The sequence below is a fragment of the Blastopirellula sediminis genome (assembly GCF_020966755.1).
Taxonomy (GTDB): Bacteria; Planctomycetota; Planctomycetia; order Pirellulales; family Pirellulaceae; genus Blastopirellula; species Blastopirellula sediminis.
The window spans coordinates 749,728-843,604 of the sequence record NZ_JAJKFT010000002.1; the positions used below are offsets into that span (position 1 = coordinate 749,728).

A 93,877-nucleotide genomic window follows, 5' to 3' on the forward strand; every position below is an offset into this window, starting at 1 on the left:
CGAACGGAGCGTTCGCTTCGCTGGCCGAAGGGGAAACCGCTGAGGATAGCTTCACCTACACCGCCGCCGACAGCAGCGGGTTGATGAGCACTTCGACGGTCGTCGTTACCATCGCCGGCGTCAACAACGCTCCGGTCAGCAGCGATGACGCCTACGAAACCGATGAGGATACGGCCTTCAATATCGCCGCCCCGGGCGTTCTGGAAAATGATACCGACGCCGATGGGGACGCCCTGACGGTCGTCGACATCAATGGCGAAGCGGCCAATGTCGGGACGCAGATCACCCTCGATAGCGGCGCCTTGGTCACCTTGAACGCGGACGGCAGTTTTGACTACGACCCGAATGGCGCCTTCGCCAGCCTGGCCGAGGGAGAAACCGCCGAGGATAGCTTCACCTATACCGCCGCCGATGGCATCGGTTTGATGAGCAGCTCCACCGTGGTGATCACCATCGCCGGCATTGATCATTCCCCGGTTTCGGCCGACGACGCTTATGAGACGTCGGAAGATACCGCGCTGAACATCGCCAGTCCGGGCGTTTTAGAAAATGACGTCGACGCGGACGGCGACAGCCTGATGGTCGTCGACATCAACGGCGAGCCGGCCAACGTCGGTACGCAAATCGCGCTTGATTCGGGCGCATTGCTAACGCTGAACGCCGACGGCAGCTTCGACTACGATCCGAACGGCGCGTTCGCTTCGCTGGCCGAAGGGGAAACGGCCGAGGAAAGCTTTACCTATAGCGTTGCTGACGGCAGCGGCTTGATGAGCTCCTCGACGGTCGTCATTACCATCACCGGCGTCAACAACGCCCCAGTTGGAACCGACGACGCCTACCAGGTTGAGGAAGACTCGACCTTGAATATCCCGGCGCCTGGCGTGCTGGAAAATGATACCGACGCCGACGGCGATAGCCTGACGGTGCTCGAAATCAACGGCGAACCGGCCAGCGTCGGGATGCAGATCACGCTCGACTCGGGCGCGCTGCTCACCCTGAACGCCGACGGCAGCTTTGATTACGATCCGAACGGCATGTTCGCGTCCCTCTCTTCCGAGGAAACGGCCTTCGACAGCTTCGCCTACACGGCGACCGACAGCAGCGGATTGACCAGCAGTTCGATGGTTTCAATTACCATCCTGGGGGTCGACCATGCTCCGGTCTCGTCGGACGACGCTTATGAGACGTCGGAAGACACCGCGCTGAACATCGCCATGCCGGGCGTGCTGGAAAACGATACCGACCTTGATACCGATAGCCTGACGGTGCTCGACATCAATGGCGAAGCGGCCAGCGTCGGGACGCAAATCATGCTCGACTCGGGCGCACTGCTGACCCTGAACGCCGACGGCAGCTTTGATTACGATCCGAACGGCATGTTCGCCGATCTGATGGAAGGGGAAACGGCCGAAGAAAGCTTCACCTATACCGCGACCGATAGCAGCGGCCTGACTAGCACTTCGACCGTCGTCATCACCATCACCGGCGTCGATCACGCTCCGGTCAGCAGCGATGACGCTTACGAAACCGACGAGGATACCGCGCTGAACATCGCGGCGCTCGGCGTGCTCGAAAACGACGTCGACGCCGACGGCGACGTGTTGTCGGTGCTGGAGGTGAACGGCCAATCGGCCGCGGTCGGTTCGCAGATCACGCTCGATTCGGGCGTGCTGCTGACGCTGAACGCCGACGGCAGCTTCGACTATGACCCGAACGGAGCGTTCGCTTCGCTGGCCGAAGGGGAAACCGCCGAGGAGAGCTTCACCTATACCGCTGTCGATGGCAGCGGTTTGACGAGCACCTCCACGGTCGTCATCACCATCACCGGCATCGATCATGCTCCGGTTTCAGCCGATGACGCCTTCGAAGTCGCGGAGGATGAAATGCTCAGCATCATCGCCGCCGGCGTGCTCGATAACGACACGGACGCCGATGGCGATTCTCTCAGCGTCGTCGATGTGAATGGCGAAACCGTCTCGGTCGGTTCGCAAATCACGCTCGATTCGGGCGCCTTGCTCACACTGAACGCTGACGGCAGCTTCGACTACGATCCGAACGGCTCGTTCGCTTCGCTGGCCGAAGGAGAAACTGCGGAAGAGAGCTTCACCTATTCCGTCGCCGACGGCAGCGGATTGATGAGCACCTCGACCGTGGTGATCACCATCACCGGCGTCGATCATGCTCCGGTAACGTCGGACGACGCCTATGAGACGGCGGAAGACGCGCCGCTGAGCATTCCCGCCGCCGGCGTTCTCGAAAATGATACTGACGCCGATGGCGATAGCCTGATGGTCGTCGATATCAACGGCGAAGCGGCCAACGTCGGGACGCAGATCACGCTCGACTCGGGCGCCCTGCTCACGCTGAACGCCGACGGCAGCTTCGACTATGACCCGAACGGCGCGTTCGCTTCGCTGGCCGAAGGGGAAACCGCGGAAGAAAGCTTTACGTACACTGCGACCGACAGCAGCGGACTGACCAGCACTTCGACCGTGGCGATCACCATCACCGGCGTGAACCATGCTCCGGAAGCGGTAGAAGACTTCTACGAAACGACGGAAGACGTCGTGCTGAACGTCGAAGCGCCGGGCGTGCTCGGCAATGACCTCGACGCCGATGGCGATAGCCTGACCGTGGTCGAAATGAACGGCCAGGCCGCCAACGTCGGAGTGCCGATCATGATCGAATCAGGCGCGCTGGTCACGTTGAACGCGGACGGCAGCCTGGTCTATGATCCCAACGGCAGGTTTGCGTCGCTCGCCGAAGGAGAAACCGCTCCCGACATGATTACCTATGTTGTCGCCGACAGTTCGGGGCAGACCAGCTTCGGCGTGGTTCGCATCACGATCACCGGCGTCAACAACGCTCCGGTCACCGCCGACGACGGCTATGAAACGGCCGAAGACGTGGTGCTGAACGTGCCAGCGCCCGGCGTTCTGGAAAATGACGTCGACGCCGATCGGGACGCTTTGTCAGTCGTCGAGGTGAACGGCGAAGCGGTTAGCGTCGGCTCGCAGATCACGCTCGACTCGGGCGCCCTGCTTACGCTGAACGCGGACGGCAGCTTCGACTACGATCCGAACGGCGTCTTCAATGACCTGGTCGATGGAGAAACGGTGGAAGACAGCTTCTCGTATACCGCGGCCGACGGCAGCGGACTGACGAGCACTTCGACCGTCGCGATCACCATCCAAGGGGTGACCAATTTGATCGTCGAAGCCGATGAGTACGTCACCGACGAGGATAGCCCGCTGTCGATCTCCGCGCCTGGCGTGCTGGGGAACGATACCGGCGCCGCGTCGATCGTCATGGTCAACGGCGAAGCGGTCAATGTCGGCGCTCAGATCACGTTGGCCTCCGGCGCCTTGCTGACGGTCAATGCCGACGGCAGCTTCGACTACGACCCGAATGGATCGTTTGAAGCGCTCCGCGCCGGCGAGCAGACGCTCGATTCGTTCAGCTACGTCGCCGATGACGGCAGCGGAACGACCGACGTCGGTACGGTTTCGATCGTGGTCAACGGCGTGAACGACGCTCCGATCGCTGCGGACGATGCGTTCTCGACCGATGAGTCGACCGCACTGTCGATCGTTCCGGTTGGGGTGATGTTTAACGACACCGACACCGAAGGAACGCACATGACGATTTCGGCCGTCAATGGCGCTCCCGCCGACGTCGGCGCTCCGATCGTGCTCGCCTCCGGCGCGTTGCTGACGCTGAACGCCGACGGCAGCTTCGACTATGATCCGAACGGCATGTTCGACGACATGTCGAGCGGCGAAACCGCCACCGATAGCTTCACCTACACCATCAGCGATGAAGATGGCGGCGAAGATACGGCGACGGTGACGTTGACGATCAACGGATTGGATACCGACAACGGGACCAATCTGCCCCCTTTGAATCATGTCCCCGGCACGCAGACCATTGCCGCGGGACTCTCCTTGGTCTTTGGTTCAACCAATGGCAACGCCATCTCTGTCAGCGACCCTGACGCGGCTGGCGCGTTCGTCCAAGTGACGATTTCGGTTCAACACGGCACGCTGCAGTTGGCTTCGCTCAACGCCCAGCGAATCATGTTGGTCGGTTCGTTCGAGCAGATCTCGCATCTGATGGACGGCCTGGTCTATACGCCGAACGACGGCTTCACCGGCACCGATACGTTCACGATCAATTCCAATGATCGTGGAGCGACCGGCACCGGCAGCCCGCGTAGCGATATCGACACCTTCGATATCGTCGTCACGCCGTCCGAAGCGGTCGAAGAAGTCTTCGCCGACTCGGAACTGCTCGACGACATGCTCTTCAGCTAACCCTCGGGTTCCAACGGAGAAGCAGAGCAGGGGAGCAAGCCGCAAGGCTTGCTCCTTTTTTATTGTCCCACCTAGCTGGCGTTCCCCTCATTAGTAGCCCGAAGCGCCAGCGAGGGAAATGCGGTTGGCCTACTTCTTAGGCCCGGCGAGCTATCGGAGCACGAATTGGCGAGTGCATTCGCGCTTCGCTATCAATCATTTGCTTGCACGCGCATTTCCCTCGCTGGCGCTTCGGGCTATTATTGCGCCTGCTTCAACCGTACGCGTACCAGCAAATCGTTCAGCGCTCCGTTGGCCGACGCATTCTCTGGCAGCTGGCTATGCTCGCGCGCCTCTTCCAGTTCCCACGTCAACCGCTCGTACTCTTGCTGGTGCAGCGCCAGATCGGCGGCCGACAGGGTTCCCTTTTCCGGGCCTTCCAGTTTTCTGGCGATCAGCTCCGGCAGGTAAGGCAACTTGGCTTCTTCATTCAGATGAAGCAGATTCGCTTCGATCTGGCCGGTTCGCATCAAGTGGATTCCGGTCAGCAGAACGCGATAGACGTACAGCAGCGGCTTGACCCGCGGCGGGTCTTCCTTCTTGAATAACTTCCACTGCGTCGCGGCGAAACCGAGGTAGTGGTGCGCATGATGCCGGGTGATGCAGCCCGGCGCCAGCGCCTTCAACTCTTCATGCTCCGGTGTCGTCTGCACGACCAGCGGCGAAAGCAATTGCTCCAGCACGTAGCCGTTCTTCTTCAGCATCAGCAGGAAGAATTTTTTGACGTCGTGCGTCACCAGGTCGATCTCGAGCCCGTCGTGGATGCCCGACTTTTCGACCGTCTCGTCCGCTTCTCGTAAGCCGACGACGTCGGTGAGCGGCAACAGGTGAATCCCGCGCAGGTCGAAGTCGGAGTCAGGCGACGGAAATCCATACAAATGGGCGCCGCTGATCGTCGTAAACAGCAGAGGGTAAGGATGTTGTTCGACTTGTTTGTAAAGTCGGGGTTCGATGTTCATGGCAACTCTTCCGCGAGCGCCGCCTTGCGCGCTGCGATCAAAAATGCATTCGCTTGTTCATAATCGGGACGCTCCGGCAAACAGGTCGCTTGCAGCGCGGCGTCAAACTCCGCATGCAGCTGACGACGCCAGGCCTCTGTTTCTTCCCACGGCAATTCTCCCCGCTTGATCGCGAGCAACCGCTCGCGGTGCGGACCGACGTCAACCGGCACCGTTTCTTCCTGCAGCACCCGAATTCCGCTGATCAATAGCCGAATCAGGTGCATCACATGCTTCCACTTGACCGTTCCTTGCGAGCGGATATCGCTTTGCATCTTTTTGAACTGCGACATCGCGTAGCCGTTGTACGTCTGGTACACGAGTCGCGACAGGAAAATCGACCGCATGTCGAGCAGTTGCTGTGCGAGCGGCGTCGCCTTCTCGACCAGGGGAGAATAGAGGCACTCCAGCACGTTCGGGTTCGCCTTCAGCGCAAGAACGATGAACTTCTGCAGTTCCCAATACGCCTCTTGCGACTCGTCCAGCTCCAATTGCTCCGGCACGCCGTAGAGCGACCATTGCAACTCGGCCGGCGGGATATAAAAGCCGCGGCGGTCGATGTCCGACGCGTCATCGGCCAAGCCAAACGCCTGCGAGCCGACAATGCAGCGAAACGCGACCCGGTTGAGCAGATCGCCAGGATCGGCGGCGTTACGAGCGCCGATGGCGCCCTCTTTGTGCTTGGCCAACAGCGCCAGCTCGCTCGGCGGCAGCGACTCTTCAAAACCGTCCGGGAAGCGGATCCGATAGCTATGCTGCAAATCGACCGGCGACTTCACCACCACGCCGACCGCGCCGCGCGGATGCAGCGTTCGCCCGTTCGGCCCGACGATATCGCGCAGCGCCACAACTTGCGTCCCCGGCGAGAAGATCAGATTCGGATGATAGTGAACTGGTTGAGCCACGATTGGATCGCTTCCAGGAAAAGAAACATTGGTCTTCGGGAGGAGAATATACCACGCCGTCGACGACAGCTGGGACCTATCGTCAGAACTACCCTATTTAGAACGACTTGGGATGGAGAGGTTCGATTTTTTCGGTTTCTGCCCAGAAATCGGGTAACCTTCCGTCCAATCTTCACCATAGAGTTGTAATGTTTCGCTACTAGAGACGATCTTTTCTGCGCGTCACGGAACGAAGGGTCCCCATGCATCAGCGATTTCTTCTCGGTCTGATTTTTTTGGTCGCGATCGCCGCCAGCTGGCCGGCAGCATCGACATGTCTCGCCGAGACCAAAACGCCTTCGCTGGATCACGTCGACTATCACCTCTTTCTGGTCGCCGGGCAAAGCAACGCGCAAGGTTGGCTCGGCGAAAATCGTGAAGGGCTGAACGAACCGATTCCGGTTCCCGAGCGCGGGACGGTCTTCTATTTCGATCCGGAACAGAAAAAGATTCTGGATGTGGTCGACGCCAAACCGGAAGCCTATGTCGGTAACGCCGCCGGGTTTCACAATCGATTTGCGATCGACTATCACGCCACGACCGGCAAGAAGGTGATCTTCGTTCATGGAGTGCATGGCAACTCCGGCATCGTCCCCGGCGTGCAGTATGGCGGGGGAAATTGGCCGGACGCCTACCGCGCCGCGCTTCGCGACAAATACCAAGCGTTCAAAACGACCGCGGCGGCGTCTAACTTTGCCGGCCAATGGGGACTGGCCGGGTTGATTTGGGGGCAGGGCGAAGCGGAAGAGTTTCTGCTGGCGCAAAACAAAAAGACGTTGCCGCAGTTGGAAAAGGCGCTCAGCGACTTGTTTGACGGCTTTGTGCAGGACTATGGCGACGACTACCCTGGCCAGCCTGGCTCGCTGATCAACGTGGTGTTGGTTTCGATCTTCGCCTATCCGAGCGGTTCGAGCGATCGCTTCTATCCCGACTCGCCCGCCTGGGCGGCGACGCGAGAGATGCAGCGGCATGTCGCCCAACAGCACGCTAGCGCTCGCATGGTTTACTTCCCCATCGAGAAAATCTTCACGCAGCAAGTCTGGCCGAACAACGCCGTCCACTACTACCAAAAGCAATACAACGAAATCGGCCGCGTCATGGCGCAAGAAATCGCCAAGCCCGGCAGCACGATCCAGATGCCGCAGCCTCCCAACAGCGCCGCCGCGAAAGCCGTTGGCGCCTGGCGGGTCGATCTGACGTGGCACGCGCCGGAAGGTGGCATCCCTGGTGAGTTGCCGGTCTATCGCATTTACCGCCGTCAGGCTGGCGAGTCGGCCTGGACCTGGATTTGGCAAACCGCGGAAGCGCCGGCAGACGGCCTGCACGATGAAAACGGCGTGCTTCCGAATACGACCTACGAATACCGCATCGGCGCTCGCAACGAGTTTGGAGAAGTCTTCAGTGACGTCGCCTCGGCGAAAACCGGCCGCTTGAGCGATAACCCGCTCGCCGCCTATCAAGAACTTGCTGAGCCCCAGAACGCCGCGGCGGTTGAAAAACTGTGGGCGGAACTTCGCGCCGGCGGTCATACGAAAGGCTTGCGTTCGCTGCACCTGATGACCAAAGGATCGAACGCCGCATCTGGGAAGATTTTCAACCTGGTTCGCGGGGCGGACGATCAGGGTCGGTTCGATTTCACCGCAAGCAATACGGTCGAGCGGGAAGAAGATGGCTACGTGTTCGCCGCTCCGTCCGGCGCTCAGACGGAGGCGCCGCTGATTCCAACCTACGGCCCGTTTACCTGCATGGCGAACCTCTCGTGGCTCCACTTTCCCGACGTGAACGAATCGTTCGGGCTCATGGCGCAAGGACGAGGCTATCCCGCTCCCCCAGAGAACTCGCGTTCGATCTTCTCGTACGGGCCCGCACCGCAAACCCTCAACTTCTACCACGAAGATCAAGTCGGCATGTTCCAGACCGGCGGCAAACGACCCGCCGTCGGGCAAGCGGAAACCTTCGCCCTCACCTACGACGGTCGGGACATGACCTGGCGACGGAGCGACAGCGAACCGATCGTCCATCCAAACACGATCTACTTCTTCAACATGCAAAACGCCCCCTTCGAGATCTACACCACTCCCAGCTCCTCCACCGAAGCGAACTTCAAAATCGCCTACCTGGCGGTCTGGAACCGAGCGATCGGCCCCGAGGAATTCGCTGCCGTGCAAACGATCTTGGCGAACCGCTTGCGTCTGCCTGCTAACGTCAGGCCTCGGTGACCAGCATTTTTATAGCCGCGGGTCGACAGGTTCGCTCTCCAGCGCCAACACGCCGAAGACGCATTCGTGCACGCGGCGGAGCGGTTCCTTGCGAACGAAGCGATCTAGCGACTCTAGTCCCAGGGCGAACTCACGCAGGGCGAGCGATCGTTTGCGGCCCAGGCTGCGACTGCGGAGACGAGGAAGGTTCTCGTCGCTGTCGTAGTCAGGGCTGTAGATGATCCGCAGGTATTCTCTGCCGCGGCATTTCACCGCCGGTTGAATCAGTCCCCGCTTCCCGCGCACGATCCAGTCGGCTGGTTTGACGACCATTCCTTCGCCTCCGGCGGCGGTCAATCCAGTCCACCAATCGATCCCGGCGGCGATGCTGTCCAGATCGGTCAGATCAACCACTCGGCAATTGGTCGCCTGCAGTACCTCCGCATCATGGCTGCAAATCTTCGCCAGCGTTTCCATGTGCCAGCAATGGCTCCGATCGGTGTGGACTTTCCCTTCGGTCGCCAATAGGTGAAACGGCGCGAGCTTCAAGTCGCGGATTGAAGCGACGTTCCAGCAATAGCGGCGATAGGCGTCGACGAAATGCGTCAGACTTTGCTGGCGATCCTGGAAACGGCCAACAATCGCATTTAGCTGCTGGTCATCTTCGGAAAGCAGGGCGGCCGCTTGCTGGAGCTTTTGAAGCGTCACTGGCAGCGCAGCATTTCCCGCGGCTCCAACTGCCGCATATTGCGAACGAAGAAGCTCCTGCGCTTTCGCCGACCAGGGCATCAGTTCGCAGTCGAGACAGACCCAGTTGGTCTGGTACTCTTCCCAGAATCCAGCGTTAATTAGCGCATCCCGCAGGCGATTGAGAAGTTCTTTTTCCTGTTCGACGTCGTTGAAGAATCTCCGGCCGGTGCGCGTGTAAATGACGCCTGCGTGGCCTTCGGTCACTCCGAAGCGATCGCACGCCGCTTCCTGATCGCGACAAACGACGACGACCGCCCGCGAGCCCATATGCTTTTCCTGACAAACGACCTGCGGAACTCCCTGGTTGCGGAAGTAGATGAACGCCTCAGCGGGGTGCTCGAGCAGTCCCGGTTCGTTCGACGTTTCACAGGGAGACATCGTCGGCGGCAAGTAGATCAGCCACTTCGGATCTGCGGCGAAACGGCTCATTACTTCGAGCGCGGCGACCGCATTTTCTTCCCGAATCGTCACGTTCCCTTGCAGCCGCGTCGAGACGATCCGCTTCCCCAACACGTCCTCTGCGTCGAGCAGATCGTCGTGCAAATGCTGCGCAGATCGTGGCGCCAATTGATCGGCGTCGAGAAAGGGCTTGGCCGACTCGCAATAAGTCCGTCGGGCCGGCTCCGAGATGAACTGCCGCTCGGGATAGCGCAGCGCCGTCAGCTTACCACCGAAGACGCAGCCGGTGTCGACGTTGACCGTGCCGTTGAGCCAATCCGGTTCCGGAACCGGCGTGTGCCCGTACACGACCATCGCCGAACCGCGATACTCGGCCGCCCAGTCATGCCGCACCGGCAGTCCAAACTGATCAGTTTCGCCGGTCGTCTCGCCGTAGAGGGCGAATTCGCGAACTTTGCCGGAGCCGCGTCCCTGATACGCCTCTTTCATCCCAGCATGAGCCACCACCAACTTGCCGTCGTCCAGCACATAGTGACTGACAAGACCATCCAGAAACTCCGCCAACTCTTTGCAGAACGGATCGCGAACGTCGGCCGCGAGCCCGTCAATCTCCGCTAGCGTTTCCGTCAAGCCATGCGTCACCTGGACGTTTTTCCCCCGCAATTTGCGGAGCAACTTCATGTCATGGTTGCCCGGAACGCACAGAGCGTTGCCGCTAGCGACCATACCAGCGACCAGCCGCACAACGTCCAAAACGCGCGGACCGCGATCGACCAGGTCGCCGACGAAAACCGCCTTGCGTCCTTCGGGATGAACGTAAACCGGACCGCTGACGAGAGACGGCCCCACCGGTGCGACCAGACTTGGCTGATAGCCAAGCTGCGCAAGCAGGCCCTCCAGTTCGTCGCAGCAGCCATGAACGTCACCAATAATGTCGAATGGACCATGCTCCTCTCGCTTGTCGTTCCAAAGGGGAACGCGTTCGATGCCGGCCGCGTCGATTTCCGTGACGCTGTTCAGAACGAAAATATGGCGGAAGCCTTCGCGTTTCAGCGACCGTAGCGAGCGGCGCAGCTGCGAACGTTGTTGCCGAATGACGTGCGGCCCGAACTGGCGATCCGCTCGATCGCAATTGCGGTCGTGACAAACGTCCTCGGGAGGATTCAACACGATCGCAACCGGCAAGCAGTGGTACTGCCGCGCCAGTTCGACCAGCGGCTTCCGCGATTCCTGCTGCACGTTGGTCGCGTCGACGACGGTCAATTGCCCTCGCGCAAGCCGTTTGGCGGCGACATAGTGCAGCACGTCGAATGCGTCTCGCGTCGCCGCTTGATCGTTTTCGTCATCGCTGACCAGACCGCGGCAATAGTCGGACGAGAGAACTTCCGTCGGCCGAAAGTGCATCCGCGCGAACGTACTCTTCCCCGATCCGCTTGGACCGATCAACACGACGAGCGATAGTTTTGGAATTTGGATGTTCAACGAGCCAGACCTCCGCTGACAAGACATAGTGTTGATCGCGGCTTTGAATTTCGTAGCGGACATGCTCCGCCTAGTCGCGTTGAAAGAGACTCATCTGCGTCGGCGTTCCGGCCGCAGGATCTTCGGGGCCGATCCCAATGAACCGTACCGCATAGCCATATCGCCGCCCGATTTCTTGGGCCCAGTCCTGGAATTGCTGGCGCGTCCACTCAAACCGGTGGTCGCCATGCCGAAACTGTCCTGCCGGCAAAGTCTCCCACATTACGTTGTATTCCTGATTCGGCGTCGTCAGCACGACGTTCTGCGGCCGCGCGAACTCGAATAGCACCCGCTCGAACGCCGACAACCGGGGAGGATCAAGATGCTCGATCACTTCGACGACCGCGGCTGCATCGAACCCTTCAAATCGCTTGTCACGGTAGATCAACGAGCCGTGAAGCAGCTTCACTCGCTCGGCCTGCCTTTCTGGACGACGATCGAGCTTCAACCGCCGCTCGGCGATCTCGAGCGCGCGGCTCGCAACGTCGACGCCGACGATTCGCTCAAATTGCCGATCTTCCAACAGTTCGCGCAGCAAGCGTCCTTCGCCGCAACCGAGGTCGATCACCGATTTCGCACCGCTGCTGCGTAGGGCGGCCAAGACCGCCCCATGACGCTGCTCGTTCAGGCTCAACGCCTTTTCGAGCGTCTCCTCGCGTCGGTCGCCCGGCGGTTCGTCGTCGAGCGCAGCCTCTCGCTCTTCGTCAACAAGCCGCGCCAGCGCCTGACGGTAGAGACTAGCGCGATGCGACAAATAGCGGCGGGTGATCTGCTCTTTCTCAGGATGCGCGGCCAGCCAGCCCCCACCTTTGAAGAGGAGTTTTTCGAGTTCGTCCTCACCGACGAAGTAATGCTTCTCGTTGTCAAAGACCGGAATGAGGACGTACAAATGGGTCAGCAGTTCCGCCAGAGTTTTCGTCGCGCGGATCGTCACCGAGTAGTAAGAGCTTTCTCCCCATTCCGGAAACTGCTCGTCCAGCGGATGCCGAACCGCTTCGACCTCGTATCCCAGCGGCTCAAATAATCGAGCGAGCAAGCCGGCGTCTCCTCGAACCGGCAGTACGTCGATCCGAGCGGTCAGAGGAATCGGCGTGCTGACCAACTTCGGGCGATCTTTGCATCGCCCGCCAAGCGCCGTTCCGAAGACTTGCGAAATGGCGACGCTCATCAGCGACGACGCGCAGTAAGGACGATCGTTGACGTACTGGCCGATGCCAAAACTTGCGTCGCGTCGTTTGCCGCGGACCATCTCGACCGAATCGACGTCAAGCAACAAACAAGCGGTGCAGGTCTCCGCCGACGCTTCGGGGTAAAAGACGTGCGCCTTCCCAAAGCTGAGATCAAAGCTCTGCAACCGACCGGGGCGTTTGTGCAACAAGTACCCCAGATCGGCCGCCGGCGGATGGGTGGTAGAAATCGACAACAGCATGTTAGTAGTGCGCCTTCCAATTACGCTTTTCCAAACCGCGCACGTCAGCCGTATCCGCCAACGCTTCCAGGTAATTCGCTAGTCTTCGCAACAAGTCGTCTTCCGGTTCTCCCCGAAACTCCGGCACGTAGATCGCGTTCCCATAGCTTCGCTCCACCTTTTGCGGCGTATCGTCAACGATGAGCGTCTTGGCCAAATCGAAACCGTGCCGTCTCACCTTCCTCAAATCTTTCACATAGTACGTTTCGCGCCACTCGGGGTCGTAACAGCGCACACAGCGATCACGGCTCCAGACAAACTCCAAGTGAAGGTCCGCTGGCAGCGCGTACGTTCGCACCACCGCCAGATAGCCAGCATCCGCCGTCGACCACAGGGCGATTCGATAACGACGATAACAGTGCTGCAAAAACTCTTGCAGATAAGGGCGCAAATAGACGTGATAGGGTCCGAATCGAAAATCGGGCGCATGCGCAAGCCGCCTCTCGGTCGCAAACAACAACGTTTCGTCGACGTCAAGAATCAACAGGCTCGACTTCGTCGCCGCGATCTCGTTCACAGACAGCCTAATCGCCCTTTCTTGCGTACTCAAAGGAAAGATATTCCGATTCCGACGAAGACACGCCAACGGGGAAATGGTTCGTCGGACAACGGCATCCCAGGGCTTATTCGCCTGGCGAGAATACTACGAAAACTATTTCCCTAGGGTCATCGTCTGCTTAGTAACGCCAAACCGATAGCAATACCGACCTGCCTGTGTGGCAATTCGCCTTTTGGATGACTCCATGAAGACTTTCCTACTAGTTGTCGTAGCGATCAGTATTACTGTGGCGATCCTGGTAGCGACCCTCCAATCTGGCCGCCCCACGCCAGAAGTTGCCGTACTGAGGGGCATGGCTTGGCGGTCGAATCCACTCGACCACGTCGTCCCCAATAGCTCGGCGCTCTCTCAGGAGGAGCTATCGCGGGAAAAGTTCTCCTGCTTTACGTTTGGGTCTTTCCATCGCCAGTCTGGTACGACTGATCTACGCATTGACGCCGACGGCAAGGGGACCCTCGATCTTTGGCAGGATACCGATCTCGCTCGCGAACGACTTCAGGCGACGTTTACCCTCGAGCCCCAGGAGCTCGACGAACTCTGCCGACAACTTCGCAACGTGAAATTTGCCGAGCTGAATGACGAGTACAACGCCAACGCCGCCAAGTCGATCGTTGACGCTACTTTCATCTCCGACGACGAATCGATCGCCATCTCGGTCGGCTGTGGGGAAGTGACGAAGCAAGTCGTGTGCCTAGGAAACTATCCTCCGGCGATCGTCACGTTGACGAACTACATCGATCAAGAGATTCTGCCTCGGCACAAGAAGGCCATCGACGAGGCGAAGCCTGTTGAGCAGGAGGAAGGATTCTCGTTTCAAGGCAGTACGGTGAAATAGCCGGCCTCTCACGGCAAGATCGCAAACACCCGCGCCGGAAAGCCCGAGCCTTTCAGCGGCTTCGGAAAGGTCACGACCGCCAGCGCTCCTTGCTCCGGCAATTGATCAACGTTGGTCAGCAGCTCGATCTGGTAGTGATTCGTCCCCAGGACATAAGTCTCCAGCGTGTAGTCATCTTTCGCGGTCGAAAGGCCGGGATCGGTGTCGGTCGTCTCGTGGCCGCTCGCGGTGATCTTTCGCGTTTCGTAGAGATAGGTCAGAACCTCCTGGCTCCAGCCGGGATAGTGGGGCGTTCCCGCTGCGTCTTCGTTGCGCATCGCCTTGGCGTCGGGCCACCGTTTTGACCAATCGGTCCGCATCACGCAAAAGGCGCCTTTCGGGACTTCGCCGTATTTCTCTTCCCAGGCCTTCACATCTTCCATGCGAATGACGTAGTCCGGATTCTGTTCGACCGCTGCATGGACGTCGAACACGACCAGCGGCAGGATCATTTCTTCCGGCTTGATCTCGTCGATCGTCCGCAATCCTTCCACGAAATGCGCCGGCGGATCGCAGTGCGTTCCCCATTGCCCGACGATCTGGTACCGCTGGGCGAAGAAACCGGAGCCCATTAATCCCGGGGCAGGCTTGTACGAGTAGATCGTCTCCAGCTCTTCATCCGGAAATCCGGGCCAATGTGGGATGCCAGGCTCAAAGGAATGGGTCAGATCGACGAACTCCTTTTTAGCGAGCAGCTCGTGGATTTCCCACAGGCTCGGCTCCTGCGTTTTGGCCGGGACGCCGATCGCCTTGTGAGAACTGTCGCAGCCGAGGGCGAGTGCAACCACTAGATAGGACGTAACGCCGAGGCCGAGGCGCAGATTCATGACTCGTTTTCCCGCAGGAGGTGCGAAGCGAACTCCGCGATTCTAACCGGTTGCCGGCGGGACGGCGAATTCGCCCATCCAAGACGCTGCATAAACGCGAACGCCGCTGGAAATCGTGATCGCATTACGCGAGAATTCAGCGACATCAACGATTGATAGACCAAGAGGAATTGAACGTGCCGAATGACATTCGTGAGCGACTCATCCAAGCCAAGGCGCAACTTCGCAGCAAACAGAAGCTGGACGCCATGCTCGAAGAAGAGCGGGTACAACTTGGTTCGCTGCAAGAGAGTTGCAGTCGGATGGCGCGGATCCTCGACAAAGAAAAAGCGGACGTCGACAATCTCGAGGGCTTCAGTCTGGTCGGCTTGTTCTATTCGATCCTCGGAACCAAAGAAGAGCGACTGGAAACCGAGCGGCAAGAGTATCTGGCCGCCAAATTGAAGTACGAAGAGAGCGCCGAAGCGGTCGACGAAGCGCAGCGGGAAATCGAGGAACTGGTCGCCCAACTCGCCGTGCTCAAGGATGCCGAGAGCGAATACAACCAACTGCTAAAAGAGAAAGAAAAATTCCTCACTCAGAACGGCGACCCGACTATTGCCGCCATCCTGAAACTGAACGATCAGGTAGTCGACCTGGAAGCGGATCGCAAGGAACTTTACGAAGCGATCCGAGCCGGCACGACCGCCTTACGGTCGCTGGAGTCGGTCCGCAGCGATCTCAATTCCGCCGAGAACTGGGGAACCTGGGATATGCTGGGCGGCGGGGCCGCGTCGACTTGGATCAAACATTCCCGTATCGACTCGGCCCGACGGCAAGCCCAAGTCGCCCAACGACACCTGCGACACTTCCAAAAAGAACTCGCCGACGCCGACGAACGACTCCAGGTTTCGCTCAGCGACTTCGGCAGCTTCCTGACCTTCGCCGACTATTTTTTCGACGGCTTGATCGTCGACTGGGTCGTGCAGTCAAAAATTCAAAACGCTTCGAGCGCCTGCGGAACCGCCATCCGGCAGGTTTCGTCGGCAATCTATAAATGCCGCCATCGGCACGCGGAAACCGAAGCCAAACTCGACCAGCTCGCCGACGAGCGGCGCCGGCTGATCGAAGAGGCGTAGAAGGGGAGGAGCTGCTATTTCCCCACGCAGAACAGAGTTGACGTGCCGCGGATGAGCAGACGACCCGGACCGGGCACCGGCGAGGCGATCACCGATTCGCCCATGTCGTTTTCGTCCAGCAGCTTGAAGCCGTCGCGAATGTCAGCGACCAAGACGACGCCGTCTTCCCGCGGGGCGTAAAGGATGCCGCCGGCGATCAGCGGCGATCCATAGTAGTTGGTCCGATGTTTGGGAAAGGCGCCTTCCCAAATGGTTTTGCCGGTTGCCGGGTCGAAGCACGTGACTTTCCCTTTGTCCCCCACCAGATAGATCTTGTCTTGATAAACGATCGGCGAAGGAACAAACGTGCCGATGTCGTCTCGATCCCACAAACGATTGGTTTCGGTGACGTCTCCCTCTCCTTGCAGACGCACGCCATGCAGCCGAGGAATCCCGCGATCGTTGCGACCATAAGCGATCACCGCGACATCCCCCACCACGACCGGCGTGGCGATCGTCGGCCACAGCTTGTTCCCATCGGGGTTGAAGCCGCCGCAACTCCAGACCAGTTTTCCCGTTTTGGCGTTATGGATCGTGAGGTGTTCGCCGCCCCAGGTAAGCAGCGACTCTTCGCCTTGAAATTCAATCACGACCGGCGTGGAATAGCCGTGATCGCATTCCACTGGGGTTTCGTAGTTGCGGGCAACTTTCCAGGCCAATTCGCCGGTCGCTTTGTCAAACGCCGCCAGCCACGATTCCCCTTGGTGCATCCGGGCCATGACCACAAAATCTTGCGTCAGCACCGGCGACGTCCCGTGATCCCAAAACAGCGTGTCGGGTCCGTAACGTTCGACCAAATTGGTTTCCCAGGCGGTCTTGCCTTGCAAATCGACCGCCGCCAGCGTGCCGCTTTTGAAGTAGACGAAAACATGCTTGCCGTCCGTGGTGGGCGAAGCGTTACAACCCGAGCCGTTGCGATGCTTGCCGGGGTTTTCGCCACCGAACTGAACGTTCCATAACGGCTTGCCGTCGGCGTCCAGAGCGATCAGCGCGTCTTTGCCGTCGATCGGAGCGGTGACGTAAATCGCGTCATGCCAAACGATCGGAGTCGAACATCCTTTCCCGGAGAACTCCGTTTTCCACAGCACCTTCTCAGCGTCCCACTCGGTCGGCAAATCGACCAGCGGCGAACTCCCCGTATCGTTGGGTCCCCGCCATTTCGGCCAATCGGCCAACTTCTCGGCGGAGGCGACGTTTGCGGCAGAGAGCACAACAGCGAGGGCGAGCAGTGCCAACAAGCGAATGAGCGGCATAGGAAGGGTTCCGCGGGAGGGAGGGAGAGAAAGATCGCGATCAACTGCCTGCATTCTGCCGGACGGAGGGCGCCCGGTCAACGATGTGGCGGCCCGAAGATCAGACAGGCCAACCGTGCAATCCGGCCGTCTAGCTGAGAATGTTTGCCAATTTTGACGAAACCCTTGCGGTCGAGAGGAAAATGAGTAAAACCGCTCGCGACGAAATTCGATCCAACGGCGAATGGAACAGGAAAAATGAACTATTACACGATGAACACGGGGCACAAGGAATTCTGCCCGCGAGTTGAGATCGGCGACGAAGCAATCGATGAGCTTTGGAGCTTTATGTCCGACGACGGCTGGCGTCCAATTCCAATCATGCCTGGATATTCTGTGGACGTGAGTCTGCCGAAGTTCGGCCTCTTCGCCACAATCGCCCGTCGTGAGAACAAGAACATATACCCCGTCGCGGCGCTAGGCGTGATCGACAACGAAGAGGACGCCCGTCAGGTCTGGAAACGGCTCGAGAGCGACTATCTGAGACTCGGCGATCGACCGGGCTACCGATCAGCGGATCTCGCTGTTCCCCGCATGCCGAATTCGGTCCCGTGGTGCACCGTCTATCGACTAGAACCGATCGACGTGGGGACGCTCTGGATTACGATCTTCGAACGCGCGTTGGCTTGGACTTGGATTGAATGGAGGAAGCGTCCAGGGCCGTAACCACACGCTTCAGCGACTCGAATAACCAAAATCGTACAGAGGGACGACCATGTTGTACGGTTTCCAGACGAGCCTACCGTCGTCCACATTCGCTAGGAATGGCAGTGATCACAATTGGCGATTACGCGTTTCGGTGCGAATGAAAAACCCCGCCCAACTTGGTGCCGGCGGCGTTTTTGTGCTTTGTTGCGTACGCAGGGGTTCGAGTGCGACTTGCTCCTGGACCACAGGAACAAGTTTATGCGTTCGTAGAATCAATTCCAGTCACGGGACTAGAGAAGTAGCTTACGCACTTTCGACTTGATCTGTTGCATTCGACGAGAGATCGATGCATGGCCTTGCAGACCTAGCTCATTCGCAATTTCCGCTTGAGTTTTCCCTTGCCGGATCGCGACCAACAATGTTCGATCTCGGCGGGGTGGCACTGTTAGCCAATCGCTTTCTTCGGGTGGCGTTGTCGTCTGCGACGGTGTCTTCATTCGGAAAGGGGCGTTTCGCCGATAAACTTCGACGAAGTATTATACGTTCGAAGCGAAGCGAATTGGCAACACCATCGAGATGCGAACCCACTACAATCGTCCGGCATGAAGAGCACTGTCGCAGACGACAGTGGCACCCAAGAGGAGAACGTCCGTCAGTGCCACCCCGCCGGGAAAATCAACAGGCTGCTAGGGGACAAATTCGCCCGTTTTAATCTTGGTAACCTCTTCTAGATGAGCCAGCTTGCCATCAAAAGTAAACTCCCAATCCTCGTCCTCTCCATCTCCGCCAATCTTGTCGTCACGTCCTAGGCTCCAAACGCGCACGACCGATTCTCCATCCGATTGCCAATGTAGCGGCCGCCCCCAGTCATCGATCATTTTGCAATCGCGATTTGGTAACTCCGGCATTTCGCCGGGATCGGTCGGAACTTTGCCGTGCAGGCTCCAGTAATCGCGAATTCGAAGACTCGTGACGCGAAGTGCTCCATAGGTCTGAGATCCGGGCGGCGCTAAATCGACAAATGTCCCCACGATCGTTCGACATCCCACGCAGGCGGAGGTGACGAAAAAGATGGCGATCAGTCCAGCGGATCTATTGCGAATCATCTTTTTTGTTCTCGTGTTTTAGAGGAGGACCGAACCCAAATTTTTTGGCAGCGTCAGCAAATTCATGATTCGTGTAATTTACGCAGTTGAACCAGAAGGCTGAATAGCGATCTTTGTCTAATGCTCGTTCATTTTCCATAAATGTGAACCAAGCAATGTCCTCTTTCGGAGTCGTCCGCAAAGTGGAAACGATATGTTTAGCATTGAGTTCGTAGTTCAGATCCCTCTTAATCTGGCCTTCGGCGGGGTGGCACTGTTTGCCAATCTTATTCTTCGGGTGCCACTGTCGTCTGCGACAGTGTCTTCATTCGGAATGGGGCGTTTGCAAGCCTCCAACATCCCAGAACTCGGACGGAATTCGATTAAGTCTTGGCAAATGCGTTTCGACGACTCCCGATTCATGGAATCGCATGCTTGACCATTTCCAATCGACCGCTCGGCGGCAAAGTCCTCTTCGGACGGGGTTCTCGTGAATGTACTCGATCGCCGCTTCTACGGCCCCCCGGTCGTACAAATTACGATCGTAACCGGAGCCTTCTTGCCAGAAGCGAAAGCAATGTTGGCCTGGTCGGGTCTGGATCGTCAACTCATCCAAGAGTTGCGACCGAGCTTCAACAAGCATCGCCTTTATTTTCGCCGAGGAAGAACGCTTCATTCGTTGCAGCAATCGACTAATGTTCGCATCGTGCGTCGTCGGCAAGACCAAGAGATGAACATGCTCCGGCATGAAGACCATCGCAACCAGTGGACAATGCTCGGTCAGACACGCGTCATCGATCGCACGAGCGAAGATTGTCCGCCACGCGTCGTTGGTCAACAGTGGACGACGACGGTAACAGGAAAACGTCAGTTCATGGAAGTGACCAGGAACATGAAAATGCTTTACCCGTTTACGGTGCGACGCTTCGCCGTTCATGCCTTGCAAGGTATTGCATCGTCTGTCGAAAGTCAATAGAATGGCTTGGCAGTATTCGTCTGGACTCTTAAAGGCGGCGAACCTACGAGCTCATCGGGCCGAAGAGCACTGTCGCAGACGACAGTGGCACCCAAGAGGAGAACGTCCGTCAGTGCCACCCCGCCGAAGAGGTCGCCCAGAAGCACTACATGCAGATTCGCGAGACCGATTTCGCCAACGCGATTCAGCAATCAAGCGCGGCGCAAAAAGCGGCGCAGACATCATTCGACGTAACGAGACAAGGCGAGCCATCCAAGGGACTTGAACTGCGTCCGAAACGCAAAAGTCCCGAGAATGTCTCGCCTTGTCTACCTACGTCGTTCGTTGACTTGACGAATCAAAATCAACTGATGGGCGATATTGGACTCGAACCAACGACCTCCGCCGTGTGAAGACGGCGCTCTAACCAGCTGAGCTAATCGCCCGTGTTTGGGTGGGAGTTTGATCCCAACCTGGCTCGTCGCTAAAAGGGACGAACCTGAGGAGGTCCGGGTTCGCTTGTTCGGCGAAATTGACCTCGTCAGGTTCGTCAGTTTATCGGTTTTCCCCGGCGCCGACTAGCGGATATCTGGGGCGGGGGGGACAAAATCGGTTAGCCGTTTTCCAGCTTCTGCGGTTCGGCCGGCGGGGGCTCGAACTTCGGTGCAGTCGCTTCGGCGTAGTCGTCATAGTCGTCGTAGTTCGAAGAGCTGACCGATTTCGAGGAATAGCCGCGGTCGTTGACCGTGTCCTCGACTTCTTTGGTGGCGCTATGGAACTCCGACTGGATGTCGCTAAGCCCTTTCTTGAAGTCGGCGTAGCTGCGCCCCAGCGAACGGGCGACCGACGGCAGATTCTTGCCGAACAGGAGCACCGCCAGCACGGCGACGATCATCATCTCTTGCATTCCCAAGCCGCCCAGAAATCCGAAGATTACCGGCATGGAAACGACGGGTAGAGTCAACATCAGGACAGTACCTTCGTTCAATACGCGAATGGAGAAAAAGTGACGCGATCGGGCGAGTTACGCCTTTTTCGCTTCCTCTTCGTCCTCATCGTGAACGGGCTTATCCTTCATCCCCGACTTGAATTCGCCCACGCCTTGTCCCAGGCTGCGCATCAATTGGGGAAGTTTGGTAGATCCAAACAACAGAAGAACGATGAACAACACAATCAGAAGTTCTTGCCAGCCTAAACCCATGTTCTTACCTCGTTGTCAAACGAAGACGGAGATAGAACACGCAACCAAGTAGGCGAAAGCGGGTAAGCGCCTCTAGCGGGCCCTACCAGAACCAATACTCGTGCGGTCCTTTGCGCAAACCAAATGCGCGAAGGGTGCGGCGCCTTGCCGCATCCAACGGTCAATTTTACTCGTCCTCCCCTAACTGTAAAGGGAACAATTACTAGCAGAGGAGTGCGGGTATCCTAGCGCGGGGCCAGATTTTCCGGTTTTGACGAGATTCGGACCCCTCCGGCCGGGACCTGCAGCGGCGCCTGGGCGACCGGAGCAGGGCGGTTCTGAAGGTCATAATAGATGGGAAGATAGCGAAAATAGACTTCCAGGGACAACGTCGCCATCGCGGTCGAATAGACTCGCCCCCCGTAGCAGCCCCAGACGGTGTCTGGATCCCAGCTCCCCGCTTCCAGGCCGCCGGCTCGTTGGCTGGTCAGCAGCTGACGCTGCAGCGACGCGCTCCAGGCATGCCACCGTTCTCCCTGCAGCTGGTGCATCCCGATGGTGCCGTAGTACCAGAAGTAAAGGTTCGGCCGGCCGGGGCCTGGCTCAAACCGAGCCAGGTAGTTGGCCGCTTCCTCGACCGTCTCCTTGCTGTTCTCCGCATCCATAAAGACGCGGCAGACGAGGGCCTCGGCGGTCATTACCGGGGTGGTCCGTTCGCCGGGACGATAACTGGCCAAACCGTTGTGGTCGCCGGAGGAGACGCTGCGCAAAAAGCGAGTCATCAATTCGCGGGTTCGCTCGGGAGTTTCAATCCCCGACAGTTGGGCGCTGTGGAGCGCCAAAACCTGCCAACCGAACTGGCTGGTATCTCCGAGGTCGCCCGGCTGATAGCGCCAACCGCCCGAGGTTTGATGCTGCGACTGGAACGAGTAGTTCAGCGCCGCTTCCAGGGCAGGGCGAATCCGATCGTCGCGAGTCATTGCGTACGCTTCGCTCAGGGCGAGCATCGCGATCCCGTGGCAGTACATCTGGGCAAACAGGCGAGCGTCGCCGGCCAGCGATCCGGTATCGTGCTGGTGCGAGATGATGAACTCGAGCCCGTGCTGCACGTTGGTCCGGTGTTTCCCTTCCAGGTGCGTATGACCGCGAGCCATGAAGGCGAGCACCGCCAGGCCGGTCACGCCGGTATCGGCGTCGGCGCCAGCGCCGTAACGATCATGTCCCAGGACTTTCTGTTCGTTGCCGGCCGAGTGACGACTGGCGTCCCAGCGACCGTCATCTTCTTGATTCGCGGCTAGCCAAACCAGCGCGGCGTCAATCGACGCTTCAATCCGCGGGTCGCCACCCTGGGCTTGGATGATGTCTTTTTGGTTGTCGGCGACGCGGGCCTGCATTGCCAACGGAAGGGGCGAAGCGGCCAACGTGCGGCGACTGGTCGCCGGGACCGGAACTCCCAGCTGATCGAGCTGGGCCAGTTTCTTCTGATCGCCCGAAGCGCGAGCCGACGCCAGTTGAGCCGGCGTGCCGTCCGAACCTTCCGGCGACGTGGCGGTCGGTCCGTCAAAACGATTGTCGGCGGCGCGCAGCTGATCGATTTCGCTTTGAATCGCATCGGCCGGCGCCGCGGTGGCGGCCATCTCGGCCAGCTGATGGATCTGATCGTCCATGTGACGATCGTCCTGGCTCGGTTCGATCTGCGGCGGGGTCGCTTCGGGCACGGTCGGTCCGGTCGAATCGCGACGAGCCAAGGTAGGCGCCATCGGCGTGTTGCCCATCGCGTCGATAACCTCAGCAGCCGCTTCGGCAGCGACTGGCGCGGCGGCGACCGCAGCAATTTCGGCGGCGGCAATCATCGAGCCGCGCGGCGCGATCGACGGTTCGACCGGGGCCGTATGGTTTTCGACAAGCTCGGTCGGCTCGGCCATTTCGACCGGCGGCGCGATCGCTTCGCTTAGCGGCGCATCTTCCAGCGGCCAATCTTGCGGCGCGTCGGCGGCGACGGCCGGTTGACTGTCAGGTCGGGCCAACGGCGCCGCTTGCGGCGACGGCAGTTGGGCGACGTTGGTCACATCCCACGGCTTGGCTTGCGCTTGCTCTGGCGACTGGCGGTCGGTTTTTTCTTCAAAAGCGACGTTTGAGAGTTTGAAGCTCAGCGGCGCCGGCGTGCGAGCCGGCCCCGGCGAAAAGAGCTGCGTCATGTGGGCGTAGGCGATCAACAGCAAGTGAGCGAAGATCGACAGAACGACGCACTTCGAGAGCGGTTTGGCCTGGCCCCAGCGGGTCTGCATCAAGACGAGCAGTGAGATCGTCAAAACGGCGAGCCCGACCCACATGACGTTCCAGATCACGTGGGAAGAGAGCCAGGTCGAATTGGCGTCGGCCAGCAAAGCGCCCATGGAACTATCTCGTATTCGTTTCTCGTTGCGCCAAACGAACGGAGATGCCCATCTCGTTGATTCCTGCGCTGCGGCAAGCGTTCAACACCGAGGCGACGTTTTGAAACGGGATTTCGGCGTCGCCGCGAACCAGCACGCCCAGATCCTCATATTCGCCGCGAGCGGCGGAGAGCGCCATTTGCAGCTGTTCGATGTCCAATTCCTGGCGATCGAGCATGATCCGCCCGTCGCGATAAATGTTGACCACCTTCCGCTCAGGCGCGGCGGTCAGCGCGCCGACGTCGTTGACGGCGGGAACTTCGAGCCCGATCTTCCGTTCGAGCTCGGTGAATTTCGTACCGACCATGAAGAAGATGATCAACAAGAAGACGATGTCGATCATCGGCGTCAAGTTGAGCGTCGGCGTCTCGTCGATGTGCGTTTTAAGAGGCACCTTCCTGGCTCCTTTGTGCGAGCGATTCCGTTCGCCCTAGCGGTTACGCGGCTCGACGGGACGACTTCTTGGCGCCGCCGCGACGTTCTTTCCAACCATCCGACGCGATCGCGTTGACCACTTCCTGGCCCAGCGAGTCGATCTCCATCACCAGCCGATCGACTCGGCCGACGAAGAAGAGATACGCAATCAGGGCCGGCAGCGCCACCGTCAAACCGGCGGCCGTGGTCAGCAGCGCCTGGCTAATGCCGGCGGCCAGCAATTCAGGTCGGCCCATCGCATCGGCCGTGGCGATCGCATTGAACGCTTGAATCATGCCGAGCACCGTACCGAGCAACCCCAGCAGCGGGCTAATCGTCGAGATGCCGTTGAACAGACGGAGATAGCGACGCAGTCCGTTGGTGACTCGTTCGCCGCTGTCGATGATCGCTTGTTCGACTTCGACCGACGAGCGTCCCCACTTCTTTACCGCGGCCGAGAAGACCTCGGCGACCGGGCTCCGGTTCTCTTCGCACAGGGCGAGCGCTTCGTCCTGATCGATTTGACCTTCGCGGAGCTGTTCGAGAAACCGCTTCACGAACGGGCGCGGAATGACGCGGCCGGCTCGCAGGCTGATCGCTCGTTCAAAGACGAAGACCAGCAGCAAAAACGAGCAGAGGACGATGGGATACATCAGCAAGCCGCCGTCGCGAATGGCTTGCAGCATATTCTTGGTCGGAATCGGCGACTCGGCCGCTGCGGCCAGCGCGTCAGCGCCTTCTTGCGCGAACGCCGGCGCCGCGAGAATCATGCCCCCAAACGCCGCGATGATCGCCAATTGGCGGAGTCCTCGTCCGGCGGTTCGTAGCTGACTGACATCCATTTCAGTAAACTCCCGATCTTCCTAAGCCGGCGTGGGGCGATGCCGGCGATTATTTAAAGTGGTTGTTGGCGTTTAACGTCGCTCCGTCGTATTGACGTCGGCCGTTTCCCGCCGTTGTTTGACGACATTCAGACGTTGCTGAGCTTCGCCGGCGAAAAACGATTCGGGATAGTTGGCCGCGACTTCGTCGTAATACTTCTGCGCCTTATCCCACTGGCGCGAGATTTCGTAGCACTTCCCGATCTGCAGCAGCGAGCCTGCTTTCCAGCGGGGGAAGTTGTACAGCGCCGCGACCCGCGAATAAGCCTGGATCGCCGCCTGGTAGTTCTTTTGATGGAAGTAGGTCTCGCCGACCATCCACTGCGCCATCGCGGCCGTTTCGGTAGCGCCGCCGAGACGCGAGTCGATCACCAACTGATAGGCGTCGCGAGCTTCCGCGAACCGAGCCTGACGAGCCAGGCAGCGACCGCGGAGATAATCGAGTTCGTAGCGTTGCTCAAAGTCGGGGAAGCTGACGACCGCGAGTTCCGCCAGGCGGAGCGATTCTTCCCAGCTCCCCAGGTGAGCCGCGAGTTGAGCGCGACGCAAAGCGACAGTGCTGCTCCAAGGGAGCTCCCGTCCGCGAGCGAGCGAGTCGACGTCATTGAACAGTTTCGATGCGTCCGAGAACTTCTGCTGATGGAAGAGGGCTTCGGCATGCCAGAAGCTGGCCATCATGCGGAGTTGTTCGTCAGAGCTGGGCGTTTCGAGCTTCGCCATCTGCGCGGCGGCGGTTTCCCAATCGGCGGCGCCGACGGCGATCTGACCGAGCAGATACGTCGCATGCGGCGCAACGTTGGCGTCACCCTTGGCGACAATCTGCTGCAGAACCTTGGTCGCTTCGTCAGCCTGGCCGTCAGTCAGCAAGCTCTCGGCACGACGATACGCGGCGTCGCTCCAAAGTTCGCTCTGCGGATAGTTTTCGCAGATCATCCGCCACTGGTCGGCGGCCGCTTCCGGTTTCCCTTGGTCGACCAGCGCCCAACCGAGACGATAGTGGAGGTCATCCAGCTGCATCTCTTGGCTGGGAGCTTGAATCAACGCGCGGAAGAGTTCCGCGGCGCGACCAAATTCCTTTCGATCGTTCAAGATCTGGGCGGCGGTCAGCATCGCGCCCGGCGCCTGATCTGATTCGGGATAGTCGCGATAAATCTGTTGGTAAATGGCAAGCGCTTCGGCCGCCTGATTGCGATCGAGGAGCACCTTGGCCCGACCCGACAGAACCGACGGGATGAACGTGCTGGTCGGATCCTTTTCGATCAGCTGCTGAATCGCGGCGGTGGAGGTTTCGTTATCGACGGCGTCCAGCTGAACCCAGCTGAGTCCCGCGACGCCCGACTTGATGAACTCTTCCGGGTTACCCTCTTCGGCCAACTTCTCGAACAGCTCGCCGGCCCATTGCTTGTCGCCGGCCTTCATGGCGGTTTCGGCCAGGCGGCGCGTCGTCAGCAGGTAAAGCCGCGGATCGCATTTCGTACGATCGACCAGAGCGTAGGTCGCTTTGGCGTCGTCCAGTTGTCCGATACGAGCCAGGGCGGCGGCAAGCAGCAGACGAGAAGCAGGGGCTTCGTCACCGCTGGGGCAAACTTCCAGGTATTTCGCAAAGTTGCGAGCGGCGTCGGCGTCTTCGCCGCTGCGATCGGCGGCCAGGCCCAAGGCGTAGTAAGCCGAGCCTTGTTGCTGCGGATCGTCGGTCGCTTTGATCGCTGCGGTCAGCAGCTGGGCCGCTTGGCTCGCGTTTCCGGCGCCCAACTGGGCGATCCCGCGCAGGTAGGGCAATTCAAACCGCCACGCGGCGGCCGTCTTTTTCATCTCGGGCGAAACGTCGTCGCTGCCGAGCGAATCGAGCAACTGCAGAGCCGCCGCGTATTGTTCTTTTTCGAGTCGCTTGCCGGCGACCAGGCGAACCGCTTTCGGCGTCGCTTCGCGGTTTGGATATTCGAGGATCAATCGCTCGGCGGCGACCGAAGCCTTATCGACGTCGCCGGTCACGATCGCCGCTTCGGCCAGATAGTAAAGCGATTCGTCGCACCAGGGGGACGCGGGGTAGTCGACCAGCAGCTGTTCGAGCAGCGTCAGACCTTCGCTCGTTCCCCCTTGTTCCAGGCGAATGCGAGCGGTCAGGTAGTCGATCTCGTCGCGATACTGCTTCAGCGATTCGTCTTTGGCCAAATCTTGCAGGCGCTGTTCGGCCTGGGGCCAATCGCGGACTTCGTAGTAGGCCTTGGCGATCCAGAGCTTGGCGACCGCACTGTTGCGCTCGCCGGCGTTCGCTACTTCATTCAGCAGATCAACCGCGACGCGGTGATTGCCCAGTCGATATTCCACGACGCCTAGTTCAAACTTGGCGTCCTGCTTCTCGGTAATCTCTTGTTTCAAGGCGTTGCGATACGCCTGGCGAGCAGCGGTCAGTTGTCCACTTTCTCGCAGCGTGCGAGCCAGACCTAATTCCGCTTCTCCCTGCATCGCCGCGTTGGGAGCGATCGTTTTCGCTTCGCGGAAGAGTTGTTCGGCGTTGTCGTATTTCTCGTTGGCCAGCGCGATCTCGCCTAAGTAGGGAAGGGCGTGGGCATAGAGTCGATCTTCTTTACGCGACGCGACGAAGGTGTCGAAGTCGGCTTTCGCATGTTCCAGATCGCCGGTCAGGTAGTAGCATTCGGCAATGCGGAACTCCGCCTGGGGGCGACTCGCGTGGGTCTGGACGCGCTGGAGAAACTGTTCATACGACTTGCGAGCGGCGTCGAAATCTTCGAGCTGAATCAGCGCTTCGCCGCGATAGAAGTAAATCGGGCCGGCCAGCGAGTGATTGGGGTAGTCGTCGATAAAACGATCGAAAGCGACGATCGCCGCCTCCCAATCTTTGCGAGCATATTGGCTCGCCGCGACGGCGTACAAATCGGCTGGGCCATCGGCGCAAGCTGGCTTCGTCATCACGAACGAAGTCGCAATGAGGACCAGCGCCAGAAGTAACCGTATGTTTCGCATCATTCCGTTGTGCGTACAGGTCTCAATCCTTGAGAACTGCGGCCCGTGTTCCAAGAAGCCGTCAGATCATACTGATCGCAGCAGAGCGTTGACAGGGCGATTTGCTATCAATTTCCAGCCGTCAGATCGACGCCAAGAAAAGGAAAAACCGCTGCGGTCGACTGCGATATCTATGCAATCGACCGAGCGGCTGCTGTGGATTTACCGGAATTGCCGTGCGACACGCAAAATACGCATATCGCCGAAATTAACAGCTTCCCGCTAGCACTTATTTGTCAAGCGACTTGATCCGGATGTTGCGGAATTCGACCTTGGTGCCGTGACCCAGGAAGCCGATGTGACCTTTCTTATTGAGCAGGCCCGGGTGCTTCTGGCCGTCCAGCGTACCGTCCTTCGACGCTTCTTCGATGTTGGCGTCGACAATCGTTTCGCCGTTCAGGATCACTTTGATGTGATAGCCGTCAGCGATCACTTCCTGGGTGTTCCATTCGCCGACCGGCTTCAGGAAACCACGCTTGGCCGGGACGACGCCGTAGACCGAGCCGTGGGCCTGGTACGGTTTGATGCCCTTGTATCGTTCGTCTTCGGTGTCGAGAACTTGCAGTTCGATGCCGTTGTAGGCCGAGTTCCCTTCGACCGGCGAGCGAATCGCCAGACCGTTGTTGGCGCCCGGTTCGAGCTTGAATTCAAACTTCAGATCGAAGTTGTCGAATTCCTTGCCGTAGTACAGGTTGCCGCCCTTCTTGGGATTGCAAACGATCGCGCCATCTTCCACAAAGTAGCCGTTGACCGCGCCGATCCAGCCATCCAGATCTTTGCCGTTGAACAGCGGAGTGAAACCTTCTTCTTCAGCGCGAAGCGTCGACACGTTGGCGACGGCGCCCAGAAGGGTGAGAACGAGCAGCGGCAGGATACGTTTCATTAGGCGGGTCCTTGACGGGAGAGAGACAATTGGAGCGGGAAAGGAGTTGGTGCTTTGCACTCTCTGAAAATAGCCCCACAGCACGCGGCTGACTATACGCAAACCCGAATTTTCGCCCCGCGTGCGAATGAGGAGCAAATTGGCGCGAATAGACGCGCATTATCTGGGGAAATCAGTCCCCGCCGCCGCAGCCTCCTCCACATCCGCCGCCGCAACTACTGCCGCATCCAGAGTCGCTGCTGCAGCCGCTATCGCTACTGCACCCGCTGTCTCCCCAGAAGAACCAACCTCCGCCACAGCCCGATCCGCCGCCGCAACTGCTGCCGCAGCCGCTGTTCCCTTTGCCCCAGCCAAAGAGCTTGACCAGCAGCGAGAAGATCACCAGCAACACCACGATGACCAGGAAGACGCGAATGGCCATCGGCATATCGCCGTCGGCCAACAGTCCCGTGTACATCCCGGCGCCCAGCATCAAAGGCATGGCGCCGCCGACGAGCGTTTGGTAACGGCTCGAAAACTTCGGGATCACCCAGTTCGAGCCGACGTCGACCATCTGCATGCGGACCGACGGGTCGAAACGAATAGCGGACGAGGGCCAGATATCTTCCGGCGGCGCTTCGCCGAACAGTTCGGCGTAGCTTTGTTTCGTCCGCTCGTACCAATCGACAAACTTATCCGCTTCGGCCGAGCCTCCTTTGGTCGGACCATGATGCAGCGGCTTCTCCAAAACCTCGCGACAGAGTCGATCCCAATAGGATCGCGTATAGACCAGGTGCAAGTGCCAGGCCTGATCAACTTGCTCCGACGGCGTCACCGGATGTCCCGCCGCTTTGGCGAGAAACAAAAATCGCTTGTACTCCTCAATGACTCTCTCTGCGAAGGGAAGCTGCCAACCGTTCTCGCGGGCCAAACGCCGCGCGAAGGTCAGTTGCTCGTCCCCTTCGTCGATCGAAAAACTCTCGATCTTCCGCCATAGCTCACGTTGGCTTTCGTTCATATGGCCTCTTTCGTAAGAGTAGCGTCGAGAAAACGTCCCTGGGCAAGGTAGTTGCAAATGTCTTGAGCGACGTCGCGCCGCAAAAGCAACGCCGTGTGCATCGTCGGGTAGATGCGGTAGTCGACGCAACCTTCGAGATGCGCCGAATGTTCAGGGACCAGGTGATCGTACGTCGCGGCGATCGCCGCGAATTCAAAATCGGGAGGCGCCAGCTGGTTCACATAGCTGTCGGGCACGTCCGACATCTGCGCTACCGCGCGGCATTGCACCAGGTTGAGCAGACCTCCCCAAAATCGTCCCGCATACAGACCATGATGCGGGCTCGCGAGAAAGACGACTCGGCCCAAATGGGCCGGGCGATAAAGCTGCAGCGCTCGGCGGGTCACAAGTCCGCCCAGGCTATGCGCGACGATGTGCAAACGTTCGACGTCCGCCTCTTCGTCGATCTTGCGCAACGTCTCCGAAAAACGACGTGCGTACGCTTCGATATCGCCGATCAGGCTGAAATATCCATAGCGCTGCGTTGCGAATCCGGCCGCCCGAATCTGGCGTTCCAGTCGCTTCAATAACAAGCTGGTTGACGCGAATCCGTGGATCAGCGCCACTTTCTCGTTTCGGGTCGGCGTCGCCGAATCAATCATCGCTCCACTTTCCTCCTGACGCGAGAAATCAGGCTTCCCAGATTATGGCCGATTTGCCCGGCTGTTATAATCCGTATTTCCCCACCTAAGGCGGTCGTAGGCTGGTAGCGGTGTTGCGCTGGTGATTCGCCAGCCAAACCGGAATCTTGCCGCCCCCGGGCCGCGAAACTGCAAAATTGACCATGGAACGCCTCGAAATCTCTTGCCCAGACTGCCATTGGCATCGGATCTGCAACCATCTGGAGATGGTCCAGCGGCTGACGACGCTCGGCATGTTTCGTCGCGAAGAGGCTCCGGACCCTAATTTGGTCGTCGAACTCTTCCGCCGCAGTGCAGGAAAAATGTCGTGCGGCGATTGCGAGCGGATCGGCCTGAAGGTCGACATCCCGCGCGAAGACGAGGAAGACTGGGATCAGCGCCGCGTCTGCAAGATGTGTCGTCAACCGATTCCGCTGGAACGACTTGAGGTCTTTCCCGACGCCGACACGTGCGTCCGCTGTCGCGAAAAGCTCGACAGCGCCGATGATCACGCGACGCCCGACTACTGTCCGAAGTGTGGCGAGATCATGTCCCTCTCCACGAGCCGCGGCGGCGGCATGACCCGTTATCGAATGCGGTGCCCACGATGCGGATAGTTTCATTGTCAGTACGTTATGTCTGTCTGCTTGGCGCTCTTCTCTTTGTAGTGGGATGCGCGACTTCGACCACGCCGGAAGAGGAGCCGGCCGAGTTGTCGTTTCGCGAGCAGCTGCTTCAGGTCGTCAGCGGTAAGAGCGACTCAATCGAAGTGACCGAGCGCGTCGTCTCGCCAGCCGAATTAGAATTGCTCTCGCGCGCAACGAAGCTGACCCGGATTCGACTCGATCAGACGCCGGTCGATGACCAGGCCGCAGCGATCTTGGCGGCGCTGCCCGAACTACAATTCGTCAACCTACCGCAAGCGCAAATCAGCGACGTCGGCCTGGCCGAGTTGGCGAAGCTTCCCGACCTGGCGCAACTGCGAATCGGCAGCCCTCAACTAACAGACGCGTGCTTCGCTCCATTTAAGGACAATCAGTCGCTCCGCTTTTTGCACATCCTGCAAACGCCGCTGACCGACAAGTCGCTCGACGACATCGCCGAAATCAATTCGCTTGAGTCTTTTTACGTCGACCAAACGAAGTTCACCGAACCGGGGCTCGCCAAGCTGATCAAACGTCGCCCGCGATTGCACGTTCACTTCGACGAGGCCCATCTGCCGGGCCAGGAACACTAAACCGCCGTTTCTACCGGCTTTACTGGTGCCATGCTCTTGCGGCGTCTTCGCCGGATGAGCATGTCTTCGTCCTTGCAAAACGCATTGAAGACATGCTTACCCGGCGAAGACGCCGTGAAAGCATGGCGCCAACATTTTGAAGGGCATACCCGCGTGAACTATATTTGAGTGCGGTTCGTTTCCTCGTCTGCAGGACCTCCCTCATGCCTTGCTCCCGCCGTTTCGCCGCCGTTTTGATGTTGGCGTTTTCTCTCCTGTCGTCGACGCATACCTTCGGTGACGAGCAGCCAAAAGTGCGTGAGCCCTTCTTTGGCGTTCGCGTCGTCGATCAGACGGGTCGCGGCGTTCCCTTGGTCGAATTGAAAACGACGAACGAGGCGTCGTACTGGACCGACTCCGACGGCTGGGCGGCGATCGCTGAACCTGGCTTGATGGGACAAGAGGCTTACTTCCATGTTGCGAGCCCCGGCTACGAATTTAATGCGGATGGTTTTGGTTTTCGTGGCGTTCGTCTTCGCGTCGAACCTGGCGCTACGGCGACGATCAAGCTTCCCCGCCAGAACATCGCCGAGCGCGTCGTCCGCCTGACCGGCGAAGGGATCTTTCGCGATAGCCAGTTGCTTGGCTTGCCGCTGCCGGAAGGAATGAAGAACCTAAACAGCGGCGTTACCGGGCAAGACTCGGTGCAGGTCGTTCCTTACCAAGGGAAACTTTTCTGGCTGTGGGGAGACACGAACATCGCCAGCTATCCGCTTGGCAATTTCCAAACGACCTGCGCCACGTCGCCGTTGCCGGTCGATGGCAAACCTTCGCCCGATCACGGCATTCAGTTTGAATATTTAAAACAAGAGAATGGGCAAGTGCGTCACATGGCGCCGCTCGACGGCCCCGGCCCGGTCTGGTTGTTCGGTCTGTTCGCGATCACCGATGCCGACGGCACGGAGTCTCTCTATTCGCACTTCACGCGGCATAAGTCGCTTTCGGAAGTGGTCGAACATGGCGTCATGAAGTTCGACGACGAGGCCGGGATCTTCAAGAAGGTCGCCAACTTTGATCTGCAAGAGCAATGGCGCGGCCCGCAAGGAAACGCCTTTGTTGTTGACGATGCCGACGGAGTGAAGCGCGTCTACTTCGCCCATCCGCTTGCTCACACGCGCGTCGCCGCCGATGAGCAGAGCATCCTCGATCCGCACGCCTACGAGTCGCTCGTCTTTGACTCTGGCGAAAAGAACTACGTCTGGAAACGCGACGTGCCGCCGACGAAACAGCGCGATGAACAAAAACTGCTGCGCAGCGGCGCGATCCCTTCCGACGTTGCCCGGTACCAGTTGATCGACGTCGCCAGCGATAAACCCGTCGTGATGCACGGCAGTTCCATTGCGTGGAATGAATACCGGCAGAAGTGGACTATGATCGGCGTGCAAGCCGGCGATCAGGATGCCCCCTCATTCTTGGGCGAAGTCTGGTACGCCGAAGCCGAATCGCCGACCGGTCCCTGGAACAGGGCGATCAAAATCGCCACGCATCCGAAGTACACCTATTACAACCCGCGGCAACATCCGTTCTTTGCGACCGATAACGGGCGAGTGATCTATTTCGAGGGAACGTACACGCATACGTTCTCGGCGACCAAAACGCCGACGCCCCGTTACGACTACAACCAGCTCCTCTATCGGCTCGATCTCTCCGAAGCCAAGTTAAAACCAGCGCAAAAGTAATGTAATTGCCGCAGTAACGCCTGCTGGCGTCGCTTCATCGAAGAGGGAAACGCAACGCTTCCCTTACTCGCACAGGATGAAGTTATGTCGCATTCCCCCTTGCTGCAGCCGTATTCGCTGGGTGATCTCACGCTCAAAAACCGCGTCGTCATGGCGCCCCTGACGCGAGCCAGGGCAGGGGACGATCGGATCCCAACGGCGATGATGGCCGAATATTACGCGCAGCGGGCCTCAAGCGGTTTGATCATCACCGAAGCGACTGTGATCTCGCAGCAGGGAATCGGCTGGCTCAATACGCCGGGGATTTACAACGACGAGCAAACGGCCGGTTGGCGCGAGGTCGTCGACGCCGCGCATAGCGCCGGCGGAAAGATCTTCTTGCAGCTCTGGCACATGGGGCGCTCGTCCCACAGCAGTTTCCATGATGGGGAACTGCCGGTTTCGGCGTCGGCGATCAAGATTTCGACCGACGAAATCCGGACGAATGCGGGGAAGAAGGAGTTCGAAGTTCCGCGTGCGCTCGAGACTGCAGAAGTCGCTGATGTCGTCGCCGACTATCGGGCCGCGGCGGCGCGCGCGAAAGAAGCGGGTTTTGACGGCGTCGAAATTCATGCCGCCAACGGTTATCTGATCGATCAGTTTCTCCAATCGCGTACCAACCAGCGCACCGACCAATATGGCGGCTCGATCGAAAATCGTTATCGCTTCCTCGGCGAAGTGGTCGCCGCGGTGACCGAAATCTGGGATGCGTCGCGCGTCGGCGTCCGACTTTCGCCTAATGGGGTCTACAACGACATGGGCTCGACGGACTTCCGCGAGCAGTTCAGTTACGCGATGCAGCAGCTCTCGCCGCTCGGTTTGGCCTATCTGCATGTGGTCGACGGAATCGCGTTCGGTTTCCACAAATTGGGCGATCCGATGACGCTCGCCGAAATTCGCGAAATCTTCTCTGGTCCGCTGATGGGGAACTCCGGCTACGACCAGGCTTCGGCCGAAGCGGCCGTCGAGCGGGGAGATGCCGACCTGCTGGCTTTTGGCCGAGCGTACATCAGTAATCCTGACTTGGTGGAGCGTTTCGCGCACCAGTGGCCGCTCGCTACGGAGGCCGATCCCAAGATGTGGTATGGGGCCGGTCCCGACGCCCGAGGCTACACCGACTTCCCAACCTTCGCCGAAGCCTCCACGGCCGGTTAAGTTTCGATTTGGAATTCGCAAAAATGCTGTCAGTGATAGCGTCGCGTCAGATTGAACTTACGACGATCTCGCGTGACGCTACCCACTGGCGCGTCTAGTGTTAGGAAAAGGTGAAGAGATTGTGGTTGACGCAAAGTGCTACCACGATATATTGGGCCTCCGGCTGAGAAATTGATGTTGTCCAAGCCCTCGATTTGGCGATATTCAAATTTATCAGCCACAGGATCTTGTGTTCTGGTGGAACCCCTGGCACAATATCCTGTGGGCAAAGATTGCTGCCCTCGCATCCAAAACGCTGGCGTCGCTAGCAATTTGGACCGCAAAACTCCACTCGTGTGGGGGAGAGCGGATTAGGAGTCTGGCAGTCCTCATCTAGAGGACCTACGCGTCAAGGAAGACGGTGCGTTAATACGCGCGCTTCTATTTTGATCGCGGTGCAAGACCCTGTTACCGCCCTCACGGATCGAACCTTAATGTTCGGCCGCGAGTACCCAACCATACGCATTGGAGGCACAACCCATGGAATCTCATTCTCGCGCCCTATCCGGCCGCAAGCCGGTTCAGGAAGAACCCTTCGAAGGAGCAGATGTCATGACGACTGTCACCTCCGCCGTCACCACCACCCTGGAAGTTCGCAAACGCGACGGCCGCATCATTTCATTCGACTCCGGTCGCATTCATTACGCGATCGGCAAGGCCTTCCGCGCCGAGATCGGCTTGCCGGAAGACCAGGAGTTGGAAAACTCGCTCGAATCCCAAGTCAAAAGCATTTCGGAAGCGGTCATCGATCAGATCGAAAGCCGCCCGTTCAGCCGCGACGGGGTCGACGTCGAAACGATCCAGGACGCCGTCGAAATTCAGCTGATGCGGCACGGCCACTTCTCGGTCGCTCGCCGTTACATCCTGTATCGTGAAGAGCATGCCAAGCTGCGTGCCCTCCGCGCCGCCGATAGCGACGGCAATCTGGTCGCTCCGCGGATCCACATCAAGCAGGAAGACAGCACGAAAGAGCCGTTCGACGCGACTCGTCTGCGTCGCCGCATCTACTCGGCCGTTCGCGGCCTGGAGCAGAACTGCTCGGCCGAAGAGCTGGTCGAAGAGACCTATCGCTCGCTCTACGACGGCATCACGCCGCAAGAGATCTACCGGGCGATGATTCTCGCCTCCCGTTCGCGCATCGAACGGGATCCCGACTACGACAAGGTCGCCGCTCGCTTGATGTTGATGGTGATCTACAACGAAGCCTTGGGGCGTCTCCACCCGAAAGAAGACATCGCCGACGTCACGCGTCGCGACTTCTCGAGCTATATCGAAACCGGGATCGCCGCCGAACGTCTCTCGCCGAAACTTCGCGAGTACGACCTGGAGCGGATCTCCGCCGCGCTCCGCCCGGAACGTGACGCCGCCTTCCCGTATCTCGGCCTGCAGACGATTTACGATCGTTACCTGCTGCACATCGAAGGTCGCCGCATCGAAACGCCCCAGTACTTCTGGATGCGTGTTGCGATGGGTCTGGCCTGGAACGAAGAGCAGAAGGAAGAACGCGCGATCGAGTTCTACAACATTCTGTCGACGTTCCGCTTCACCTCGGCCACGCCGACCTTGTTCAACTCGGGCACGCTCCACCCGCAGCTCAGCTCGTGCTACCTGAGCACGGTCGACGACGACCTGGAACATATCTTCAAGGTCGTGTCGGACAACGCGATGCTGTCGAAGTGGGCCGGCGGTCTGGGGAACGACTGGACCAACATTCGCGCCACCAACGCCCACATCAAGGGAACCAACGGTCAAAGCCAAGGCGTGATCCCGTTCCTGAAGGTGGTCAACGACACCGCGATCGCCGTCAACCAGGGCGGTAAGCGGAAGGGCGCCGTTTGCTCGTACCTCGAATCGTGGCACTTGGACGTCGAAGAGTTCCTCGACCTCCGCAAGAACACCGGCGACGATCGCCGTCGTACGCATGACATGCATACGGCCAACTGGATCCCGGACCTGTTCATGAAGCGGGTTCGCGAAGGGGGCGACTGGACGCTGTTCAGCCCGGACGAAACGTCGGACCTGCACGACCTGTGCGGCTCGGCCTTCCAGGCTCGTTACGAAGAGTACGAACGCTTGGCAGACGAAGGCAAAATGCGTCTGTTCCGCCGCGTTCCGGCCAACGAACTGTGGCGTAAGATGCTGACCCGCTTGTTCGAGACCGGACACCCGTGGATCACCTGGAAAGATCCGTCGAACGTCCGCTCGCCGCAGGATCACGTCGGCGTCGTTCACAGCAGCAACCTCTGCACCGAGATTCTGCTCAACACGTCGAAGGACGAAATCGCGGTCTGCAACCTGGGCAGCATCAACATGGTCGCCCACGTCAAGAATGGCGATCTCGATATCGACAAGCTGCGTGAGACGGTCACCACCGCCGCTCGCATGCTCGATAACGTCATCGACATCAACTACTACCCGACTCCGGAAGCGAAGAACTCGAACCAGCGTCATCGCCCGGTCGGCATGGGTCTGATGGGCTTCCAAGACGCACTGTCGGCGATCGGCGTCAGCTACGCCAGCCAGGAAGCGGTCGACTTCGCCGATCGCAGCATGGAAGCGATCTCCTACTTCGCGATCCTCGCTTCGTCGCAATTGGCGGCCGAACGCGGTTCGTACCCGACCTACGAAGGGTCGAAGTGGGATCGCGGCATCCTGCCGATCGACTCGCTCGAACTGCTGGAGCAGGAACGTGGTCTGCCGATCGAAGTCGATCGTAGCTCGACCTTGGATTGGCAAGTCGTTCGCGACTCGATCCGCGAGCACGGCATGCGTAACAGCAACGTCATGGCGATCGCTCCGACCGCGACGATCTCGACCATCGTCGGCGTCTCGCAGTCGATCGAACCGACCTACAAGAACCTGTTCGTGAAGAGCAACCTGTCGGGCGAATTCCCGCAGCTCAACCTTCGCATGGTCCAGGATCTGAAGTCGCATGGCCTGTGGGACAGCGACATGGTCGAAGCGATCAAGTACTACGACGGCGAACTGACCGAAATCGACCGGATTCCGGAAGATCTGAAGCTCCGTTACCTGACCGCCTTCGAGGTCGAACCGAAATGGCTGATCGAGTGTGCGGCTCGTCGCCAGAAGTGGATCGACATGGGTCAGTCGCTCAACTTGTACATGGCTCAACCGAGCGGCCGCAAGCTGCACGACATGTACATGTTGGCCTGGAACGTCGGCCTGAAGACGACTTACTACCTCCGTACGCTCAGTGCGACGCAGGTCGAAAAGTCGACGATCGACGTCAACCGCTTCGGCATCCAGCCCCGCTGGATGAAGAACGCCAGCGCTTCGGCCGAGATCCGCGTCGATCGCGGCGAAGCGGCTCCCAGCGATCCGAACGCGGTTCTCGATCAACTGCCGCCGGAACAGCCGAAGACCTGCAACCTGGACGGCGACTGCGAGTCGTGCCAGTAGTTCAGGCCTTATCTTGATCAATATTTCGCAGCCGGCCGCAAGACGCGCCCGGCTGCAGAATACTAGCCCGAGGCGCAAGCCGAGGGAAAGTGGCCGCAGGCAAAGGATTAATGACTAAGCCCCAGTGTCTAATGAAGTCCGAATAACGAATTCCCAAGCGTTAGACATTAGGGCTTAGTCATTAGTGATTCCCGAACGCTCTCCCTCGGCTCGCGCCTCGGGCTAGTGTGCCGCCAATACTCTTCTGATTCGCAATTAATTCGTACATCAATCCCAAGGGAGACGATCCTAATGTCTATTCCCAGCGTCGATAGCCATCTGGAAACCGGCGACGGCTCACGCGTGAAGGCCAGCGAAAAGCGCTTGGTTAACTGCTCGCAAGTCGACGTTAACCAGTTGATGCCGCTGAAGTACCACTGGGCTTGGGAGCACTACCTCAACGGTTGCGCCAACCACTGGATGCCGACCGAAGTGCCGATGACCAAAGACATCGAAACGTGGCGCAGCGATAAGTTGACCGACGACGAACGCCTGGTCATCATGCGGAACCTCGGCTTCTTCTCGACCGCCGAAAGCCTGGTCGGCAACAACCTGGTTCTGGCGATCTTCAAGCACGTCACCAACGCCGAATGCCGTCAGTACCTGCTGCGTCAAGCGTTTGAAGAAGCGGTTCACACCCACACTTTCCTCTACGTGGTCGAAAGCCTCGGCCTGAACGAAGGGGAAATCTTCAACATGTACCACGAAGTCCCGGCGATCACTCGCAAGGACGAATTCGAGATGAAGCTGACCGCCGAAGTCCTCAGCCCGGACTTCAGCACCGATTCCTTCGAAGGCCTGCAAGCGTTCCTCAAGAACCTGATCGGCTACTACATCATCATGGAAGGGATCTTCTTCTACACCGGCTTCGTGATGGTGCTGTCGTTCCACCGCCGCAACCTGATGACCGGCATCGGCGAACAGTTCCAGTACATCCTCCGCGATGAAACGGTTCACCTGAACTTCGGCATCGACCTGATCAACGGCATCAAGGCCGAAAACCCGGATCTCTGGACTCCGGAGTTCCAGGCCGAGATCATCGACCTGATCAAACAGGCCGTCGAGCTGGAAATCGAATACGCCGGCGATTGCCTGCCGAACGGCATCTTGGGTCTGAACCGCGAACTGTTCCGCGACTACGTCCACTACGTCGCCGACCGCCGCGTCGAACGTATCGGCCTGCCGAAGCAGTTCGACTCGAAGACCAACCCGTTCCCCTGGATGAGCGAAACGATGGACCTGGCGAAGGAAAAGAACTTCTTCGAAACCCGGGTTACCGAATACCAAAGCTCCGGGGCGCTGAACTGGGACTAACGTTCGGTTCAAGTTCGAAAACAAAAAGGCTGGTCAAACCGACCAGCCTTTTTTTATGCCAACACTAGCCCGCAGCGCAAGCAAGGGAATGCGGGCGGCCATCTCCATACGTCCGCTCAGTTCGAATACCGGCTCTTCTCCCCGGTAAACTCCAACGGATCGTCATCCCTGCGGGTCAACCGTTCGATCTTACGTTGAATTTCCGTTTGGCGATCTTCATCGCCAAACCCGTCCAAGACCGTCGCGTACTCTTTCAGGCATTCGAGCCGCAGGGCCGGATCGCTCCGGCTGTTTTGTTCCAACTTGAAAATCAGCAGCGAGTATTCTCGAATCGTTTCATCCCGTTTCTGCAGGCCATGATTTGCTCGGGCGGTCTGTAACAACAATTGGTAAAAGTAGTAGGAGGTTTCACCCGTTTCCGCGGGGGACATCACCCGCCCTTTCATGGCGTACTCAAGCGCCGCTGCATGACGATTTAATTTATTCGACTCGTCGGCCAACAACGTGGCGACGGCAATATAGGTCGTGGTTTTTTGCATTTGATAATTCACCAACGATTTTAACGTTCGCTCACCCGCTACAATCGCCTTCTCGTGGTCGCGTTGCAGGGAGTAGAGCCGCGTCAATGAGAGTTGCGTCTCGCCGTAAATGCGATAGTCGGTGACTTCGGCTGCCTCCAGGCGTTTCGCCGCATCGGCGACGGCGGCGACTCCCTCCTCAATGTTTTCGCCGCTGTAGGAAATGGCGTTGGCCAACGAAATCTGCGTGCGGATCGTACAACACGCCTGAGGACCGTAAAGTTCGCGGCTGATCTCGACGCAGTTGCGACACTCTTTGACGGCGGAGGCGTAGTCCTTCGTTGAAAGCGTCAATTGCGCTTGCCGCGATTTGGCGATCATCGCTTTGAACTGTTCTATTTTCTCCGGCGAAAAGCTGAGCCCCAACTCCACGTCGCGCATGATAAAGTCAATTTCAGCAATGGAAAGGACGTTGCACTCGCCTTCGTGATTCCGCGTTAATTCGCGCATCTCCTTTAGCAGTGCGAGTTGCTTCGGGAAATCTCCCTCCGAACACGGCTCGACCAAAGAATTCAAAATCGCTTGCTGTCGATAAGAAGTGCCGGCATTGGAGCCAAATGGAGATTGCGCAAACGCCGTCCGGCACGCTAACGAACTGACAACCACCGCACAGCAGACGACAAGCGAACTTGCTTTCATCATGAATTCTCTCCAACAAAACGCAGGTTTCCCTTGCCGACGAAGCTCCGCCTGACCTCAATTCGAATACCGGCTCTTCTCCCCGGTAAACTCAACCTCCCCTTTGATCTTCCGCTGAAGGCTTTCGATCTTGCGGTTGGCGATTTCCAAACGTTCCGCATCGCCGGCCTTCTCGAGGATTTTCGCGTACTCTTGGAGAATCTCCAACCGGTTCTCCTTCGTGATTGCGGAATTCTCCTCGGCCTTGTAGACGAGCAGCGCGTAGTCGCGAACCGCCTCCTCCGGCTTCTCCAGCCCGAACTTCGCTTTTCCCGATTCGACCAACAGTTGATAGTAAGTCGCCGCTTCTTTCCCCTTTTCCGCTGGAGACGAGGCGAGTCCCTTGATCGCGTACGTAAGCGCCCCTTCGAATTGCTTCTCGTGATTGAGCGCCTGCGCGACCGCGGCCGTCATTTCAGCGTAGGTGCTGACTTGCCGCAGTTGCCGGTCTTCGATCATGGCGATCGCCAACTTGCCCGTTTCGATCGCTTGTTTGTCGTTCTTCTGGCGAACGTACATGCGAGTGAGAGCGATCTGCACTTCCAAATAGCAGTGATAGTCGGTCTTCCCCAACTCTTTCAGCGTATCGCTTGCCTGACCGGCGAGCTCAATTCCCCGCTCCACATTCTCGCCGCTGCGCCGAATCGCGTTCGCCAGGCTAATGCGACTGATAAGACCCTTGTACGATTTCTCGCCGTACAGCTCTTCGCTAAGCTCCAGCGATCGCTGGTAGTTCTCCGTCGCGGCGGCGAAGTCTCCTACCGTTTCGGCGACGCGGGCCTGGCGAATATGGTCTAACTCCTCTTGCCCTTGCTCCGCCTGTTTTCCGGTGAAGCCGAGCGCCAATTCGACGTCTTGGACGTAGAAGTCGATTTCATCAAGGCCGACGAGCTTTATCTCATGCTCGCGATAGGTGGTCAGATCGCGCATCTCCAGCAGCAGCCGATGCAGCTTCTCAAAATCGCCGAGTTGCTCCGCTTTCTTGATCTCCTCGTTCATTCCCATTTGCTTGCGCAGCAGATCGACGTCGGCGGCTTCCGCATGTTGGCGGCAGCTCAAGGCCAAGAGACCAACTAGACAAGCGCAAAGCAGGAATCGGGTGGCGCGCGTCACGATTTTTCCCTCAGAAAAGATCGGATAGATTGGCAGCGTTCGTCTCGAAGCGGCAGCGCTTCGCAGCGGCACGATAGCTCGTTTTGCCGATCTGGGTCAACCTCAATCAGGGGGGCCTTCGGAGTGGGGAGAGAGTGTGAGTACAAAAAAAGCGGATGCGGGCGGCCACAGCGCAAACGCTTAGTTGGAGTATCGGCTCGCCTCCCTAACTGGCTTACGTTCTTCGTCACTGGAGGGCGCCAGCTTCGCAATCTTTCGCTCGACGATACGAAGACGATCTTGGTCTCCCAGCGATTTCAGAAAGCCCGCGTACTCGGTGAAGAACTCTATTCGTTGAGACCTTAGGCAGTCGCGATCGTCTTCCACCTTGGAAATCAGCAGTTCATAAAACCGGATCGCGTCGTTTGGCGCATTCATCGCTCTTTTTGCATCCGCCGCTTCGATGAAGAGCCGATAGTAGTCGCCTGTTTCTTCCGGCGCAGGCGCCGCGATTCCCTTCATCGCATAGATAAGCGCCAACTCATGTCGCTTGCTCTGATTGGCCGCATGGGCGACCAACCGGGTCGTTTCGAAGAAAATCGGCGCTTCGCCCAGTTGCATTTTCACGACGAGGGCGACGGAACGCTCTCCGGCCTGGATCGCGTTCTCGTACTGCTCGCTTTGGGCATAGAGTCGCGTCAGCTCCACCTGCGTTTCGGAGTAGGTCCGAAATTCGGTCATGCCAGCCTTGGCCATGACGTCGGACGCGTAGCTGACAGCCTTGATTCCTTCTTCCAGGTCGCATCCTTTTCCAAGAATCGCGTGCGCCAAATCAATTCGACTCGTGACTGCTCTGAAGGAACCATCTCCGTAGAGCACCTCGCTCACGGCAATGCAACGACGTAGCAGCGCAATCGCCTGATCGTACTCTCCTTGCTCGGTAAGAGACTGTGCGAGGGCATGCTTCGTTTCCTCTTCAATAGCAAGTTCCTTCCATTTATCGGCGAATTCGACCGCCTTTTGCAAGTCGCGGGCGCAATATTCGATCTCCTCGAGCCCAAAGACCTTCCGTCTGTCAGCAAGATCGCGAGTCGCCACATACATTAATTTCAGACAGTTAAGCTGCCTCGCAAAGTCGTGCGTCTCTTTCGCCTCATTTAGCTTTTCGAAGAGGGGGCCTTGAATGGCCATCAAGAGAAACTCCTCGACCTCCGCTTCACTCACCTCTTCCTGAAGTTGCAGAGGATTGGCGGCGTTTTCGTTGACGCCGTCGATTTCGGCGAACGAATTCTGGCACTGGAACGACGCCACGAGACCAACGATGCATACCCAAACAAGGCGACGCGTTGAATGTCCCAAGAGTTATTCCCCCAGATAAAACTCGACATAGCAGTCAGGATCATTTCAAAGCGGCAGCGCTTCGCAGCGGCACGATAGCTCGTTTTGCCGCCGGGGGTCAATCCCAAACGAGGGGCCCGTCGCAGCGGGGAAGGGGCTCAATCGACATGAAAAAAGCGGATGACGAATTACTTGCGACTCGTCATCCGCTGCTTCGTTTTATCAGCTAGCCAAACGCATTCCCTTGCTTGCGCTGCGGGCTAGTGTTGGGGCTTTTTAGACTTCTGCGATCGTGCCGGTGCTGTCGGAGAAAGTTTCCGTTTCGACTCCCAGTCGCTGCAGCATGGTGACGTAGAGATTCGACAGCGGCTTGTCTTCGTGGCTCGTTTCGACTTGCCACGGTTCGCGACCGCCGGTCCAGGCGCCACCCTGCGGCTTGTTCGGGCCGTAGTTGAGGTATTGGCCATGCTTGAAGCCCATGTTCTTGCCGCCGGACAGCAGCAGCGGATAGTTCCGCGACAAGTGGAAGGCGCTCGAGGCCGAGCCGAACAGGCAGAGCGTGTTGTCGAGCATATTGCCGGCGCCATCCGGTTCCGGCGTCGATTTCAGCTTCTGGATGAAACGGCCATACTCTTCGCTGATAAAAGCGCAGTAGATGCCGAAGTTCTTCCAGCCGTCCGGGTTCTTCGTGTTGTGGGTCAGCTGGTGGGTCAGATTGAAACCGACCGCACGGGCCAGGTAATCGCTGGCGCCAACGCCGTTTTCACGGCCGAGCTGGTAAGTGGCGACGCGCGTCGAGTCGGTCTTGAACGCCAGGTAGATCAGCTCGAACATCGTTTGCAGGTAGTTCCGCGGATCTTCCGGCGTGATGTCGAGCTGCAAATGATCGACGCTCACTTGCGGCAGCGGAATGTTGGCCCAGCGTTTCGCCTTTTCGACTTTCAGCTCGGTCTCGCGGACCGATTGCAGGTACTCGTCGAGCGTCCCCTGATCATGTTCCGACAGCATCGATCGCAGCGACTTGGCGTCAGCCAGCAGGTCGTCGAGCGAGCTTTGCGACAAGGCGAGTCGACGCGCGGCGTCGGCGTCATTCTTGACGAAGAGCATGTCGAAGATCCGCTTCGGCTTGTTCTCGGCCGGAATGGCGCGGCCGCTCCGGTTGAACGACATCGTCTGCGCCCCACGCGGCGTTCCGGTGCCGCCGTCGGTCGACATGACAAGCGACGAAAAGCGGGTTTGCTCGCCGACGTGTTCAGCAAACAGCTGGTCGAGCGAGATTGTGTTTTTGTACTCGCCCGACATCCCGGTGTTGGCGCCGGTCAGAAACTGGTCGGCGTTGGAGTGCCCATGCACGCTGCGTGCGAACGTGTGCGAGAAGCCCGACAGGATTGTCGTTTCGTCGCGCAGCGGTTCGAGCGGCGACAAACATTTGGTCAGCGTAAAGTCTTTGCCGCCCCCATGTGGGAACCAGGCCCAATCCTGGTACGAAGGGTCGTCGGCCAGCGGCATCGGCACGCCGTCGGGCAGATAGAAGGCGGCGAAGCGTTTGCGATCGCTCGGCTGGGCGGCGGCGCCGGCGACGGCCGACGAGAAGGACTCGAGCCACGGCAAAGCGAGTGCGATCCCTGCGCCGCGCAAGAAGCGACGACGGTCGAGCGAGGCGATATTTTGAATCATCACGGTAGTCCTTCTCAGTTCTGTGGATAGAACCGCGTCTTCGATCGGGGGTCGAAAACGCTCGGCCTGTTTTACTTGGCCTGGTTCGATATTCGGGTGAGACGTCGTGTCTCGCTTCGCTGCATGATTGGGGTAGGGGTGGCGAACGTTAGTTCGCTTGGAACAATTCGCTGGAGACGATCGCGGTGATCATCGTGCCGAGCCCGTCGCCGTGCTGGCGAACTTCGGCCGTAATCTGATCAACTTCCGCATGGTCTCCAAAGGTCATCGGTCGTCCGAGGGCGTAGGTGGTCAGCTTGTGGACCATCGCCCGGACGAACTGGTCTTGGCGGTTTTCGAGCAGGAATCGCTTCAGCCCGTCGACTCCTTCCAGCTTCTGCTGGTTGAACAGCAAGCTCGACGCGTCGACCGGTTGCCCTTGGACTTCGGTCCGGAAACCGCCGACCGCGTCAAAGTTTTCAAAGGCGATCCCCCACGGGTCGATCTTCGCATGGCACGAGTTGCACGCGGCCTGGTTGCGATGGTTCTCGATCCGCTGCTTCAGCGTCATCTTGGCGATATTCGGATCGGCCAGGTCGATCACCGGAACCGCAGCCGGCGGCGGCGGGGGAGGATCGTTCAGCAGGCTTTCGAGCATCCAGATGCCGCGCTTCAGCGGGTGCGAGTCTTTGCCGTCGGAGTTCATCGCCAGCAGACCGGCCTGCGTCATCAAACCGCCGCGGCGGCTATCGGCGTCTAGCGAAACCTTGCGGAAGTCATTGCCGGCGATCCCTTTCAGGCCGTAGTGCTTGGCCAGGCGTTCGTTCACCAGCACATAGTCGGCGTGGAGGAAATCGAGGACGCTGTCGTTCTCTTTGAGCACTTCGGTAAAGAAGGCGATCGGCTCTTCCTGCATCGCCGATTTCAACTCGGCGTCAAACTGCGGGTACACTTTTTTGTCGACGCTTAGATGTTCGAGCAGGTCCATGCCGAGCCATTGGTAGACGAACTGCTCGGCAAAGCGGCGAGCCCGCGGATCGCCGAGCATCCGTTCGACCTGCTGGCCCAGCACGTTCGGGTCACGCAGTTCGCCGCGCGACGCCAGTTCGATTAGCTCTTCATCGGGCACGCTGCACCAGAGGAACATCGCCAAACGAGTCGCCAGCTGATAGTCGTCGGTCGACTTCGCCTGATCGGTCTGCACGACGTAGAGAAACTGCGGCGAGGCGAGGACCGTCGAGAGGACTTCGATCATCGCGAATTGAAAATCTTCGCACTGCGGGCGAATCTTGGCGAACAGGTCGAGCTTGCGGTCGACTTCGGCCGGCGTCACCTGACGGCGCCAGGCGCGGGTCATGAACGATTCGAGCACTTCGCGGGCATAGGCCGGCTCGTCGCTCTTTTGATCGCTGTCGACAAAGATGTGGGTCTGCGACTGCGGCGGCCACTGGTGATAGACCGGAGCGGTCACTTCGACATAGTCGACCTGAATGTCTCCCTGCGAGACCGAGCTGTTAACCAGCTTCACGTATTCCGAAGGACTCGGCGTCTGTCCCATCTTCGTTTCGCCGCGAGCCGAGTTGCGGGGATAAACCTCGCTGAGCGGAACTTCAAATTCGTAGAACTCCGGCGCTTCGGGCGAAGCGGTGATCGGCAAATCGCGCTGGCTGATCTTGGTCGATGCGGCCGAGTTGTTGCTCGAATGCCAACCGAACTCCAGGCGGAGACTCGGCGTGTAGGTCGCGTCGGCCGCAGTGCGCGACGCGCGGACGCGAACTCGCAGCAAACCTTCGTCCGGAATCTTGTCCCCCAGCTCGACGATCAACTTCTGGCCGCGGGGGAGGATCGCCACATCTTGCGACACGGCCGGAACCTCCGGCAGCGTATCGGACGACTTCCAGGCGAACTTGGCGCCGTTGTAAGCCCAACCGATCGACTCGGTTTCGCCGGTCTCCAGATTCTTGAAGTGAGCGTTGCCGGGGCGAGCATGGAACTTCGCCGCCAACTTCTTCAGTTCCTCTTCCAACTTCTCTGGATTGTCTTTCTGCTCCTTGCGAAGCTTGTTGAGCTGCTTTTCATGACCGGCCCATTCTTTGACGGCCCGATCGTGGAACGAAATGCCCCAATAGATTGGCGCTGGTTGCTGGGGAGGCCCCATCGCCTTTTGCAAAGCGGCGCGGCTCAGATCGCGGAAGTAACCGAACTGGACCGTCGACATCGCCAACATCTCGGAGCTGTTCTGGAAACCATCCTCCGATACCGGCTCCGGCGGCAAGTCGCCGGCGAAGTCGTACGGCAAGCCCAACAAGTCTTGCAGGGCGTAGTTGAATTCGTAGCGGGTCAAACGGCGGAACGAGGTATGCTCTTCGCGAGCGCGACGCACGGTCGACGCATTCTGAATTTCGCCGGTGAGCCAATCGACCACTTTCGCACGCTCTTCATCCGCCAGTTCGCCAGCATCGGCCGGGGGCATTTCCCCTTTGCTGATTGCGGCGCGGATCTCTACCCACCAGTCGGTATCTTTGCCGCCCAGCAAATCGGGATCGAGCGTATCGATCCGCACGTTTCCTTCCTGCGTGTCTGGTCCGTGGCAATCGATGCACGACTGCGTCAGGATCGGCTGCACGTCGCGACGAAACGTATCGAGCTGGGGCTGAGGAGCTTCGCCGCCGGCAGGACGCGCGTGTTGGTGCTGATAGCTGGAACGCTGCGGGCCGGTCGCTTTGAGTTGTTCGAGCGTCAGGACTTGCGACTTGGCGTCAGCGCCATCTTTGCCGCTCGCGGCGCCAGGCATGCCGCACAACAGCGCAATCAGACCAATCGCCAAAGGCGTGGTTCTCGCTTGAATCATTTCCGCTTCTCTGGTGGGACGCGTGAGGAACTCAGGGGTGTGCAGTGGGATGCATGAGTCTCAGGTGGGCTACTCAAGTATAACAACTCCCCCGCACATCGACTTCTCCAATTCTTCGGCCGAATTGAGATTCTTATTCCCGCCAATCAAGAGATGAGAAGCGGGCGTCATCGAGCGCAGAATTGGCCTCTGCAGTGCGGGTAATCGAAAAAATTCAAAAACAAGATTCGCATTTCGGGGCAAAATGCGCCATGATCAATACGCACCTCCAAACGCGGCCAACCCCCGGCCGTCCCTTCCCAGCCCTCCGCTTGTCAATTGCAAATACTCAGGATTCGCTGAAATGGCTGATCGAGTTGGTAGCGCGGAACCGCAAGAAGCGTCGCCGCATCCTTCCTCTGCAGATGAAACGACCCGCGAGATGGCGGCCGAGTGCGCGCCGCATGGCGCCCCGGCAACCAAGATTCGTTACCAGGTCGTCGGTTGGCTGACGACCGCCGCGGCGCTTGCCTATCTCTGCCGCAATTCGATCGGCATCGCCGAAAGCCAGATTCGCGAAGACCTGGGGCTGACGCTCACGCAGTCGGGACACGTGATGGCGGCCTTCTTTTGGAGCTACGCCTTTCTGCAAGTTCCGACCGGCGCCTTCAGTCACAAGTACGGGACGCGCGTCGCGCTGCCGATCTTTGCGATCGCCTGGTCGATCACAACGCTGGCGACCGGCCTTGCGCCAGGACTGTGGTTGCTGATCGCCGCGCAACTTTTCATGGGAGTCGCGCAGGCCGGGATCTTTCCCGCGTCGACCAATACCATCAACTACTGGATGCCGATGTCGCAGCGATCAATCGGTTGCGGGGTTCTCGCGGCCGGGATGCAAGTTGGCGCCATCGCCGCCAGCATCTTGATGGGCGTGCTGCTCGGCGTGATCGGTTGGCGGTGGAGCTTCGCGTTGATTTCGCCTTTGGGAATTGTGTGGGCGATTGATTTCTACCACCGCTTCCGTAACCGCCCCGAACAAGCGCCGACGGTGAACGCGGCCGAACGAGAACTGATCGTCGCCGATCGTCCTCGCCAACAAATTTTGGCGGCGGCCGCTGATGACGCCGGACCGACCGATTGGTGGGCGGTGCTCACGCATCCTGGTCTTTGGTTGATTCATGGCCAGCAGATTTGTCGCGCCGCCGGCTACATGTTTTTCGCCAGCTGGTTTCCGACCTTCTTGCAAGAGACGCGCGGCGTCTCGATCGCGCAGTCAGGCTACATGCAAAGCGTCGTGCTGCTCGGTGCGCTACTAGGCGGCTTGGCTGGCGGCGTGTTGACCGACTGGATCTGGCGCCGCACCGGCAATCTCTGGCTTAGCCGCAGCGGCGTGGGAGCGGCGGCGCTCGGCGGCTGTGCGATTTTGATTTTGTGCAGTTGGTTCGCTCAAGATGCGACCGTTGCGATCGGACTGCTGACGGTCGGCGTCTTTTTCGCTCAATTGGCCGGCCCGGCGATGTTCGCCGCGGTGATCGACATCAGCGGATCGCGCGTGGCGCAGATTTTGGGAGCGGTCAACATGACCGGCAATCTGGCGGTGGCCGTTTGCCCGATCATGGTCGGCTTTTTGTTCGAACGAACCGCCAACTGGAATCTCGTGCTGATCGTCTTCGCCGTGATCTACCTGTTCGGAGCAATTTGCTGGGCGCTGGTCGATCCGCGGTTTGGAATTTTTAACAAAGGGGAAGAGCAGGAAGAAGCGCCCAACTCGATCCGCGGGGCGCAAGTCGCTACCGCGAAGGAGTAACTCCCTTGCTCGGCGACCGCTATTCGCCAGGGGAGGTAAGCTCCTGTTGCAGTTGCCGCTCCTGAAACTGCTGCAGTTCCCGTAACTCCTGCGGCGGTGAAATCGGCGTCATCGAGACGTCATCCAGAATCGGCCCGCACATCGACTCGGTCAGGCTTTGAAACTTCAGTCGCGAGACGTCGCCGCTCGCTTTGACTTTGTATTTGTAATAGTGCCAGTTCACATGCTCAAAGTCGTCGCCGGCGACGTCAAACTGCAACTCGTCGAGCAATTCGCCGTCGAAGTAGACGCGTAGCTTTTTGATGGTCGGCTGATCAGCCGGTTCTGGATTGCCGGACGCCGCAAAGCGCAGCAGATACCAGGCGCCTTTTTCGGTCCGCACGTCCTGGTAAATCGTCCCGGGTGCGGCATGCGCGCCGCTGAGATCAAGCGACTGCTTTCCTTTGCGGGCTTCCCAATAGTTGCCGACAATGTCGACCGTTCCGCTTTCAATAACCCAGCCGTGCGGCATGGCGCCGTAACTGGAGAAAACCTGATAGGGGCCCGAGATCACCGGCTCTTCAAAACTGCCGCCGATCAATTCACCCGCTGGCGGCTGCGGCGTGTTGGGCATCGGGCCCGACCAGCAGATGAGCGGGTTCTGCTCCAGCGGAACTGCGCTGGAGACGATTTCTTCCGCCAGGGCCGACGTCCCTAGACTTGCGATGATTCCCAAGATCAGTAGCGTCCGAAACATGATCGGCCTCCGCGGCGAAGGAAAGGAACAGTCCTACCACGGTAGACGACGGACCAATGGAAGCCGTTTTCGCGAAATCGAACTTTGCCAAGAATTTGGCGACGGCTGCGGACGTTTACTTCAACGTCAAATCAAAGTTTGCGCTGGTCGATCCCTCTTTCGGCACGTCAAACGACAACTCCGATTGAGCGTTGTAACGAACAGGAATCGTTTCGCGAGCGACGACATCTTGCGTTTCTGGGTCGAGTCGCTTGGTGGTAATCGCGACCAGATGCCGCCCGATCACGGCGCCATCAATGCCGTTGACCGTCTGCAGCTGAAAATGCCCATCCGCATCGGTCTGAGCCAACGAAGGGCGACCTGTATTGAGCGACTCCCCCTGCGGAGCGAACGCGACCGTCGCCCCTTCCAGCGGCCGCCCATTGACCGTCACCGTGCCGGAAACAGGCGCGTAATCAAAACCGCCCGTGTTAGGTTCACAACCGACAACTGCCAACAATCCGGCGATCCAGAGACAACGAAGATAGGTATTCATTGGCGATTTCCTCGCAATATAAGTGATTCCAACTAGCGATCTCGAGGATCCTTACTCGTTAGGAATCACCTGCCCGTCGTCTCGTTGGATCAAGTATTGATAAGCCGAGAGATTGATCGTCTCGGCATAGAACGAAACCGATCCGTCCGCTTTGGCGAAATTGGCTCCCCCGGGATGAAGCGAATAGGCGAGCGCCCAGTTATTGGTGGAGTTGATCCCACTTGTGACGTCGGTCGCACTCCCCGGACCTCGACCGATGCAGGAATAAGGTTGTCCCCCCGAGCCTTCGCCGTTGCGATAACCGACCCAGAGACCGGCATTGTAGCTGATAGAACCGACGGTGGTTCCGCTTCGCTCGCCGAACAGGATGGTGTTCGAGGTTCCGTCGACAACGTCTCGAAACTTGACCGCGCTGTCGCCAGTGAACATCCCTCGATTAGCGGAGGTCCGATAGTAGACGGCGCTCATCGGCTTATTTCCAAACGAGGCGATATAATTCGACGTACCGCTGTTTCCCATCTTGGTGTTGATCGGGCCGATCACGTCGGTGGGACAAACAAAACCATTGATCGGGATCCTCGGAATCAATCCGTTCGGATTTCCTCCCGACGGTGCGCTTACCCACTGCCAGCCAAAGTCGATCTGATCATGAATCGCCGTTTGCTCGATGAAGGGCAAGAGAAATGTCCCCCATCCCCAATAGTTGCCGTTGACGAACTGCGATCCGGTGACCTTCACCCAGCCCGAAGGGAAGCTGCCATGCGTATCGTGATAGTTGTGCGTCGCCAGTGCGAGTTGCTTCAGGTTGTTGGTGCAAGCCATCCGCCGCGCCGCTTCGCGCGCTTGCTGGACGGCGGGCAAGAGAAGTGCAATGAGCACGCCGATAATCGCGATCACCACCAATAGTTCGACTAACGTAAAAGCAGGGCGCGTTCTCACAGGACGTGACATCAGATCGGCTCCAAGCGGCGGAGATAGGAAGGATTTCGAATTGACTGTCGCGAAAAGAAACAGCGACTACGAAGTAATGCTAACGCAAATGGCCAGATTTATCCTCACGACTCTGCACATTAACTCCCCCTCAGTTTGCGCAGGTCGTACCGGCCGAATCAGTGCCGCCGCACCAGCAAAAACGTCCCGCCGATGACCAGGGCCATTCCGCCGATCATCACCGGCGTGATAGTTTCGCCCAGGAACAGGGCGCCCCACAAGACGCCGAAGACCGGCACGATGTAGGTGACGGTCAGCGCCTTGGTCGGCCCGCAATCGGCGAGCAATTGGTAATAGAGGACGAAGCCGATGGCGCTGCACAGGAGCGCCAGCGTGATCGTCGCGGCGATGACCGTCGGCGTGAACAATTCGGGTTTGGGAGGATAGAACGCGAGGCCCGGGATCAACACGGCGCCGCCGATCAACTGCGCGGCGCTGGCGACTCCCATCGGTTTTAGCCGCCCAGTGTGAGTCTTGATGTAGACCCCAGCCGCCGAATAGCAGATCGCCGCCGTCAGACAGGCGCCAATCGAAGCCAACAATGCCCAGGACGTTTCAACCGGTCCCAGCCCGGCGATGACGCCGACCCCGATCAAACCGAGTATCGCTCCCACGATCATCATTGGAGTAGGGCGGTCTTGGAAGATGAAGGCGCTCCAGACGACCCCAAAAATAGGCGTCGTCGCATTGATCACCGCCGAATATCCAGCCGGAATATAGAGAGCCGCGACGCCGAACATGGTGAACGGAATCGCCGCGTTGAGCAGGCCGATCACCGTGTATTGTCGCCAGTTGCGGCGCCACTCGATCTCGAGCCCGCGAGACGTAAACCAGATCGACAGAATGATCCCGGCGATCAGCAATCGGCTCGAAGCGAGCCCGAACGGCCCCAGCGCCGGCGCCATGATTCGCATCAGCAAGAACGACGCGCCCCAGATCGAGGCCAAAATCGTCAGCTTGATGGTGTCGCTTGGTCGCATGAAGGAGGACTAGTTGGTGAGAAATGGAGAGGGATTCGACCTTCGACAGACGCGAATCTCACAAAAAAGTTCGCCTCCGAAATAATCGAGACCACTAACCTAGCAGAAACAGAGAGTTGCGGAAGGAATGCTGGCTCACATATGGCAGGAGATTACCGCAACTGCTCCTAAGACAAAAGGACAGTCAATCTCCGCTTTTTTCCTTAACAAACGTCAACTTATCGGCGTTTTGCCCAGCCATTCCGCCAGACGGCGAGTTTGCCAAAAATCGCTCGCGCCGAGCAGCGAGAAAACCTTTGACGCTGGCCCGATTGGAATCCATAATCTCGGCTACTCAAACCCCCTCGGCTTTCTTACTTGACAAGTCCGACGCACGATTGAGCCTAGCGATTGCCGGGCTCGAAAATGTCTTGTAGCCCTGTTGGAAAGTCGATCGAGATTGCCGCGCCGCCGGCAACCGGAGGAGAAGTGGTCGTCGATTCCTTTCAAGTAATGCGAATCGAAGACCCGAAAGTTTTTTGGAGACGTCTCTAACGAGACAATTAACCATAACCAGGCGACAAGAAGTCAGGCTTCGCCTAACCGTTTTTTCCAAAATGTCCGCGGAAAAAAACGAACGCCTACTCGTCAACGGCAAAAGCTTATCTGACATCACGAGCTTATTAGGAATACGAATACGATGGGACTTTTGGATTCACTTTTTGGAGGGATGGAAAGCTCCTCCAAACTGACGCCGCAGGAAGCGTTCGCCGGCATTTTGATGGGCGCCAGCGGATGCGACGGACATATCGCCGAGGACGAAGTCACCGGCTTGATTACCTGCCTGGTGCGGATGAAGCTCTACCAGCGATACGATGGCCGCCAGTTCGGTAAAACCCTGAACAAACTGCACGGCTTGATGAAGAAGAAGGGGGTCGAAGCGTTGATCGACGCTTGCACCGAAACCCTTCCGCAAGATCTGAAACGAGCGGCTTTCGCCAACGCATGCGACATCGTGCTGGCGGACGGCGTGGTCGAAAACGACGAGAAGATTTTCATGGAACGTTTGCGCGACAAGCTGCAAATTGATCCGAAAGTCGCCAAAACGATCGCCGAAGTGATGGTCATCAAGAACAAGGGCTAACCGGCTCCACTTCAAGACCGCACGTTGGTCGCCAACCCAACCAAACCCTCAGACGATTTGGAATATCTCATGTCACTTTTCGATGATGTATTTGACGACTCCTCCTTCGCTCCTGAACAGTTCGGTCCTCAGGAAGGCTTCGCCGGCACGCTGTTGGCCGCTTCGGCCTGCGACGGTCATATCGCGGACGAAGAAGTCGGGGCGCTCATTACGACGCTGTCGCGGATGAAGATGTATCAGAATGTCCCGCCCCACAAATTCAGCTCGATGATGGATCGCCTGTTGGGCGTCCTGAAACGCGGCGGTCCCGAGAAACTGATCGCCGTCGCCATCCCGGCCGTCCCGCCGGAACTGCGCGAAACGGTCTTCGCCAACGCGTGCGATATCGTCCTGGCCGACGGCGTGGTCGAAGCGGACGAAAAGGCGTTTATCGACGACCTGATGATCAAGCTCGAAATGGATTCGCAGCGAGCCAAGACGATCGTACAAGTGATGGTCTACAAAAATCAGGGCTAACCGTTTTTCCACCTCGCTTTCTCACTGGGAAAGCGACTGGCGGAGATGAAACAGCCCAACCGCATCGTCAACATGGCCGACGACTTCGCTACCGGAGTCGTCGGCTTGTTGTTTCTTGGGAATGGGAAAATTGGTCGGTCGTTTCCATTTCCAGCGAGTCGCGTTGGCCGCGGAAAATGCGCTCGTAGTCCCTGAACAATCGCCTTATTTGTCGCCGTCTTTCTTCATGCGAAACGAGTGCGCCGCATCTCGAAATCGAGCCATCCATTGGTCCGCTTCGTCGCGAGGAACCGTTCCGAAAATTTCGACGTAGCCTTTTGGTTTGAGCTGGAGCGTCAGCCGATATCCGGTCACCTTCCAAGGCGTAAGTCCATCCTCTCGCTCGGCGACAAACTCAAAGCCGTCAAGTCCATCGACCGTCGTAAAGTTCTCCGATCTGATCTTCCCGAGTCTCGTGAAGCCTGTCCCTTCGCTCTTGATCGAAAAGGCTCGCAAGTCTTTGATCGGCTCAGCGTTCGGATAGTAGCTCACACTAAATCGCGCCAGGGGATCTTCGTCCGTTAAATGAGCTCGACTTAAATGCAGCGACCGGTCTCGTGAGGATATCTCCGTTTTTTCCAGTCCAGGCACGCGATCGATTGTATAGGCCAACTCCGCAAGCGACGGATACTTGACCGGAATCAACTCAATGCTCTTCATGCAATCCAAGAGAGAGGATTCGTACTTCGTCATCTCCTTCTTCGGAAAGAGCGCAAAAGTGACGTACGTCTGCTCTTCAGTTCCAAATAGGAGGAAGATCTTCGTGTAGAGCACATCCCCCGACGTTTGTTCCGTATTGATCCGATAACATTCACGCCCCAACAACTCCATCTTTTCCTCGGATCGGACTCGAATCCCGATCTTACCCAAGCTTTTCGCAGATAATTCCTTCTTCACTTTCGCCAGCGGACGTTCAAATCGCATCCCGCCAATCAGCGCATAACCGTCTTCGCTGTCGTAAATAGCTTCGCCATCACGTGGCGTAAACCCAGCAATTCCCGGCAGAGAAATTCCCATATCGGGAAACTCGATTTTGAAATCTTCTTGCTTGACCGACGCCAGTTGCGCCGTCGCTGGCGTCGACCAACCGCTAAACGCAAGCAGCAGTCCCAAGTAGATTCGTAGGCGATCCAGGTTGAGCATAAAAGAACGACTTTCGAAGACTCTTAAACCAACGAAAAGGGAGAGGAGCGATATCAGGATACGATTCTCCCGAGTTGCACTACGCTACCAATCACGAAATCGAAAAGCCACATTTTTTTGACAATTCAGACGGCAATTTTACGAATCGTGCCGCCGTCTGTTTCGTCCTTCGCTTCGCTCCTTATCCGGCTATAATCACAGTCGGTTTCCATTTCTCTCTTATACCAATCTCCCATGTCCACCTCCCGACGTCCTATCGGCATCCCGGTCACCATCGCGGTCATTATGATCGTGCTGCTGGTCGTGTTGATCGTCGGCTGGGTGCTGCTGACCGTCTGGGGCGCCTACAACAACGAAGATTCGGCCACCCTCTACTGGACGATGTTGCCGATCGGCGCCACTTTTCTGTCGACCGTGTTGGGGGGCGTTATTTTTTACCTGGTGCTGTCGATCAAATCGATCAATTTGAACATCCGTCAGGCCAACTTCATCGACAGCGTCACGCACGAACTGAAGAGCCCGATCGCCTCCCTCAAGCTCTACCTGCAAACGCTCAACCGGCTGAAAGTGTCGGAGGCGGAAGCGGCCGAGTTTTACGACACGATGCTCAAAGACGTCGAACGGCTCGACCACTTGATCAATCACCTGCTCGAAGCGGGGCGGCTCGATCGGAGCCGCGATGAGGCCGAAGCGGAGGAGATCCGGCTCGACAAGCTGCTGATCGGTTGCGCCGAGTCGACGCTCCTGTTGTACCGAGCGCCGCGGGAGACGATCCAGTTTCACCTGCAGCCGTGCGTCATGCACAGCTACCAGGGAGATCTCGACATCATCTTCCGCAACCTGATCGATAACGCGATGAAATATTCCGGCAGCGACGCGCTGATCGAGATCTTCTTGCGGCTCGACAGCCAACAGCGCGCGGTCGTCGAAGTCTCCGACAACGGGCCCGGCATCCCCAAGGGAATGCGTCGCAAGATCTTCGGTCGGTTCGTCCGCTTGGGGCTCGAACTGCAACGGGAAAAGCCGGGGACCGGGCTCGGTTTGTACATCGTCCGGACGCTCGTGCGACGGCTCAAAGGATCCGTTAAAGTATTGGACGGACGGCAAGGGCAGGGGACACGCTTTATCGTCACCTTGCCTGGGGCGCGGCCGCTGATCGAGAACCCGCCCAGCGAAGAACAGAACGCGGCATAAGCCAGAGAGGACGTCGTGCCGATGCACGGTGGTAAGTCAAAAGAACAGACGCGAATTCTGGTCGTCGAGGACGAAGCGCACCTCGCGATCGGCATTCGTTATAACTTGGAAGCGGAAGGGTTCGACGTCACCGTCGTCGAGGATGGCCGCAGCGCGCTCGAAGTGGTCGAGAAAAGCCCGCGGCAGATCGACCTGGTGATTCTCGACCTGATGCTCCCCGGCATGAGCGGCTACGCTGTCTGCGAGACGATCCGGGCCAATGGCGAGGATATGCCGATTTTGATCCTCAGCGCTCGGACCCTCTCCGAAGATCGCAAGCGTGGGTTCGACGTCGGCGCCGATCAGTACATGATGAAGCCGTTCGATCTCGACGAGTTCATCAGCCGTGTGAAGAACCTGCTCGCCGCCCGCAATCGCCGCGAACAAAGCCGCAGCCGCGAAGAGCCGGAGGCGATGCGGCAATACGAGTTCAGCAACGTTAAAATCGACTTTGACTCGTTCCAGGTCTCGATCGGCGACAAGACGGTCCGCTTGACGCAGCTCGAAGCGAAGCTCCTCCGCTACTTCTGCCAGAACGAAGGCCGCATCATCCCGCGCAACGAACTGCTGACCGAAGTCTGGGAGATGTCGCCGAACATCATCACCCGGGCGCCCGACCAGTTCATCCTGCGGCTGCGGAAGCTATTCGAACGCGATCCGTCCAACCCGCAGCACTTCATCACGATCCGCGACGCCGGCTATCAGTTTTTGGCGAGCGGAACCCCGGAAGGGGAGCAATCGGCCGAAGCGGAAGAAACGCTGCCGGAAGAACCTTCGACTGACTAGGTGGCAATTCGTCGCCTTACTCATCCAAGGTATAGAGGATATCGATGAATTCCCCAAAACTGCTCGCGACCTGCGAAATCGTACCGGTTTCGTAACTCACGTCGACGACTCGCATCGGACTTGTCATCAAGTCAAGGTAGAGATAGTTCCCCCCGGCATCGGCGGCGATTGGCAACAGCTTACGGTCTTCATCGTCGGTGGGCGCCATCACCGCCGAATCAATACCGCCCGATTCGTATCGCATGAACTCGACGACTTGCCCTTCCCACTGCTGCTTGGCGTCGGCCTGAACAAACTTGAAGCCGAGCTCCAGATCGCTGGGAGCCTCGTAGCTGAGAAACGCAATATAGTCAGCGGGCAACGCCGTCTCACCGCTCTCCAAGGCGACAACCAAACCGGCGTGCCGAGTCCCACGTGAAAAGCCAAGTTCTTCGAGCTTTCGCATACGTCGAATTCCAGCCTCGTCTAGCGAGGCACAAGGAGAGTGCCTGGCGCCATGCTCTTGTCGCGACTTCGCGAAAAGAGCATGGCGCCGGTAAAGCAGATGCATAAAAAAAGAGGGCCAACCAGGGCCCTCTCTTTTTGTGCAGCGATCGCGGCGATTAGTGAATCGCCGAGCCGTCTTTGCTTCGCTTCTTGTAGTCGACCACGTTCCAGGCCAGACCGGTCAGCTTCATCGCGCGGATGATGTTGTAGGTCAGGTCGAATTCCCACCACTTGTGACCATGGTTGGCCATGCGGGGATAGGCGTGGTGATTGTTGTGCCAACCTTCGCCGAAGGCGGTCAGGCCGACCCACCACAGGTTCTTGCTCTGGTCGGTCGTTTCGTAGTTGGTGTAGCCCCAGATGTGCGAGGCCGAGTTCACGAACCAGGTGACGTGCAGCACGAGCACCAAACGAGCGAACATCCCCCACAGCACCCACGAGATCGCGTAGTAGCTGCCGCCGTACATGTAGCCGCCGATCGCCATCGTGGCGCCCAACAGCAAGTGCGACGGGATGAACGCGTAGTTCAGGAAACGCATTCCCCGTTCTTTCAACAAGTCTGGCGCCCAACGTTCGTGGATCGAACGCTGTTCGGCGGCGTTGCGGAACGGGAAGAGCCACAGCATGTGCGACCACAGACCGCCATGGATCGGCGAGTGCGGGTCTTCTTCCTGGTCGCTGTGGGCGTGATGCTTACGGTGCATCGCGACCCAGTCGAGCGCCGAACCTTCCCCCGCCAGACCGCCGATAAAGGCGAGCAGCATTCGAGTCGGGTAGTGAACCTGGAAGCTGGTGTGGGTCAGCAACCGGTGGAAGCCGAGCGTAATGCCGACGCAACCGGTCAGGACGTAAAAGACCATAAAGATCGCGAAGCCGCTCCACGAGAAGTAGAACGGCGCCGCCAAAGCGACCGCGTGAATCCCCGCGATCCAGCCGAAGATGATCCACGCGAACCCAGCCGCGTAACGGTCACGCAGCTTTTCGGCGATCGGCGGTTCGATGCGACGCGGCTTACGCGTCACGGTCTTCTTGGCCGGTTTGGTTTCGGTTACCAGATTGGACTCGTTCCAATCCTCTTGGGAGACGGCGTCATTTTCGAAGTCGTCCCCCGCATCTTTGTTTTCATCGGTGACAATCGACATGGTGGCTCATCAATCCATGGGAGAGGTCGCGTCCGAAAAACGGGAAATCCATCTTTCCGCGATCGGGCGCCTGATTTCATTCGCAGTGATTGTAAAGAGTGTCGAGTGAAAGTGAGTAAACGGAACGTCGGAATTTCGTAATAGTTGTGTAACATTCGCGGTAACGTCCGCTTCCCTCGGCATTTACGCCTCAAATCCGCCCGTTTAACCCCTGCTATCACGCCGCCAGGGGGGCACAAAAAACGCCGCTGCGGGCAGTCGCAGCGGCGTTCCAAATTTCCAGTCGCAAGCTTAGGCTTGACTCGCCCCTACTCGGCCTTCTTTTCGACGGCCGGTTCGGCTGGCTTTTCTTCCTTTTTCTCGGCCGGCTTTTTCGCCTCGGCAGCCTTCTTTTCTTCCTTTTTCGGCTCCGGTTTCGGCTCTTCTTTTTTCACTTCCGGCTTCGCTTCTTCGGTCGGTTTCGGCGCCGCCATTTTCCCTTCCAGCGGCTTCAGTTCCCGCAGCCAGATATTGCGGAAGCGGACCGGGTTGCCGTGGAACTGCAGCTCGATGCGTCCCTTCGGGCCATGCTTCTCCGGCTTCGGCGGGCTATCCCATTTGGTCGCGCCGAGCAACTCGAAGTTGTTCTGCACCAGGATGCCGTTGTGCAGCACCGTCACATGCCCCGGCTTGTCGAACGTCCCATCCTTCTTGAAGGTCGGCGCGTTGAAGATGATGTCGTAGCTTTGCCACTCGCCCGGCTTGCGCGACGCGTTAACCATCGGGGGCGACTGCTTGTAGATCGAAGCGGACTGGCCGTCGAAGTAGGTCGGATTGTCGTACGAATCGAGCACTTGCACTTCGTACTTGCCGAACAAAAAGATGCCGCTGTTGCCGCGACCTTGACCAGAGCCTTTCACCACCTCGGGCGAAGCGAACTCGACATGCAACTGCATGTCGCCGTATTCATCCTTGGTCGAGATCCCACCTTTCGCCACTTCGGCGTAACCATCTTTGATGATCCACTTCTCGCCGCCGTTCCATTTCGACAGGTCGGTCCCGTCAAACAACACGATCGCGTCGGAAGGAGCGTCGCCCGACTTTTCGCCCGGCGTGACCATCGGCGGTTCGGGCCATTCGATTCCGCTTTTCCATTCGCCGGCCGAAGTGAACGAAGCGGTCGACAAAACGAGAGCGCCCAAGGCGGCGCAGAAACTTAGACTCTTCATCAGGGGTTATTCTCCATAGGGCAGGCGCCGCCCGAAATTTCCCAGAATTGGCGGCTACAGGGGCGTGCAGAACCGTTATTCTAGTTCGTAGCCGATCCCAAGTCACGTTGGCGGCCGCTACTTCCGGTCATGACGAACACCTTTTCGGAATTTGACGATGCGACGAATCACTTCTGCGCTGTGGCAACGATTTTTACGCTACTTTTTGGCCGGAATTTTGGCGGTGATGCCGCTCGTGTTGACCGCGATGATCGTGATCTGGCTGGTCGGATTTCTTAACGGATTCGTCGGGCCCGATTCCTTCGTCGGCCTAGGTCTGAAAAAAATGGGCATGAACGGCAACCTGGAAGAAGGTTACCTCGCCTATATCTTCGGCTGGGTCATCGTACTCGCGATCGTCTTCGGCATCGGCGTGTTGGTCGAAATGGGGCTGAAAAACACCATGGCTGCGATGGTCGACTCGGTGATCAGCCGCGTCCCGCTGATTGGCAAGCTTTACAACACCGCTCGGCAATTGGTCGGCATGCTCGACAAAGGAGACAACGAAGAGCTCCGCGGCATGCAGGCGGTCTTCGTCATCTTCGGCAAAGAAAATGGCGCCGGCATCCTCGCCTTGATGCCAACCTCCGATCGCTTCGACATCAACGGCGTCGAACACCACGGCGTCTATCTCCCCACCTCGCCGATCCCCATGACCGGCGGCATCGTCTTCGTCCCCTGCGAAGCGGTCCACCCCGTCGACATGTCCGTCGACGGCTTGATGAGCATCTACCTGTCGATGGGCGTCACGTCGCCGCAGTTCCTGAAGACGACCGGCAAAGGTTTGAAAACGGCAAAAGTGAAAGCCGACGAGCCGACAGCAGAGTAGACCGCGGCCATTGGTAGCCCGAAGCGCGAGCGAGGGAAATGCGGTTGCAAGTTGTGGATCAGGCGTCGACGACGAGCGTTTTACGAAGAATCGGAGTTAGCGCCGCTGGCAATTGGTCCGTGTGATGAGAAATCTCGGCGATGCGGCAGAATATCGCGATCGATTGGCGGCGCCGATCTTTGAGCTGTTTGAGCGGTACGAGGATCACCAAGAGGATTAAGCGGTAGGTCAGGCCTTGGCCTGACTTAGGCCTCTTCTTTGGCAAAAAAATGAAACAACGCCTGGACGCATTACTAGAACGCTTTCGGCGTCTCAGCGACGAGCCGCCAGGGGATCTGACCGACATCCTGGAACTTCAACCAGTTGTTGATGAGCTGCCGCCTCCGTGGATGACGTGGACGTTGATCGGCCTGGTTCGGCATCACCGCCGACAGCAATGGGTCGCCGAGATCATCAAAACGCGTTTGCAGGGGGATCCGAAAAGACTGGCGGCGATGGGCGCATTCGGACATCCCGACGAGATCGCCCGACACGGCTCCGTACCTGGCATGCCCGAATGGGAGTATTACTTTCATGGCAATGGGTGTCGCCTCAGCCACAAAGTGGACGGCATCGAAATTGACGTCGACTTCATGGACAACACCGCCGACTACTTCGACACCTTTTTCTACGAGAATTACCTGAAGTCGCTCCGCCGGCCGGAACCGCCGGAACGGCGGCTGCTCGAACTCCATCCCACCGCCGATACGATTACGCTTACGCTCCAAGAGCTCTTGATCGCGGGCGGATTGACGCCATTACCTGGGCGTGACGCCAATCCCTATCGACTGTCGGACGAAGTCTTGGCGATCGCCAGCGACGTCGACGCCTTTTGCATCGCATGGGAAAATGTCGACCGCCGCGCAGCACTGGCCGGATCGATCGGAGATTGGCCGGCGGCGGAAAAAGAGGTGAGCGAGATCGGGGCGTTGCCCGAGCGGGTCACCCCTTATGCGGCACAATGCCGCGCCGAATGGCGGCGGCGACTTGTCGCTTTTCTCGACCAAGACTTTAAGGGCGCCTACGCACTACAGGCCCTGGCAGATCTGCAGGCGCCCGAACTCGACGCCTATTTAATGACGACGCTATTGGGCCCGCCCGGCGGAAAGATCTCGGCAGCCTTGGAGGTGATCGACGCGTCGGACGATCCGCGCTGGTGCGAGCCGGCGTATCAGCTCTTTACTCGCGTTCATCCGGAAGGCCAAATCCCGGAACCTCGCAACTGGATGAACGCGTTAAAATTCCTCCTCCGGAAGCAATATAGGCTCGATGTCGTAGTTCCGGCGCTCTCTCGAGCCGGCGGAACCGAAATCGCCGAAGCGGTACTTCTGTCGCTCGAAAACGCGCCGGAGCTGACATTGCCGCTGATCCGTAAGACGTTTCAATCCGGCGTACCGGGCTGCCGGACTGAGGTTGCGGCGATCCTCGCGCTGATCAACGCGCCCTGGAGCCGACGCGAATTACTGCGGGCGCTGGACAGTTCGGACGATCAGCACGCGACAGCCGACGCCCGTGCGGCCTTGCTGGAACTTTGCGATCCCGAACTGGAGCAAGCGGTGCTGGCCTGGGAAGAACGGAACCCGCACGAGAACGAGGTCGGTTCCTACATCGAAGTCAACGGCCGCCAACTCGGCCCCTTCTATTCGATGAGCGAATTGTCGCTCAAGCATAAGGCCGCGCACGTGCAATACGAAATGCAACAGCTATTTGATCGCGTGCAACAAGTAAAACAGGTCGTTCCGCCTGAGACGTTGTAGCGAGGCGAATGCCTCACTTCCTCGACATGGCGACATTCCAGCGAACTATCGCGCAGCCGAACTAAATCCGAGGCAAAGGGGCTCTGTGACGCGGCGTTTCTCGTTTGACGCCAGTTCCCCTAGCGGCACAATAAAAGGAACCCCAGCCGAGCTTCTTCGAGAGGAAACCGCCCCATGTGTCGTTGGCTCGCGTATCACGGCCCTTCGCTCCGTTTGAGCGCGCTCTTGACTCGTCCTGATCATTCGCTGATCGATCAGAGTCGGCATGCGCGGCAGAATGTCGAGACGACCAATGGGGACGGCTTTGGCGTCGGTTGGTATGGAGAGGAGCTCGCGCCGGGCCTTTATCGCGAGACCCATCCCGCGTGGAACGACCTCAACTTTCAGCATCTGGCCGACCATATCCATTCGCGGCTGTTTCTCGCCCACGTCCGGGCAGCGACCGGAACGCCGATTCAGCGGACCAACTGCCATCCGTTCGCCTTCGAGAACTGGCTGTTTCAACACAATGGCTCGGTCCCTGAATTTCGCCGCCTGAAACGACGGTTGCTGTTCGATATCGATCCGCGCTTGTTCCCTTTTGTCGAAGGCTCGACCGATTCGGAAACGCTCTTCTATCTCGCGCTGACGTTTGGCCTGCGTGACGATCCGCCGGCCGCGTTGGCGAAGATGATCGCGCATGTCGAGCAGATCAAACAAGCGGCCGAAATCGACCAGCCGTTCAACTTCAGCGCCTGCACGACTGACGGCGAGCGCATTTGGGCGGTCCGCTACGCCAGCGACGGGGAGTCGCGAACTCTCTATCACAGCCGTCACGTCAATGCGCTCCGCTCGATCGACGGAACCTACGCGCCGCTACCGGAAGGAGCGGCGATCGTCCTCTCCGAACCGCTCGACGAAGTGACCGAACACTGGGAAGAAGTGCCGGAGGGATCGCTGCTGACGGTCAACGCCGAGCGGACGACGATCACGCCGTTTGAGCCGGCGTTTTCATAAGGCGATTTGCCACGTCGCGTAGGGCAGGCCGTGCCTGCCGAAAGGATGCGGCCTGGCATCGGCAGTCGCGGGGCAGCACGACACGCCGATGACCAGACGCGCAAATCTACATAACTTGCGGCCGCATTTCCCTCGCTCGCGCTGCAGGCTTCTATCGGTTTACTTCTCTAGCGATTGCAAATAGGCGACCAAGTCGGCCAACTGCTCTGGCGAAATGTTATCGACCACGCCGGCCGGCATGGTCGACAGGTCTTGCTTCTTCATTCCATCGATATCGTCTTCCAGCAGTTCGATGATCTTGCCGTCAGGCTGACGCAGCTTGAGCGTTCCTTCGTCTTCGTTTTCTTCGACGATCATGCCGGTCAGGACCTGGCCGTCAAAGGTGAGCAGGCTCCACGACTCGTACCCTTCGGCGATCTTGGCCGATGGCTTCAAGATCGACTCGATGATCTCCTCTTTCTTCAGACGCTTGGCGATCCCTTCCAGCGGCGGGCCGATTGGTTTGGCGCCGTCGACGCTACGGTGACACGAGACGCAGGTTTGCGACACGAACAGCGCAGCCCCGGCGTTCGCGTCGCCGGAAGCTTCGGCCGCCGTCTGCGCGACTGCGTCGGGATCGAGCGTGCGAATCCAGTTCGAGTCGTCGATCACCAGTTCCTTCTTGCCGCTGCCGATCTCCAGCATGTAGTCGGCGATCAGGGCGAGCTTATCTTGTCCCAAGTGGGCCATCGGCGGCATCTTGTTGAACTGCTTTCGCTTGTAGCCTGGCGCCGTCGCCCAGGCCACAATCTCTTCTGGCTTGTCTTTGTGCAGCTCGTAGATCTCCTTCAGCGTCGGCGCCGCCTTGGCGACGTCGACCTGGTGACACGAGGCGCAGACCATCTTGAAGAGCTGCTCGCCCGACTGCGGGCCGGCCATCCCTTTGGCGAACTCCACGTTGAACATATCAACTTCATGTCGGAACGCCGCAGTTCGCTGGGCGACCGCCACGTTGAACGATTGCAAAGAGTTGTCGCGGTATTGCTGGCGGCCGGCGCCCATCGAAAAGGCGACGAACAGAAACACAAAGTAGATCGGCAGCCAGAGCCGACCGATTCGCTCGTCGCTGGCGTTGATTTCGATCTTCATCAGCACCAGCAGCACGACGCCCAAACAGGCGCCGGTCAATATCGCACTGAGCATGAACGTGCTCAGCCCAACTCGCGGCAGCACCAGCAGCAATGTCGGCCCAATTACAAACTGCGCCATGGTGACGTAGAACGCGATCGAATAGAAGGTGCGGCGAATGCCTGGGGCCGTAAATCCTTCCGGCAGCATGTTGCGAACGCGTTGGCTGTAGGTGAGCCACATGCAGAGGAAGAGCGAGGTCACCGCAATCGACGCGACGACAAAGTGGAGATAGCGGAAGTAGACGTTGCCGTTGCCAATATTGAGCGCCGAGAAGAACCCCTGGACGTCGTACCACTTGTCGGGATAGTTCATCAGATTGACGTTCCCCAAAAAGATGAAGGGGATCGTCAGAAAGAGGAACGTCGACAGCATGCCGACCCAGATGTGCAGCAGCTTCCAGACGCCGCTTTCGCACCGATTCCAGGTGTACTTATGCAAGTAGGTAAGCAAAAAGGCGAGCGTCACCAGCGGCACGATCAAGATCCACGCGTGCCCGGTCAGCGCGTTCGACGAGTAGAACGTCAGCGTGTAAAGCAAGTTGACGATCAAGAGCGGCCCCACGCCGAGCACCACCGCCATGCTTTTGTTGACGGTCACCGTCTCGGCGATCTTTTCGGCCAGGCGATCCCATTTCGACTCACGCTGCAGATAGCCCATCCACTCGAAGAGGGTCGCCAGGATCGTGCCGCCGACCATCAAGTTGACGAACAGGATATGCAACAGAAACAGCGGAATCAGCAGACTGCGCAGCACTTCCGCGTCGACCGGCAACGGCAATGCGATATCGCGGGGAACGACGGTCTCCGCGAACCAGGTCCAGTTTTCCATCGGTTTTCGCCTTGTAGCTATCTCAGAAGAAGTGCGTGACTAATCGAGGTTCCGTTCCGCTTGCTTTTCAATCACCGGCAGTCCGGCCGCAACGCTGCCGCCGTCGAGTCGCTCCGATTGCTCCTCTTCTCTGGCGACGCCGATCGGATGCGGGATACCGGCGACCTGCGCGCCTGCGATCACGGCCGGGTTTTCATGCAGATCTATCAGGTAGGCGACCAGCGTTTCCGATTCCTGCTCGTTGCCAGGGAAGGGGGGCATGTAGGGATGCGATAGATGCATACCGCGAACGAAGCTGTTCATCTGGGCCGGATCCCACTGCTCGCCGTACAGCTTGGTCAACTTGGCGTCGATGCCGTTCATTCCGTTGGTCGTATGACAGCGCGAGCAGGAGATGACGAACAAGTCTTTGCCGGCCGCCAGCTTGTTCTCTTCGGTTACCTTGGTCACCGACGAAAAGCTGGAGTAAGGGAGGATCCCGTGCTGGCGGTAAAACTCGACTTCGTCGACGCGAACGCCGTTCGAATACATGAAGCCGGCGATGACGTACGGCTTGCGGATGAACTCGCGCACCCGTTCAAAGTGCCCCAAGAGCGCGATCCCCAGGAAGAACGGAATCAACAGCGCGGCTCGCGGCACCCAGCGCGGCTTCAGCAGCCCGGTCAGCGCCACGATCCCGATAAAGCTGATCACGCCGACGCTCGCCCAGAGTAGCGCATCCTGCCAGGTAATGAACTTCTGCGTCATCATGCCGAGCGGAATCAGGCCCTTCATCGCGTCCGGCACGACCGACATGTACCACCACGCGGCGAGTCCCCAAAACGGCATCCAAAACAACGTCCAGGCCGACACGAACCGGGTCACTTGCACCCGCAGGTCCTGCTGCGATTTCGGGATCAACCCGATCATGAACCAGGCGAATAGTCCCGCAGTGGCCAGGGCCAACGTCGTGCGGAACGCCAACTGCGGCAGATAGATGGGATTGAGGACTGCCGTCAGCAGGTCGGATCCTTGTTCCCAGCTGCCGACCGACATCATGAAGCCAAGGATCGCCACGATGATCGCCATCGTCGCCCACGACATCAGCGAGAGAGTAACGCCGAGGCCGATATGCCACGACTTGGCCCGTCCTTCATTCCAGCGATCCCAGGTCATGTAGTAGAGGAGGATCAGCATCACCTCGGTGATGAAGACGATCCACTCGGCAAACCAGGCCCAGAAGAAAACCCGGATCAAACTACCAATCGCAAACGGGGCGACGAGCGACGTGGAGAACCAGATTCCGACGCCCGTCAGCGCCCCGAGCGACGTGGTAATGATAAAGACGACGAAGGTAATCCGCTTGGCGAATTGGTCGAGCCGCTCGTCCCCTAGCTTTCGCCCCCGCCATTCGAGCAGCGTGATCAACGGATAAATCCCGACCGCCAAGGGATGATTGATCATGACATGGATGATCGCGATGACGGCGATCAGCATGCGATTTCCCATGCCGTCGAGGTGAAAGATCGGAAAGTCCATGTTGGCTGCCTTCGAGCGTCCGTCAGGTGGGTAAAACGGGCAGGAAATTCGTCGCGGAAATCCGGAAATCTGAAATGTCGCGATCTTCCAGAGTATCGACTGAACCTCTCAATCAGCCAATGCGACAAATTGTCGCACGACATAGCGCAAGAGTTATAAGATCCGCCGTCTCCCCCGATTTAGCCCCTTGTTTTTCGCATCATTCGCTTCTTTTAATTGCGTCCCTGTTATAACATCTCATAACAAGAGGTGGCCGCCTCTCTGCTATGCGACGAAGTCGCTTGCGGCGACATTGCAACCTTTACGAAGCTCTCCCGCCTGTTTTAGGCTGGTCACAGAATGACCAGCGGACGCTCCAGATTGGCGGCGCAATTCCGCGCAAGCTATGGCATACTGAGCGATGTCGTTAGCACCTGGGGCAAGGCGCACACGATTTTCTGCGAGACCGCGCGTGCGAGTTCCGTTTCTCCTGGCACAGGCCAGCCTCACGGCGATCCTGTTGGCGGGGTGCGACATTTCGGATCATGAGGCCGGGCTTGTTCCCGTTGCGGGAACGGTCTTTCTTGCCGGTCAACCGGCGCCGCGCGGCAGCGTCACCTTTCACGAAGATCCGCCGCGGACCGGACAGACGCCAATCGGCATGATCGCCCCCGACGGAACGTATCGCCTGTTTGTGCAAGGGAAGCCAGGCGCCATGCCGGGCTCCTACCGTGTGACGGTCTTCGTCAACGAGGCGTCCCAGAGCGGAGCAGGGCATGCCGGCTTGCCGAAGAGCGTGATCGATCCGAAGTACTCGCGGAAAGAGTCGACGCCGCTAGTGGTCGAAGTCGTGAAAGACGCGCCCGCCGACGCGTACGATTTGAAACTTCCCTGATCACGAGAGCCCTCTTCGCCATGAGCGCCAACTTCACACGTTTCCGAAAATCGCCGCGCGGCTTTACGCTGGTCGAGCTGTTGGTGGTGATTGCAATCATCGGGGTGCTGATCGCGCTGCTGTTGCCGGCGGTGCAGCAAGCCCGCGAAGCGGCGCGGCGGATGTCTTGCTCGAACAAAATGAAGCAGATCGTGCTGGCGTCGCACAACTTTGAAGCGGCGCAAAAGTCGATCGTCTTCAATCGCTACAGCGACCCCGGCTACAGCAACTTCGCCGGCTGGGATGCGTGGGGGGACTACGGCGGCGCGAACTCGAAAGGGTGGAGCTGGCTAACGGCGCTGCTGCCTTACCTTGAGCAATCGGCCATCTACGATCAAGGGCAGATCCCCAATAGCACCTTCGGCGCCAGCGGCGCCGTGCGGCAGTCGGTCGACCTCTTCTTCTGCCCCAGCGATTCGATGCAGCAGAATAGTCCGTATGTCGAGCAGACGCATTACATGGCGGGCCTTGAAGTCGGTCTGACCAATTACAAGGGAGTCCTCGGCTCTAACTTCTGCTGGGGACCGTACGCCAACACCGGCGTCAATGGCAAGTGCGAACCTTGGGCCGATGGTGACGGGCTGATGATCCCGCTCGCCTGGCATGCGAAGAAAAAGCAGAGCAGCATCGTCGACGGCTTAAGCAATACGTTCATGGCCGGCGAACAGATCTGGAGCGAGGAGACCGCCAATTGCGGCGCGACCGGTTATGGCCTCGGCTTCGCCTACGCGCACACGATTGAAGCTTCGGCCAATTGCGCCTTACCACCCAACGCCAAGAAGCCGGACGGAACCGAGTTCGCCAAGACCGACTTTGAAGGGCAAAACGGGTTTCGCAGTCGCCACCCCGGCGGCGTGCAGTTCGGATACGCCGACGGCTCGGTCCACTTCGTTTCGAACAACGTCGAACTGGCGATCTACCGCGCCATGGCGACCATCGCCGGGGAAGAGGTCTTGGCGATTCGCGATTGATTTGCCGGGACGCCGCGGACGACACAATCGCTACGAACGCCTCCCCCGCCGAATCGCCGACGTTCGGCCCCCTCAAAATTGCTTGCTTCGCTCTGTTCGCCAAGCTATTCTCAGCGCACATGCTTTTCGGCGTTTTGAACCGGCGAATCCTTGTCGCTGCGCCGCCAGGCATCCTCTTCTTTCCTGGTACTCCGACGTCATGCAACGTCTTCCTTGCGGTCCTCGACTCCAACCCTCGCTTGAATAGGCGAAAGCACCATGTTCGAGGAACTGTCGCATCTCACTCGACTGGCGATCGGCCTCTTGCTGGCGATCTTTTTGCCGCGATTGATGGAACGGATTCGCTTGCCGGGGGTATTGGGATATATCCTGGCCGGCGTCATTCTGGGACCCTGCGTGACCGGCGTCCTAACGCCTGGCGGACCGGTCCTCGAAGTCTGGGCCGAGCTGGGTAAGCTCCTCTTCATGTTCTTCGTCGGGTTCGAAATCGACATCGACGAATTCAAAAAGGTACGAAACAAAGCGGCCCTCTTCGGCGGGCTGACGTTTCTCTTTCCGTTCGCGGCCGGCTACTTTGTCGGCTACATGCTGGGCTATAGCTGGGTCGCGTCGATGCTGATCGGCTCGATCATCGCGTCCCATACGCTGCTGGCGCACCCAATCCTCGCCAAGCTGGGACTGCTGGAACGAGAATCGGTGCTGATCGCCGTCGGCGGGACGATCTTTACCGACGTCGCATCGATGTTGATCCTGGCGGTCGCCGTTTCCATCTTCCAGTTTGGCTTCAGCTGGCAGTTCTTGCTGACCGAGCTAGTCGAACTGGCGATCTACGTGCCGCTCGTGCTGTTCGGACTGAGCAAGCTCGCCCGCCGGTGGATCGTGCACTATGGCGAAACGCCCGAGGCGCGCGTCTGCATTCTGCTGGTGATGCTCGCCGTCGCCGCCGAGTTGGCGCAATTGATTCAGCTGGAAGGGATCGTCGGCGCATTCCTGGTCGGCTTGGCGATCAAACGAACGTTGCGCGGCAAGTTCGCAGTCGAGCAACTGGAAGTGCTCGCCAAAGCCCTCTTCATTCCAACCTTCTTCCTGACGACCGGCTTCTTGCTCGACTTCCCTCTGCTCGGCAAGACATTGACGACGCAGCCGCAATTGGCGATCGGTCTGCTCGTGTCGCTGGTGCTGGGGAAATGGCTGGGCGCCTTCATGATCGGCAAGATCTGCAACTACTCGAAGCTCGACGTCCGGCTGATTTTCAGCATCACGTTGCCGCAGATGGCGGCGACCTTGGCCAGCGCCGTCGTCGGCTATAGCACGATGAACGCCGAGGGAGAACGCATGTTCGATCTTGAATTCGTCAACGGCGTGTTGGTGCTGGTCGTCGCGACCTGCGTCGCCGGGCCGATTCTGTCGAAACGTTGGGGGAGGATGATCGCCGAGGAGATCAAACAGGAGGAGGCGGCGGAAAAGAAAGCTGAACCGGAACCCGCAGAAGCCCCAGTGCCGCCAGAGTAAACCGCAACTCGAGCCCGCAGCGCCAGCGAGGGAATGCTCCTGGAAAATCTCCGAATAAAGGCTAGACGCCCCCGGCGCTCGCAACTCGTCACGAAGCTCCGATCGCTTGCCGCAAAGATGGTGAAGGTTTGCGACAGATCTTTGATCGAGCGATCTTCGCGCCGTAGACTGTACGAACAGGATGGCGTCGCGATCCGTTGCCGGCCGCTAACGCGACCTCGCGAATCGCAGCCTTCCACTCTTTTCCATTCCGCCGCAGCGTTGGGAATCCTCTCGTGGCCAATCAAGTAAGCAAGCGATTCGTAGCCGGGCTCCTCGCATTCTTCGCCCCCATCGCCGCTCAGGCGGAGACCGCCGACCTGATCTATCACGGCGGCGCGATCATCACGATCGACGACGCGGCGCCAACCGCCGAAGCGGTCGCGGTGAAGGAAGGGAAGATCGTGGCGGTCGGCAAGCTCGACGATGTCTTGAAGACCCAAAGCAAGACGACGAAGCTCATCGATCTCGACGGCCGCACGATGCTGCCGGGCTTCGTCGACGCTCATGGTCACATGATGGGTGGCGGCCTCCAAGCCCTTTCCGCCAATCTGCTGTCGCCCCCGGATGGTGCGGTGAAAGATATCGCGTCGCTCCAGCAGACGATGAAAGACTGGATGGCGGCGAACAAGGAAGCGGTCGACAAGATTGAACTTGCGGTCGGCTTTGGTTACGATAACGCTCAACTGGCCGAAGTGCGGCACCCCACGCGTGAAGACCTCGATGCGATCTCAACCGAAGTTCCGATTGTCTTGATTCATCAATCGGGCCACTTGATCGCGGTCAATTCGCTGGCGCTCGAAATTGGGGGCATTACGGCGGAGACTCCCAATCCCGTCGGCGGCGTCATTCAGCGCGGCGCCGATGGCAAGACTCCGAACGGCGTGCTGGAGGAAACGGCCGCCTTTCCGCTGGCGTTGAAGCTGCTCGGCAGAGCAGGGCCGGAAGGGTCCGCCCAATTCGCGAAGGCGGGCTCTGAGCTTTGGGCTCGCTTCGGCTATACCACCGCGCAAGATGGTCGCACGATGCCCGGAGCGGTGAAGACGTTGCAAACGGTCGCCGACGCCGGCGGGTTCAAGATCGACGTCGTCAGCTATCCCGACGTCCTGGTCGATCGCGAACTGATCCGCCGGGAAGTTAGCCCGACTTATAAGAACCGGTTTCGCATCGCCGGCGCGAAGCTGACGATCGACGGCTCGCCGCAAGGCTTCACCGCGTGGCGCGATCGTCCCTATTACAATCCGGTCGGCAACTATCCGCCGGGCTACTCCGGTTACGCCGCCGCCACGCCCGAGCAAGTTGGCGGTGCGATCGACTGGGCGTTCGCCAACAACATCCAAATCCTGACCCACTCCAACGGCGAGGCAGCCTCCGACGAACTGATCGCCTATATCAAAGCGGCGAAGGCCAAGCATGGCGGCGAAGACCGTCGCCCGGTGCTGATCCATGGCCAGTTCCTGCGGGAAGATCAAGTCGACTCGCTCAAACAGCTCGAAATCATGCCCTCCCTCTTTCCGATGCACACGTTCTACTGGGGAGACTGGCACCGTGATCGAACCGTCGGCCCGCATCTGGCCGACAACATCTCTCCCACCGGCTGGTGCGTCCAGCGAGAGATGAAGTTCAGCTCGCATCATGACGCGCCGGTCGCATTCCCCGATTCAATGCGCGTGCTCGACGCCACCGTCACCCGCCGCTCTCGTTCCGGCGATATCCTCGGCCCGGCGCAGCGGGTCGACGTGCCGACGGCGCTCAAGGCGATGACGATCTGGCCTGCATGGCAGCACTTCGAAGAAGACCGCAAGGGTTCGATCGAAGTTGGCAAACTTGCCGACTTCGTCATCTTGGATCAGAACCCGCTCACGATCGATCCGGAGAACCTCGATCAAATCAAAGTGACCGAAACGATCAAGGAAGGGGAGACGATCTTCCTGCTGGATGAGAAGCAGGCCGCGCAGCGACTGCCGTCAGGCGACAATCTGGCGATCGTCAATTTGCTGACGGCGATGAGCGGAAGCCTTGCCGCCACCGGCGATGGCGAAAACACGGCGCCTTGCTCGACATGCACCTGCGGGACGTTGAGCCAACTGATGGAGATCATGGCGTCGGCGAGTCGCTAAACGCATTCCCTCGCTTGCGCTGCGGGCTAGTGTTTGACTACTCGCGGTGCGTCTTGCGCCACGCTTTCGGCGTTACGCCGCGGATCTTGCGGAAAGCTCGGTAGAAGGTCGAGAGTTCGCCGAAGCCGCACTCAAACGCGATCGACGCGATAGTCCGGTCCGACTCTTCCAGCAGCTGACACGCGTGATCGACCCGCTTCCGCTGCACGTAGTTGAGCCACGTCTGCCCGGTAAGGCGGCGGAAGATGTGCGTGAACCGGCGGCGCGGCATGCCGAGCTCCTTCACCACGTCGTCGATCGTGCTCGCTTCAAAGAAGTAGGAGTCGAGATGCCGCACGTAAGCCGCGACCTCGTCAACGTCCGGCTCCAAGCTCAAATCGCTAACCGGTTGGCTCGAGGGAATCGACTCGGACGTGAGAAGCGAAAGAACCTCGAGCGCATTGGCGACCATCGCCAGCGACGTGGTCGGATCGGCTTGCCATTGCTGGTAAAGCAACCGACGGAGCCGCCGTTCGATCCGCTGCGAAAAGTGAAGCTGACACGCCTGCTTGCCGTGCGGCAGGACCGACGCGACCTGCGGATCGAAGTTAAGGAGCCGCTTCTCGATGCAAAGGATGTAGAGCGACATCGGCGAGCCTGGATCGTCCTCGATCCGGTTCCGCCGCTCGGCCGGGACGACGATGATGTCGCGGGGGCCGACCGAGTAGCTGTCGTTGCCGATGTGGATCTCCCCTCGCCCCGCTAGCACGTACTGCACTTTGATAAAGGGATGCGAGCGCCACTCCATGACGAAGCCGGGAGCATGATGGCTCTCAAGGATCGCGACGCCCCAGCTCGGCAGGTTCTCGGCCAAGGCGGTCTGCGTGCGCACGACCATTCGCCGCCCGGTGATGGGATCGATCTGCGGCGAACTGGAAGGCGGCTGGGTCATAGGAGACTATGGTAATCGCAAACGGGCTTTGGCGCGACGGGCGCATAAAAAAACCGCGCCCTGGCGAGGACGCGGCTTTTTCTATTTTGACATAGCCAGCGGTTGGTCTTAGTGACCCGGCGGGCAGGTCGGACAATCCGGCCCACAGCCTTCGTACGGGTCGCCGACGCGGTGCAGGTGGTTGTGGTCGATGTAGACCACTTCAACCGTTTCCTCATCAACCAGCGTGTGCGGGAAGGGCCAGCCGATACGCTTGACTTCGGTGTAGTTGACCGTGCACTTGTAGTGAGCATGGTGCAACTGAACCGGGCCGACCAGCGGCATCACCCGCGGAGGATCGACGTAGTCAGCGATCTTTTCCTTCTTAATGCGGACGTTGTTGCGGTTCGTCTCGTGCAGGAACGGCATACCGCCTTCAACCGGGCGAGCTCGTTCCAGAGCGCGAATCACTTCGTCGTCGCTCGGCGGGTCCAGGGCGACGTGCGGACCGCCCGGCGGAATCGGCGGCAGAATCGGCACGCGGCCATAACGTTCGTGTTCGAGAAACTCGTCTTCTTTCTGTTCCTGGAAGTAAGGCGAAACCGGGAACGGCATGAAGAACGGGCCCAGATACGGACCTTGGGTCGTACAGCCGACGCTGGTCATCAGCGTGCTAGCCGCGATCGCCAGGCCAAGGGCGGTGCGTAGGCTTAAACGGTACATGGATCAACCTCTCAGTTTTGCCAGGGCGCTTTTTGCGGGCGAAGCCCAATCCATTAGGTCGCCGCACAGAAGCGCGGCATTTGCTGCTAGTGCTATTTATCGTGTGAAGCTGTAACAAACTTGCGGCCTTTTCCGGTCGCAAGGCAATTTCCTGAAATGAGGGCCCAAAAATTGCCCTCTGCGCATAAAAAAACCCCTGAAAGGCAGCAATCTTTCAGGGGTTCGGATCGCCATCCAGCTTTCGCCCTGGCTAAACGGCTACTCGCTTTCGGTGATGGTATCGCTTACGTAATTTGACCATTACCAGCGGCCGTGACGGCGGGCCTTGAAGTCGACCGTCCACCAGCCCTTGTTGAATTCCATGGTGACTTTACGCCAGCCGAGCGGAACTTGCGGGTACGGGTAGAACGGACCGATGTAAGGCCAGGCAGCTGGCGAGTACTGCTTCGGGTATTGGAGAGCAGCGTAGTTCGGGTAAGCCGCGTAAGCCGGCCAAGCGTAGCCCGGCAGCGTCGGGTTGTCGTAACGAACCGGCGAGGCGTAACCAGCGGCGGTCGGGTAGTAGGCCGGCGGCTGCATCGCAACCGGGGGCTGCATGCGGGCCGAGGCGTAGCGGAAGTCTTGCGTTCCGGCCGGAGCGAAAGCGCGCGGCATCTGGCCTTGGGCCATCGCCGGTTCCGGCTGATAGTTCGGCATCTCAGCAGTCGGAATCATCGCTTGTTGCGGAACGGGGCGAAGTCCTTGCGGAGCCAGCGGAGCGGCCGAAGCGGTACGCGGCAGATCGGCGTACATCGGCGACGCTTGCAGTTCACGCGGCGGTTCGGCCGGGGTCGGCACCGATTCGGCGGCCGAAACGAGGACGCCCTGGATCGCCGGGGCTTGCGGCTGATTGACGGTCACGCCGTCGACAACCTGCTCAACGCCCGAGATGCGACGAGCGATGTCGATCGCCAGGTCATGCTGACCCTGATCCGAGACATGCCCTTCCAGCCAGACGACGCCGTTTTCGACGCTCAGACCGATGTTGAAGCCCTTCAGGCTTCCTTCCGCCTTCTTCATGTTCAGTTGTTCGACGATCTGACGCGAGATCTCGGCGTCGTCGGCGTTCAAGACGCTGACCGGGGCGAGCGTAATCGCCGCGAGTAGCGCTAATTTCCAAAACCGTCGCATAATTCCCCCTCCTGAGAATATCCGTAAGCGATCCGAGTGAATGACGTCCGCCTTAGTTCCCGTTGCGGGTCGGAAACGTCAACTTGCAAAAGTCGACTGGCGAAGACGTTTGCTGCTCTCATGCTGCGTCGCTTGCGTTCACTACGCACCGCGGATGCGGCATAACTGTCATTAGTTGTCGGCAATGCGGACGTCCTAATGGCACAATTTTTTCGATTTTGAGGGCACAAAAGCCGTCAAAATCGCTCCCTGCGCAATAAAAGAACCTCGTCAGCGGACGAGGTTCTCTAATCGTTTCATTCCCGCACCGGCCAATTAGTGGGTGTGGTGCTTCGAGCGGCGACGGTGGAAGTCGAGCCACCAGTAACCGTCATCCCATTCCAAGGTGACGTTCTTCCAGCCCAGCGGAATCTGCGGATACGGGTAGTGCGGGCCAATGTACGGATAGACCGATGGAGCGTGCTGCTTCGGGTATTGATCCACGCCGAAGCCCGGGTAACCCGGAGCTCCACCCATGCCCGGATTCGCAAAGCCGGGATTGCCGTAACCACGGACCATGTGACCATGGCCGCCGTAGCCGGGAGGGCAAGTTTCGCAGTTCTGCTGGTAACCGACCTGTTGAATCGGCTGACCCATCGGATAGCCAGCGACAGCCGGCTGCGGCATTGCGGCCGGGCCAGCGGCGATCGGCACCCCAAGCGGCATTTGCTGACTGGGCGCTTGAGCCAATGCGAACATCGGCAGCGCGAGTAATAGGAACGTGCTGGCGCTCCCGATCCACGAAAATCGCATCATCGCCTCCTGGTTGCAGTGCGACATATTCGATGATTTCGCCCCCATTGAATTGCTGCAGGGACGAACAAAAGTGAGTCATTTAGCGAAGCCGACCAGCCCCATCGCGTTTCCGCGACAGCAACACCGACAGACTTCTAGCAATGATTTCGGCAGATCCAGGGGCCGAAAGGTAGAAATTTTTCCGGTTTTGGCAATCATGCCGAAAGTAAGAGACGCTCCGCGCTCAAAACCAGGGGAGATAAAGCGACCGTAGGGTCGGTGGAGCAATCGCGAACAGGCGATTTGACCCATTCAGCGTTATTCGCTTGCGAAACCCACCATTCACTTGCAAGCACATTGTCGACCTGGTGCCATGCTCTTGCCGCGTCTTCGCGGGATGAGCATGTCTTCAATGCACTTCGCCAGACGTAAGGTGGGGTGGAGCGAGCGCACATTGTTGGGTTGCGCTTCGCTGCACCCAACCTACGCGAGAGACCCTCGCTAGCAGCCGAGTCTCTTAAAACGACTGATAGCTAACCCGACTTCCTTGCCCATCAAAGACGCAGCCGACGACCAGCAGCGACAGCACGCTGGCACTGCAAATCCAATAGGGACAGTTGATCGCGATCTGCAACACCGCCAGTCCGCAGACGACCAACATCGAAGCGACAGCTCCGCATCGACAAGCGGTCGCGATCCAGCCGGCGATCCGACGCTTCCGCGCCAGCATCACCCACGCGGCGCTCAACATATAGATGACGGCCAAGAGCCACAAACCTCTGACGTCAACTACGTGAATAAGACCTAGCATCCGTGCCTCGAGATAGCAGAGGAGGGGAAACCGGCAAGACTTCCTTGTCTTGTTGCGAGCGTGAATATTTTTCACCTTTTCTCTCGCTGGCACACTTTTTACTAAAGTCGCCTCCTTTCACGAAGAGCAATTCCCGCATTCCGCCCAGTTTATCGCGAAATCGCGCCCCCCATCCGCTGAGGGTGAGAAGTCGCGAATCCTGGTCACCGGGTGCCATGGCCACGGCCTTGCGTGGCCATGAATGCGGCCCAAAACCACCAACCGGGCGCCACTGCTGGCTTGCCCAGCAGTGCGAAGCGTCGACCCGACGCCCACTACTGGACAAGCCAGCAGTGCCACCCCATTTTCCACCTCCCGTTTGATCACCGTCGCCGTTTCTTCCGCTTCGGCCGCCTCCTTGGTCCGTTCCGGGGCGACTGGACTGGACTCGGCGTCGTTTTTTTCTGTTCCTCCTTACTCAAGGCAAGCAGTTCCGCGGTCGTCAGCGAAAGACAGTCTCCAAACCAAGTCCCGAGTGGACTCAGCGGCCCACTTTCTTCCGCGGGGAGTGGACTGGACTGCGATTTTTTTTCTGGGGGCGACGACTCAGCGGCGTCTTCCGTTTCCTCTGCAGCCGGAGAGTGGACTGGACTGCACGCAATTTTTTCCGCCAGATCGACCAGGCGATAGCGAGGCTCTTTACTCATTCCGCCAGGCGCCAGCACAATTTCGCCGTCGGCGACCATCCGGTCCCAGGTCACGCCGAACTTCCCGCCGCTCATGCCTGACAGCTCGCGGATCTTCAGTTTGGTCGCATTGGCCGGGTCGATCTGCTGCATCACGCACCGGAGCCGCCACCAGAGCCGATCGGCCAGCGTCTGCGCCTCTACCTCGGCCGCCTCCAATTCGATCGACGCGACATCGCGGATCGTCGCTTCCCACTGGCCGGCGGCCGAATCGACTTCCGCGCTTTCATTAATATCTACACCCCACTGGCCGCTTCGCCCGCTGCTCGCGCCGAAGGTGAGCCACAACCGATGCAGCCCGCTCCCTGGCTCAAACGCTTCGCGGCGATTCACCAAAAGCCATTGCCGCGCGATCGCGCCGCACGGCGAGTCGGCCAGGTCGGCCGCATCCATCGCCCGCGGCTTTATTTCCTTGCGGGTGCGGCAACAAACGATCGGCGTAGCGCCGGCCGCCAGACAACAATCGGCGAGTGCCCGCAGCTGCGCCGCTTCCGCGCGGCGCGTCATCGGCGCCAGATCGGCCGCGTCGATCAGCACCACCTCCAGTTGGTTCCGCGCAATCCAATCGCTCAGGCGATGCATATTCACCGCGCCGCTTGGCTCGACCAAATTGAACGCCCAGACAATTTGCTCGAGCGCCGCGAGATCGCCGCGCCGCTCCGCCAGACTCATCACCGCCGCTTGAGCCGCTTCGCCGCCGACAAACCCGACGCGAAACGCTTGCTCCGCAGCAAACTCCCCCAGAAACGCGCCGCCGCTCGCGAGCGCCGCCCCCAGATCAACCGCCAGCGACGTCTTCAAACAACGACTCGGCCCCAAAATCACCGCCGCTTCCCGCTGCCGCAACATCCCCGAGAGCAACCACCCCGGCGAATCCCGCCGCGACAGTAATTCCGCAATAGTCAAACTCTCCAGCGGCTCATCAACCTGCCGACAAGCGACTACTTCGCCCCCGACAGAAATCTTCGGTAGGCTGGGTCGAGACCCAGCAAATTCGACGTCGCCAAGAGGAAGAGCTGGGTCGCGACCCAGCCTACCCGGACTACTCGGAAGCAAATCACTCACCACGATCGACATCGCCATCTCCTCCCTCGGCTCCCGGTGAGCGCAGACAACGAGCGCCACCGCAAACGGCGTTACCAAAAACAGCAGAGCCAAACCGCAGCGCCCGGCCCGATCCCCAGACCCAACGCACCACTGAAAGAAACCGAACGCATCCCGCAAGCGCCGGCAAATGGAGAAAGGCATCGCCGATTCAGGACGAAAAACCCGAATCGGCGAACATGTACAAATTTATACTAAAGATCGAACAGTGCGTCAAACATTTTTGCGAGTGCTGGGTGCCATGGCCACGGCCTTGCGTGGCCATGATTGCGGCCAACAACCAAAACCAGCGCCGCACTACCCAACCAACAACAATCCCCCGACGTCTCTCCCAACGTCAATCTTCCCAAAAACGCTTGCAATCCCCGACTCCAAACCAAATACTCCCTGCATGGCTACTCCGCATCGCAAGACGATTCATCGATTCGACACGCCAGGCGACGTTCACTTTCTGACGTTTTCCTGCTTTCGTCGCTTGCCATTATTGAGTCGAACACGGACACGTCAGTATTGTCTCGACGCGCTAGAAGTAAGCCGAGAAAAGAACGGCTTTGATCTGTGGGCGTTCGTGATCATGCCCGAACATGTTCATTTGATCGTGCTGCCGCACGCTGGCGTAAAAGTCGCCCCGATTCTATCGACGATCAAACAGTCGGTCGCGAAACGAGCGATATTCTGGCTTCAGCAAAACGCTCCGCAGTTTCTGTCGCGAATCGAAGACCTACAGCCCAATGGAAATCGAAGCTATCGTTTCTGGCAGCGAGGCCCGGGGTACGATCGCAATCTTCGCTCCGCACGGGATGTTCACGAAAAGATACGATACATCCATGAAAATCCGGTGCGACGCCATCTTGTCGAACGACCGGAGCAATGGCCCTGGTCGAGTTGCGCCGCATGGGAATCGGGTTCTAATGAGCCGATCCCGCTAGATCGCGCCAACGTACCCGCGCTGACCAACTTGGACGACTCGATCACTTCAGATTACTGGAGATAAACGAAGTTCCACGCACATTCATGGCCACGCAAGGCCGTGGCCATGGCACCCGTGCAAATTCACCGTCGTCCAGTTCATCCAAAGCTGGGTCTCGACCCGGCCTACGATACTAAACCGGAGCCCCACCGTTCTCGGCCATCCAGACTAACCGAGCACGATCTAGCTTGCCCTGATAAGTTAGCGGCCACTCTTCGACGGTCGCGTAGCCTACGGGAATCGCCGCCAGCTCCAACTTATCGGCAAGCCAATGCGACCATTCGACATCGGTGGGCAGCACAGCCCCTGGTCGAAGCATTAGGAATGCAAACGGAACCTGGCCGCACTCGACATCAGGGGCTCCAACGACGACGGCCTGCAGGACCGCAGGGTGCTCGCCGAGGGCCGCCTCGACCATTGGCGGAGCGATCTTTCGACCGCCTCGGTTGATCATGTCTCTTAAGCGGCCTGCAAGCCACAGGAATCCATCAGCGTCCCTGCGGGCAAGGTCGCCTGTGTGGAGCCAACCATTGCGGAGAACCCGAAACGTCTCGGCAGTATCATTCCAATAACCGACCATCACCCCAGGGGTCTCCAGTAGGATCTCGCCCACCTCGTCGGGACCTACCTCATTTCCCATGGGGTCGATCAGTCGCACTTGAATCCCTTCCAATGGTCGGCCGATCGAACCGATGCGCGCAGGGCCGCTCGCTGGGTTCATCGCATAGAACCCAGCCTCCGTCATCCCGCAGATCTCAATGAGGTCACGGCCTGTGGTCAATTGGAACTTTGTTTGAAGGGCCGCCGAGACCGCATCCCCGCCAGAAAGCCAGAGGCGGAGTTTGGAATGGTCGGCCGTGGCTGCGGCAGGGTTGGCGAGGAGTTCTCGAGTGAGCGCGGGGATCGCGACCACAAACGTGGCCCGCGGCTCGGCCTGATAGGTTTCCCAGAACCCCTTCGCTTGGCCTTCGTGCAGCACCACCCGGCCGCCGACTTGAAACGAGGCAAGGACCTGCCCGAACAGCGGCAGCGGACGGCTAAGCTGCTGGACGACCAGCGCCACATCTGACTCGGTGAGTTGGATCTCCTTCGTAAACGAGGCGACACGGAGCGCGAGTCGCTCTTGGGTGTGGACAACTCCCTTCGGTCGACTCGTCGTCCCAGAGCTATATACGATCAGAGCCAGATGGTCCCGCCTTGGATCGGGCGGGTCCGGAGGATCTGAAGGTCCCGCCTCCACGATTTCCCAAGGAAGAATCCGATGCGGCGGGTTGGGATCACCGATCGTAATTGTGACGTCGGGGCGAAGGTCGTCCTGGCCCTCCAAGACCGTTTCGAGCATGGCAGGCGACGCAACGAACCCACGTGCCACGCTGGTCCTCAGTACATAGCGGATGTGGACCGCAGGGGTCCACGGGGCGAGCGGCACCGCAACGAGTGAGGCGCGGAAGCAGCCAAGGAGCAGGGTTAGATGCTCAATGCTGTTACCAAGCACCGTCACCACTCGGTCACTAGGGCCGAGCGATTGGAACCGCAGCCCTGCCGCAACTCGCTCGACGCGGTCATCGAGGTCCGCGTAGGTATAGTCACGGCCTCCAGCGGTCACGGCAATCCGATCCGGGAAGCGTGACGCCGCGTCGCGAAGAACCCGCCATAATGCCATCGTAAGAAACCCGTGTCGAAGAATATGGTCCGAGCGAAATGATACGACAAGACAACGGACCTCCAAACAGCGAACACCCAGTTTAGCGATAGATTTAGCAGACAGTCTTCCTGGTCAAAAACGACCTCACACGTTGGAAATGACGAATTTCGAGCTTTCGGCGCACTTCGGCGCTTCGTCAAACCCCACTTTCGAGAAGAAAAATTCGGCGGGAACTTGTTGAGTTACAGCAATGAAGAACAGCTTTTTTTCTTCTTGCGGTCAGCGAAACCTATTACCCTGCTGAAGTAACGAAAGGGGACGGCGGTCATTTCTGGGAGAGATTCAAAAACGACCCCCGCCCTTCTTGCCCGTCGAGTAGGATGGTTCGAAACCCTGTTCTTTGAAGTCCGCGCGTCAACCTGCTGGGCCTCGCCCCAGCTTACGATACTGCCATGTGTAAAGTCCGTTACAAAATAAAGGGAACGTCTCTCGAATTGACATCGAGTTCCGGCAAGTCCACGACAGTTGGTTTGCAGTGGCCCGTAAAGGAAGTGCTAGTTTTTGGAACAGTGTTCGTTGTTCGTACCGAGCCACAACCTGGAGCGCATGACAACGAGAATGTTCACGGAGTGAGCGAAGATGGCGGAATCGTTTGGACTGTCCCAAAACGGAAATACATCTATGCCGACAGCCCATTCACAGGGATTGTCGAAGAAAAGGGGACTGTAAAGCTGTTGAACTGGGACGGAACAGAGATATCAGTCGATCCTCAGACCGGAACCATCATTCAGGAGTCATACGGCAAGTGACAAGGGGAGCAGTTTCGTAGGCTGGGTCTCGCCCAGCTCCTAGAGCCCCAAAGCGTCAACATGCTGGGTCTCGACCTCAGTTTTACCCACATTTTTTCTCCGCGAGGTCGCAGCCGCGGAGGATTAGCAGTAGTTTTTCGAGGCCGCACCAGAGGGTTTGCCAGCCGGGGCGGCCGTCGCATTTTCGTCCCAGGTGGCCTCCGAGGCCGCCCAGGTGTTTGATGAAGTCGGCCAGCGTCATCGTGGTTGCGTCGAGGCGCGGCGAACGGGGGCTTTTGCCCTGACGCACTTTGGCGATCGTTTCGACCCACTTCTTCGGCGCGACATCCGCAGCGATCGCGTCAGGCTGTTCATCCGCCAAGTTGCGCAGCCGCAACAACTGCACCGCCACGATCGACAGCAGCCCGGTGATCCGTTCCAGACGCTCCGCCTCGCGGTAGTACCGCGCCTCGACCTGACAGCCGGTCTTGAGCGCTTTGTGATACTCTTCGATCGCCCACCGCTGCGCGTAGTAGTCGACGATTTGCTGCGCTTGCTCGACCGTTTCGACCGGCTGTGAAGTGAGCAGCACCCAGCGAACTCGCTCCTTCTCGGTCGGCGGATGGACTTCAAGCAGTTCAACCGCCCACATCGCCAGCGGCTCGCCCGGCGCATGTTCGCGAATCCAAGCGTTCGTCACTTTCGGCTGCGGCAGCGACAACGGCGCGAATCGCAACTCCAACTGCGCCGTGCGGGCCGAACGCTTCGCCGTCGCAGGCACGTCCAGCGTCTGAAGTCCGCGGACCGGTTGCGCGGCGAGATGCTCCTTCAAGGTGATTCGTTCGCCCGTCGGAGAGATTACTTGACGATTCAAGCGACAAGCGCGAATCACCCAACCGCAGCCTTGGCGATAAGCGCGGCAGAAGACTTCGTAGTCGTCGGCGCCGCGATCGCAGACGTGCAGCCACGTTGCGCCGGGCGGCGGCGAGCCGACCTGATCGATCAACCGTCCCCAGACCGCCTGTTCGCGCTGGGGATCACGCCGACGCGCGTTCTTGGCGCCTGGCTTTTTCTTTTTAGGGCGATACAGAAGCTCTTGACCGGCCAGGCCGATCACCTGCTTCGAGTCGGGATCGCGCATCAGCGCCGAGTGAAGAAAGAATCCGCGTCCCGTGTTGCGTCCGACAGGCCCCAAGCCCTTCGCGCGACGCTTGCCGCCGTAGTTGATTTCGGTCGTATCGTTGAGAATCAGCCGCACCGAACCGGCGTCGCCGTTACGCCTGGTGCGTTCGTAATGGGGCGTGGTGATCGCCTGAAAGCTGACGTCGTCGCAGTCCATCAAGCGGTACAGAGCCTTGCAATCGGCCCAGGTTTCGGTCTGCTTGGTAGAACTGCCATCCGGCCACGCAAGCGTCTTCGCGGCGGTGCTGATCAGCCGCTGGGTTCGGCGTTTATCCCCCAGTTCGCACTCCGAAAATTCCATCTTCGCCCACTCCGTTGGAACCAACAACATCGCCATACGCTCCATCGCCGATAAGCGTCACGCCGCCCATCGCGCAGCCAGATTCGACGCCGTCAGCTCCCCATGCCGGAGCCGGAAACGAGAGGGTCCCTCCCTCGCGCGTCGACAAGCTGCCTAGATGCACGCCGAATGCCAATCGCAAAATTGGCGAAAAACAGGGCGAAAACGAAGATCGTGTTGTAAAAACTGCGAGCTAGCGTTGTAGAAATGTGGGTAAACCTAAGGTCTCGACCCAGCCTACAATACTAACGATACTATAAAACTCAATTCATCCCGCCACCAATAGACTCTTCCCCACGGCCCTCCGATGAACAATGAATCCTTTGCCGAATCTTCTCGCCGCCGGTTTCTGCTTGCTGCGTTGGCGGGGACGGGGGCTATTCCTGTTGCAGGCTGGTGTGCGGCGGCGGATGGGGATGATGCGTCGGCGGTGCGGGCGGGCCAGTTTCATGAACCGGCGCGGGATCTTCCCTTGGTTCGTGATGCCGATGTGATCGTCTGCGGAGCCGGTCCGGCCGGCGTGTCGGCGGCGATTGCTGCGGCGCGAGCTGGGGCGCGCGTTCGGCTGTTCGAGAGCAATGGCTGCTTGGGCGGAGTCTGGACGGCGGGACTTTTGACCTGGATCTTCGATTTCAAAGGGGACGGCTTCACCGCCGAACTGACGCGTCAACTGGACGCCCGCGATGCGCGACGGGGCGACAGCACGAATCGTTTCGTCTATGAGCCGGACGAAATGAAGCGGTTGCTGGAGGATCTGTGCGTTGAAGCGGGCGTGCAATTTCGCCTAGACACGCGGCTGGTCGCGGCCTATCGCGAAGGTCGGCAACTGACGACGGTGATTACCGAATCCCGCTCGGGGCGCGAAGCGTGGGAGGCGCCGGTCTTTATTGACGCGACCGGCGATGGCGCGTTGGGGGCGATGGCGGGCTGCACGTGGGAACTCGGGAACATGGAAGACGATCAGGCGCCGCAATGCGAATGCCAACCGCTGACGATGAATGCCCTGGCGGCCGTGAAGGACGTGACGAAGATGAGCGACTTCATCTCGTTCTATCAGGGCGATCTGAACTGGCACGTCGAGGCGACGAAACATTTCAAAGCGGAGATCCAACGGGCCGGGCTCGATCCGTCCTATGGCATGCCGACGATCTTCCACGTTCGCGACAACGTGGTGCTGCTGATGATGAATCACGAATATGGCATTCGCCCCGATGACGCCGATGCGATGACGAGAGCGACGGTGCGAGCACGGAAGGAAATCTTTGACATCGTTCATGCCCTGCGAAAACTTGGCGGCGTCTGGGAAGGGTTGCAGGTCGTCGCCACGGCGGAGCAGATTGGAATTCGCGATGGGAAGCGGATTCGCGGCCGCTACACGGTGACGAAGCAGGACCTGATCGACGGCGCCCGGCACGAAGACGCCGTCGCCCGGGTCACCTTCGGCGTCGACATTCACGCGAAGAATAAAAAAGACAACGACAAGCTGACCATCGAACGCGGGGGCGTGAGCCGAACCATTCCGTACGACATCCCGCTTCGCGCGCTGATCGCGAAAGACGTGGACGGGCTGATGATGGCAGGTCGCTGCATCAGCGGCGATTTTGTCGCCCATGCCAGCTACCGCGTAACCGGCAATGCCGTAGCCACCGGAGAAGCGGCCGGGATCGCCGCCGCACTGGCGGCAACCGGAAAGCGTCAACCGCACGAGGTTTCGTGGGCCGACTGCAAAGCGGTGCTGGAGAAACTGCCGCGCTCGATTTGATGGGTAGCTTCGCCACGAGCGACATCGCTGAGCAGGGCCCACGTTAGGCCGAGGCCTGACCTCTATGAACTTGCCGTTCCTGCGCAAGAAACGCTTGCGTCGCCTGCTGGCAGACGAAAGAATGGCGTAACGCATTTCTCCGCTCGTCTTGGAAATGCGACGCACCCCGCCGGCTTCCTCATCGACGCCAATCCCACCTTCCCACCGAATTGCTCTTAGGACGCTTCCTCATGAGTGACGCCAGCCTTCGCCTTTTCGCCTGCCTGTTCCTCCTAGGCGTGACGCTCTCGTTTCCTTGCGACGCGAGCGCGTCCGAACGTCAAGCGACGCCAACTTCGTCGATCCGCCTGAAGGACGGATTTCAGATCGAACTGCTTCGGTCGGCCCAGCCCGACGAAGGCTCGTGGATCTGCATGACGTTTGACGACAAAGGCCGACTGCTGCTGGCCGACGACCAGGCAGGCGTGTTGCGGATGACGCTGCCTGTGGGCGACAAGAGCCCCACCATTGAAAGACTTGCAGGGACCGAAAACCTGAAGCACTGTCGCGGGCTGTTGTACGCCTACGACTCGCTGTTCGCGTGCGCGACCAATGGCGAGGGGATTTACCGCTTGCGCGACGCAGACGGCGACGGCACGTTCGAGACGCAAGAGTTGATTTGCCCGCTCGAATATGAAAGTCGCTACGGCCATGGCGCCAACCAGCTGAAGCTGGGCCCCGACGGCATGATTTACGTCGCGATCGGCAATGACGTCTGGTTCCCGGAAAACGTCAGCGCGAACTCTCCCTACCACGATCCGCACGACGACTGGCTGCTCCCCAATCCGCAGGATGGCGAACATGACGAGCGCGTCGGCTACGTTTTGAAAATGTCGCCGGACGGAAAAACGCGCGAGATAGCCGCCGGCGGTTTTCGCAATCAAGTCGATGTCGCGTTTAACGACGCTGGCGAGCTCTTTACCTGGGACGCCGACATGGAATGGGACGTCGGTTTGCCCTGGTATCGCCCGACCCGCATCAACCATGTCGTTTCGGCGGGCGAATATGGTTGGCGAAGAGGGACCGGCAAGTGGCCGACCTGGTTTCCGGACAGCTTGCCGAGCACGCTCGACACAGGCCTGGGATCGCCAACCGGCCTGACGTTCGGGGGCGGTAGCCAATGGCCCCAGCGATATCGCGGCGCGCTCTACGCCGCCGATTGGCAGAACGGGCGGCTGCTGATGATCGATCTGCTCGAAGCAGGGGCTTCGTATCAAGGGAAGTCGGAAGTTTTTGCGGAGGGGAGCCCACTGAATATTTGCGATCTCGAGTTCGGCCCCGATGGCGCCCTCTACTTCATCACCGGAGGACGCGGCTCGCAATCGGGACTTTATCGCATTACCTATACCGGCGACGAGAAAACGGTCGAGACGGACCAGCTGCCGGCGCCATCGGCAGAGGCGGCCGCGGCTCGCAAGGTACGCCATGAGCTAGAAGCGCTGCATGTGCGTGAAGACGCGGCGCAGTTGCCGCTGATCTGGAGTCACTTGGGAAGCGACGACGTCTGGATTCGCTCTGCGGCCCGGCTCGCGCTCGAAAACCAGCCGGTCGAAACTTGGCGCGATCAAGTACAAGCCGAGCCTGACTCGAAAGCGCGGCATACCGCGTTGATGGCGCTGGCTCGTGTCGGAGGCCCCGCGGATCAGGCGATCGTGCTGCAAGGACTTGCGGCAGCCGATTTCGCCACGGCGAGCCCTGACGAACTGCTCTGGCTGCTCCGCACGATGCAACTGACGCTGATTCGCCAGGGGCAACCGGCGGCGGAGAGTCGCGACAAGCTGTTGGGTCTGCTGCAGAAAGTTCCAGCGTCCGATCGCTTCGCCGCGAATTGGCTGCAGAGCGAACTGCTGATCGCCCTGAACGCCGACATGGCGCTGGAGAGCATCGGCCAGAAGCTCGCAACGGCCGCAACGCAGGAGGAGCAGATTCAATACGTGAAGCTGCTGCTGCGGTCTCCCCAACACCGCAGCCGTCCGTTGCAGGCGCAACTGCTGCAATGGTTCCAGCAGAATAAGCGACTCCCCGGCGGCAAACTGGTTCAATCGACGGTACTGGGAATGCGAAAGGAGTTTGAGGCGACGCTTACCGAGCAAGACCGAGAGAACTTCCAGAAAGAACTCGCCCAACTCAACGAGCCGGCCGAAGAAGGGGAGGGCGCCGCGCTGCAGTCATCACGGCCGCTGGTTCGCGACTGGACCGTCGACGATCTGGAATCGCAACTGGCCTCGCTCAATTCTCCCTCAGGCTCTTCGCAAGCCGGCAAGACGCATCTGGCGGCGGCCCTCTGCTTACGTTGCCACCGCTTTGGCGACCGCGGAGGACAGGTCGGCCCCGACTTGACGAACGTCGGCAAACGCATGGATCGCCGGACGCTGCTCGAATCGATCGTGAATCCCTCGAAAGAAATCGATCCGAAGTACGGCAATTCGGTCTACCTGCTGGAGAACGGCCAGGTCATCTCGGGACGGACCACGATGGTCAATCGCAATCAGATCGGCGTCGAAACCGACCCCCTGACCGGCCAATCGGTCACGATCGAGCGGCAGGAGATCGCCGAATCGAAAGTGTCGCCGGTCTCGCCGATGCCGCCAGGATTGCTGAACGTCTTTACGGCGGAAGAGGTGCGCGATTTGGTGGCGTATTTGAGGAAAGAGGAGTAGTTTGTAGGGGAGCGCGGTCGAGTATTGCAGGCTGCGTTGAAACCCAGCTGTTCGACGCCTTTCTTTTAACCACGAAACGACGATGACATTCTTGGTCTGCCCACTTTGCGGAGATGGGATGCACGGGCTTCCCAACATGGCTGACGAGGCGGCATGGTACGCCAAACACCATCCTGACCTTGAAGTTGGTTCGGTGATCCCAGAGATCCGCTTCAATTGCAGGCACGAATATTCGATCGGAGATTCGATCGTTTGTCGCGACCGCAACAACTCAACCATCTATACCATTTCGTCCTTGATTCAGCGTGAGAACCAACCCCCATTGCTCACAGCAACCTCTCCGGAAGGGCGGACATTGCATTTCGCCGTGACGCAAGTTCGACCGCACCGCGACGACGATCCCCGAAAGGCGGATCCAGCGGCAAGCCCTTGGAAAGGGTATTTTTGAGGAGCGGCTCCAATTACTTGCATCGCAGCTTCGTAGAATGGGCCGAGACCCGACGCCATGACGTTTTGAAAGACGCGTTTAACAACAACCATCTGCGCTGATCATCTTCATCTGCGGTTCCAACAACTCTGGCGGTAAGGTAGTGAACCGCAGATGAACGCAGATTTACGCAGATCCGATACCAGGAGTTCATCAGGCCAAGACCTGACCTACCGGAACTCGTTAAGGGAAGATCCGTTTTACAGGCTAGTAAATGAAGTCCGCAATGATCAGCTACGATCTCGTGATGGATGACGAGATGGAATTCATCGAAGGGACGTTTCGACTCCCCGGCGCCGACTGGCAAGTTATCGTCACGCTCCGTCAGGACGTTCTTGAGCCGGCGGTGAAGCAGGTCCGCTGGGATTCCGGCGTTACAGGCGTCAATCTGATCGTCCCCCTCTCGATGCAGCTGAACGCCAGCGTGGTGGAAGCTGCACTTGGCGAGCATTTTGGCGTCGATCGCTGGGTTGTCGTGCAGGGGCCTGACTCGATGGTCCTTCGTTGAGAGTTTCGCAGGCGAGTGCAATGTCGCCCGGCCACGAATAAAACGAATAATGAGCGAATCGCTATCCCAATCACTGTCGTCCAGCGACATCGAATCAACACCGCCTAAAAAGCGCGGCCTTCACTTTTGGCGCGGCTTCTGGCTGACGTTTCTGGTCGTGTCGCTCGCGTACGCCTGGTATTGCTTCTACGTTCCGTCGAATCGGATTGCCTGGGCGGAGAGTTACGCGGCGGCCCAACAGCAAGCGGCGGAGTCGGGCCAACCGATGATCCTCTACTTCACCGGCACGTGGTGCGTCCCGTGTCGCATTATGAAACGGGAAGTCTGGGCCGACGATCAGGTGGCCGAAGCGGTCAATGGGCATTTCATCCCAGTGGCGATCGACGTAGGGAACCCGGACCACGCCGCGATCATGGCTCGCTACAACGTCGGGGGCGCGCCAGTCACAATCGTCGTCAATTCGCAAGGCGACGCCTTGCAATGGAGGGCAGGGGGCATCGGCAAGGCGGAGTTTCTGGAATTGCTGACGGCTTCCGAGTCGTCCGCCGCGCAGGATCAGTGATCCCGAAGCGCGGGCGCGATGGCCACGGCTTTGCGTGGCCATGAATGTGGTCGGCAATCCGGTTCGCGTCATTGCCCCCTAGAAGGTCACAAATCACTTCGCTTTCGCTAGGGCGACGGCCTTTTCAAGAATTCCACGCACAATCATGGCCACGCAAGGCCGTGGCCATGGCTCCCAGATTTGAAAACAAAAAAAGCCGCCCCAGCTGGGACGGCTTTTCGTTTTTCAAGCTCTTTGTAGCTACTATTTCAGCAGCTTACCCAGCTCCGAGTCCAGCTGGCTGACGTGAATGTTGCGGCTGATCACCTTTCCATCCGCGCCGATCAGGAACATCGTCGGCAGGGTCAGCACGCCCAGGTCGGTCGCTAGCGGGCTGTCGAGGCCGCCATCTTCGTAGATTTGCGGCCAGGTCAGCCGGGCTTGCCCCAGGTACTGGGCCAAGTCGGCTTTGTCCGAGTCGAGGCTCACGCCGATCAGCTCAAAACCCTTGCGACCATACTTGGCCTGCAGCTGACGCATGATCGACTGATCTTGCTTGCACGGTTCGCACCAGGTCGCCCAGTAGTGAACCAGCACGACCTTGCCTTTGAGGGCGGCGAGATTGACCTGCTTGCCGTCGAGCGTTTTGCCGGCGACCGAGATCGTTTTGCCGACCGAGGTCAAACGACGGAGCGAACCTTCCGCCTTGCGAGCGAGCGGCGTACCGGCGAAGTCGTCGCCGATCTGCGAGTACCAGGCCTGCGCCTTTTCTTCTTCGCCGGCGAATTCGTTGGCGATTGCCAGCTGCAGCATCGCTTCGGCGGCGTCGTCGCTCTTCGGATACGCTTTTACGAAGCCTTCCAAGCTTTCGAGCCACGCATCCTGCACCTTGGTGAAGTTGGCGTTCGGATCTTGCAGCTGGGCGGTGTAGTCGGCGCTCATGCGGCGGAATTCGACGTACGAAGCGACGTCGCTACCCGGCGCCGCCTTCGCGGTCGCTTCCGACAGCGCGATCAGCTTGGCCATGCCGTCCGGATATTCGCCGGTTTGGACGCCAGCGCTGATGACGTCGGCCATCTGGCGAGTCCAGTTGTCGCGCGATTCTCCCTCACCGCTGGCCGCAGCCAACGATTCCATCAGCGCGACCCGCTTCTTGGTCAGCTCCTGACGAGCCGCCGCGGTGGCGGCAGTCGCTTGCTTTTCGTCGAGCGCTTCGAGCTCGTCGAGCAGCTTCTGCATTTCGGCGTTCACGGCCGGGCGACCGGCGACGCCTTCCATTTCGGGACGGCGAGCGGCGAACGAAGCCTGGAAAAAGAAGCCTTGCGAGCCGTTTTCAGCGACGGCGGCGGTACGCGGAGCGGCGATCACCTTCCACGAATTGCCGAGCTTCACCAGCGTGCCGATGTCGATCTGGCTATGTTCGCCCGCGGTTTCGACCACAGCGGCGACGTTTTCATAAACCAGCAGGTCTTGCGTGGCGCCGTCGGTTCCAGCCGGAACGATTCCGGGACGTGTCGCGCCGAAGTGGACCCATTTGGTTCCCTGGTTGACGGCGGTCTGGGCGCCGGCCCATTTGGTGAACTCATTGGCGGCGGCGTTGAGCGAGCCGAGGAGCTCGGCGGCCTTATCCTTGCCGAGGCCCAATTCTTTCGCTTCGTCGGCGGTCAACAGCAGGGCCTGGAACCGTTTGACGTCTTTATCGCGGACGGCGGCGACGATTTCGGCCGAGACTTCTTCGGGGGAAATGATTTCCCAGCGATCGATGGCGCCATCTTCGTTGTCGTCAAATCCCCAGCGCGAGCCGCCGGTGGCGAGCCAACGGTATTGGTCGGCCTTGCTGTTGAAGTCGGTGTCGAGATCGCGGTAGACCTCGATTCCGTTGTTGTAGTAGGCCCAGACGTCGACTTTATTGTCCCCGTTGGAATCGACGAACTGACGCATCTTTTCGCCAGCCGGTCCGTAGACGACCCAGCCGGTGGCGCCGTTGACCTTTTCGGCCCGAATCGAGCACTTGGGAATCTCGTCCGCCGTGGGGATTTCGTATTCAACCTCTTGCAGAGGCGTAAGCTGCAGAGCCTGCTCGACAGTGGGGGTCGCGGCTTGCAGCGTCCCTGTCGCCGCAGCGGCGAGCGCGGCGGCCAACGAGAGGGTGGCGTAAGGCTTGGAAATCGCCATGGTTCTTCGCGTCCTTGCTTCTGAGTAACTCAACGAATGACAGCACTGGGGATTATTCACACTTTCCCGAAATGCTTCACCATCAATTTTCGACGAAATGGGTCGGTTTAGGCGAACCAAACCGGATTTTTTCGCCTCCTTTTTTGGAGCCAAACCCCTGATCTGCAGCGGTTTTACCTCGATTTTCCCGCATCTAGGGACATATTTTCGGCGGAAGCCCGTTAGCCCGTTTGACAAGGAACGAGCGCCGCCTAGAATAACGAATTCCTGTTACGGCAATGCCGTCAACAAGGGGCACATAGCTCAGTTGGTTAGAGCGCGTCGCTGATAACGACGAGGTCCCAAGTTCGAATCTTGGTGTGCCCACTATCGATTCCGAAGAAGGCGAAGCGGTCAGGATTGAACCCCTGGGGCCGTAGCTCAACTGGGAGAGCGCCTGCTTTGCACGCAGGAGGTTGCCCGTTCGATCCGGGTCGGCTCCACTCCTTTTTCTGGAACGTTTTCGCTGGCTAACACCGCCGTTGAGCGTGCTAAACAGCCTCGAAAACAACTTTCCAGAAAATTGCAGCCAGCCCCTTTACTTCGATTTTGGTTTCGATATATTTGGACGCTTCCCCAACGGGGCCGAGACTGATCAAGGAGAGTTCAGTCACCAGGATTCGATGAATTCGAGCCTGAATTCTCCTCGCTCAGCTTCGAGCGGTTAGCCCAAGCGGCCGACAAGTTCTTTGACAATTTGGCAAATGAAGTAGATGGCATTCGTCACGTTTTGTTGACGTAGTTTGCGATCGACTGAGAGAACTGCGAGAGCAGGGAGTCTTGGTGGATTTGCGGCTGCTAAGCAAGCGTGAGAATTATAGAGAATGCAAAAGTAACCGGGTCCCCCGTTCTACAAGCGGGGGATCACATAAGGTGAAATTCTCGAGCGAAAATATCGTTAAAACGGATCGGATATCTAATGGCGTCGCCGCCGTGAGGCGTCGACGAACCAATAGGTCCGGTAGCTAGGCGAATATTTACAGCGAAAAGCTTTGAATATTTGTGGTCAAGCTATTAAGGGCGTATGGGGGATGTCTTGGTATCAGAAGGCGATGAAGGGCGTGGAAGACTGCGATAAGCCTGGGGGAGTTGTCAAACGAGCGTTGATCCCGGGATTCCTGAATGACTTGCACTGAATACATAGGTGCAAGTGGCTAACCCAGAGAACTGAAACATCTCAGTACCTGGAGGAAGAGAAAGAAAACTCGATTTCGTTAGTAGCGGCGAGCGAACGCGAAATAGCCCAAACCGTGGAGATTTTCTCCACGGGGTTGTAGGGTCTCTCACATGGGAGTTACAAAGCGAACTACTAGTTGAACGACATGGAAAGGTCGGCCACAGACGGTGACAGCCCGGTAAACGAAAGTGGATTCGCCTCCCGAGAGATACCTGAGTAGGTTCAGGCACGTGAAACCTGGACTGAATCTGCGGGGACC

At 58.9% G+C, this 93,877-nt stretch carries 70 protein-coding genes, 3 tRNA genes and 1 rRNA gene (1 of these 74 cut by a window edge); 31 read left to right on the forward strand and 43 right to left on the reverse strand.

Annotated features, from left to right (window positions below; translation table 11 throughout):
- A protein-coding gene (locus tag LOC68_RS03410) for a beta strand repeat-containing protein (protein WP_230215793.1) crosses the window boundary here: on the forward strand, positions 1-4,313 show its 3' portion. The gene continues 2,278 nt to the left of window position 1, outside the view; 4,313 of the gene's 6,591 nt are visible here — the last part of the coding sequence; the start codon falls outside the window, past its left edge; the stop codon is at positions 4,311-4,313.
- 239 nt (positions 4,314-4,552) lie between these two features.
- Here the strand turns inward: LOC68_RS03410 and LOC68_RS03415 are convergent, their stop codons facing one another.
- Together LOC68_RS03415 and LOC68_RS03420 are read right to left on the reverse strand one after the other, a co-directional pair.
- The gene (locus LOC68_RS03415) at positions 4,553-5,311 is read right to left on the reverse strand and encodes a nucleotidyltransferase domain-containing protein (protein ID WP_230215795.1); all 759 of its coding nucleotides are present in this window, start codon (positions 5,309-5,311) and stop codon (positions 4,553-4,555) included.
- Entirely contained in the window at positions 5,308-6,255 is a 948-nt protein-coding gene (locus LOC68_RS03420; RefSeq protein ID WP_230215796.1) for a nucleotidyltransferase domain-containing protein, read from the reverse strand. The genes LOC68_RS03415 and LOC68_RS03420 overlap by 4 nt, the downstream gene beginning before the upstream one ends.
- Before the next feature lie 242 nt (positions 6,256-6,497).
- On the opposite strand from LOC68_RS03420, the gene LOC68_RS03425 reads away from it, so the two are divergent.
- A complete protein-coding gene (locus LOC68_RS03425) occupies positions 6,498-8,513 on the forward strand; it encodes a fibronectin type III domain-containing protein (RefSeq protein ID WP_230215798.1) in 2,016 nt (671 codons plus the stop codon).
- 9 nt (positions 8,514-8,522) lie between these two features.
- Here LOC68_RS03425 and LOC68_RS03430 read toward each other — a convergent pair whose 3' ends face one another.
- The 3 genes from LOC68_RS03430 to LOC68_RS03440 form a co-directional block, all read right to left on the reverse strand.
- Positions 8,523-11,123 carry a polynucleotide kinase-phosphatase gene (locus LOC68_RS03430; protein WP_230215800.1) on the reverse strand — a complete coding sequence of 867 codons (2,601 nt, stop codon included), beginning with the start codon at positions 11,121-11,123 and terminating at the stop codon, positions 8,523-8,525.
- 70 nt (positions 11,124-11,193) lie between these two features.
- On the reverse strand, positions 11,194-12,591 hold the full coding sequence (locus tag LOC68_RS03435) for a 3' terminal RNA ribose 2'-O-methyltransferase Hen1 (RefSeq protein ID WP_230215802.1): 1,398 nt from the start codon (positions 12,589-12,591) through the stop codon (positions 11,194-11,196).
- Position 12,592: 1 nt separating this feature from the next.
- A complete protein-coding gene (locus LOC68_RS03440) occupies positions 12,593-13,147 on the reverse strand; it encodes an HAD family hydrolase (RefSeq protein WP_230215804.1) in 555 nt (184 codons plus the stop codon).
- Positions 13,148-13,481: 334 nt separating this feature from the next.
- Between LOC68_RS03440 and LOC68_RS03445 the strand changes: the two genes are divergently transcribed.
- A complete protein-coding gene (locus tag LOC68_RS03445) occupies positions 13,482-14,024 on the forward strand; it encodes a hypothetical protein (protein WP_230215806.1) in 543 nt (180 codons plus the stop codon).
- 8 nt (positions 14,025-14,032) lie between these two features.
- On the opposite strand, the gene LOC68_RS03450 is transcribed toward LOC68_RS03445, so the two are convergent.
- Positions 14,033-14,890, reverse strand: coding sequence for a cyclase family protein (locus LOC68_RS03450; RefSeq protein WP_230215808.1), 858 nt, complete (start codon positions 14,888-14,890; stop codon positions 14,033-14,035).
- Between the two features lie 176 nt (positions 14,891-15,066).
- Here LOC68_RS03450 and LOC68_RS03455 point away from each other — a divergent pair, with 176 nt between their 5' ends.
- A complete protein-coding gene (locus tag LOC68_RS03455) occupies positions 15,067-16,008 on the forward strand; it encodes a hypothetical protein (RefSeq protein ID WP_230215810.1) in 942 nt (313 codons plus the stop codon).
- Positions 16,009-16,022: 14 nt separating this feature from the next.
- On the opposite strand, the gene LOC68_RS03460 is transcribed toward LOC68_RS03455, so the two are convergent.
- The gene (locus LOC68_RS03460; RefSeq protein WP_230215812.1) at positions 16,023-17,300 is read right to left on the reverse strand and encodes an outer membrane protein assembly factor BamB family protein; all 1,278 of its coding nucleotides are present in this window, start codon (positions 17,298-17,300) and stop codon (positions 16,023-16,025) included.
- 237 nt (positions 17,301-17,537) lie between these two features.
- Between LOC68_RS03460 and LOC68_RS03465 the strand changes: the two genes are divergently transcribed.
- On the forward strand, positions 17,538-18,005 hold the full coding sequence (locus LOC68_RS03465; protein ID WP_230215814.1) for a hypothetical protein: 468 nt from the start codon (positions 17,538-17,540) through the stop codon (positions 18,003-18,005).
- A gap of 668 nt (positions 18,006-18,673) precedes the next feature.
- On the opposite strand, the gene LOC68_RS03470 is transcribed toward LOC68_RS03465, so the two are convergent.
- From LOC68_RS03470 to LOC68_RS03525, 12 genes are all read right to left on the reverse strand, one after another.
- A complete protein-coding gene (locus LOC68_RS03470) occupies positions 18,674-18,865 on the reverse strand; it encodes a type II secretion system protein GspG (protein ID WP_230215816.1) in 192 nt (63 codons plus the stop codon).
- Positions 18,866-19,397: 532 nt separating this feature from the next.
- Positions 19,398-20,009 carry an REP-associated tyrosine transposase gene (locus LOC68_RS28745; protein ID WP_390623340.1) on the reverse strand — a complete coding sequence of 204 codons (612 nt, stop codon included), beginning with the start codon at positions 20,007-20,009 and terminating at the stop codon, positions 19,398-19,400.
- A 390-nt stretch (positions 20,010-20,399) separates the two neighbouring features.
- Positions 20,400-20,473: transfer RNA gene (locus tag LOC68_RS03480), tRNA-Val, on the reverse strand.
- Between the two features lie 167 nt (positions 20,474-20,640).
- Positions 20,641-20,994 (reverse strand): Sec-independent protein translocase subunit TatA/TatB, encoded by a 354-nt coding sequence (locus LOC68_RS03485; RefSeq protein ID WP_230215819.1) that lies wholly within the window; start codon positions 20,992-20,994, stop codon positions 20,641-20,643.
- A 57-nt stretch (positions 20,995-21,051) separates the two neighbouring features.
- Positions 21,052-21,228: a Sec-independent protein translocase subunit TatA/TatB gene (locus LOC68_RS03490; protein WP_255671044.1), complete on the reverse strand. Its 177-nt coding sequence runs from the start codon at positions 21,226-21,228 to the stop codon at positions 21,052-21,054.
- Positions 21,229-21,452: 224 nt separating this feature from the next.
- Positions 21,453-23,603, reverse strand: a complete 2,151-nt coding sequence (locus LOC68_RS03495; protein WP_230215821.1) for a prenyltransferase/squalene oxidase repeat-containing protein — start codon at positions 23,601-23,603, stop codon at positions 21,453-21,455.
- A gap of 4 nt (positions 23,604-23,607) precedes the next feature.
- A complete protein-coding gene (locus LOC68_RS03500; RefSeq protein ID WP_230215823.1) occupies positions 23,608-24,036 on the reverse strand; it encodes an ExbD/TolR family protein in 429 nt (142 codons plus the stop codon).
- Between the two features lie 43 nt (positions 24,037-24,079).
- Positions 24,080-24,898, reverse strand: a complete 819-nt coding sequence (locus LOC68_RS03505; protein ID WP_230215825.1) for a MotA/TolQ/ExbB proton channel family protein — start codon at positions 24,896-24,898, stop codon at positions 24,080-24,082.
- A gap of 72 nt (positions 24,899-24,970) precedes the next feature.
- Positions 24,971-27,925 carry a tetratricopeptide repeat protein gene (locus tag LOC68_RS03510; protein WP_230215827.1) on the reverse strand — a complete coding sequence of 985 codons (2,955 nt, stop codon included), beginning with the start codon at positions 27,923-27,925 and terminating at the stop codon, positions 24,971-24,973.
- A gap of 265 nt (positions 27,926-28,190) precedes the next feature.
- Entirely contained in the window at positions 28,191-28,844 is a 654-nt protein-coding gene (locus LOC68_RS03515; RefSeq protein ID WP_230215829.1) for a 3-keto-disaccharide hydrolase, read from the reverse strand.
- 172 nt (positions 28,845-29,016) lie between these two features.
- Entirely contained in the window at positions 29,017-29,841 is an 825-nt protein-coding gene (locus LOC68_RS03520; RefSeq protein WP_230215831.1) for a glycine-rich domain-containing protein, read from the reverse strand.
- Complete coding sequence (locus LOC68_RS03525; RefSeq protein WP_230215833.1) at positions 29,838-30,482, reverse strand: esterase/lipase family protein; 645 nt, start codon at positions 30,480-30,482, stop codon at positions 29,838-29,840. Before LOC68_RS03525 ends, LOC68_RS03520 begins: the two co-directional genes overlap by 4 nt.
- A gap of 182 nt (positions 30,483-30,664) precedes the next feature.
- On the opposite strand from LOC68_RS03525, the gene LOC68_RS03530 reads away from it, so the two are divergent.
- The 6 genes from LOC68_RS03530 to LOC68_RS03555 all read left to right on the forward strand — a co-directional run bounded on the left by LOC68_RS03530 (position 30,665) and on the right by LOC68_RS03555 (position 39,461).
- Entirely contained in the window at positions 30,665-31,117 is a 453-nt protein-coding gene (locus LOC68_RS03530) for a TraR/DksA C4-type zinc finger protein (protein WP_230215835.1), read from the forward strand.
- A gap of 5 nt (positions 31,118-31,122) precedes the next feature.
- Positions 31,123-31,737 (forward strand): hypothetical protein, encoded by a 615-nt coding sequence (locus tag LOC68_RS03535; RefSeq protein ID WP_230215837.1) that lies wholly within the window; start codon positions 31,123-31,125, stop codon positions 31,735-31,737.
- Between the two features lie 203 nt (positions 31,738-31,940).
- Positions 31,941-33,455, forward strand: a complete 1,515-nt coding sequence (locus LOC68_RS03540) for a DUF4185 domain-containing protein (RefSeq protein WP_230215839.1) — start codon at positions 31,941-31,943, stop codon at positions 33,453-33,455.
- An 84-nt stretch (positions 33,456-33,539) separates the two neighbouring features.
- Complete coding sequence (locus tag LOC68_RS03545; RefSeq protein WP_255671043.1) at positions 33,540-34,649, forward strand: alkene reductase; 1,110 nt, start codon at positions 33,540-33,542, stop codon at positions 34,647-34,649.
- A 591-nt stretch (positions 34,650-35,240) separates the two neighbouring features.
- The gene (locus LOC68_RS03550) at positions 35,241-38,108 is read left to right on the forward strand and encodes a ribonucleoside-diphosphate reductase subunit alpha (RefSeq protein ID WP_230215841.1); all 2,868 of its coding nucleotides are present in this window, start codon (positions 35,241-35,243) and stop codon (positions 38,106-38,108) included.
- Positions 38,109-38,399: 291 nt separating this feature from the next.
- On the forward strand, positions 38,400-39,461 hold the full coding sequence (locus tag LOC68_RS03555) for a ribonucleotide-diphosphate reductase subunit beta (RefSeq protein WP_230215843.1): 1,062 nt from the start codon (positions 38,400-38,402) through the stop codon (positions 39,459-39,461).
- A gap of 116 nt (positions 39,462-39,577) precedes the next feature.
- On the opposite strand, the gene LOC68_RS03560 is transcribed toward LOC68_RS03555, so the two are convergent.
- The 5 genes from LOC68_RS03560 to LOC68_RS03580 all read right to left on the reverse strand — a co-directional run bounded on the left by LOC68_RS03560 (position 39,578) and on the right by LOC68_RS03580 (position 47,654).
- Entirely contained in the window at positions 39,578-40,681 is a 1,104-nt protein-coding gene (locus tag LOC68_RS03560; RefSeq protein WP_230215845.1) for a hypothetical protein, read from the reverse strand.
- 54 nt (positions 40,682-40,735) lie between these two features.
- Positions 40,736-41,830 carry a hypothetical protein gene (locus LOC68_RS03565; RefSeq protein ID WP_230215847.1) on the reverse strand — a complete coding sequence of 365 codons (1,095 nt, stop codon included), beginning with the start codon at positions 41,828-41,830 and terminating at the stop codon, positions 40,736-40,738.
- Positions 41,831-42,010: 180 nt separating this feature from the next.
- The gene (locus LOC68_RS03570; protein WP_230215849.1) at positions 42,011-43,120 is read right to left on the reverse strand and encodes a tetratricopeptide repeat protein; all 1,110 of its coding nucleotides are present in this window, start codon (positions 43,118-43,120) and stop codon (positions 42,011-42,013) included.
- 303 nt (positions 43,121-43,423) lie between these two features.
- Complete coding sequence (locus tag LOC68_RS03575) at positions 43,424-44,824, reverse strand: DUF1552 domain-containing protein (RefSeq protein WP_230215930.1); 1,401 nt, start codon at positions 44,822-44,824, stop codon at positions 43,424-43,426.
- 148 nt (positions 44,825-44,972) lie between these two features.
- A complete protein-coding gene (locus LOC68_RS03580; protein WP_230215851.1) occupies positions 44,973-47,654 on the reverse strand; it encodes a DUF1592 domain-containing protein in 2,682 nt (893 codons plus the stop codon).
- Positions 47,655-47,997: 343 nt separating this feature from the next.
- Here LOC68_RS03580 and LOC68_RS03585 point away from each other — a divergent pair, with 343 nt between their 5' ends.
- Positions 47,998-49,440 (forward strand): MFS transporter, encoded by a 1,443-nt coding sequence (locus LOC68_RS03585; protein ID WP_230215853.1) that lies wholly within the window; start codon positions 47,998-48,000, stop codon positions 49,438-49,440.
- Positions 49,441-49,459: 19 nt separating this feature from the next.
- Here the strand turns inward: LOC68_RS03585 and LOC68_RS03590 are convergent, their stop codons facing one another.
- The 4 genes from LOC68_RS03590 to LOC68_RS03605 all read right to left on the reverse strand — a co-directional run bounded on the left by LOC68_RS03590 (position 49,460) and on the right by LOC68_RS03605 (position 52,681).
- Complete coding sequence (locus LOC68_RS03590) at positions 49,460-50,176, reverse strand: DUF642 domain-containing protein (RefSeq protein WP_230215855.1); 717 nt, start codon at positions 50,174-50,176, stop codon at positions 49,460-49,462.
- A 115-nt stretch (positions 50,177-50,291) separates the two neighbouring features.
- Positions 50,292-50,711, reverse strand: a complete 420-nt coding sequence (locus LOC68_RS03595; RefSeq protein WP_230215857.1) for a carboxypeptidase-like regulatory domain-containing protein — start codon at positions 50,709-50,711, stop codon at positions 50,292-50,294.
- Positions 50,712-50,762: 51 nt separating this feature from the next.
- Positions 50,763-51,662 carry a DUF1559 domain-containing protein gene (locus LOC68_RS03600; protein WP_230215859.1) on the reverse strand — a complete coding sequence of 300 codons (900 nt, stop codon included), beginning with the start codon at positions 51,660-51,662 and terminating at the stop codon, positions 50,763-50,765.
- A gap of 158 nt (positions 51,663-51,820) precedes the next feature.
- Positions 51,821-52,681, reverse strand: a complete 861-nt coding sequence (locus LOC68_RS03605) for a DMT family transporter (protein WP_230215861.1) — start codon at positions 52,679-52,681, stop codon at positions 51,821-51,823.
- Positions 52,682-53,390: 709 nt separating this feature from the next.
- On the opposite strand from LOC68_RS03605, the gene LOC68_RS03610 reads away from it, so the two are divergent.
- A complete protein-coding gene (locus tag LOC68_RS03610; RefSeq protein ID WP_230215863.1) occupies positions 53,391-53,804 on the forward strand; it encodes a tellurite resistance TerB family protein in 414 nt (137 codons plus the stop codon).
- Positions 53,805-53,873: 69 nt separating this feature from the next.
- The gene (locus LOC68_RS03615) at positions 53,874-54,320 is read left to right on the forward strand and encodes a tellurite resistance TerB family protein (RefSeq protein ID WP_230215865.1); all 447 of its coding nucleotides are present in this window, start codon (positions 53,874-53,876) and stop codon (positions 54,318-54,320) included.
- Between the two features lie 204 nt (positions 54,321-54,524).
- Here the strand turns inward: LOC68_RS03615 and LOC68_RS03620 are convergent, their stop codons facing one another.
- Positions 54,525-55,472 (reverse strand): hypothetical protein, encoded by a 948-nt coding sequence (locus LOC68_RS03620; protein WP_230215867.1) that lies wholly within the window; start codon positions 55,470-55,472, stop codon positions 54,525-54,527.
- Positions 55,473-55,736: 264 nt separating this feature from the next.
- Here LOC68_RS03620 and LOC68_RS03625 point away from each other — a divergent pair, with 264 nt between their 5' ends.
- Together LOC68_RS03625 and LOC68_RS03630 are read left to right on the forward strand one after the other, a co-directional pair.
- A complete protein-coding gene (locus LOC68_RS03625) occupies positions 55,737-56,696 on the forward strand; it encodes a sensor histidine kinase (RefSeq protein WP_230215869.1) in 960 nt (319 codons plus the stop codon).
- Positions 56,697-56,717: 21 nt separating this feature from the next.
- The gene (locus LOC68_RS03630) at positions 56,718-57,521 is read left to right on the forward strand and encodes a response regulator transcription factor (protein ID WP_230215932.1); all 804 of its coding nucleotides are present in this window, start codon (positions 56,718-56,720) and stop codon (positions 57,519-57,521) included.
- A gap of 16 nt (positions 57,522-57,537) precedes the next feature.
- On the opposite strand, the gene LOC68_RS03635 is transcribed toward LOC68_RS03630, so the two are convergent.
- From LOC68_RS03635 to LOC68_RS03645, 3 genes are all read right to left on the reverse strand, one after another.
- Positions 57,538-57,966 carry an SMI1/KNR4 family protein gene (locus tag LOC68_RS03635; RefSeq protein ID WP_230215872.1) on the reverse strand — a complete coding sequence of 143 codons (429 nt, stop codon included), beginning with the start codon at positions 57,964-57,966 and terminating at the stop codon, positions 57,538-57,540.
- Positions 57,967-58,123: 157 nt separating this feature from the next.
- On the reverse strand, positions 58,124-59,149 hold the full coding sequence (locus LOC68_RS03640) for an acyl-CoA desaturase (RefSeq protein WP_230215874.1): 1,026 nt from the start codon (positions 59,147-59,149) through the stop codon (positions 58,124-58,126).
- Between the two features lie 308 nt (positions 59,150-59,457).
- Positions 59,458-60,357, reverse strand: a complete 900-nt coding sequence (locus LOC68_RS03645; protein WP_230215876.1) for a 3-keto-disaccharide hydrolase — start codon at positions 60,355-60,357, stop codon at positions 59,458-59,460.
- Positions 60,358-60,514: 157 nt separating this feature from the next.
- Between LOC68_RS03645 and LOC68_RS03650 the strand changes: the two genes are divergently transcribed.
- The 3 genes from LOC68_RS03650 (at position 60,515) to LOC68_RS03660 (ending at position 64,017) form a co-directional block, all read left to right on the forward strand.
- A complete protein-coding gene (locus LOC68_RS03650; RefSeq protein WP_230215879.1) occupies positions 60,515-61,225 on the forward strand; it encodes a DUF502 domain-containing protein in 711 nt (236 codons plus the stop codon).
- Positions 61,226-61,494: 269 nt separating this feature from the next.
- Complete coding sequence (locus LOC68_RS03655) at positions 61,495-63,021, forward strand: DUF6896 domain-containing protein (RefSeq protein ID WP_230215881.1); 1,527 nt, start codon at positions 61,495-61,497, stop codon at positions 63,019-63,021.
- 174 nt (positions 63,022-63,195) lie between these two features.
- On the forward strand, positions 63,196-64,017 hold the full coding sequence (locus tag LOC68_RS03660; RefSeq protein ID WP_230215883.1) for a class II glutamine amidotransferase: 822 nt from the start codon (positions 63,196-63,198) through the stop codon (positions 64,015-64,017).
- Between the two features lie 159 nt (positions 64,018-64,176).
- Here the strand turns inward: LOC68_RS03660 and LOC68_RS03665 are convergent, their stop codons facing one another.
- Positions 64,177-66,015, reverse strand: a complete 1,839-nt coding sequence (locus tag LOC68_RS03665; RefSeq protein WP_230215885.1) for a c-type cytochrome — start codon at positions 66,013-66,015, stop codon at positions 64,177-64,179.
- 39 nt (positions 66,016-66,054) lie between these two features.
- Positions 66,055-67,533 carry a c-type cytochrome gene (locus tag LOC68_RS03670; RefSeq protein ID WP_230215887.1) on the reverse strand — a complete coding sequence of 493 codons (1,479 nt, stop codon included), beginning with the start codon at positions 67,531-67,533 and terminating at the stop codon, positions 66,055-66,057.
- A gap of 451 nt (positions 67,534-67,984) precedes the next feature.
- Between LOC68_RS03670 and LOC68_RS03675 the strand changes: the two genes are divergently transcribed.
- The 4 genes from LOC68_RS03675 (at position 67,985) to LOC68_RS03690 (ending at position 73,088) form a co-directional block, all read left to right on the forward strand.
- Complete coding sequence (locus LOC68_RS03675) at positions 67,985-68,407, forward strand: hypothetical protein (protein ID WP_230215889.1); 423 nt, start codon at positions 67,985-67,987, stop codon at positions 68,405-68,407.
- 20 nt (positions 68,408-68,427) lie between these two features.
- Positions 68,428-69,417 (forward strand): DUF1559 family PulG-like putative transporter, encoded by a 990-nt coding sequence (locus tag LOC68_RS03680; protein ID WP_230215891.1) that lies wholly within the window; start codon positions 68,428-68,430, stop codon positions 69,415-69,417.
- 258 nt (positions 69,418-69,675) lie between these two features.
- Positions 69,676-70,929 (forward strand): cation:proton antiporter, encoded by a 1,254-nt coding sequence (locus LOC68_RS03685; protein WP_230215893.1) that lies wholly within the window; start codon positions 69,676-69,678, stop codon positions 70,927-70,929.
- Positions 70,930-71,204: 275 nt separating this feature from the next.
- On the forward strand, positions 71,205-73,088 hold the full coding sequence (locus LOC68_RS03690; protein ID WP_230215895.1) for an amidohydrolase: 1,884 nt from the start codon (positions 71,205-71,207) through the stop codon (positions 73,086-73,088).
- 37 nt (positions 73,089-73,125) lie between these two features.
- On the opposite strand, the gene LOC68_RS03695 is transcribed toward LOC68_RS03690, so the two are convergent.
- The 6 genes from LOC68_RS03695 to LOC68_RS03720 form a co-directional block, all read right to left on the reverse strand.
- A complete protein-coding gene (locus tag LOC68_RS03695; RefSeq protein ID WP_230215897.1) occupies positions 73,126-74,019 on the reverse strand; it encodes an AraC family transcriptional regulator in 894 nt (297 codons plus the stop codon).
- Positions 74,020-74,127: 108 nt separating this feature from the next.
- On the reverse strand, positions 74,128-74,721 hold the full coding sequence (locus LOC68_RS03700) for a hypothetical protein (RefSeq protein WP_230215899.1): 594 nt from the start codon (positions 74,719-74,721) through the stop codon (positions 74,128-74,130).
- 300 nt (positions 74,722-75,021) lie between these two features.
- Positions 75,022-75,891 carry a BON domain-containing protein gene (locus LOC68_RS03705; RefSeq protein ID WP_230215901.1) on the reverse strand — a complete coding sequence of 290 codons (870 nt, stop codon included), beginning with the start codon at positions 75,889-75,891 and terminating at the stop codon, positions 75,022-75,024.
- Between the two features lie 315 nt (positions 75,892-76,206).
- Positions 76,207-76,710 carry a hypothetical protein gene (locus tag LOC68_RS03710; protein WP_230215903.1) on the reverse strand — a complete coding sequence of 168 codons (504 nt, stop codon included), beginning with the start codon at positions 76,708-76,710 and terminating at the stop codon, positions 76,207-76,209.
- 472 nt (positions 76,711-77,182) lie between these two features.
- Positions 77,183-77,431, reverse strand: a complete 249-nt coding sequence (locus LOC68_RS03715) for a hypothetical protein (RefSeq protein ID WP_230215905.1) — start codon at positions 77,429-77,431, stop codon at positions 77,183-77,185.
- A 407-nt stretch (positions 77,432-77,838) separates the two neighbouring features.
- Positions 77,839-79,107: an AAA family ATPase gene (locus LOC68_RS03720; protein WP_230215907.1), complete on the reverse strand. Its 1,269-nt coding sequence runs from the start codon at positions 79,105-79,107 to the stop codon at positions 77,839-77,841.
- A gap of 328 nt (positions 79,108-79,435) precedes the next feature.
- Between LOC68_RS03720 and LOC68_RS03725 the strand changes: the two genes are divergently transcribed.
- Positions 79,436-80,299 carry an REP-associated tyrosine transposase gene (locus LOC68_RS03725; protein WP_230215909.1) on the forward strand — a complete coding sequence of 288 codons (864 nt, stop codon included), beginning with the start codon at positions 79,436-79,438 and terminating at the stop codon, positions 80,297-80,299.
- A gap of 109 nt (positions 80,300-80,408) precedes the next feature.
- On the opposite strand, the gene LOC68_RS03730 is transcribed toward LOC68_RS03725, so the two are convergent.
- Complete coding sequence (locus LOC68_RS03730; protein ID WP_230215911.1) at positions 80,409-81,938, reverse strand: class I adenylate-forming enzyme family protein; 1,530 nt, start codon at positions 81,936-81,938, stop codon at positions 80,409-80,411.
- A gap of 873 nt (positions 81,939-82,811) precedes the next feature.
- Positions 82,812-84,191: an IS4 family transposase gene (locus LOC68_RS03735; protein WP_230215913.1), complete on the reverse strand. Its 1,380-nt coding sequence runs from the start codon at positions 84,189-84,191 to the stop codon at positions 82,812-82,814.
- A 346-nt stretch (positions 84,192-84,537) separates the two neighbouring features.
- Between LOC68_RS03735 and LOC68_RS03740 the strand changes: the two genes are divergently transcribed.
- The 4 genes from LOC68_RS03740 to LOC68_RS03755 all read left to right on the forward strand — a co-directional run bounded on the left by LOC68_RS03740 (position 84,538) and on the right by LOC68_RS03755 (position 90,248).
- Positions 84,538-85,992: an FAD-dependent oxidoreductase gene (locus LOC68_RS03740; protein WP_230215914.1), complete on the forward strand. Its 1,455-nt coding sequence runs from the start codon at positions 84,538-84,540 to the stop codon at positions 85,990-85,992.
- A gap of 230 nt (positions 85,993-86,222) precedes the next feature.
- Positions 86,223-88,691: a c-type cytochrome gene (locus LOC68_RS03745; RefSeq protein WP_230215916.1), complete on the forward strand. Its 2,469-nt coding sequence runs from the start codon at positions 86,223-86,225 to the stop codon at positions 88,689-88,691.
- A 701-nt stretch (positions 88,692-89,392) separates the two neighbouring features.
- On the forward strand, positions 89,393-89,686 hold the full coding sequence (locus tag LOC68_RS03750; protein ID WP_230215918.1) for a hypothetical protein: 294 nt from the start codon (positions 89,393-89,395) through the stop codon (positions 89,684-89,686).
- Positions 89,687-89,735: 49 nt separating this feature from the next.
- Complete coding sequence (locus LOC68_RS03755; protein ID WP_230215920.1) at positions 89,736-90,248, forward strand: thioredoxin family protein; 513 nt, start codon at positions 89,736-89,738, stop codon at positions 90,246-90,248.
- A gap of 243 nt (positions 90,249-90,491) precedes the next feature.
- Here LOC68_RS03755 and LOC68_RS03760 read toward each other — a convergent pair whose 3' ends face one another.
- A complete protein-coding gene (locus LOC68_RS03760; RefSeq protein ID WP_230215922.1) occupies positions 90,492-92,402 on the reverse strand; it encodes a redoxin family protein in 1,911 nt (636 codons plus the stop codon).
- A 292-nt stretch (positions 92,403-92,694) separates the two neighbouring features.
- Between LOC68_RS03760 and LOC68_RS03765 the strand changes: the two genes are divergently transcribed.
- The 3 genes from LOC68_RS03765 to LOC68_RS03775 all read left to right on the forward strand — a co-directional run.
- Positions 92,695-92,768, forward strand: a tRNA-Ile gene (locus LOC68_RS03765).
- 43 nt (positions 92,769-92,811) lie between these two features.
- A tRNA-Ala gene (locus tag LOC68_RS03770) sits at positions 92,812-92,884 on the forward strand.
- A gap of 561 nt (positions 92,885-93,445) precedes the next feature.
- Positions 93,446-93,877: ribosomal RNA gene (locus LOC68_RS03775) — 23S ribosomal RNA — on the forward strand; the annotation flags it as partial.

What these genes read in the sequence shown, in the direction of transcription:
- LOC68_RS03415 (WP_230215795.1), bottom strand. Translation starts at nt 5,311, where the DNA reads ATGAACATCGAACCCCGACTTTACAAACAAGTCGAACAACATCCTTAC.
- LOC68_RS03425 (WP_230215798.1), top strand. Translation starts at nt 6,498, where the DNA reads ATGCATCAGCGATTTCTTCTCGGTCTGATTTTTTTGGTCGCGATCGCC.
- LOC68_RS03435 (WP_230215802.1), bottom strand. Translation starts at nt 12,591, where the DNA reads ATGCTGTTGTCGATTTCTACCACCCATCCGCCGGCGGCCGATCTGGGG.
- LOC68_RS03445 (WP_230215806.1), top strand. Translation starts at nt 13,482, where the DNA reads ATGGCTTGGCGGTCGAATCCACTCGACCACGTCGTCCCCAATAGCTCG.
- LOC68_RS03450 (WP_230215808.1), bottom strand. Translation starts at nt 14,890, where the DNA reads ATGAATCTGCGCCTCGGCCTCGGCGTTACGTCCTATCTAGTGGTTGCA.
- LOC68_RS03460 (WP_230215812.1), bottom strand. Translation starts at nt 17,300, where the DNA reads ATGCCGCTCATTCGCTTGTTGGCACTGCTCGCCCTCGCTGTTGTGCTC.
- LOC68_RS03465 (WP_230215814.1), top strand. Translation starts at nt 17,538, where the DNA reads ATGAACTATTACACGATGAACACGGGGCACAAGGAATTCTGCCCGCGA.
- LOC68_RS03470 (WP_230215816.1), bottom strand. Translation starts at nt 18,865, where the DNA reads ATGATCGATGACTGGGGGCGGCCGCTACATTGGCAATCGGATGGAGAA.
- LOC68_RS28745 (WP_390623340.1), bottom strand. Translation starts at nt 20,009, where the DNA reads ATGAACGGCGAAGCGTCGCACCGTAAACGGGTAAAGCATTTTCATGTT.
- LOC68_RS03485 (WP_230215819.1), bottom strand. Translation starts at nt 20,994, where the DNA reads ATGTTGACTCTACCCGTCGTTTCCATGCCGGTAATCTTCGGATTTCTG.
- LOC68_RS03490 (WP_255671044.1), bottom strand. Translation starts at nt 21,228, where the DNA reads ATGGGTTTAGGCTGGCAAGAACTTCTGATTGTGTTGTTCATCGTTCTT.
- LOC68_RS03495 (WP_230215821.1), bottom strand. Translation starts at nt 23,603, where the DNA reads ATGGGCGCTTTGCTGGCCGACGCCAATTCGACCTGGCTCTCTTCCCAC.
- LOC68_RS03505 (WP_230215825.1), bottom strand. Translation starts at nt 24,898, where the DNA reads ATGGATGTCAGTCAGCTACGAACCGCCGGACGAGGACTCCGCCAATTG.
- LOC68_RS03510 (WP_230215827.1), bottom strand. Translation starts at nt 27,925, where the DNA reads ATGATGCGAAACATACGGTTACTTCTGGCGCTGGTCCTCATTGCGACT.
- LOC68_RS03515 (WP_230215829.1), bottom strand. Translation starts at nt 28,844, where the DNA reads ATGAAACGTATCCTGCCGCTGCTCGTTCTCACCCTTCTGGGCGCCGTC.
- LOC68_RS03520 (WP_230215831.1), bottom strand. Translation starts at nt 29,841, where the DNA reads ATGAACGAAAGCCAACGTGAGCTATGGCGGAAGATCGAGAGTTTTTCG.
- LOC68_RS03525 (WP_230215833.1), bottom strand. Translation starts at nt 30,482, where the DNA reads ATGATTGATTCGGCGACGCCGACCCGAAACGAGAAAGTGGCGCTGATC.
- LOC68_RS03530 (WP_230215835.1), top strand. Translation starts at nt 30,665, where the DNA reads ATGGAACGCCTCGAAATCTCTTGCCCAGACTGCCATTGGCATCGGATC.
- LOC68_RS03540 (WP_230215839.1), top strand. Translation starts at nt 31,941, where the DNA reads ATGCCTTGCTCCCGCCGTTTCGCCGCCGTTTTGATGTTGGCGTTTTCT.
- LOC68_RS03545 (WP_255671043.1), top strand. Translation starts at nt 33,540, where the DNA reads ATGTCGCATTCCCCCTTGCTGCAGCCGTATTCGCTGGGTGATCTCACG.
- LOC68_RS03550 (WP_230215841.1), top strand. Translation starts at nt 35,241, where the DNA reads ATGACGACTGTCACCTCCGCCGTCACCACCACCCTGGAAGTTCGCAAA.
- LOC68_RS03555 (WP_230215843.1), top strand. Translation starts at nt 38,400, where the DNA reads ATGTCTATTCCCAGCGTCGATAGCCATCTGGAAACCGGCGACGGCTCA.
- LOC68_RS03560 (WP_230215845.1), bottom strand. Translation starts at nt 40,681, where the DNA reads ATGATGAAAGCAAGTTCGCTTGTCGTCTGCTGTGCGGTGGTTGTCAGT.
- LOC68_RS03575 (WP_230215930.1), bottom strand. Translation starts at nt 44,824, where the DNA reads ATGATTCAAAATATCGCCTCGCTCGACCGTCGTCGCTTCTTGCGCGGC.
- LOC68_RS03580 (WP_230215851.1), bottom strand. Translation starts at nt 47,654, where the DNA reads ATGATTCAAGCGAGAACCACGCCTTTGGCGATTGGTCTGATTGCGCTG.
- LOC68_RS03585 (WP_230215853.1), top strand. Translation starts at nt 47,998, where the DNA reads ATGGCTGATCGAGTTGGTAGCGCGGAACCGCAAGAAGCGTCGCCGCAT.
- LOC68_RS03590 (WP_230215855.1), bottom strand. Translation starts at nt 50,176, where the DNA reads ATGTTTCGGACGCTACTGATCTTGGGAATCATCGCAAGTCTAGGGACG.
- LOC68_RS03595 (WP_230215857.1), bottom strand. Translation starts at nt 50,711, where the DNA reads ATGAATACCTATCTTCGTTGTCTCTGGATCGCCGGATTGTTGGCAGTT.
- LOC68_RS03600 (WP_230215859.1), bottom strand. Translation starts at nt 51,662, where the DNA reads ATGTCACGTCCTGTGAGAACGCGCCCTGCTTTTACGTTAGTCGAACTA.
- LOC68_RS03605 (WP_230215861.1), bottom strand. Translation starts at nt 52,681, where the DNA reads ATGCGACCAAGCGACACCATCAAGCTGACGATTTTGGCCTCGATCTGG.
- LOC68_RS03610 (WP_230215863.1), top strand. Translation starts at nt 53,391, where the DNA reads ATGGAAAGCTCCTCCAAACTGACGCCGCAGGAAGCGTTCGCCGGCATT.
- LOC68_RS03615 (WP_230215865.1), top strand. Translation starts at nt 53,874, where the DNA reads ATGTCACTTTTCGATGATGTATTTGACGACTCCTCCTTCGCTCCTGAA.
- LOC68_RS03625 (WP_230215869.1), top strand. Translation starts at nt 55,737, where the DNA reads ATGTCCACCTCCCGACGTCCTATCGGCATCCCGGTCACCATCGCGGTC.
- LOC68_RS03630 (WP_230215932.1), top strand. Translation starts at nt 56,718, where the DNA reads ATGCACGGTGGTAAGTCAAAAGAACAGACGCGAATTCTGGTCGTCGAG.
- LOC68_RS03635 (WP_230215872.1), bottom strand. Translation starts at nt 57,966, where the DNA reads ATGCGAAAGCTCGAAGAACTTGGCTTTTCACGTGGGACTCGGCACGCC.
- LOC68_RS03640 (WP_230215874.1), bottom strand. Translation starts at nt 59,149, where the DNA reads ATGTCGATTGTCACCGATGAAAACAAAGATGCGGGGGACGACTTCGAA.
- LOC68_RS03645 (WP_230215876.1), bottom strand. Translation starts at nt 60,357, where the DNA reads ATGAAGAGTCTAAGTTTCTGCGCCGCCTTGGGCGCTCTCGTTTTGTCG.
- LOC68_RS03650 (WP_230215879.1), top strand. Translation starts at nt 60,515, where the DNA reads ATGCGACGAATCACTTCTGCGCTGTGGCAACGATTTTTACGCTACTTT.
- LOC68_RS03655 (WP_230215881.1), top strand. Translation starts at nt 61,495, where the DNA reads ATGAAACAACGCCTGGACGCATTACTAGAACGCTTTCGGCGTCTCAGC.
- LOC68_RS03660 (WP_230215883.1), top strand. Translation starts at nt 63,196, where the DNA reads ATGTGTCGTTGGCTCGCGTATCACGGCCCTTCGCTCCGTTTGAGCGCG.
- LOC68_RS03665 (WP_230215885.1), bottom strand. Translation starts at nt 66,015, where the DNA reads ATGGAAAACTGGACCTGGTTCGCGGAGACCGTCGTTCCCCGCGATATC.
- LOC68_RS03670 (WP_230215887.1), bottom strand. Translation starts at nt 67,533, where the DNA reads ATGGACTTTCCGATCTTTCACCTCGACGGCATGGGAAATCGCATGCTG.
- LOC68_RS03680 (WP_230215891.1), top strand. Translation starts at nt 68,428, where the DNA reads ATGAGCGCCAACTTCACACGTTTCCGAAAATCGCCGCGCGGCTTTACG.
- LOC68_RS03685 (WP_230215893.1), top strand. Translation starts at nt 69,676, where the DNA reads ATGTTCGAGGAACTGTCGCATCTCACTCGACTGGCGATCGGCCTCTTG.
- LOC68_RS03695 (WP_230215897.1), bottom strand. Translation starts at nt 74,019, where the DNA reads ATGACCCAGCCGCCTTCCAGTTCGCCGCAGATCGATCCCATCACCGGG.
- LOC68_RS03700 (WP_230215899.1), bottom strand. Translation starts at nt 74,721, where the DNA reads ATGTACCGTTTAAGCCTACGCACCGCCCTTGGCCTGGCGATCGCGGCT.
- LOC68_RS03705 (WP_230215901.1), bottom strand. Translation starts at nt 75,891, where the DNA reads ATGCGACGGTTTTGGAAATTAGCGCTACTCGCGGCGATTACGCTCGCC.
- LOC68_RS03710 (WP_230215903.1), bottom strand. Translation starts at nt 76,710, where the DNA reads ATGTCGCACTGCAACCAGGAGGCGATGATGCGATTTTCGTGGATCGGG.
- LOC68_RS03725 (WP_230215909.1), top strand. Translation starts at nt 79,436, where the DNA reads ATGGAGAAAGGCATCGCCGATTCAGGACGAAAAACCCGAATCGGCGAA.
- LOC68_RS03730 (WP_230215911.1), bottom strand. Translation starts at nt 81,938, where the DNA reads ATGGCATTATGGCGGGTTCTTCGCGACGCGGCGTCACGCTTCCCGGAT.
- LOC68_RS03735 (WP_230215913.1), bottom strand. Translation starts at nt 84,191, where the DNA reads ATGGAATTTTCGGAGTGCGAACTGGGGGATAAACGCCGAACCCAGCGG.
- LOC68_RS03740 (WP_230215914.1), top strand. Translation starts at nt 84,538, where the DNA reads ATGAACAATGAATCCTTTGCCGAATCTTCTCGCCGCCGGTTTCTGCTT.
- LOC68_RS03745 (WP_230215916.1), top strand. Translation starts at nt 86,223, where the DNA reads ATGAGTGACGCCAGCCTTCGCCTTTTCGCCTGCCTGTTCCTCCTAGGC.
- LOC68_RS03750 (WP_230215918.1), top strand. Translation starts at nt 89,393, where the DNA reads ATGAAGTCCGCAATGATCAGCTACGATCTCGTGATGGATGACGAGATG.
- LOC68_RS03755 (WP_230215920.1), top strand. Translation starts at nt 89,736, where the DNA reads ATGAGCGAATCGCTATCCCAATCACTGTCGTCCAGCGACATCGAATCA.
- LOC68_RS03760 (WP_230215922.1), bottom strand. Translation starts at nt 92,402, where the DNA reads ATGGCGATTTCCAAGCCTTACGCCACCCTCTCGTTGGCCGCCGCGCTC.